The organism is Kitasatospora misakiensis, assembly GCF_042656005.1.
GTDB classification, from domain to species: domain Bacteria; phylum Actinomycetota; class Actinomycetes; order Streptomycetales; family Streptomycetaceae; genus Kitasatospora; species Kitasatospora misakiensis.
Window position 1 is genome coordinate 1 of sequence record NZ_JBHSOF010000035.1, and the last position, 94270, is coordinate 94270.

Consider the following 94270-nt stretch of genomic DNA (forward strand, 5'->3'; position numbering starts at 1 on the left):
AGCAGGACTGGCCCGAACTCGACCGCCCGCGCCGCTCCGCCGTCTCCTCCTTCGGCATCAGCGGCACCAACGCCCACGTCATCCTGGAGGCCGCCCCCGAGGAGCCGGTCACCACGGCGGAGGAGCCGGCGGGCCCGGCGGTCGCCTGGGCGCTGTCGGCGAAGACCCCGGACGGGCTGCGCCGGCAGGCCGCCCGTCTGCTGGAGCGGCTCACCGACGGGACCGACGGCCCCGGCCTCGACCCGCGCGACGTCGGGCACACCCTGGCCGTGGGCCGGGCGGTGCTGGACCACCGGGCCGTGCTGCTGGGCGCCGGGCGCGAGGAGCTGACCGGCGCGCTGGCCGCCCTCGCCCGCGGCGAGGAGGGCCCCGCCGTCGTCTCCGGCCGCACGGGTGCCGCCGGCGCCGGCGGGCTGGCCATGGTGTTCTCCGGCCAGGGCTCGCAGCGCGCCGGGATGGGCCGGGAGCTGTACGAGCGGTACCCGGTGTTCGCCGAGGCGTTCGACGCCGTCTGCCGGGCGGTGGACGAGCAGCTCGACGGCCACGCCGAACACCCGCTGCGCGACGTGGTGTTCGCCGAGGCCGGCACCCCGGTGGCGGCGCTGCTGAACCAGAGCATGCACACCCAGACCGGCCTGTTCGCCCTGGAGGTGGCGCTGCTCGCGCTGCTGGAGGAGCGCGGGGTGACGCCCGACTACGTGATGGGCCACTCGCTGGGCGAGATCACCGCGGCGTACGCGGCGGGCGTGCTCACGCTGCCCGACGCCTGCGCCCTGGTGGCCGCCCGCGGCCGGCTGATGCAGGCGCTGCCGGTGGGCGGGGCGATGGTCGCGATCGAGGCCGGCGAGCAGGAGGCCGCGGCGTACATCGCCGGGGCCGGGCTGGCCGAGGCGGTCGGGATCGCGGCCGTCAACGGGCCGCTGGCCGTGGTGGTCTCGGGCGACGAGGAGGCGGCGGTCGCGGTCGCCGAGCACTTCCGGGCCACCGGGCACCGGGTGCGCCGGCTGTCGGTGTCGCACGCCTTCCACTCGCACCGGATGGACGCGATGCTCGCCGAGTTCGCCGAGGTGCTGGCGGGCCTGACCTTCCGGGCGCCGCTGATCCCGGTGGTGTCGAACGTCACCGGCGGCCTGATCGACGCCGAGCGGTTCGGCACGCCGGAGTACTGGGTGGAGCACGTCCGCGGGGCGGTGCGCTTCGCCGACGGGGTGCGCTGCCTGGCCGGCCAGGGCATCACCGCCTTCCTGGAGGTCGGCCCCGAGGCCGTGGTGACGCCGATGGTGCACGCCACCCTCGACGAGGAGCTCGGCCGGGACGGCTTCGTCGCGGTGGCCGCGCTCACCGCCGGCCGGCCGGAGCCGCTCGCGCTCAGCCAGGCGCTGGCCCGGCAGTTCGTGGCGGGCGTGCCGGTGCCGTGGGAGCGGACCGCCCCCGGCGGCCGGCTGGTCGAACTGCCCGGCCACGTCTTCGCGGGGCAGCGCTACTGGCAGGACGCGGCCGGCTCGACGGCCGGTCTCCAGGCCGCCGGTCTGCAGGCCACCCGGCACCCGCTGCTCGGCGCCGCCGTCTTCCTGCCGGACGGCCAGGCCGTGCTCACCGGCCGGGTGCTGCCCGGCTCGCACCCCTGGCTCGCCGACCACGCGGTCGACGGGACGGTGCTGCTGCCCGGCACGGCCTTCCTGGACCTCGCGCTGCACGCCGCCGACGCGGTGGGCTGCCGGCTGGTGGAGGAGCTGACGCTGGAGGCGCCGCTGGTCCTGCCGGCCGAGGCCGCCGTGTACCTCCAGGTCACCGTCGGCGCCGCGGACGAGGCGGGCCGCCGGTCCGTCGCCGTGCACTCCTCGGCCACGCCGGCCTCGGGCACCGAGCCCACGCTCCGGCACGCGACCGGTGTGCTGTCCCCGGCGCCCGCGCAGCCGGCCGGGGCGTGGCCCTGGCCGCCGGCCGACGCCCGGCCGGTCCCGGTCGATGGGCTGTACGAGGAGCTCGCGGGGCGCGGCTACGGCTACGGCCCGGTGTTCCAGGGCCTGCGGGCCGCCTGGGCGGCGCCCGACGCCCTCTACGCGGAGGTCGAACTCCCGTCCCGCCCGGACGGGTTCGGGATCCACCCGGCGCTGCTGGACGCGGCCCTGCACGCCGTGACGCTCGGCGTCCCGTCCCTCGGCGGGGCGGAGAGCGGGGCCGCGTCGAGCAGTGCCGGACGGCCGCTGCTGCCGTTCTCCTGGGCCGGGGTCTCGCTGGAGGCCTCCGGGGCGACGGCGGTCCGGGTGCGGCTCGCCGCCGCCGGTGACGACACCGTGGCGCTCACCGCCGTCGACACCACCGGCCGGCCGGTGATCACCGTGGACGCCCTGACGCTGCGCCGGATGTCCTCGGCCGCCCCGGAGCGGGACGGCGGGCTGCACCTGCGCTGGCGGCCCGTCCCGGCCGCTGTCACCGACGTCACCGACGTCACCGTCGCCATGGTCGCCCCCGGTGGCGACCTGCGGGCCAGGCTGACCGAAGTCCTGGTGCAGACACAGAAGTTCCTGACCGTGTCGGGGTCGGTCGACGGCCGACTCGCCGTGGTCACCCAGGGCGCGATGGCGGAGCGGCCCGACCCGGTCACCGCCGCCGTCTGGGGTCTGCTGCGCTCGGCCCAGGCCGAGCACCCGGGCCGGATCCTGCTGATCGACGTGGACACCTGGTCGGAGGAGGCGCTCGCGCTGGCCGTCGGCTCGGGCGAGCCCCAGGTGGCCGTCCGCGACGGGCAGGTGCTGGTGCCCCGGCTGACCCGGTCCGCCCCGCCGGTGCCGGAGCCGGACGCGTCCGACGCCCGGGCCGTCCCGGCGGCGCCGCGCGCGCTCGACCCCGAGGGCACCGTCCTCGTCACCGGCGCCGGAGGCACCCTGGGGCAGCTGGTGGCCCGTCACCTGGTCACCGGGCACGGCGTCCGCCACCTACTGCTGCTCAGCCGCAGCGGCGGCACCGCCCCGCAGGAGCTGCTGGACGCCGGAGCCCGGGTCACCGTCCGAGCCTGCGACGTCGCCGACCGCGACCAACTCGCCGCAGCCCTGGCCGACATACCGGCCGAACACCCGCTCACCGCCGTCGTCCACACCGCCGGCGTCCTGGACGACGGCGTCCTCGAAGCCCTCACCCCCGAACGCCTCGACACCGTCCTGCGCCCCAAGGCCGACGCCGTCCACGCCCTGCACGACCTCACGGCGGGCACCGACCTCGCCGCCTTCGTCCTCTTCTCCTCCGCCGCCGGCGTCCTCGGCTCGGCCGGACAGGCCAACTACGCCGCCGCCAACGCCTACCTGGACGCCTTCGCCCAGGCCCGCCACGCCGACGGGCTGCCCGCCACCTCCCTCGCCTGGGGCCTCTGGGCGCAGGCGAGCGGGATGACGGCGGGTCTGGCGGCGGCCGACCTGGGCCGGATCGCCCGGACGGGCCTGCGGCCGACCTCGACCGAGGAGGGCCTGGCGGCGTTCGACCGGGCGCTGCTCGGCACCCGGCCGGTGGTCGTCCCGGTCACCGTCGACCGGGCGGCGCTGGACGCGGAGAGCGCCCCGCCGCTGCTGCGGGACCTGGCGCCGGCGCCCCGCCGCCGGGCGGCCACGGCGGGGGTCACCGCCACGGCCGAGGAGTCGCTCTCCGACCGGCTGCGCGGGCTGTCGCCCGAGCAGCGGAGCGAGCTGGTGCTCGGCCTGGTCCTGGCGGACGTGGCCCACGTCCTCGGCTACGCGGACGCCCACGGCGTCTCCCCCGAGGGGGCCTTCCGGGACCTCGGCTTCGACTCGCTGACCGCCGTCGAGCTGCGCAACCGGATCAACGACCGGACCGGCCTGAAGCTGGGCGTGACGGCCGTGTTCGACCACCCCAGCCCGCGCGAGCTGGCGGACCACCTGCTCGACCGCCTCGCCCCGGCGCCCGCCGAAGCCGTGGAGGCCGGAGAGCCGGACTACGAACGGGTGCTGGCCGACCTGGCCAGGATCCGCACGCACCTCGCCGCGCTGGACCTCACCGGCGCCCAGCGCGGCACCCTGGCCGAGACCCTGCGCGACCTGTCGCAGCCGTGGAGCGGCGGCCCGTCCGAGCCGGCGGTCGAGGCTCCGGCTGGCCTCGCCTCGGCGAGCGCCGACGAAGTCCTCGCCTTCGTCACGAACAGCCTCGGCATCTCCGTGTCCGGCGACGAAGCCCCCACCGACCTGAGCTGAGAGTGAGCCCATGCCCACCGAAGAAGAACTGCTGAAGTACCTCAAGGCGGTCTCCGAGGAGCTGCACGCCACTCGGGGCCGGTTGCAGGCGGCCGAGAACCGGCGGCACGAGCCGGTGGCGATCGTCGGTATGAGCTGCCGGCTGCCCGGCGGCGTGTCCTCCCCCGACCATCTGTGGGACATCGTGGTCAAGGGCGAGGACGTGATCGGCGAGTTCCCGGCCGACCGCGGCTGGGACGTCGACGCCCTGTACGACCCGGAGCCGGGCAAGAGCGGGCGGACGTACACCCGCTCCGGTGGATTCCTGCACGACGCGGCCGAGTTCGACCCGGCGTTCTTCGGGATCACCCCGCGCGAGGCGCACGGCATCGATCCGCAGCAGCGGCTGATGCTGGAGGCGTCCTGGGAGGCGCTGGAGAGCGCCGGAATCAACCCGCAGACCCTGAAGGGCACCCGGACCGGTGTCTTCGCCGGGTCGTTCCACCACGACTACGACCCTGGCGGCGGCAGCGTCGGCAGCCTGGTGTCCGGGCGGGTCTCCTACCACCTGGGGCTCCAGGGTCCGGCCGTCACGGTGGACACGGCGTGCTCCTCCTCGCTGGTCGCCCTGCACCAGGCGGTGCAGTCGCTGCGCGAGGGCGAGTGCTCGCTGGCGCTGGCGGGCGGAGTGACGGTGCTGTCGACCGCGGGCGTCTTCGTCGAGTTCTCCCGGCAGCGCGGGCTCGCCGCCGACGGCCGCTGCAAGTCCTACGCGACGGCCGCGGACGGCACCGGCTGGGGCGAGGGCGTCGGCGTTCTGGTGCTGGAGCGGCTCGCCGACGCCGAGCGGCTGGGGCACCGGGTGCTGGCGGTGGTGCGCGGTTCGGCCGTCAACCAGGACGGCGCCTCCAACGGCCAGACCGCGCCCAACGGCCCCGCCCAGCAGCGGGTGATCCAGGACGCGCTGGCCGGTGCGCGGCTGACCCCGGCCGACGTCGACCTCGTCGAGGGCCACGGCACCGGCACCACGCTGGGCGACCCGATCGAGGCGCAGGCCCTGCTGGCCACCTACGGCCAGGGCCGGGCGGCCGAACGGCCGCTCTGGCTGGGATCGTTGAAGTCCAACCTCGGGCACACCCAGGCCGCCGCCGGAGTCGCGGGCGTGATCAAGATGGTCCAGGCGATGCGGCACGGCGTGATGCCGCGCACCCTGCACGTGGACGAGCCGACCAGGTTCGTCGACTGGACCGCCGGGGAGGTCAGGCTCCTGGAGGAGAACCGGCCGTGGCCCGAGCTGGACCGGCCGCGCCGCACCGCCGTCTCCTCCTTCGGCTACAGCGGCACCAACGCGCACGTCATCCTGGAGGCCGCGCCCGAGCCGGCGCCGGAGTCGGCCGAGGTGGTGGCCGAGGGTGTGCTGCCGTGGGTGCTGTCCGCCCGGACCGAGGCCGCGCTGGCCGAGCAGGCCGCGCATCTGCTGGAGCGGATCACCGACGGGACCGTACCCGGCGCGCGCGATGTCGCGTTCACCCTGACCTCCGGCCGCGCCCTGTTCGACCGCCGGGCCGTCGTCCTCGGTCGCACGGACGCCGAACTCGCCGCGCGACTCCAGGAGTTCGTCTCCGGCGGCGGCTCCGCGGGTGTCGTCACCGGCCGGACCGCCCCGACCGGGACGGTGTTCGTCTTCCCGGGCCAGGGTTCGCAGTGGATCGGTATGGCGCGTGAACTCCTCGACTTCTCACCGGTGTTCGCCGAGAAGATGACCGAGTGCGCCGCCGCGCTGAAGCCGTTCACCGACGGCTGGTCGCTGCTCGACGTCGTCCGCGACGGCGAAGAGGGTGCGCTCGACCGGGTCGACGTCGTCCAGCCCGTGCTGTTCGCCGTGATGGTCTCCCTGGCCGAACTCTGGCGCTCGCTGGGTGTGAAGCCCGCCGCCGTCGTCGGCCACTCCCAGGGCGAGATCGCCGCCGCCCACGTCGCCGGCGCCCTCACCCTGGACGACGCCGCGCGGATCGTCGCCCTGCGCAGCCGCGCCATCATCCGACTCTCCGGGCGGGGCGGCATGCTCTCCGTCCTCGCCCCGCAGGAGCAGATCAGCCCGTACCTGACGGAAGGTCTGCAGATCGCCGTCGTCAACGGCCCCGAGCAGGTCGTCGTCTCCGGCGCCCCCGAAGAGCTGGACGCCCTGGCCGCGCGCTGCGAAGCGGACGGCATCCAGGCCCGCCGGGTCGCCGTGGACTACGCCTCGCACTCGCCCCAGGTCGAGGACCTGCGCGAGGAACTCCTCGACCTGCTGGCCCCGGTGACGCCGCGCACCGGCCACACCCCGCTCATCTCCACGGTGACCGGCGAGGCCATCGACACCGCCACCATGGACGCCGCCTACTGGTTCACCAACCTCCGTGAGACCGTCCGCTTCGACGCCGCCCTCACCACCCTCCTCACCACCGGCCACCGGGTGTTCATCGAGGCCAGCCCCCACCCCGTCCTGCTCGGTGCCGTGGCCCAGAACGCCGGCCACCACCGGATCGCCGGGGTGACGGCCGTCGGCACGCTGCGCCGCCAGGAGCACGAGCCGGCGCAGCTGCTGCGGAGCGCGGCGGAGGTGTTCGCCGTCGGTGTGGACGTCGACTGGACGCCGTGGATCGGCGCCGGCCACCTCACCGACCTGCCCACCTACGCCTTCCAGCACCGCCGGTTCTGGCAGCCCGCCGCCGCCACGGCCACCGACGTCGGCACGGCCGGGCTGGGCGCGGTGCGGCACCCGCTGCTCGGCGCCGCGCTGGCGCTGGCCGGCGGCGACGACCTCGTCCTGACCGGGCGGATCTCCCGGACCGGCCACCCCTGGCTGGCGGACCACGGCGTGTTCGGCACGGTCATCCTGCCGGGCACCGCGTTCGTCGAACTCGTGCTCAGGGCGGGCGAGGAGGTCGGCCTGCGGGCCGTGCGGGAGCTGACCCTGCACGCGCCGCTGCCGCTGCCCGAGCACGGCGAGGTGGACCTCCAGGTGCAGGTGGGCGCGGCGGACGGGCGCGGTGCGCGGCCGGTCGACGTCTACGCCCGGCCGCGCCGCCCCGAGGGTGCGCCGGAGTGGACCCACCACGCGAGCGCCGTCCTGACCGGTGAGGAGGCCGCAGCGGCCGACGCCCCGGCCGAGGCCGCGTGGCCGCCCGCCGGGGCGGAGCGGCTGGACGTGGACGCCCACCACGACGCGATGGCCGCCCTCGGCCTGGAGTACGGCCCGGCCTTCCAGGGCCTGTCGGACGTCTGGCGGTCCGGGGAGGCGATCCTCGCGCAGGTCACCCTGCCCGGCCGGCAGGCGGAGGAGGCCGCCGCGTTCGGCGTGCACCCCGCCCTGCTGGACGCCGCGCTGCAGGCCGCCGCGGTGGACACGGCGGACGGCCCGGCGCCGCTGCCGTTCTCCTTCGGGTCGGTCGACCTGTACGGGCGGGGCGCGAGCGAGGCGCGGGTGCGGATCACGCCCGCCGGTACGGACACCTTCACCGTGGAGCTGGCCGACCGCGCCGGGGCGCCGCTGGTGCGGATCGACTCGCTGCTGGTCCGCCGGGTGACGGCGGGTGAGCTCGCCACCGGGCAGGGCGGCAGCACGGCGCTGCTGTCCGTCGACTGGTCCCCGCTGGACGCCGCGCCCGACACCGAGGCCGACGCCGAGGAGCTGGAGCTCCTGGTGGTCGGCGACGGCCCGGCGGAGGCGGACGGGCCCGGCCGGGCCCGGGCGGTGCTGGAGCGGACCCTGGAGCAGCTGCGCGGGTGGCTGGCCGAGGAGCGTCCGGCCGGGGCGCGCCTGGTCGTGGTGACCCGCCGCGCCGTGCCCACCGGCGCCGAGCCGGACGGCGCCGCCATCCACCTGGACCACGCGCCGGTCTGGGGTCTGGCCCGGGCGGCCCGGGCGGAGAACCCGGGCCGGATCGTGCTGGTCGACGTCGACGCGGACGGCCCGGACGCCGTCGACGAGGCCGCGGTGCGCGCGGCCGTACGGTCGGGCCGGCCCGAACTCGCCCTGCGGGGCGGGCGGGTGTACGCGCCGGAGCTGCGGCGCGGCGCGGCCGAGCCGGCCGGCGACCCGGCCGCGGCCCTGGGCACCGGCACGGTGCTGATCACCGGCGGGACGAGCGGTCTGGGCGCGCAGGTGGCCCGGCACGCCGCCGCGCTGGGCGCCCGCCACCTGCTGCTGCTCTCCCGGCGCGGCCCCGGCGCGGAGGGCGCCGAGGAGCTGCGGGCGGAGCTCGCGGCCGCCGGGGCGCTCGTCACCGTGCGGGCCTGCGACGTGGCCGACCGGGAGCAGCTGGCGGCGGTGCTGCGGGAGATCCCGGAGGAGTTCCCGCTGACCGCCGTGGTGCACTCCTCGGGGGTGCTGCGCGACGGGCTGCTCGGCTCGATCGGCGCGGAGGACCTGAACGCGGTGCTGCGGCCGAAGATCGACGCGGTCTGGCACCTGCACGAGCTGACCGCCGGGGCGCCGCTCTCCGCGTTCGTGGCCTTCTCCTCGGTCGCGGGCGTGCTGGGCGGCGCCGGGCAGGGCGGCTACGCCGCCGCGAACGCCTTCCTGGACGCCCTGATGCAGCAGCGCCGCCGCACCGGCCGGCCCGGCCTGTCGGTGGCCTGGGGCCTGTGGGCCGAGGCCACCGGGATGACCGGGCACCTCGACGAGGCGGACCTGGAGCGGATCAACCGCGGCGGGATCACCGCACTCGACACCGCGCAGGGCCTCGGTCTGCTGGACGCCGCGCTGACCGCCGATGCGGGTGACGGGCTGCTGCTCGCGGCGGCCCTGAACGAGCCGGTGCTGCGCGCGACCGAGCCGGGCCTGCTGCCGCCGCTGCTGGCCGGGCTCTTCCCGCCGCGCCGGCGGGCCGGGGTGGCCAGGGCCGGGCGGTCCGCCGAGTCCGCCGGGCGCCAGGCGCTCGACTCCCGGGAGGCGGCGGTGGACCGGCTGCGCTACCGGTTCGCCCGCACCATGGGGTTCGACACGGCGGAGCTGGACGTCGCCGCGCCGCTGGTCGGCCAGGGCCTGGACTCGGTGATGGCCATGCAGATCCGCGGCCTCATCGAGTCGGACTTCGGGCAGACGCTGCCGGTCGCCTCGATGTTCAACGGCGCCAGCGTGGAGAGCATCGCCGACCGGCTGATGGCCGGCGCCGGCGAGGCCGGGCCGGCCGGCGCCGAGGGGCCGGTGGAGGACCGGGAGGCGCCGGAGCTCGTCCGCCACCCGGCCACCCGGGACGTGGTCCGGCTGCTCCGGGCCGAGCAGCAGGGCACCCCGGGCGTCACCCACCACATCGGGCTGGCCGTACGGCTGTCCGCCCCGACCACGCCGGAGCGGCTCGCCGGGGCGGTCGCCGCCCTGGCCGGGCGGCACGCCGCGCTGCGGACGGCGATCGTGCCGCACGCCGAGGACGGGCAGCAGCTGGAGGTCCGGCGGGCCGTGCCGGACGGGCTGCTGCGCTGGTCGGCGGTGGGCGAGGACACCAGCGTGGACGACCGGCTGCGCGAGCTGATGGAGCCGGAGTTCGACCTCGCGACGGCCTCGCTGTGGCGGTTCGAACTGCTCGCCCGCCCCTCCGGGGAGCAGGTGCTGGTCTTCGGCGCGCACCACGCCGTCTCCGACCTCGCGTCGCTGATGCTGGTGGCGCACGAGCTGGACGCGGGCCTGGGCACCGACCCGACGGACGCCGACCCGACACACGCCGACCCGGCCGCCGCTGACACCCTCGTCTCCAACCGGGACATCGACCTGCTGCTGCGCGCCCAGGCCGCCCGCCCGGCCGGGGACCGCACCCCGTCGGCCGAGTGGCGCGCCGACTTCACCGGCGCGCGGCGGCTGGACCTCGAACTGGCCCACCCCCGCCCGGAGCGGCGCTCCTACCGGTCCGCCACCCACCTGGTGGAGCTGCCGGCCGAGCTCCAGGAGCGGGTGGCCGCCGCGGCGACCAGGCTCGGCATCACGGCCGCCGCGTTCTGGCTGGGCGCGCTGACCGTGCACCTCGCCCGGCTGCGGGAGCGCGACCGCTTCGTGCTGGCCGTCCCGGTGGACACCCGGCTGCACGTGGGCGCCCTCGACGCGGTCGGCTACTTCGGCCTGCCGATCCCGTACGCGGCCCAGGTCGACGCCGGGGAGACCGCCGCCGAGGTGCTGCGGCGCACCGACGGCCGGCTGACCCGGGTGCTGGAGCAGGGCGTCACCTTCTTCGACGTGATGTCCGCCCTCGTCGAGGAGGGGCTGTACCGCAAGGACGCGCCCCTGGTCGAGGTGTACTTCAACTACATGCCGCCGCAGGCCGGCGCGTCGGGGGGCCTGCGGATCCTGCCGGCCGGCACCGGCTACTCCGACCTGGACCTGATGGTCACCGTGATGCCGGGGCTGGGCAGGGTCGGGCTGGAGTACAACGCCGACGTCCTCGACGAGGCGAGCTGCGCCGAGCTCGGCCAGGGCCTGCTCGCCCTCGCCGACGCCTTCACCGAATCCCCCGACACCCTCGTCGCGATACCGGAGAGCACCGACGTGAGCCCCGAACCCGTACCGGCCGGACAGGTCGCCGTCGCCGCGACCTTCGCCCTCGGCAACCTCCCGGCGATGCTGTCGGTGGCCCTGGAGGACGCCGCCGAGGGCGGCCCGCTCGACGTCGCCGAGGCGCCGTACCACCAGGTGCTGGCCAGCCTGCACGACCCGGGCAGCGTGCTCGCCGAGCCGGCCACGGTGGCCGGCCTGGTGCTGCTGCGCCCGGGCGACCTGGTCCGCTTCGCCCCCGGCGACGAGCAGTTGCTCGACCAGCTGGCCGAGGAGTACCCGGCCGCGCTGGCCGCCCTCGCCGAGCGGACCCGCAAGCCGCTGCTGGTGGCCTTCCTGCCGGAGCAGTCCGCGGACGAGCGGCTGCGCGAGTGGGAGCGGCAGGTCGCGGAGCGGCTGGCCGGCCGGCCGGGCGTCGCCGTGCTGGCCTCGGACCTCTGGCTGGAGGACTTCCCGGCCGACGAGGTCTTCGACGCCCACACCGACCAGCTGGCCCACCTGCCGTTCCAGGAGGAGTTCCAGGCGGTGGTGGCGCTCCAACTCGCCGAGCTGGTCGCGACGGTGCGCCGCCGGGCGCCGAAGGTGATCGTGGTCGACGGCGACGAGACGCTGTGGAGCGGCATCGCCGGCGAGGCCGGGCCGGAGAACGTCGACCTGACCGGGGCCCGCGAGCTGCTGGCCCGGCGGCTGCTCCAGTGGCGGGCCGCCGGGGTGCTGCTGGCCCTGGTCTCCAACAACGACGAGGCGACGGTGCACGCCGTCCTCGACCGGCCGGACAGCCTGCTGCGCCGCGAGCACTTCGCCGCGATCTCGGCGGCCTGGGAGCCGAAGTGGACGCGGATCGCGCGGATCGCCGAGGAGCTGCGGCTGGGCCTGGACAGCTTCCTGTTCCTCGACGACAACCCGGTGGAGATCGCCGGGGTGCGCGCCCAGCTGCCCGAGGTGCTCTGCCTCGGCTGCCCGCCGGAGGCCGAACTCGCCGATTTCGTCCACCGGTTGTGGCCGGTGACGCCGATCGCGGCGACCGCCGAGGACGCCGCCCGGGCCGCGTTCTACCAGCAGGAGCAGGTGCGTGACGAGGCCCGCGCCCAGCTGGGCTTCGCGGAGTTCCTGGAGAACCTGAAGCTGGAACTCGACATCGTGCCGGTGTCCGCCGAGAACGCCGAGCGGACCGTCCAACTGAGCCGCCGCACCAACCAGTTCAACCTGCGGCCGCAGCCGCTGGACGCGGCCGGGCTCGACCGGCTGCGGCAGGACGGCGGCGAGGTCTGGACGGCCACCGCCCGCGACCGCTTCGGCGAGTACGGGCAGATCGGCGTGCTGGCCGTCCGGCCGGACGGCGAGGCGCTCGAACTGGTGGCCTGGATGATGAGCTGCCGGGTGCTCGGCCGCGGGGTCGAGGACCGGCTGCTGCAGTGGCTCGCCGACCGGGCGGAGGCCCTCGGGCTCGGCGCGGTGCGGCTCGTCGCCGACCACACGCCCCGCAACATCCCGGCCCGGCGCCTGGTCTCCCGCCTCGGTGGCGGCGAGGTCGAGGCACCGCGGCTGGAGACGGTGGTGGCGTTGAACCAACTCCGGGCGTTCCGCTCCTGGGACGTCGGAACCGATATCGCAGCGGAGGTCAGCAATGCCTGAGGCGGGAAGCGGCACCAGCCGCAACCCCAGTGTCAACCGCCGTCCCGAGGAAGAGGTGATCGAGCGGCGGCGGCCCGGGCGGGCCCAGGCTTCCGACCTGCTGGCCCGGCTCCGGAAGCCGGCCGCGCCCGCCACCACCGCCCCGGCGGCCCCGGCGGCGACCGGCCCGGCGGGCGCGCGCGGCGTCGACCAGGTCGCGGCGGACATCGCCGCGCAGGCCGCCCGCTTCCTGCCGGGTGCGGCGACCGGGGTGGAGACCGACCTGTTCGACGCCGGTCTCTCCTCGGTGGACGCGGTCGAGCTGGTCGCCCTGATGGCCCGGGAGCTGGACGTCCGGGTCAGCCTGGACGACCTGTTCGCGGACGCCCGGCCGCGCCGGCTGGCGCAGCGCTGGGCCGCGGCGGCCGGTCTGCCGGTCACCGCGACGGAGGTCACCGCGGCGGAGGTCACCCCGACGGAGGTCGCCGCGACCGGGACGGCCCTGGCGCTCCGGCCCGGCCTGCTGCCGGCCGACGACCACCGCGCGTCCGCCCCCCAGGCGCACGAGGACATCGCGACGATCCTCGCCGACCTCGCGCTGGCCGACCGGCTGCCGTTCAGCCGCCAGGCCGAGCCGGCCGAGCCGCGCCGCATCCTGCTCACCGGCGCGACCGGCTTCCTCGGCAGCCACCTGCTGCTGGACCTGCTGCGCGCGGGCGACGCCCATGTGGTCTGCCTGGTGCGCGCGGCCGACGACGCCGCCGCCGAGCAGCGCCTCGCCGAGGCCCTGGCCGGCTACGACCAGCCGTGGTCCTTCGAGGTGCGCCGCCGGGTGACCGTGCTGGCGGCCGACATCCGGCAGCCGCGGCTGGGCCTGTCCGAGGAGCGCTGGGCGGAGCTGGCCCGGGAGGTCGACTCGATCGTCAACGTCGCCGCCGCCGTCGACTTCCTGCGCGGCTACCCCTCGCTGCGGCAGACCAACGTGCTCGGCCCGCTGCTGCTGGCCGAGCTGGCGATGACCGGCCGGCCCAAGCCGCTGCACCACATCTCCTCGGTCGCGGTGTTCAACGAGGTCGGCATCGAGAAGATGGGCGAGGACGACCCGGTCGCGCACATCGACCGGCTGTTCGCGGGCTACGACAAGTCGAAGTGGGCGGCCGAGGCCGTGCTGCGGCGGGCCCGGGAGCACGGCCTGACCGTGACCTTCCTGCGGCCGGGCGCGATCGGCGGCCACACCCGCACCGGCGTCTACAACCCGGCCGACCTCAGCACCGGGCTGATCGGCGCGATCTCCCGGTTCCGGACGGTGCCGGCGTTCAAGTTCCTCAACCTGGCGCCGGTGGACTGGATCAGCAAGGTCACGGCCGCGATCGTCTTCGACCCGAAGGCCTGGGGCCAGAACTACAACCTGACCGGCCGGGCGGAGACGCTGCCGGAGCTGGTCAAGGACATGAAGCTGGCCGGGATGAACGTCCGGATCGCCGGCTGGAAGGACTGGCGGGACGACCTGCTGCGCCGGCAGGAGACCGACCCCGTCCCCGAACTCGACTTCCTGGTCCGGATCCTGAGCAGCCCGACCGCCGTCAAGCTGTTCGAGGCGCTGATGTTCGGCCCGGAGGCCGGCTCCGAGCGCACCGAGGCGTTCGTCGCCCGGCACCGTCTGCCGCAGGCCGAACGCTACGGCTCGGAAGCCCAGTTGAAGGCCTTCGAGCGGATGGCGGAGAACGGCGTGGCCCGCCTCCCCAGCCGCGAGGACCCGCCCTACCTGTCCTTCCGCGAGCGGATGAAGGGCCAGGTCGGACCGGTCGGCGAGGACCGCGACAGCGACTGCCGGCTGGCGTTCACGCTCTCCATCGCGAGCATGTACCAGGTGGCCAGGCACCGCCGGATCGACGTCCGCGGCCAGGTGGTGTGCGAGCGGATCCACCCCGAGCCGCTGACCGTGGTGGAGGGCGAGATCCAGGTCCGCCCCGACGAGGGCGTGCCGCGCCTGCACAGCAACGACCACCCGCTGCTGCGCTACCGGCTGGTCCTGGAGGACCGGGACGGCAACCGCTGGTGGCTGGAGGGCTTCAAGACGGCGCGCGCCCGGCGCGACTTCTGGAAGCAGACCCGCACGCTGGACATCGCGATCGGCCGCGAGGGCGAACCGGCCGTCCTGGCCGGCGTGGTGAGGGTGCCGGGCAGCAGCTTCCTGCCGGACCAGATCGACGGGATCCAGGTCGACCCGCGGCTGTCCTCGCAGGAGCAGCGGCTCGCCAAGCTGGCCTGGCTGTCGTGGTTCTTCCTGCAGATGGGCGCCGGCCTGGCCGAGCCCTCGCTGCGGGCCGCCGCCGAGCTGCTGGACCTGCGCCGGGACGCGATCGACCGGGACAAGGACAAGCTGGCACGCAAGATCAGGAAGCTGATGATCCAGAGGGAGCAGAACCGATGAGCCTGAGGCCCCTTCACCACGCCCTCGGCGACCGGGTCGAGGACATCCCCTTCACCGCGTCCGACGGCACCCGGCTCGGCCTGACCCGGGTCGTCCCCGACGGCGGCGCCGGCGAGCGTCCGGCCGTCCTCGTGCTGCACGGCCTCACCGCCTCGGCCGACATGTTCACCCTGCCGGAGACCCGCAACCTGGTCGACGTGCTGCTGGACGCCGGCTACGAGCCCTGGCTGCTGGACTGGCGCGGCAGCTGCCGGCTGCCGTACAACGAGGGCCGGGTCCGGTACAGCTTCGACGACGTGGCGCTGTACGACATCCCGGAGGCCGTGTCGCTGATCCAGGAGCGGATCGGCGGGCGCCAACTGCTCTGCGTCGCCCACTGCATCGGCGCGCTCTGCCTGTCGATGAGCCTGGCGGCGGGCCTGGTCACGGGTCTTGACGGGATCGTCGCGCAGGGCGTGTTCCTGACGCCCAAGCTGTCCTGGAAGACCCGGGCCCGGCTGCACTTCGGCGGCGAGCTGCTGCGCTCGCGGCTGGTCAACATCCCGACCGACTTCAAGAAGGTCGGGCTCTGGTCCAAGCACTCGCTGATCTTCGCGGAGGTCTCGATCGGCGCCGACTGCAAGGACCCGACCTGCCAGATCCTGCACAACGACTCCTGGGGCGTCGGCGGTTCGCTGTTCGAGCACGACAACCTGGACGCCCGGACCCACGACCGGCTCGCCGACCTGTACGGCACCGTGCCGATGTGGATCCTGCCGCACCTGCGCAGCGTCGAACTCGCCCACACCATGCTGCGGTTCAACGACAACGACGGCCGCTACGACGCGCTGCCGAAGAACGCGCTGGACAACGCGGGCAAGATCGAGGCGCCGCTGATGCTGCTGGCCGGCAGCGACAACCGGTTCTGGTTCGACTCCAACAAGATCTGCCACGAGATCCTGACCGCCCGGTACCCGCAGCTGGACGTCCGCTACGTGGAGGTGCCGGGCTACGGCCACCTCGACACCTTCATCGGCCGCAACGCCGCCCTGGACGTGTTCGGCCCGATCGTCGACTTCCTCGACGAGTGCCGGACCGTCAAGGCCGGCCACTGACCACCGGGGTGGTGGCGTCCCGTCGCGGAGGCGCCACCACCCCGGTGCCCCGAACCGCCGTTCCACGCCGGCCCCGATGCCTGCCGGCGTGGAACGGCGCCGTGCTTTCGCCGCAGCTCCTTCGCTGTTCCTTGCTGTTCCCTGCTGTTCCTTGCTGTTCCTTCGACTTCCGTGCACGGGAGTTGGGTAGAGGAGAACGATGACCTCGACGACCTCCGACAACACGCGGCCGGCCCCGGGCGCCGGGCCGGCCGGCCTGCGCCTGGTGATGCCCGTCATCATGCTCGCCGTCTTCACCGTCCCGCTGTCCGTCTCCGGGACGGCGGTCTCGCTGGGCGACATCGCCGCGGACCTCGGCTCCTCGTCCACCGGCGAGCAGTGGGCCCTGAACGGCTACAACCTGACCTTCGCCTGCGCCACCCTCGTCTGGGGCTCGGTCGCGGACGTCATCGGACGGTGGCGGGCCCTGCTGATCGGCCTGCTGACCTTCGGCGCCGGCTCCGCGCTCAGCGTCCTGGCCTCCGGCTACCTGCTGCTGGACGCCTCCCGGCTGGTCGCGGGGGTCGGCGCGGGCGCCGTCTTCTCGGTCGGCTCGGCGATCATCTCGACCAGCTTCACCGGCGAGCGCCGCACCAAGGCGTTCGCCCTGCTGGGCGCCGTCGCGGGCCTGTCGCTGGCCTTCGGCCCGTCGCTGTGCGGCCTGTTCACCCAACTCGTCGGCTGGCGGCTGGTGTTCGGCTTCCAGCTGGTCTGCCTGGTGGTCGCCTGCGCCGCCATGCCGCTGATCCGCCGGGCGACCGCCCACGAGACCCGGCGGACCGGCCGGATCGACGTGGCGGGCGCCGTGCTGTTCTGCGCGGCGACCGGCTTACTCCTCGGCGGCCTGGTGCTCGGCTCGCAGACCGGCTGGCTCTCCCCGCAGTTCCTGCTCTGCACGGTCGCCGGCCTGGCCGGCTACGGGCTGTTCGCCCGGCAGGAGGCCACCGCGCCGAGCCCGCTGCTGAGCCTGCGCACCCTGCGCAACGCGCGGTTCTCCGGGATGACGCTGGTGATCGCGGTCGCGTCGTTCACCTTCACCAACGCCGTCGCCTACATCCCGGTGTTCTTCCAGGGCGCCTACGGCTCCTCGCCGGGTGAGAGCGGCGCGCTGCTGATGTTCATGACCATGCCGGTGCTGATCGCCCCGCTGCTGGCCGGGCGGCTGGTCGCCCGCGGCGCCGCGATGGACCGGATCCTCGCCTGGAGCATCGGCCTGCTGGTGGTGGGCCTGGTCCTGGCGGGCGCCGCCGCCCCGCAGGGGCTGGCCTGGATGGCCCTGCCGCTGGTCGTCGTCGGCGCCGGCTTCGGCCTCCAGGCCGGACTGGTCGACGGCGAGGCGCTGGCCCAGGTGCCGGAGCACGAGGCCGGGATGGGCGCGGGCTGGATCAACACCGTCCGCCTCGGCAGCGAGGCGATCGCGGTGTCGATGTTCGGCTCGCTCTTCGCGAGCTTCGTCGGCACCGCGACGCACGCCTCGGGGCGCGGCTTCGCGGCGATCACCATCGGCTCCACCCTGCTGGCCGCGGTGATCGGCGTCCTGGCCGTCCTGCTGCTCCGCCGCGGCGCGGCGCCCGCCGACCCGGCCGCTACCCCGGCCCCTGCGGAGGTGCCGGCCCCCTGACCCGGCGGCGGGTCAGGGGGCCATAAGGTCGCGGCGCGTCAGCGGGCCAGGCTGGCGCGGTAGAGGGAGCGGACCAGCTCGGTGTCCACCTCGGGGTGCGGGTCGTTCTCCAGGTTCCCGCTGAGCCCGGCCACGAAGGTGTCGATGTCCCGCTCGGTGTAGCCCTGTTCGGTCAGCGAGGTGCCCAGGCCGGTCCGCGCCAGCAGCGCGTCCACGGCGGTGGCGGCGTCCCGGTGGCCCAGGGTGTCCCCGATCGCGTCGAAGGCCTCGTCCGCGAACGGGCGCGCGCTGCGCAGCCAGGCGGGGTAGAGCAGGGCCAGGCCGCGGCCGTGCGAGAGCGGATTGCCGGGGACGGCGCCCATGGCCTGCTGGAGGCGGTGCGGCAGACAGGTGCTGACGGTGGTGACGTTCACCCCGCCCAGCAGCGCGGCCAGGGCCATCGCCTCCCGGGCCTCGGGCGTGGCCGCGCCGCGGGCGAGCCCGGGCAGGTGGTCGCGGATCAGCGCGAGGGCCCGGTGGGAGTACGCCCGGCTGCGCGCGGTCGCGCGTCTGGCGACGGCGCCCTCGACCGCGTGGGCCAGGGCGTCGAAGCCGCTCTCCAGGGCGACGGCGGCGGGCAGCCGGTCGGTGAGGTCCGGGTCGACCAGCGCGATCCTGGGGGCCACCGCCTCGCCGCGGATGCCGGACTTGAAGCCCCGCACCACGTCGGTGACGATGGCGCCCTGGGTGACCTCCGAGCCGCTGCCGGCGGTGGTCGGGACGGCGACCACCGGCAGCGCGCCGGCGGAGCGGGGCAGGGTGCGGCCGATCAGTTCGCGCACGGTGTCGGCGCCGTCGGCGACCGCGACGGCCTTGGCCGCGTCGATGGCGCTGCCGCCGCCGAGGCCGACCACCAGGTCGCAGCCGCTCGCCCGGGCGAGCGCGAGCGCCTCGTCGATCTCGTCCGAGCGGGGGTTGGCGCCGATCCGGTCGAAGACCGTGACGGCGAGGCCGGCGGCGGTGAGCGAGCCGACCGCCCGGTCGAGGACGCCGGTGCGGCGCATCGCCGTCCGGCCGCAGACCAGCAGGGCGTGGCCGCCGAGCGGGGCGGCGAGCGGGCCGAGCCGGTCGAGGGTGCCGCGGCCGAACACCACCCGGGTGGGGACGGGCAGGTCGGCCAGGTCGGCCAGGTCGACGGTGCCGGGGTGCGGGTCAGCGGTCATCGTGGGCGGCTCCTCGCCGGGGCTGGTGCGGGGTCGGGTCGGTGCGCGGTCGGGTCGGTGCGGGCGGCGTTGGCGGCGAGTGCCTCGAACACCGCGCAGGTGCCCTCGACCAGGTACTGCAGGGCCGAGCCCCCGCCGGTGGAGCGCGGCCCGGCCCAGGGCAGTTCGGCCACGGTGTCCCCGCCCAGCAGCAGCGTGCCCTCCGGGGCGTGCGCCCGGGCGGCGAGGACGGCCGCCGCCGCGTGCCGGTTGCCCTCGGCATGGCGGCCGGGGGTGCCGGCCACCAGGACCCGTCCGGCGCGGCGGAGCAGCTCGATCGCGCCCGGCTGGACTTCGAAGTCGACGATGGCGTGGTCGTCCGGCACGCCCCGGTCGAGCGGCAGGTGCCGGAGGGCGCCGTCCGGGCCGGCCGCGACGACGACCCGCGGCAGGTGGATACCGGCCCCGCCGGTGCGGGCCAGCACCTCGCGCGCCACCCGGGCGCAGCCCTCGGGGTCGCTGCCCAGCTCGGAGCGGCCGATCCGGTGGCCGGTGACGGCGAGCAGGGTGTTGAGCACGACGCCGCCCGGGATCACCAGGTGGTGGGTGCGGGTGAGGCCGCGCAGGCCGATCAGGGTCTTCTCCGGTTTGACGCCGCCGAGCACCGCGACCGACGGACCGTCGACGGAGCCGGAGCCCGCGCCGGCCGCCCAGGGGTCGAGGGCGCGGGCCTCGCCGACCAGGCCGGCCGCGGCCCAGCCGGGCAGGTGGTCGAGCAGGCCGGTGTTGGAGGCGTGCCGCCGGTGCGCCTTGGAGAAGCCGCCGATCGCCACCCGGTCGCCCAATCCGGCCAGGGTGCGGGCGAGTTCTGGGTCGCCGCGCTCCTCGCCCGGGTCGAGGCGGGTGTTGCCGAACAGGGTGATCCCGCCGGGGCTCAGCTCCCGGGCCGCGGCCCGGGCGCGGGCCGTGGTGTTCTCCGGCAGGTAGCGCACCGGGCGGCCGAGCCGCCGGGTGAGGTACTCGGCGAGGTGGTCCAGGTGGCGGGCGGTGCCGTCCTTGGCGCTGCCCTGGTGGCTGAGCAGGGCGATCCGCGCGCCGGCGTCCGACAGCCGGGCGAGGTCGGCGAGTTCGACGTCGATCCGGCCGGTGTCGGCGAGCGCGGGGCCGGCGTTGAACCCGGCCGAGTAGATCCAGCGCTCGCCGGGCGCCGGGGTGTGGTCGGCGAGCAGCCGCATCGCGGTCACAGGCCGTAGTGCCCGAGGCCGGCGCGCTCGTCGAGGCCGAACATCAGGTTCATGTTCTGGATCGCCGAGCCGGCCGCCCCCTTGACCAGGTTGTCGGTCACCGCGACGACCTTGGCGAAGCCGCGCACCGGGTCGTAGTCCACCCCGATGTGGCAGAAGTTGGAGCCGGTCACCGAGGTGAGGCTCGGGTAGACGCCGTACTCCTTGGCGTTGAGCTTGCCCTGCTTGGCGAAGGTGTTGACGCGCACGAAGTGCTCGCCGGCGTAGTGCTCGCGGTAGAGGTCGAGCAGGGCGGCGCGGTCGAGGCCGGCCCGGGCCTCGGCCCGGACGGCGACGCTGGCCTGGATGTAGATGCCGCGGACGAAGTTGCCGTGGGCGGTGGTCATATCGACGCAGGGCTCGCGGCCGGCCAGCGGGGTGAGCTGGGTCTCCAGTTCGGGGGCGTGCCGGTGGCCCTCCAGGCTGTACGGCAGCATCGAGGCGAAGGCCTCGGCGTGCATGATCTCGGTGAGCGGCTTGTTGCCGGCGCCGGAGGTGCCGTTGACGGCGGCGAGGTGGATCGCGGTGTCGAGGTCGGCGAGCCCGGAGCGCAGCAGCGGGGCGAGGCCGAGCACGGTGGTGATGGCGTAGCAGCCGGGGTTGGCCACCAGCCGGGCCTTCGCCACCCGGTCGCGGTACAGCTCGGTGACGCCGTAGACGGCCTCCGGCAGCAGCTGCGGGCTGGCGTGCTCCTCGCCGTAGACCTCGCGGTAGCGGTCGGCGTCGGCGAACCGGAAGTCGGCGCTGACGTCGATCACCTTGACGCCGCGCTCCAGGAAGTACGGCGCGGAGCGCATCGCCTCGCCCGAGGGGGTGCAGAAGAACACCGCGTCGAGTTCGCCGGCCCGCTCGCGCAGTTGCTCGACGGTGGTGAAGGCGAGCCCGCTGCCGAGCAGGTTGGGGTGGACCCGTTCGAGGTCCTCGCCGCCGCGGGCGGTGGGCAGGATGGTGGCGACGCCCGGGTGGTTCAGCAGCAGGCGGCAGAGTTCGCCGCCCGCGTGCCCGGTGCCGCCGACGATGCCGATGGTGAGCGTCATGCGTGTCCTCACGGGGTGATGATGATCTTTCCGGTGGCCGGTTCGCCGGCCGCCATCAGCGCCAGCGCGGCGCCGGTCTCGGCGAGGCCGAAGCGGTGGGTGACCATGGGCCGCGGGTCGACGCTGCCCTCGGCCAGCCAGCCGATCACGGCGTGGAAGTCCTCGGCGGTGGACAGCGAGGAGCCGATCACCCGGACCTCCTTGCCGACCAGGGCGTTGACCGCGACGGCGGGCGGGCGGTCGAAGAAGCTGACCACGACCACGGTGCCGCCGGGCCGGACCGCCCGGACCGCCTCGTCCACCGCGCCCGGGTGGCCGGCGGCCACCAGCACCACGTCGGCGTCCGGGGCGGCCTGGCCCGGACCGGCCTGGCCGGCCAGCACGTCGAGGTAGCCGTCGGCGCCGAGGGCCGCGGCGCGGCGGCCCTTGTCCGGGCCGAGGTCGGAGCAGACGACGGTGCCGAAGCCGAGCCGTTTGGCGGCGATCAGGCAGCCGAGGCCGATGTTGCCCGCGCCGATGATCCGCACCGTCCGCCCGTCGGCCGGGCCGGCCAGGGCGACGGCGTGGTGGGCGATCGACAGCGGCTCGACCAGCGCCCCGAGCTCCGGGTCGGTGCCGGCGGGCAGGCGGTAGGTCATCGCGGGCCGCAGCGTCACGTACTGCGCGAAGGAGCCGTCCCAGCCGAGGTGGCACAGGTTGGCCTTGGCGCCGCACAGGTTGGTGCGCCCCCGCGCGCACATCGGGCAGTCGCCGCAGTGCGCGTAGGCGGCGGCGCACACCAGCTCGCCCGCCGCGAACCCGCCGGCCGGGGTGACGACGATGCCGCACAGCTCGTGGCCGAGCACGGTCGGCGCGGTCTTGTACGGGTGGGCGCCGCGGTAGGTGGCCAGGTCGGAGCCGCAGACACCGGTGGCGAGCACGCGGACCAGCAGCTCGCCGGGGGCGACCGGCGGCAGCGGGGTGCGCCGGTGCTCGATCCGCCCGTAGTCGGCCAACACGGCGCTGCCCATGGTCTCATGACGGGTCGTCAGCACTGGTTGGGCACCTCCTGGCCGGCCAGGGCGGCGGCCACCGAGTCGACCAGGATGCGGCCGATCCGGACCTGCGAGTCCACCGACATCGCGCCGATGTGCGGGGTGATCACCACGTTGTCCAGTTCGTGGAGCCGGTTCGGGCGGCCCTCCTCGGCGACCACGTCGAGCCCGGCGCCGGCGATCCGGCCCTCGGCGAGCGCCTCGTACAGCGCGTCCTCGTCGACGACCAGGCCGCGGGAGACGTTGACCAGCAGGCTGGTCGGCTTCATCGCGGCCAGCGCGGCGGCGTCGATCAGGTGGTGCGTCCGGTCGGTCAGCGGGACGGCCAGACAGACCACGTCGGAGGCCGGCAGCAGCGTCTTCAGCGGCGCCAACTCGTAGTCGAGCCGCTCCAGTTCGTGCCGGCGGTCGGCGTCGGGGCGGGCCACGTCGACCAGTACCCGCATACCGAGGGCGCGGCCGAGCGCGGCGATCCGGGAGCCGATCCGGCCGTAGCCGATCAGGCCCAGGGTCTTGCCGCCGAGTTCGACCCCGGAGAGCGCGGCCTTGTTCCAGATCCCGGAGCGCACCTGGCGGTCCGCCAGCGCCAGGTGGCGCCCGACCGTGAGCATCAGCCCGAGGGCCAGCTCGGCGACGGCCGGGGCGGAGACGGCGGGGATGTTGAAGACCGTCGCGCCGGCCGCCCGGGCCGCCTCGACGTCGATGTTGTCGATCCCGGAGCCGGCCCGGGCGATCACCCTGAGCCGCTCGGCCGCCGCGATCACGGGGGCGTCCAGGCGCACCCCGCTGCGCAGCACGATCACCTCCTGGTCGCGCACCAGCCGGAGCAGGTCCTCGACGGGCGGGCGCAGCGCCACGGTGACGTCGTGGCGGCGGCGCAGCTCGTCCAGCGCCCCCGGGTCGATGGGGTCGAGCACCAGGACGCGGGCGCGCCGCGCCCCGGCCCGCGGTGCCAACTCGGCCAGCACCTTCCGGTCGAGCTTGCCGGAGGAGGTGAGCGGCAGCTCGTCCACCGGGTGGAACCGGTTGGGGACCAGCTGGGCGGGCATGGTCGCGCGGGCGTGCCGCCGCAGGGCGGCGACGTCCAGCGCGCCCGGTCCGGCCGGGACGACCAGCGCGGTCAGCAGCTCGTTGCCGGCGCCGTCCCGGACGACCAGCGCGGCGGCGTCGCGGACCTGCGGGGCGGCCCGCAGGCCGGCCTCGACCTCGCCGAGTTCGACCCGGTGGCCGCGGAGCTTGACCTGCTGGTCGTTGCGGCCGAGGTAGGCGAGCCCGCCGTCGGGCAGCCGGCGGGCGAGGTCGCCGGTGCGGTACATCCGGCGGCTGTCGAGGACGCGGAAGCGCTCGGCGGTGAGCTCGGGCCGGTTGAGGTAGCCGTCGGCGACGCCCGACCCGGCCACCCACATCTCGCCGGTCTCGCCGTCCGGGACCAACCGGAGCGCGTCGTCGCGCAGTTCGATCGCCAGATGCGGCAGCGGGCGGCCGATCGGCGAGGCGGTGCGGCCGGCCAACTGCTCCGGGGTGAGCACCAGATGGGTGGCGTGCACGGTGATCTCGGTGATGCCGTACATGTTGACCATGACGGGCGCCGGACCGGGGGCGGCGGCCGCGGCGGCGAGGAAACCGCGCACCACGTCGAGGTCGACGCTCTCGCCGCCGAAGACCACGTACCGCAGCGCGGTCGCCGGGGCGCCCGAGTCGGCGTACTCCCGGGCCAGGTGGCGGAAGGCGGACGGGACTTGGTTGAGCACCGTGATCCGCTCCTCGACCAGCAGCCGCAGGAAGTCCTCGGGTGCCTGCGCCGTGGCGGCGGGCACCGGGACGGCGGTCGCGCCGGTCGCCCAGGCGCCCCACAGCTCCCAGACCGCGAAGTCGAAGGAGGCGGAGTGGAAGAGGGTCCAGCGGTCGCCGGTGCCGAGCTCGAAGAGCGGCAGGGTGGCCCGCAGCAGCTCCAGGACGTTGCCGTGGGTGACCACGCAGCCCTTGGGCACGCCGGTGGAGCCGGAGGTGTAGATCACGTACGCCGGGTCGTCCGGGCCTGGCGCGGCACCATCGAGCGCGGGTGCGGCGGCCACCGGGTCGATCACGGGGTCGATCACGGGCAGCGCGTCCAGCCCGCAGGCCGCGGCCCGGTCGGGGTCGCCGACCAGGGCCGCGAGGCCGGCGTCCCCGGCCATGAACCGGAGCCGGTCCGCCGGGTACGACGGGTCGAGCGGCACGTACGCCGCACCGGACTTGAGGACGCCGAGGATCCAGGCGGGCGCCCGGTGGGAGCGCTCCAGGAGCACCCCCACCAGGTCGCCGCGGCCCAGGCCGGCGGCGGTCAGCCGGGCGGCGACGGCCCCGGCCCGCCGGTCGAGCTCGGCGTAGCCGAGCTGCTCGCCGCCGCCGGCCACCGCGGGCGCGTCGCCGCGCACGGCGGCGACCCGGGCGAACAGCTCCGGCAGCGACCGGGCGTCGGCCGGCAGGTCAGACGGCTGCATGGTTGCCACCGACCGCCATCACATCGCCCTGGTCGACCGGCTTGTAGTAGTCGGTGGGGTGGACCTGGTCGCCGAAGTCGCCGAACATCCGGCGCAGGCGCGGCGACATCCGGTCCAGCACCTCGGCCGGCTGCCGCAGGTAGTCGTGCGGGCGGTGCCACAGGTGCCCGTAGCGCAGGATGAAGGTCTTGCGCTCCTGCACCTTGTTGGGCGCCACGGCGTGCCAGAGCGAGTACGGGAAGATCAGCACGTCGCCCGGCGCGGCCTTGACCTCGACGGCCTCCTCGGGCAGCTCCCCGCGGCGCAGCGGCTCGTCGAGCTCCTCGATGTAGCAGAGCGCCGTCCGGTCGGTCGGCACCTTGCGGTGGCTGCCGGGGACGAGCAGGAAGTTGCCGCTGTCGGACTTCGTGGTGTCGGTGAAGAACACCTGGGCCTTGATCTGCAGGCTCGGGCTGCCGTGGACGAGCCGCAGCTGCTGGAGGTACTCGCCGCCGTCGGTGTGCCAGTACTCCAGGGCCTCGTCCTGGAGCGAGCGGACGAAGATCTCGGTGCCGAGGAGCTGGACGCTGCCGGCGAGCAGCGACATCAGCGGGCCGACCAGCTTCGGGTGGTCGAGGAAGTAGTCCAGGCCGGCGGTGCGGGCCACCGCGTCGCGCACCCGGACGGTGTGGGCGCGGTCGGTGAAGCTGGCGTGGTTCTCGATGGTGCGCGCGCCGTCGGCGACCACCTCGTCGATGACGGCGAGGCCGCGCGCCACCTCCTCGGGGCTGAACAGGCCCTTGAGGTGGAGGTAGCCGTGCTGCTCGTAGCTCTCGAACTGCTCGTCGGTGAGCGGCGTCCAGTCGCGTTCGACGGCGGTCTCGACGGTCGACTCGCGGATGGTCGCGATGTGCGTGCCGGTGTCGTGCTGCATCCCGGTGTCGTGCATGGTGTTCTCCTTCGTCGACGGGTTGGTGGGCACGGGCGCGCCGGTCACGGGCGGAGCTCCTCGGCCCAGCGGTGCAGCCGGGCCTCGACGGCGTCCCAGAGGGCCAGGACGTCGGGGGCGGTGTACCAGTCGGTCTTGAACATGACGTTCACGGTGACGCCGTCCTCGTCCTCGTCCCAGAAGGTCGCGATCGAGGCGTCGTGCCAGCCGTTGGAGATCCGCAGCGGCGCCGTCCGCACCCCGGGGATCTCGATCTCGCCGACGCTGCGGCGCATGCCGAGCGGCCGGGCGTTGAAGGTGACGTACGGGACGGTGGCCTGCCGGCCGAGCGCCGGCGGGTCCATCAGGTCGATCAGGGCGGGCCACGGCAGGTCGCTGTCGTCCAGGGTGACCAGGATCCGGTCGCGGAAGTGCCGCAGGTACTCCACCGGGTCGGGGTACCGGCCGGGCTCGCTGGCCAGCACCGTCTTGCTGGCGAACCAGCCCGCGGTGTGGGTGAGTCCGGGCAGCTCCCGGTTGGCGGTGGACAGCGTGGTGGCGACCACCGGGCGGCCCGAGCGCTCGTACAGCGCCTGGTGGAGCGCGGCGTGCATGAGGTTCAGGCCGGTCATCCGCAGCGGGCTGGCCGCGGCGGCGAGTTCGCGGCAGAGCTCGCCCGGCAGGCGGCGGACGAAGTCCTCGTTCTCCTCGTAGCGGATGCCGGTGGCGCCGCTGAACCCCTCGACCGGCATGGCCGGGATCGCGCCGATGCCGTCCAGCCGGGCGGCCAGCCGGGCGAGCGCGGCGCGCCCGGCCGGCGCGTCGACGGCGCGGTTCTGCCGGCGGACGAACTCCTGGAAGGGCAGCTCGATCGGCGGCAGCGGCGGCACCGCCGCGCCCGTCTCCCGCCCGTAGAGGACGGCGAGGTCCCGGATCAGGGCGTTCAGCGACCAGCCGTCGCTCACCAGGTGCTCGGTGACGAGGGCGAAGTACGTCTCACGCGGCGAGCGCGGGAGCACCACCAGCCGGGCGACCGGCCCGTGCACCAGGTCGAAGGGCTCGATCACGGCCGCGCGGACCGCGGCCCGGTCGGCCTCCTCGTCCGCCCCGGCGGGCAGCCGCCGGACGTCCTGCGGCTCGGCGGCGCCGACGTGCCAGAGCGCCAGGTCGGTGTCGAAGCCGCTGAGCAGGGCCGGGTGGCGGCGCTGCACGGCGTGCCAGGCGCGGTTCAGCGCGGCCACGTCGAGCGGGCCGTGCAGGACCAGCGGCAGGGTGCTGTGGTGCGGGTTGAACACGCCCCGCTCGGCGTCCTCGCGGGTCTGGCCGAGCCGGTGCCGGTGGTTCCAGGAGGCCCGCAGGGTCTCACGCATGGTTCAGCTCCCGCTCCCTGACCAGGTCCGTGAGGGCCGGGAGGTCGTCCGGCCCGTCGGCCCGGACCATCGAGGCGCCGTCGTGGGCCCGCCGCCCGCCGTCGGCCCGCAGCGGGCGCAGCAGCTGCTGCGCCGGGTCGCAGACGACCTCGACCAGCGCCGGGCCGGCCTCGGCCAGCACGGTGGCGATGTCGGCGTCGAGCGAGCCGGTGTGCCGCAGCGTGCGGTAGGGCAGCCGGAACGCGGTGGCGACGGCGGAGAAGTCGAGGGTCTCGGGCTCCTCCAGCTCGGGCCCGCCGACCAGCGCGGCCTGCGACTCGCGGATCGAGGCGTAGCCGCCGTTGTTCAGCACGAACACCTTGATGCCGAGCCCGTACTGGCTGATGGTGGCGAGCTCCTGGATGTTGAGCTCGATCGCGCCGTCGCCGACGATCACCAGCACCTGGGCGTCCGGCCGGGCGAAGGCCGCGCCGACCGCCATCGGCACGGCCGCGCCCATGTTGAGGAAGGCGGCCGAGGTGATCTCCCGCTGGGAGGCGGTGAACTCCAGGGTCTGGCCGGTGACGTAGTAGGCGCTGCCGGTGTCGACCACGAAGACGTGGCCGGGGCCGGTCTGCGCCTCCAGCCGGTCGACGAACCGGTAGGAGTTGATCGGGCCGTCGGGCCGCTGCTCGCCGACGGTGGGGTGGGCGGCCTTGAGCGCGGCGCACTCGGCGAGCCAGGCCTCGTGGGCGGGGGCGGCGGGTTCGGCCGCCTCCTCCTGGAGCGCCTCGACCAGCCGGCCGACGTCCATGCAGACCGGGAAGTCCACCCGGACGCCCTTCTTGGTCAGCTGCGACGGGTCGATGTCGACCGCGACGACGGTGGCGTCCGGGTCGAAGGCGTCCGCGTCCTCGCCGACGAAGGCGGTGGACAGGCTGGAGCCGAGCGAGATCACCAGGTCCGAGCGGCCCATGATCAGGCCCGGGTAGAGCCGGCCGCGGATGCCGCCCTGGCCGAAGCAGAACTCCGAGTCGTACGGCAGCAGGTCGGTGCCCAGCCGGGAGGTGACCACCGGGATCCGCAGCTTCGCCACCATGGCCTGGAAGGCCTGGACGGCGTCGGCCTGCCGGACGCCCTGGCCGGCGACGATCAGCGGGCGCTCGGCGGAGCGCAGCATGGTCATCAGCTGCCGGGCGGTCTGCCGGGCGCCGGCGCCGCGCGGTTCGGCGGTGGACTGCTCGGCGCCCTCCAGGGTGTCCGGGTCGACCCGCGCGGCCTGGACGTCCAGCGGGATGTCCAGCCAGACCGGGCCCGGGCGGCCCTCCAGGGCGTGCCGGACGGCCTCGTCCAGGTGGCGGCGGATGTCGCCGGGGCGCTCCACCACCGCCGAGTACTTGGTCATGCTGCGGGCGCTGTGCACCACGCCGAAGCCCTGGACGCCGAAGGAGCGGACGCCCTCCTCCATGTGCCGGGTCTCGACCTGGCCGGAGACCACCAGCACGGGGACGCCGTCGGCGTACGCGTCGACCAGTCCGGCCAGCGCGTTGACGGCGCCCGGGCCGCTGGTCACCAGCGCCACCCCGAGCTCGCCGGTCAGCTTGGCCGCGCCGGTGGCCATCAGCGCCGCCGCGGTCTCGTGCCGGGCGCAGATGGTCACCAGGCCGGGCTGCTGGCTGAAGGCCTGGTCGAGGTGGATGGAGCCGGTGCCGGAGAGGCTGTAGCAGGTGTGCACGCCCAGCGCGTGCAGGTAGGCGGCCGTGTAGTCGGCCACGCTGACGGTCATGCCAGCCACTGCGCCACCCGCTTCGCCACGCCCGACGCCGTCAGGCCGAAGTGCTCGTACAGGAACTCGGCCGGGCCGATCGGCGCGTACTCGTTCGGCACGCCGAGCTGCAGCACGGGCACCGGGTGGGTGCGGACGACGGTCTCGGCGACCGCCCCGCCGAGGCCGCCGTTGAGCACGTGGTCCTCGGCGACGACCAGGCGTCCGCTGTGGCGCGCGGCCCGTCCGATCGCCTCCGCGTCGATCGGCTGGACCGAGCCCAGGTGGAGCACGCCGGCCCGGATGCCGTCGGCCGCGAGCAGTTCGGCGGCCTCCACCAGGCGGGTGGTGAGCAGGCCGGTGCCGACCAGGGTGACGTCCTCGCCCTCGCGCAGCAGCTCGGAGCCGCCGTACGCGAAGGTGTGGTCGGCCGGGAACAGCTCGGGGGTGTCCAGCTTGCTGACGATCCGGATGTAGACCGGGCCGTCCTGGGTCATCGCCTCGCGCAGGGCGGCCACGGTGTCCTGCGGGGTGGCCGGCGCCAGGACCGTCATCCGCGGGATCGACCGCATCCAGGCGAGGTCCTCGACGGCGTGGTGGGTGCCGCCGAGCGCCCCGTAGGCGAGACCGCTGACGAAGCCGCAGAACACCACATTCGCGTTGGTGTACGCGGCGTTCTTGATCTGCTCCAGCGCCCGGGCGGTCAGGAAGCAGGAGGCCGAGTAGACGAACGGGCGCAGGCCCGCGTTGGCCAGGCCGATCGAGACGCCGACCAGGTTCTGCTCGGCGATGCCGACGTCGACGAAGCGGTCGGGCAGCTCGGCCTGGAAGCCGAGCGCCGAGTGGGTCTCGGCCGAGTCGTTGTTGACGATGCAGATCCGCTCGTCGGTGCGCGCCAGTTCGAGCAGGGCCGCCGAGAAGGCGGCGGCGCAGTCAGTCGTCGGTGCCATGCTCAAGCTCCCGGAGTGCCTGGTCGAGAAGGTCGGGGGTCAGTCGGCGGCTGTGCCATTCGAGGTTGCGCTCCATGAAGGAGACGCCCTTGCCCTTGACCGTGGAGGCGATCAGGCAGGTCGGCCGGCCCGGCGCCGGCGGAGCGCCGCCGAGGACGGTCAGCAGCTCCTCGACGTCGTGGCCGTCGACGACGCGCACGGCCCAGCCGAAGGAGCGCCACTTCTCGTCCAGCGGCTCCAGGGCGTTGATGTCCTCGGTGCTGGCGCCCTTCTGGGCGAGGTTGCGGTCGACGATCACGACCAGGTTCTCCAGCCCCCGCGAGGCCGCCAGCATCGCGGCCTCCCAGTTGCTGCCCTCCTGGAGCTCGCCGTCGCCGGTGAGCACGAAGGTCCGGCGGCCGGAGCCCTGGACCCGGGCGGCGAGGGCCGCGCCCACGCCGAGCGAGAGGCCGTGGCCGAGCGAGCCGGTGTTGAACTCGATGCCCGGCACCCGGGTGGAGACCACCGTGCTCAGCCGGGAGTCCGCCGCGCCGTAGGTCGCCAGCTCCCCCTCGGGCAGGATGCCCCGGAGCGCGAGCACGCTGTACATGGCGGCCGAGGCGTGGGCCTTGCTGAGGATGAAGCGGTCCCGGTCCGGGTCGTCCGGGCCGCCGCGCAGCACGCCGAAGTGGAGCGCGCAGAGGATGTCCATGGCGGAGAGGTCCGCCCCGATGTGGCCGGTCCCGGCGGTGCTGACCGTGGTCAGCGCGAGTGCTCGGGCCCGTGCCGCCCGACGGCGCACCAGCGCCACGTCTTGCGACGACAAGTCTTGTTCCTTTCGGTGGGTCGGGGTCGTGGTCGAGGTCGCCGCGGCCGTCAGGCCGTGAACTCCTGCCACTGGTCCAGGCGCTGGAGCGCGAAGACGTCCTTGACCCCGGCGATGCTGTCCTCCAGGTGGGCCGAGTGCCCGGTCTCGTAGATCGAGCCGAGGGCGGACCGCAGGGAGGTGATGGTGGCGCGCAGGCCCTGGTTGGCGTAGATGACGGCGGAGACGCCGGCCGCGCGGGCCTCGTCGGCGTGCCAGTCGGGGTAGGTGGTGGGCACCACGACGACCGGCAGGCGGTCGTTCCACTGGTCGAGGAAGGAGAGCACCTCGTCCTTGGTGGCCTGCTTGGAGTGGACCAGTACGGCGTCGGCGCCGGCGTCGGCGTAGACCGCGCAGCGCTTGAGCGCCTCGTCGACGCCCAGCCCGCTGATCATCGCCTCGGTGCGGGCGATGACGAAGAAGTCCTCACTGCGCTGGGACTTCTTGGCCGTCTCGATCTTGTGGGCGAAGGCGTTCACGTCGAGCAGGCTGTGGTCGGCCGCGGCGAAGCTGTTCATCTTCGGGAAGATCTTGTCCTCCATGCACACGGCGGTGATGCCGGCCTGCTCGTACTCGGCCACCATGTACGCCACGTTCATGCTGTTGCCGAAGCCGGTGTCGCAGTCGGCGACCACCGGGACGGAGAGCGCCTTCTGGATGTGCGCGGCGGCGTCCAGGTACTCGCTCATGCTGAGCAGGCTGGCGTCGGGCAGGCAGCGGGCGGCCGAGATCTCGAAGCTGGAGGCCCAGACGGCCTGGAAGCCGACCTGCTCGGCGATGACGCCGCCGAGCGCCGAGTGCGCGCCGGCGATCCGGACCAGCGGGTGCTCCGCGAGGACACTGCGGAACGAGGGGTAGCTGTGGGGGGTGGGGCTCACGTGGTGCTCCTACGTCTGGGGTGATGGTTCATTTGACGGTTCGTCGGACACGCCGGCCGGCGGGGCGTCCCGGACGAAGGCCCACAGGGCGATCAGGCCGCAGACCACGAACACTCCGGCCAGCAGCAGCCAGCCGACGGCGCCCATGCCGAGCGGGAGCATGACCACCAGGGCGGGCCCGAAGAACTGCTGGAGGCCCCGGCCGAGCCCGAACACGCCCTGGTACTCGCCCATCCGGCCCTCGGGCGGCAGGGTGAAGGACAGCCCCCAGCCGCCGGCGGACTGGGCGAGTTCGCCCAGCGTCATCAGGACGGTGCCGGCGAACAGCAGGACGACGGCCAGCGAGGTGCCGGCGGCGCCGGATCCGGCGAACAGGCAGCAGGCCAGCGCCATCAGCAGGCCCGCCCGCAGCAGCAGGCGACCGGAGCCGGACACGGTGTCCGAGCCCTTGCCCACGGCGACCTGGAGCAGCACCACCAGCACGGTGTTGACCACCGTCAGGGCCGCCACCAGGGCGCCCGGGGCGCTGGTGCGGCTGACGATCCACAGCGGCACGCCCACCGCGAGCACCGGCTGGAACAGCTCCAGGATCCCGGAGAGCACGGTGGCCAGCAGGAAGCGGCGGTCCCGGAAGGCCGCCCAGGAGCGTCCGGCGGCGGCCGGGACCACCTCGGGTCCGTCCGGCCGCAGGCCCAACGCCATGATGGCACAGAGCAGTTGGAGCGCCACGTTGACCGCGATCACGACCAGGAAGGCGATCCGCGAATCCGTCGCCAGGGCCGCCCCGGCCAGGCCGGCGCCGGCCGTGAAGCCGAGATTGAACAGGCTGCGCATCCTCGCCCGGACACCCGCGGAGCGGGCGGAGCCGAACAGAGCGTGGGTCAGGGCCGCGCGCAGCGGGCTGCCGACAGTCTCGCACACCGCGATCGCGCAGGCCACGGCCGTGAAGGCGGCCACGCCCTCGACGAAGGCGTAGCCGACGAACAGCACCGCGAGCAGGCCGTAACTGGCCGCCAGCGGCCGGCGCGCGCCGAACCGGTCGGCGACCCGCCCGCCCGGGACGGTGGCGAGGAACCCGCACAGCCCGGCCGCCGACATGGCCGCCGAGACGCTCTCGGCGGACAGCCCGACGGTCCTGGTGAAGAAGATGGCGCTGGAGGTCAGGAAGAGGCCGGTGCCGAGCGACTGGGTGAGCGTGAGCACACCCATGCGGCGCTCGGCCCCGGGCGCCGGGGCGAGTTCCTTCAGGAACCCGGCGGCGGCCGAGCCGATGGTAGGCATGAGTCATCCAGGGGTGGTTCACGGAGGTGGTCGCGTCGAGGTGCGGCCCGGGCCGACGGCGGTCGGTCGCTGCGGCCGGTCCGTCGCGGCGCCCGCGGACGGGACGCCTCAGACGTGGTCGAGCAGGTCCCGGGCGGTGCGCGTCACGGTCCGGCCGTCGACGACGAACTCGTACGCCAGCAGGGCGACCGCCTGCTCCACCAGGGCGGTCATGCCCCGGTGGTCGGCGGCGGAGCCGCACAGCATGTCGAGCAGGGTGGTGCCGGTCCCGGCGGCCAGCTCGGTGCCGGGCCGTACCGAGAGCCGGTACGAGTCGACCCCGGGCAGCGCCCGGACGGCGGCCTGGCCGTCGACCCGGGTCAGCCGGCCGCCCGCGGTGGGGCCGGGGGTGTAGTACTGGAAGTGCACCCGCTCCGGGCGGGCCGGCGGCAGCTCCACACCGCGCCCGAGCGCCAACTCCCCTGCCAGGGCGACGAGATCGAGCCCGACGGACCGGCCGGCCAGGTCGGTCTGGTCGCCGCCGAGGCGGCCGTTGACCTCGATCAGCCGGGGCCCGGCGGCCGTCAGCTTGATCTCGGTGTGCACCAGGCCGTGCGTGACGCCGAGCGCCCGGATCGCCCGGTCGGCCAGCTCGACCACCTCGGCCTCCGGCCCGGGGGCCAGCTGCGAGGGCCAGAACTGCCCGGACTCCCGGAACGGCGGCGCCAGCGGCAGCTTGCCGGTCACGGCGAAGTGGCGGACCCCGTCGGGGGTGACGGCGCTCTCCACCGACACGTAGTCCCCGAACGGCGCGCAGTCCGCGCCCCGCAGGAACTCCTCGACCACCAGGGCCGGTTCGGCGCGCAGGAACTCCTCGACCACGGTGGCGCCGTGGTCCGGATCCGTCACCAGGACGGTGTTCCGGCTCCCCTCCCCGCGGACCGGCTTGACCACGGCGGGCAGGCCCACCTCGGCCAGTGCGGCGGGCCAGCCGGCGGCGTCGGTGAGCAGCGCGCTGCGCACCCCGTCCACCCCGGCCTCCCGCAGCCGCCGGCGCTGTGCCGCCTTGTCGGTCAACACCCGTACGGTTTCCGGGGTGTTGAACGGCAGGCCGAGCAGTCCGGCGAGCCGGGCGGTGTCGGCGAGCATCCGTTCACTGAAGGTCAGGATGCCCGCGGCCCCGTACTCCCGCAGCCGGGCGACGGCCGCCTCGTCACCCTCGGCCGGCGTGACGACGCCCGCGCAGTTCTCCTCGAACAGCGGGCCGACCTGCCGGGCGTGCTCGGAGTCGGCCAGGGCGACCAGCACCGGGGCCGTTCGCCCCAGGGCGATCACCTCGCGCGGCGAGGCCGAGCCCTGGTCGTAGACGACGACGATGGCCATCGCTCAGGCGCGATCGAAGAGTTGAGGGTCCTCGACGGCCTCGGCGAGCTGCCGGAGGGTGCTGCGGCGCAGCACCGCCGACCGGGGCATGTCCAGACCGGACTCGATGGCCCGGGTGGAAATCGCGAGGGCCAGCAGGGAATCCCCGCCGAGGTCGAAGAAATCGGCGTCCAGGTCGTCGACCGGCGCACCGAGGACTTCTTCCCAAATAGTTCTGAGTGCTTCTATGGTGCTGATATCGGACATACCAGGCCTCTCCCCGTCGGCGTGCATCCGTGAATCGATTATTGGAGCAGGATTGCGGAACTGTCAATTCCGGGAAAACGATGGGTTAACCGGAGTCGATAGCGGAATTCCTGCGGGCAGGGCGAATCACGGCACCGCCCCGGAAATGGAATTCCAGGCGGAACCGCCCCCCCTGTGGCCGGTCTCCCGGCACGGCTCAGCCGGCGACCGCCGCGACCGTCGTCCGGGCCGCGTCGGCCGTCGTACGCGCCGCCCCAGCCGCCCCGCCCGTGGCGAGCAGGTACTCCGTCAGGTCGGCGATGGTGATCAGCGCCAGGCCGTGCCGGCGGGCGAACTCGCGCAGCTCCGGCAGCCGGGCCATGGCGCCGTCGGCCATCGCGATCTCGCAGATGGCCGCCGCCGGACGCAGGCCGGCCAGCCGGCACAGGTCCACCCCGGCCTCGGTGTGGCCGGGGCGCGCCGGCACACCGCCGTCGACGGCCCGCAGCGGGAAGACGTGGCCCGGGCGCACCAGCTCGGCCGGGCGGGTGCCCGGCTCGGCCAGCAGCCGCAGGGTGAGCGCCCGGTCGGCCGCCGAGATGCCGGTGCTGATGCCGGCGGCGGCGTCGACCGAGACGGTGAAGGCGGTGCGGTGGTGCTCGGTGTTCTCGCGGACCATCTGGTCCAGTTCCAGCCGGTCGAGATCCGCGCCGGTCATCGGGGCGCAGAGCAGTCCACGGCATTCGGTCATGGCGAAGGCGACCAGTTCGGCGGTGGCGAGTTCGGCGGCGAAGACGATGTCGCCCTCGTTCTCACGGCTCTCGTCGTCGACGACGACGACCGCCCGGCCGGCCGCGATCTCCGCGACGGCGTACTCGACGGAGTCGAACGGCCCCTCGGCGTCGCCGACCGGGTACGGGGTCGCGTCGGTGGTGGTCGTACCCGTGGTGTGGCCCATCGGAACTCTCCTCGCGCTCGGGGCGCGGACTTCCGGGGCTGATGGAGCATGGGCGTGCAGGGACGGCCTTCGACCGCATTCGGCGGAAGCGGCCCGCGACCGACGGGCCGACGGGGACTCCCCCGGCCATCGGAAAAACCTGCTCGCCGCGCACTGCCTCCCTTCCGGACTTTAACCGTCGGTCCAGGAATTTCACCTGGTCAACCGGCCGCTGGCGGCGGACGGGTCGCGGACTGTAACCGCCGGTTCGGAATTTCACCGACCCCGGAGTGCGCAAACGTCTTGAACAACGCCCGTCAACCTCGCACACCTGCCGCGATCTTGACAAGACATCGGTCAACCGGTGAAGCCGTGGGCTGCATCACACCGTCCACCGGGGGGTTCCCGCACCCGCCAATCGGCGGGGCATTGCCAATGCTCGACAGGCGTGCTTAAAATCCGGACCGCCGATGCCTACCCACGAGTAGAGACCCCCGTTCGACCTGCGTCGAACCGACCGGGGAAGGGGTTCGAGGGGCAGGCGTGCGGCACTCCGGCGGGGGCCGGAGTTTCGCTGCCCGCGTTCCGGGGGCGGCATTGCGAAACGGGGGAGCAAGACGTTCATGCACGATCCTTCGAAGGGTCCGAGGCGCTTCGCCGTGCCCGCCGGCGACGATTCCGGCCGAGGCGCGGCCGGGCCCGCAAGCGACCCCGACCCCTGCCCCGCAACCGACCCCGGCGCAGCCCTGCCCGCTTCCGCACGGTTGACGCCCGGGCAGGTCGTCCCGCGCCGGGAGATCCTCGACGGACGGGTCTGGCTGAGCTACCCCGTCCGGGTCGTCACCCACGAACCCGACCTGCTCGCCGTGTACCTGGCCCACGACACCCGACTCTCCTTCGGCGAGGGCGAGTTCAGCTGGGGCCCGCACGGCTGGAGCACCGTCGCCGACCGCTGGCGCAGCCCCGGCGTCCTCCAGTTGCAGCGCCCCGGCGAGGCCTACGCCGTCTGGGCCTTCCGCGACCCGGCGACCGACGAACTCTCCGGCTGGTACGTCAACTTCCAGGACCCGTACCGGATCACCGCCGACGGCGTCGACACCCTCGACCACGAACTCGACCTCTGGATCCCGGCGGACGGCGGCCCGTACCACTGGAAGGACGTCGAGGCCTTCGAGGAGCGCGCCCGCACCGGCGGCTTCACCCCCGAACAGGCCGCCGCCGTCCGCGCCGAGGCCGCCGCGCTCGCCGCCCGGATCGACCGCGGCGACACCTGGTGGAGCGACCGGTGGACGCACTGGCGACCCGCCGAGCGGTGGACCGCTCCCCCTCCCTCGGCCTGAGCCGACCGCCCTGAGCCGACCGCCCTGAACCGACCGGCCTGAACCGACCCCCCCCGCCGTCCGACGGTCCACCCGACCGCCCGGGCCCGTCGGGGCACCACCCGTGCCCCGGCAGCGCGGTAGCGCGGCATCCCACCGCAGCCCGCACCGCTGCACCACCGCACCGCAGCACCACAGCACCGCGAAAGGAACGACCGATGCGCATAGCCCTGGTGACCTCCCCCGGCTCCGTCGAGATCCGCGAGACCCCGCGCCCCGAGATCGGCGAGGACGACGTGCTCGTCCGGATCGCCGCCTGCGGCCTCTGCACCATGGAGGCCAAGCTCTACACCGGTGCCATGCCCGTCTACCCCGTGGCCGCCGGCCACGAGGTGTCCGGCCGGATCGAGCAGGTCGGCGCGCGCGCCGCCGCGCTGGAGGACGCCCCCGCCGTCGGCGACCTGGTCACCGTGGACCTGCTGACCCGCTGCGGCACCTGCCGCCACTGCCGCTCCGGCAACAGCGCCATCTGCGCGTCCCCGCAGGGCAGCCTGCTGCCGGACGGCAGCATCAGCATGGGCGCCGGGCTCGCCGAGTACGTCCGGGTGCCGGCCGCCCACGCCTGGCCGGTCGGCGACGCCGACCCGCTGCACGCCGCCATGGGCGAGCCGCTGGCCTGCGTCGTCCACTCGTTCCGGCGCGGCTCCTTCCAGCCCGGCGACCGGGTCGCGGTGATCGGCGGCGGCTTCATGGGCCGGCTGCACCTGCTGCTCGGCAAGCACCACCAGGCCCGCTCGGTCACCGTGATCGAGACCGACGGGACCCGCCGCACCGCGGCCCTGGCGGCCGGCGCCGACCACGCCGTGACGCCCGAGGAGATCGACGAACTCCCCAAGGCCGACGTGGTGTTCGTCACCATCGCCTCCCGCGAGGCGATCGCCGCCGGCTTCCGCGCCGCGGCCGACGGCGCCCGGCTGGTCCTCTTCGGCGGCTCCCACGACACCCCCGACGCCGTCCTGCCCGGCTACGAGGTGCACCGCCGCCAGCTCACCGTGACCGGCTCGTACAGCCAGGAGCCCGCCGACTGGCGGGCCGCCGCCGCCCTGCTGCGCGGCGGAACGCTCGCCGACCGGCTGGCCCCGCTGGTCACCTCGCGCCACGAACTGGCCGACGTGGACAAGGCGTTGACCGAGAGCTCCGGCTCGCCGGTGTTCCGGGTCTTCGTCGAGCCCCGCTGACCCTCCACCCCTCACCACCCTCCACCCTCCTGACACCCCGTCGGACGCCCTCCAGGCGTCGGACACCCACCCGCACCCGCACCACCAGGAGACCCCCATGAGCACCACCCCCGCCGCCACCCGCCCCACCCTGCGGATCGGCGCCCAGCTCCACCCCCAGCACTGCGACCTGGCCGACCTGCGGGCCGCCTGGCGCGCCGCCGACGAGCTCGGCGTCGACTCGCTGTGGACCTGGGACCACTTCATGCCGCAGACCGGCGACCCCGCCGGCCGCCACTACGAGTGCTGGTCGCTGCTGGCCGCGATGGCCGTCGAGACCAGCCGGGCCACCATCGGCTCCCTGGTGACCTGCACCGCCTACCGCAACCCCCACCTGCTCGCCGACCAGGCCCGCACCGTCGACCTGCTCAGCGGCGGCCGTCTGGTGCTCGGCGTCGGCGCCGGCTGGTTCGAGCAGGAGCACCGCGAGTACGGCTACCCCTTCCCCGGCCCCGGCGGCCGGATCGACGCCTTCGAGGAGGCCGTCACCGCGATCCGCGACCGTCTGACCCGGCTCAACCCGGCGCCGGTCGGCCCGCTGCCGATCCTCATCGGCGGCGGCGGCGAGAAGCGCACCCTGCAGGCCGTGGCCCGCTACGCCGACCTGTGGAACTGGTACGGCTGGGACTCCACCGACCCGGTGGCCGAGTTCGCCCGCCGCAGCGGCCTGCTCGACGACTGGTGCGCCAAGGTCGGCCGCGACCCGCGCGAGATCGGCCGCACCGTGATGATCGACGCCCCGCAGACCGGCCTGGCCGAGGCGTTCGCGGCGGCCGGCGCCACCGAGATCATCGTCTCCGTCCCCGGCCCGTTCGACCTCGCCCCGGTCCGCGAGCTGCTCGCCCTGCGCGACGGCCTGGCCGGCCGATGAGCGGAGCCGGGCAGCCGGGCGGGCGTCCCGGCGCCGGGTTCCACGGCCTGATGGCCGCCCTGCTGGCGTCCAGCGCCGGCATCGGCCTGGTCTTCCCGCTGACCAGCATCTACATCAGCGACCAGCTCGGGCTGGGCGGAACCGGCGCCGGCAGCTACTTCGTGGCGATGGCCGCCGCCGGGTGCGCCGCCGCGGTCCTCGGCGGCCCCCGGGCCGACCGGGGCAGCGCGGCGGCGGTCGGCGCGGTCGGCACCACCTCGCTGGTCCTCTCGTACGCGCTGCTCGGCGCGGCGGGCGGCAGCCTGCCCGTGACGGCCGCCGGCCTGCTCGCGGGCGTCGGCTACGGGCTGCAGTACGCGGCCATCACCGGGGTGGTCACCGCCCTGGTGCCGGCCGCGGCGCAGCGCCGCGCCTTCGTGCTGCGCCATGTGATGACCAACGCCGGCATGGGCCTGGGCGCCACCGGCGGCGGGCTGCTGCTCGCCGCCGGCCGGCCGGCGGGCACCCTGCCCTGGCTGTACGAGGCGGCCGCCGCCGCCTCGGTGCCGCTCGCCGTGCTCTTCCTCCTGGTCCACCGGCGCCGTCCGGCCGCGCCAGCCATACCCGACGCTGTACCCGACCCGCAGAGCTACCGGACGCTGCTGCGCAGCCGCCCGATCGCCCTGCTGATGCTCGCCCAGGCGCTCTTCGCGACCGCCGGCTTCACCCAGATCGAGGCGACCGTCCCGCTGCTGCTGCACCACGGCATGGGCATCGGCCTGGCCGGCGTCAGCGCGGTCACCGCCGGCAACGCCCTCGTCCTGCTGCTGCTCCAGCACCCCGTCGCCCGGCGCCTCGAAGCGCTGGCCGAGGAGGCCGCCCTGATCGCGGCGCCACTGCTGTGGTGCGCCGCGTTCGGCGCGGGCGCCCTCGCGACGGCCACCGACGGCGCGGCCAGGACCGCCCTGCTGGCCGCCTTCGCCGCGCTCTTCGCGATCGGCGAAATCGCCTACTCCTCGGCGTTCTTTCCGCTGCTGGTACGGTTCTCGGGCCCCGCCTCGCTCGGCCGGGGCAGTGCACTGTCCTCGCTGGCCTGGAGCACGGGGACGGCCGTCGGGCCACCGCTGGGCATCGCGGTCGTGACGGCCACCGGCACCGGCACGGGCTGGCTCGCGCTCGCCGCGGGCGCCGCGGTGGTCCTGGCCGTCACCCTCCTGCTGCGCCACGCGGCCCGATGAGCGCACCGAGCCGGCCGCGGCCCGGTGCCAGAACCACCCACCCTGCGTACGGGGAGACGAACGGAGCTTCCGTGTCAGAGCTGAAGACCGAGCTGACGACCGAGCCGAAGACCGCGCCGGAGACCGCCCGCCGGACACCTCCGGCACCGGCCGCCACCCCGGTGCCCCGGGCCGCCGCCCCCGGCCGCTCCGCCCGGACCACCGGCCGGCCGGCGACGGTGCTGCCGCCGCTGGTGTTCGGCCTGATCCTGCTGGGCGCCTGGGACGTCGTCACCCGGACCAAGGCCGTCTCGGCGTTCTTCCTGCCCTCCCCCGGCACCGTCGCCCAGGCCTGGGTCGACGCGATCACCGACGGCGGACTGCTCGGCTACACCTGGCAGACCGTCGTGGAGAGCGCCGCCGGCAGCGGCCTGGGCATCGCGGCGGCCCTGCCGCTCGGCTACCTGATGGCCCGCAGCACCATCGCCGCGCGCGCCCTCCAGCCCTACCTCGCCGCCTCCCAGGCCGTCCCCGCGGTGGCGCTCGCGCCGCTGCTCGCCCTCTGGATCGGGTACGGGCTGCTGCCGATCGCGATCCTCTGCGCGCTGCTGGTCTTCTTCCCGATGCTGGTCAACACCATGCTCGGCCTGCGCGAGCTCGACCCCGACGTGCTCAACGCCGCCCGGGTCGACGGGGTGGGCCGGTGGGGCATGCTGCGCCACATCGAGTTCCCGCTGGCGCTGCCGAGCATCCTCGCCGGGGTGCGCACCGGGTGCACGCTCTCCATCACCGGCGCGGTGGTCGGCGAGTTCGTGATGGGCGGCGAGGGCCTCGGCCAGCTGCTGGCCGTCCAGCGCGGCCAGGCCAACTCGACCGGCCTGTTCGTCTCGCTGCTCACCCTCACCCTGCTGGCCGCCGCCACGTACGGAACCGTCCGGCTGGTCGAGCTGACCGTGGACCGCTGAGCCCCTTCCCTTCCCGCTCCTGTTCCCGTTCTGCCAACAACCCTACGAACAAGGACTGCCGCATGCCCAAGACCACCGCCCGCACCGCCGGAGCGCTCGCCCTCCTCCTCGCGGGCAGCGCCACGCTCTCGGCCTGCGCCTCCGACCCGACCGCCGCCAAGTCCTCGGACGGCAAGGCCGGCGGCGCCGTCACCGTCGGCCTCACCTACATCCCGAACATCCAGTTCGCCCCCTTCTACGTGGCGGAGAGCAAGGGCTTCTACAAGGAGGCCGGGCTCAAGGTGACGCTTCGTCACCACAGCTTCACCGACGACCTGTTCGGCGCCCTGACCGGCGGCCAGGAGGACGTGGTCTACGCCGGCGGCGACGAGATGCTCCAGGCCCGGGCCAAGGACCTGCCGGTCGTCGACATCGCCACCCTCTACCACACCTACCCGGTGGCGATGCTGGTGCCGCAGGACTCCCCGATCCACACGATCGCGGACCTGCGCGGCCACAGCGTCGGCACCCCCGGCCCCTACGGCGAGACCTACTTCGGCCTGCTGGCCCAGCTGAAGGCCGGCGGACTGACCGCCAAGGACGTCAACGTCCAGCACATCGGCTTCACCCAGCAGGCCGCCCTGGTCGGCAAGAAGGTCGACGCCGTGATGGGCTACCTCAACAACGACGCCGTCCAGTTCCAGCAGGCCGGCCTCGCCGTCCGCCCTGTCGAGGGCACCGGCGACGCCTCGGCCCTGCCCCTGGTCGCGGCCGGCCTCGGCGCCACCAAGGCCACCCTGGACCAGCGCGGCGACGACGTCCGCAAGTTCGTGGCGGCCACCCTGCGCGGCGTGCAGTACACCATCGACCACCCCGACGAGGCGGTGTCGATCAGCAAGACCTACATCCCGGGCATGAACGACCAGAAGCAGCAGGACTCCGCCCTCGCCGTCCTCAAGGCCACCACCCCGCTGATGCAGCCCCCCACCGCCGGCAAGCCCGGCCTCAACGACCCGGCCACCTGGGACAAGATGGCCACCTTCATGAAGGACGCCGGCCTGATCGACAAGCCCGTCACCCCCACCGACGCCTTCAGCAACAACTACCTGCCGTAACCCCCCACTTCACGCACCGCCGCGTCTCCTCGTACGGCGAAGGACGCCGACGGCCCCGGTCCGGATCGCTCCGGACCGGGGCCGTCGGTCGTCGGCTATCGGTTGTCAGCTGGTCGTCGGCGCGGCCGTCGGTCAGCTGACGCCGATCTCGCCCAGCTGCATGTAGCGGTCACCGAACTGGTCGACCCCGAGCCTGGTCCCCGTGATCCGCACGTAGCGGGCCGTGGTCGGCGCGAACGGGAGGACCTGAGCGGCGGCACCCGGCCTCGGCTGGTCGCGCCGGTCGGCGACGGTCGTCCAGTTGACGTTGTCGGGCGACACCTGGACGGTGAAGTCGACCGGGAAGCCAAGCCCGGTGTTCGCCCCGTCGGTGCGCGGGGTGAGCCGGACCTCGCTGACCAGGCTCGCGCTCTGCAGGTCGACGGAGATCCACTCGTTCGCCGCCGCCGTGGGCGACTTGAGGCTGCTCCAGCCCATCGAGTAGCCCTGGGCCGAGTTCCGCACACCGTCGGTGGCGGCGGTACGCCGCCACCCCTCGGCCTCGACGGAACTCGAAGCGGTCACCGGCCGGTTGGCGGCCAGGTTCTCGCCGGCGGCCTCGATCTCGGCCAACTGCATATGGTAGTTGCCGGCCGGGTCGGTGCGCAGCCTGGTCCCGGTGACCTTGACGTAGCGGACGTCGGTGGGCGCGAACGGGAAGGACTGCGCGGACGCGTCGGGCCTCGGGTGGTCGCGCTCGTCGGCGACGGTGGTCCAGTTGGCGTTGTCGGCCGACACCTGGACGGTGAAGTCGACCGGGAAGCCCAGACCGGTGTTGGCCCCGTCGGCGCGCCCGTAGAGGTCGAGGCGGCTGATCCGGCGGCGGGCACCGAGGTCCACCGTCACCGACTCGGTGTGGTCGGTGGACAGGTTGTCGATGCTGCTCCAGCCGTTGGTGCCGGTCGGCAGCGAGCGGCGGCCGTCGGTGAGCGCGTTCCTGCCCCAGCCGTCGGCCTCGTAGCTGCTGGAGGCGGTGACGGCGGCGCCCTCGGCGGGGTTGGTGCCGGGATTGAGCCGGACGTCGTCGAAGCGCGCGGAGGCGCCGCCGGTGGCGAGGCCGACGTTGCCGACCGGATAGCTCGCGTCGGTGAGGGAGATCAGTCGCGTCGCTCCCGCGTACACCTCCAGGGTGGAGCCCCGGGTGAGGACGCGCAGGCTGACCGCCTGGCCGGGGGTGTAGCCGGGCACGGTCGCCGTGCCGAGGGTGGCGCCGCTGCGCTGGACGAACACCTCGCCGTTGTTGCGCAGGGCCACCAGGTAGCCGGTCTGCCGGTCGGTCGGGTTCTGGCTGTGGACGGTCAGGCCCGCCCAGTTGGTGTCCCCGCCCGCCTCGTTGACGCCGGTGATCCGGACGTCGACGGAGGCGGCGACGTCGCCGTAGGTGCGCCCGGCCACCCCGGAGACGGTGTCCCAGTCGGCGGCCGGGTCGCCCTGCACGTACGCCTGGTCACCGGTGACCGACCAGTCGCCGCGGATGTGGCGCCACTCGGTGTCGCCACCGGAGGAGAAGTCGTCGACGAACGGGTAGGAGGCGTCGGGACCCGCGGTGGTGAGGGCGTCCAGGATCTGCTTGTGGCGGTGGCTGATCTCCGCGCCCGAGGTGGTGAACTCGGTGGTGCTGGTGATCAGCGAGGAGGTCAGGGCCCGGGCCAGGACCGGCTTGACGGCCGCGAGCTGCCCCAGCAGTTCGTAGTCCTGGATTCCCGCCAGCAGCGCCTCGCTGCGCATGCTGTCGTAGACGTCGAGGGCACCGTCCTTGTTGTTCGGGCGCACCAGGTAGTAGTCACCGTCGTTCGTGCCGCCGAAGGTGTCGAGCTTCTCGTGCGTCCGGTCGTTCGTCCAGATGTTCCAGCCCCAGTGGAGGAAGCCCTTGCCGCCGACGGCCGAGACCATCCACGGCGTCAGGCGGGAGTCGGCGAGCGGGTAGCTGATGTAGCGGTTGAGGTGGCCGTCCTTCGGGTTGGTGCAGTAGTAGAGCCAGAGGTCCTTCCCGGCGAGGCGTCGGCTCTGGTAGTAGCCGGCGTTCGCGTCGTAGTGGTTGTCGCCGACCGGCGTGATGCTGCCGAGGGCGGCGTCGATCGACGGGACGACCGCGTGGTGGGCCTCGTTGGACAGGCCCTGGGGGAAGACCGCGTGGTAGCGCTCGTAGAGCCAGACCGCGGCGGCGGCGGCGCTCTCGTCCCCGCCGTTGGGCTCGTCGACGGCGCTCAGGTAGAAGGCGTCGCTCCACCGGCGGCCGGGGGCGCAGGTCGGCCCCGCGTCCAGGCACTTGGTGTCGAGGTGGGCCTTCAACTGGGGGAGCACGGCGTCGACGTAGCTGGTGGCCTCGGGCGAGCCCGGGGTCAGGTAGCCCAGCTTCACCTTGCCGTCGCCGGAGCCGGCGTCGACGAGCGCCTCAAGGGTCTTTCCGTTGCTCTCCAGGAGATGGGGGGTGTAGATGTACTGGAGTGCGCCGGCGTCCTGGAAGAGCTGGACGAAACGGTCGAAATTCTTCCAGGTGAAGACGGGCTTTTCGTTCACGATCGTGGTGTCGGGAAGGGAAAGGCCCTGGAAGTCCGCGAAGACGACATTGTTGCGGTGCTTGGCGAGGTTCTTGGCGAAGTTCCCCATCAGCGTCCACCAGGCCTCGGAGAACGCCTCGACCTTGTTGCCCTCCGCGTCCACGTACTGCTCGGGGATCGAACGCGCCGTCCAGTCGTAGTCCCAGCCCGCGGAGGTGAACCAGTTGTTCATCCGGAACGTCGAGCGGTTCGCCGGGGGCAGTTCGACGTCGTACACCGTCACGGAGACCGGCACGTCCACCGGACCGGCCGAGCTCTCCACGGTGGCCCTGCCGGTGTAGGTTCCGGGCGCCTGGCCGGTGGGCACCGCCACGCTGTAGTGGAAGGGCTGCGTGGTGTTCGCCGCCAACGGATCCTCGATGGCGTTCTCGACGAGCGCGTCGTAGTAGTGCGTGCCGCCGCCCGGCGGATCCTGCTGGTGACCGCTCCGGACCACGTCGACGTTCGGGTGGTCGTACTCCCGGCGCACGGTGATCCGCGAGGAGGGGATCACCGCTCCCCCCGGCCCGGTGAGGTCGCTCGCCCGTACCGACAGGCTGGTCAGCGTCGCCGACGAGCGCACGGCGATCTGGGCGGCCTGGACTTCGTTGCGCGCGGCGAACAGCGTCACCGCGTTCGCCGGGCGCTCGGGCACCGGCGAGGACGAGAAGACGTGGTCGGCCCCGTCGGCGACCCAGACCGAGGGCGCCGCCGCCGCGGCGGCCCCGCCGGGAAGGGCGGCCGCCAGCAGCAGGCACGCCGACGCGGCTATGGAAACCCTTATGGGCGTTTTTCTCACAATGTCCCCCACTGAATTGGTGACTCCGCTTCCGCACCGAGGTCCGATGCACACGGACAGTCGTATCCGAGGACGCATCCGGACGGAAATCGTTTGCGGGAACGGCGCGCGGATTTCCGGCGGGCCGGGGCGGGGTACCGGCTGACGGCCCGTCCGGACGATCGGACACGCCCTACGGGGTGACGCGGGTACCCCACCGCCAGACACGCCCTGGGCCCGCGTGCGGTGCTGTCGGTCGGCGCTGATACGTTCGCCTTCGAATTCGATCCGGTCGAACATGGGGGGACAGAGAGTTGACTCATCGATCTCGTATACCGCGGCCACGCTCGCCGCTCCGCGCGGCGGCGGTCGCGGCGGCTTCGGCCACCGCGCTCGGCATGGTGGCGAGCGGTGCCACGTACGCCACGGCGGCCCCGGCCGCGCCGACCGCCGGGCTGCAGGCCCAGTTCGCCGCCGCGGCCAAGGAGTTCAAGGTCCCGGAGAGCATCCTGCTGGCCGTCTCCTACCAGGAGACCCGCTGGGAGTCGCACCAGGGCCGCCCGAGCACCACCGGCAACTACAACGTGATGGGCCTCACCCAGGTCGACCCGGCGGCCGTCGCGGCGGCCCAGGCCACCGCCGAGCCGGAGGTCGACCTGCGCGGTGACGGCGACCCCTCGGCGACGCCGAGGGCGGTGCCCGCCCCGGCGCCGCCGGTCGACGGCCCCGCGCTGCACACCCTGGAGGCCGCGGCCGGGCTGATCGGCCGGCCCGCGGCGGAGCTGCGCGAGAACACCCTGCAGAGCATCCGCGGCGGCGCCGCGTTCCTCGCCGAGCAGCAGCGCCGGGCCAAGGCGCCGCTGTCCGCCGACCCGGCCGCCTGGTACGGGGCGGTCGTCCGTTTCAGCAACGGCGGTGCGGACGGCCAGGACTCCGCCGAGGGGCGGGAGTTCGCCGACCGGGTGTTCGGCACCCTGAAGACCGGCGCGACCCGGACCACCTCCGAGGGCCAGCGCCTGACGCTGGCCGCCGACCCGACCGCCGCCGCGCACAGCCCGGCCGTCGACCGCGGCGCGGGGAGCCGGCCGGCGGCTCGGGAGAACGCGCTCGCCGCACCGGCCGCCGAGGCCGACGGGACTGCCGCACCCGCCGCCGGGGCCGCCGACCCGATCGAGTGCCCGTCCTCGCTGAACTGCGACTTCAAGCCGGCCGCCTACGCGCAGAACAGCGCCGACGTGAACGACTTCGGCAACTACTCGGTCGCCAACCGCTCCGGTTCGGAGATCGACTACATCGTCATCCACGACACCGAGGGCGGCTACGCGGGCTCGCTGGCGACCTTCCAGAACCCGGCCACCCTGGCCAGCGCGCACTACCTGCTGCGCTCCAGCGACGGACACGTCACGCAGATGGTGGCGAACAAGAACGTCGCCTGGCACGCGGGCAACAAGACCGTCAACATGCGCAGCGTGGGCATCGAGCACGAGGGCTACGCGCTGAGCGGGGCCAGCTGGTACTCGGAGCAGCTGTACCAGTCCTCGGCGACCCTCACCCGCTACCTGGCCGACCGGTTCGGCGTCCCGCTGGACCGCGAGCACATCATCGGCCACGACGAGGTCCCGGGGCCGATCCAGAGCTCCGTGAAGGGCATGCACTGGGACCCGGGCACGTTCTGGGACTGGAACCACTACATGGACCTGGTCGGCGGGAGCGTCACGCCGGACCAGGGGTACGTGATCGGCGGCCGGATCACCATCCACCCGCCGTTCTCCAACGCCTACCGGCCGGTGATCAGCAACGCCCCGTCCCAGCCGGCGAACTTCGTCTACCTGTACAACTCCCCCGGCGGCTCGCTGATCGGCAGCGGCACCCAGAGCGCCTCGGACTGGAGCGACAAGGCGGTGGCCGGCGGCAGCTACGTGGTCGCCGACCTCCAGGGGCAGTGGACCGCCATCTGGTACAACGGCCAGAAGGCCTGGTTCTGGAACGACGGCTCCATCGCCACCGCCGACAACCGCTCCGGCCAGTACGTCCTCACCCCCAAGGCCGGCCTGAGCAGCGTCGCGGTCTACGGCCGTTCCTACCCGGAGTGGGCCGCCTTCTCGGCGGCCGGGGTCCCGGCGCCGAACCCGAACATCGTCGCGCTGGACTACACCCTGTCCGCCGGCCAGCGGTACGTGCCGGCCGCCACCACGCCGGTCCAGGGTGACTTCTACTACGCCCCGACCATCAACGGCAGCGCGGCGAACGACCGCACCTGGGTCACCGGCGGCGTCCGGTACTACCCGATCCGGTACAACCACCGGCTCGCCTTCGTCTCGGCCGACGACGTCGACCTCGTGCCGGCGCCGACCGACGTGCTGGCCGGCGGCGAGCGGGTGCAGCTGCTGGCGCAGACCAGCAGCGGCTCGGTCAACGCCGGCGCCAACTACACCCGCGGCGTCTGGGAGAAGTACCACGCGATCCCGGCCACCGGTGGCGCGGCGGACCCCAATCAGAGCTTCACCCTGCTGTACATGGGCAGCCAGCTGCACGCCGTGACGGTCGCCAACGGGCATGTCTACACCGCCGACCGGAACCTCTACACGGGCGAGTGGAGCACCTGGTTCGACCTGCAGGTCGGCGGCCTCGCCGGTCCGCTCTCCTCCCCCGTGAGCGAGGTGACGGTCGCGGCCACCGGCAACACGATGCACGTGGTCGTCGTCTCCGGTGGCCGACTGCTGGAGGCGGCCGCCGACTACTCGGCGGGCCGCTGGTCCCAGTGGGGCGACATCTCCGACGTGCTCGGCCTGCCCGCCGGCGCGCTGACCAAGATCGCGGCGACCGCCAACGGCAACGTGATGCACATCAACGGCATCGGGACCGACGGCCGGATCCACGGCGCCGACGCCGACTACAACCGGGGCGTCTGGGGCTACGGCGACATCACCGGCGCGGTCGGCCCGCTGAACGGTACGGTCAGCGGCCTGGCGGCCGTCGCCGTCGGTTCGCAGCAGCACCTGCTGGCCCTGGTCGACGGCAGGGTCAAGCAGGCCACCGCCGACTACGCGGCGGGCCGCTGGAGCGGCTGGGGTGACGTCTCCGCCAGTACCGGGCAGACCGTGTCGCTGACCAAGCTCGCCGTCACCTACACCGGCAGCAGCCTCCGGCTGTTCGGCGTCTCCGGCGGGCGGATCCTCAACGCCAACGGCGACTACGCCGCCGGGGTCTGGTCGGGCTGGCAGGACACCCAGTCCCCGGGTGCGGCCGGGCCGATCGACCCGGTCAGCACCGTGGCGGTGGCCGGCATCTGACCTGACCCGCCCTGTTACACCACGGGGGCGGCCCGCCGATACGGCGCGCCGCCCCTGTGGCGTTTCCCGGCCGCGCCCGGCGGCTCAGCCGTCCGCCGGGAGCCGGAGTGTGCCGTAGCGCTGCATCCGCTGCCAGCGGAGCCGGGAGCCGGCGGTGGCGGTGGAGACGGACTGGATCACCACGAGGTACATCAGCTGGCGGTAGACGAACTGCTGCAGCGGCAGGCTCCACAGGGGGCCGAGGCGTTCCCGGTCCAGCCGGAACGCGTAGGCGCCCATCAGTAGTTGGAGCAGCAGGAAGGCGGCCCACAGGCCGAGGATCCGCGTCGGGTCGAGGAAGGCCAGCCCGTACAGGGCGAAGAGGTCGACCACCGGGGCGAGCAGCGGCAGGAGGACCTGGAACATGAGCAGGTAGAGCAGCCCGCGCCGGCCGAGCTTGCCCGCCTGTCCGCCCTGGACGAGGGCGCCGCGGTGCTTCCACATCGCCTGCAGGGTGCCGTAGCACCAGCGGTAGCGCTGGCGCCACAGGGCGCTCAGTGAGGCGGGCGCCTCCGTCCACGCCCTGGCCTTCTCCTCGTAGACGACCCGCCAGCCGGCGCGGCAGAGTGCCATGGTGAGGTCGGTGTCCTCGGCGAGGGTCTCCTCGCCGACCCCGCCGACCGCCGACAGGGCGGAGCGGCGGAAGGCGCCGACCGCGCCCGGCACGGTGGGCATGCACTCGGCGAGGTCGAAGAGCCGGCGGTCCAGGTTGAAGCCGACCACGTACTCGATGTGCTGCCAACGGCCCAGCAGGCCACCGCGGTTGATCACCTTGGCGTTGCCGGACACCGCCCCGACCGAGGGGTCGGCGAACGGCTGCACCAGGTGGCGGACGGCGTCCGGCTCGAACACGGTGTCGCCGTCGACCATCACCAGCAGCTCCGCCCGGGCGGCGGCGATACCGGTGTTGAGGGCGGCCGGCTTGCCGGCGTTCTGCTGCCGGATCACCCGGGTGTACGGCAGGTTCAAGGACTCGACCAGATCGGCGGTGCCGTCGGTGGAGCCGTCGTCGACCACGATCAGCTCCACCGGGTGGTCGGAGGCGAGCAGCGAGCGCAGCGCGGCCTCGATCCCGGCGGACTCGTTGTACGCGGGCACGATCACGCTGACCGGCTCGGTGACCGGCGGCCCCCAGGGGCGGCGGCGCAGCCGCTTGTGCCGGCGGGCCGCCACCAGGACGGCGACGGCGCGCAGCACGCTGATCGCGCCCGCCGCCCAGAGCAGCCAGCCCAGGACGGTGAGCGTCCAGTCGCCGCCCCGGAGGATCCAGAGGAACGCCGTCCCCTGCCAGCGGTCGGCGGCCGTGGCCCGGTGCACGGGGTCGGCGAGGCCTACGGCTTCGCTGACGGTGGCGAGTCGCAGGCCGCGCGCCTTCAGCTGCGGCAGCAGGGTCGAGAGCGCCGCCACGGTCTGCGAGCGGTCGCCGCCCGCGTCGTGCATGAGCACGATCCGCCCCGGGCCGCCGGGGGCCTCGTCGAGGTTCTCCAGGATCCGCACCGTCCCCGGGCGGCGCCAGTCCTCGCTGTCCTGCGTGGTGAGTACGGTCAGGTATCCCGCCTTCCCGGCCTGCCGTACGGCCTCCCACTGGCGGTCGTCCAGGGCGTCCGGGCCGGCGGAGTACGGCGGTCGCAGGAGGGAGCTGGTGACGCCGGCCGCACCGGCCAGGACGAGCTGGCTCTCGCGCAGCTCCAGCGAGCGGCGCCAGGCGGACGCCTCACCGAGGTCGGTGTGGGTGAAGGTGTGCACACCGATCTGGTGGCCCTCGGCGACGATCCGGCGGACCAGGTCCGGGTGCTCGGCGGCCTGGGTGCCGACCACGAAGAACGTGGCGCGCACCCCCTCCCGGCGCAGGACGTCGAGGATCCGCGGGGTCCACGTCGGGTCGGGGCCGTCGTCGAAGGTGAGGGCGACGGTGCCGGGCGCGGGGGCGGCGCTGCGCGGCTGCGGGCCGTCGGCGTCGATCACCGGCCCGCCCTCGCGGATCGCCGCCGGGACGGTGGTCGCGCCCGGGTGCGTGACCGACCCGTCCGGGCGGTCGTCGAAGCCGTGCTGGACATAGCCCTGGAGCAGCAGGGCACCGGAGAGCATCAGCAGCAGGGCCGTCAGCAGCTGCCAGTGGGTGCGCAGCGGGCCCTGTCGGACGACGCCGCGCCGGCCTCTTCGGGGGCGGCCGGGTGCGGCGGGCCGTCGTCGGCGGGCTGTGCTCATGGTGCTTCTCTCGGGGTGCGGGGGTGTTCGTACGGAGGTGGTGTCAGGGCTTGCCGGGCTTGTTGCCCGAGTTCCCCGAGTTGCCCGAGTTGCCCGGCGGGGTGGTCGGGCGGCCGTGCCCGGGCGTCGGCGTCGCGGCGGTCGTGGGCTTCGGCGGTGCCGTGGTGGCGGCGTCCGGAGCGGGGTCGCCGGTCGGGCCGGCGGCCGGTTCGGCCGGTGTCGCCCCGTCGGCCGTGGCCGGAGAGGAGGACGGGGTGGTGCTGCGGCGGGCCGGCGAGGGCGCCGTCGTGCGCGGGCGGCCGGGCGCGGGCGCCGCCTCGGCCCCAGCCGCGGCTTCGGGGGTGTCGGCCGGCGCGGCGGACGGCGTGGGCTCCGCGGCCGGCGTGCTCGGCGCGGGCGGCTGGGGCAGTGGGAGGAACGGTGCGTTCACGGTCGGTCCACCGAGCAGGGTGCTGCCCAGCAGGAGCAGGTACCCGCCGGCCGGCACGGCCAGTACCGCCCCGAGCCGGCGGATCCGACGCTGGCGGCGGCCGGAGGCGTCGACGAACACGGGCGGGGGCGGGGGCGCGGCCCGCTCCTCCCCGGCCCGCTCCTGCCCGACGGCGGTGGCGGTCGGCAGCTCGGCGGTGTCCGGGTCCTGGTCGGGCCATGGAACGTGGTCCCCGGGATCGTCCGCGACGCCGAAGTCCCCGGTCGGCGCCACGGCATCCGGGTGGCCGGGCGGGGGCGCGGGGAAGTACCTCGGGACCAACGGGGGCTGGGCGTGGTCCTCAGCGGTCGGCCACGGGCCGTACGACGTGACGGGCACGATGTCGAGTCCAAGGGTTGTCGGTTCACGGGGTCACCACGGCCCGACCCACAGATCCCGGCGGATCGCGCGGCGAGGAGGCCGTACCTGTTAAGCGCCGACACCCGTCCCGCTGTCACACCCTCCTCGACGGGGCACGCTCGGTCCCCGCTGTACGACGTCCGGCCCCGGACCGTCAGGAGGCCGCCGAGGCCGGCTCGCCGAGGAGGACCGGCAGCGCGCGGTGGCCGTTGGAGATCAGCGAGTCGACCGGCTCCAGCCAGGTGTCCGGGGCGAAGGCGAGGTCGGGGAAGCGCGCGAACAGCCTGCTCAGCGCGGTGCGGCCCTCCAGGCGGGCCAGCGGGGCGCCGAGGCAGAAGTGCGGGCCGTGGCCGAAGGCGAGGTGGTCCTTGAGCGGCCGGGTGACGTCGAACGCGGCGCCGCTGTCCCCGTACCGCGCCGGGTGGCGCCCCGCTGCCGCGTAGCCGCCCAGGATCGGCTCGCCCCGGCGTACCGTCACGCCGCCGGGCAGCTCGATGTCCTCCACCGCGAAGCGCAGCGGCAGGTGGGCGAGCGGGGCGTCGCGGCGCAGGGTCTCCTCCACCACCTCGTCCCAGCCGGCCTCGCCCGCGCGCACCAGGGCGAGCTGGTCGGGGTGGGTGAGCAGGGCGGTGATGCCGTTGTCGATCAGGTTGACGGTGGTCTCGTAGCCGGCCGTGACGATCAGCAGCAGGGTGTCGCGCAACTCCTCCTCGCTCAGTACGGCGGAGCCGCCGTCGGACTCGGTGTCGCGGGCGGCGATCAGCAGGGAGGTCATGTCCTCGCCCGGCACGCGGCGCCTGGCGGCGATCAGCTCCTCCAGCATGGCCTGGAACGCCGCTCCGTTGGCCGCCGACTCCTCGGGGGTGAGGGTGGTGGAGAACACCTTGTCGACCACCTCCCGGAAGCCCTCGGTGTATTCGTGCGGCAGGCCGAGCAGATGGGAGATGACCCGGATCGGCAGCGGATGGGCGAACCGCTCGCGCAGGTCCACCACCTCGCCGGGGGCGGTCGCGGCCAGCTCGTCCAGCAGGGCCTCGGTCAGCTCCTCGACGCGCGCCGTCAGCGCGGTGATCTGGCGCGGTGTGAAGGCGTTGCTCACCAGTCGGCGCAGCCGCCGGTGGTCGGCGCCGTGCGCGTTGAACATGTTGCGCACGCTCACCCAGAGGGCCAGCGGCCAGGTCCGCACCGCCTCGTCGTACGCGGGCCAGTGCAGCAGGCCGTCCTTGGAGACCCGGGGGTCCTTGAGCAGTTCCTCCAGCAGCACGGGGTCGGACACCGACCAGGCCCGGACGCCCAGGATGTCGACCGGTGTGGCCGGGCCTCGGGCGATCAGCTCGGCGGTCTCGGCCTCACGGGCGCGGCCGGTCGGGTCGAGCACGATCGGGTCGGGCGCGGTCAGGTCCAGTACGAGATGCTCCACAGGGGTCCTCCGGTCGATGCGGTACGCGTGCGCGGGCAGCGCCGTGCGCAGGAAGTCGGCGGGGTCGACCTCCTGCGCACGGCGGGGTGTCCGGGTCGGACGGTCGGACGGTCGGACGGTCGGACGGGCAGTCGGCCGGTCAGTAGTCCCAGACCGCCGGCACGAAGCGGAAGGTGCCGCTGCCGGCGTCCGCCACGTGGCAGACGGACGGGAACGGCAGGTGACTGGCCATCAACTGCTCGCCGGACGCCGCCATTTCCGTCAGGAGCCGGGTCCGGATGCGGGAGGACTCCTCCGGGTCGTGGTCGAAGCCGTTGTGCCAGTCGGGCTTCCGGTCCCCGCACTGGAAGATGGCGTCGCCCGCGAAGGTCAGCCGGTCGCCGCCGGACTCCAGGCGGATGATGCTGTGGCCGGGAGTGTGACCGCCGGTGCGGCGGATCAGGACGCCCGGCGCCACCTCGTACTCCTGCTCGAAGGGCCGCAACTGGCCGCGGTACAGGTCGAGGAAGCGCGAGGCGGTCGTGCGGAGCACGTCCGGCACCGGGTCGGGCATGTCGGTCCGGGAGAAGTCGGGCGCCTCCCAGAACTCGGCCTCGGCCGAGGCCAGGTGGACCCGCAGGTCCTTGCGCAGCCGACCCCGCAGCCCCTCGACGAGCAGCCCGCCGATGTGGTCCATGTGCAGGTGGGTGAGGACCACGTCGGTCACCGACGCGGGGTCGATCCCGGCGGCATCCAGTCGCGCGGCCAGCTGCCCGGCGCGCGGGAAGCCCGGGAACTCCGTCCCGAGGCCGGAGTCGACGAGGATGGTCCGGCCGCCGCTGCGCACCACGGACACGTTCAGCGGCCAGTTGATCGACTCCAGCGGCAGGTACATGTCCTGGAGCCAGGCCTTCAGGTCGGCCGGGGCGGCGTTGGTGGCCAGCGTCGTGGGGGAGATCGGCAGCACCCCGTCGCTGATCACCCGCACGTCGATGTCGCCGACCTTCAACGCGTAGCGCGACGGCACCAGTTCGTCGAGTCCCGGCGCGTCGGGGTGGGCGAGGTTGGCCTGGGTCATGGGTGTTCTCCTTACGAAGGGCGTCAGCCGGGAGGCCTCGACGGCGCCACCGCGGGCCGCACCGTCCAGTCACCCCTACAGACCGGCGAGCGGTCCGGTCTGTGACACCCGCCCCCGGCCGGCGGCGGCCTCGTGGCCGGAAATGACGCTCTGTCACAGATGCTGCTCCAGCTCGGTCTTGCTGCCGGGGAACGGACGCCCCGCTCCCACGCGACGCACGACGACGCGCGACGACGCAGGAAACGAGGCCATGTGAAACACCTCCGACCAGTGGCGGCCCTCCTGGCCGCCCTGGTGATCCCCTTCGCGGCACCGGAACTGGCCACCGCGGCCCCGCCACCCGCCCCACCGGCGGTCTCCCTACCGACAGCGGCGTCCGAGGCCGCCTCCGCCGCCGAGGAGGAGCCGGACCTCAGCTACGCCAACCGCACCTCCCCGCCGAGCGGCATGCCGGACTGGTCCCGCGTCGGCTACCGGGGCGGGCAGGACCTGCCGCGCGGCGAGTCGGCCCTCATCGAGGACGCCGCCTGCCGCATATCCCCGCAGAAGCTCGCCGCCACCTACGGGGTGCGCGCGGACGACGGGGCCGACGACACCGCCGGCCTGCAGCGGGCGATCGACGACATCAAGGCCCAGTGCTCGCCCAAGGCCGACTTCAACCGCCTCTCCCTCATCTCCAAAGTTTCCTAGGCAGACCGATAATTGACGGTTTGTCACAGAACGGGGGGCGTTCCCGGTCTTCCTCTACGGGAGCGGGAACGCCCCCTCCGACGCCGGGCCCTCGGGCTCGGCACCACCTATCGGGAGCACCTGATGACGACAACAGTTCTCAAGCGCCGCGGGGTTCGCGCCCTGCTCGCGTTCGCCGTGGCCGCCGCGGTCGCCGTCCCCGGCCTCGGGGCCGCGTCCCCGGCGTCGGCGGACACGCCCGACGGCACCACCAAGGTCGTGGAGGTGAAACTCGACTACAACTACACCGGGGGCAACATCGCCGGGTACCACACGGCGGTCAACCGCCTCCGCCAGGCGGCGGGGCGGTCGTTCCGCGACGACGACGTCTACCTCACCCAGGCGGCGCCGCCCGGCCTGATCGCGCTGCGGATCCAGGACCGCGACGGCGACGAGCTGTCGAGCCTCTACTTCAACCCGGCCAACCTCTACGTCGGCGGCTTCCGCACCAGGAGCGGCAAGCTGTACGCGTTCAACGACGCCTCGGAGAACGTGCGCACCGAGATGGGCCGCGGCGGCCAGGTGAACAAGCTGGCCTTCGGCGGCAGTTACGGCTCGCTCGTCTCCACCGCCGGGGACGAGCCGTCGATCGAGTGGCTGAACGGCTTCATCGGCTCGGCCGAGACCGTCGGCAAGGCCGACCAGCAGATGGGCGACGCCGCCGGCCGGGCCGTCGTCGCCCGGGCGCTGCTCAAGCTGATCGGCGCCTTCTTCGAGGCGGCCCGGTTCACCGACTTCCGCGACGCCTGGGACCCGGTGATCGCCGGGCGCAGCGGCGGCGCGTTCTTCGAGATATCGAACCCCCGGCTGCGGGCGCTGCGCGGCGCCTGGGGATCCATCTCCAAGTTCGCGATCGACCTCACCACCGTCCCGTCCACGCCGCCGCTGACCGTCAACGGCGTGGGTACGTTCGCCACCTGGCAGGACGTCCGGGACCACCTGCGATTGATCCTCCGATAACGGGCCTTCGGGGCCTCCCGGCCGCCGCCGGGAGGCCCGTTCAGCGCGCCGCCAGCAGCGACTCCAGGGCGGCGGTGTCCCCGGCCCGGGCGGCCGCGACGAAGGCCGCCAGCAGCCGCCGGTGCTCCGTCGGGTCGACGACCTCCCGCTGCTCGGCGGCCAGCCGGCGGCGGGCCCGGCTGGTGATCTGGCGGACGTTGACGGCGCTGAGGCGCAGCATCGCGGCGATGTCGGTGTTGGCGTACTCGAAGGCCTCGCGCAGGATGTACACCGCCCGCTCCGTGGGCGTCAGCCGCTCCAGGACCACGAGCAGCGCGGACGCCAGCTCCTCCGCCCGCTGGACGCCGGCCTCCGGGTCGCCGCCGGTGTCGACGGGCTCGGGCAGCCAGGAGCCGAGCGGGGTCTGGCGGCGCGACCGGGCGGACTGGGTCACGTTGAGGGCCAGCCGGGTGGTGGCGCGTAACAGGAAGGCCACCGGGCTGACCACCGCCGAGCGGTCGGTCAGCTGCCAGCGCAGCCACACGTCCTGGACCACGTCCTCCGCCTCGACCGCGCTGCCCAGGATCCGGTACGCGGCGCCGAAGAGGCGGGGCCGCAGCCCCTCGAAGACGGCCGCGGCCTCGTCCAGGCCGGCCTCCCGGGCGGACGGCCGGGTGTCCGGACGCGTCCCGGGCAGGTGCAGGTCTGTCAACACGCTCATCAGGGCTCCGTTTCGCCTGCGGCATCCGTCGATGCCCCGAGGAACACGCTCCCTCCGCGGCCCCCGCCGTGACGCCCCGGAAAGTGCCTGGTCCGCCGCCCCGGGGTACCGGGGGCGGGCACCCCGGGGTACCGGGGCCCGCGCGGGGGCGGGGGCTCAGGCCGTGGCCGCCGCGCCGTCGAGCAGGGCGCCGCCGAGCTGCTTGCGGGAGGTGACGCCGAGCTTCGTGTACACCTTCCGCAGGTGCCACTCCACCGTGTGCGGGCTGAGGAACAGCTGGGCCCCGATCTCGGGGTTGGTCATCCCGCCCCCGGCCAGGCGCGCGATCTGGGTCTCCTGGGCGGTGAGCCCGGTCCGTGACTCGGTCGGGCGCCGGGGCGCCGTCGCGCCGGTGGCACGCAGCTCCCGCCAGGCGCGCTCCGCGAAGCCCTCGACCCCGATCCGGCTGAGCACCCGGTAGGCGGTGCCCAGGTGCTCGCGGGCGTCGGCCCGGCGGTTCTCCCGCCGCAGCCACTCGCCGTAGAGCAGATGGGCGCGGGCGTGGGTGATCCGGACCCCGGTGCGGCCCAGGCGTTCGACGGCCTCCCGGTGGAGGGCCTCGGCGGCCGCTCCCGCGTTCACCTGGGCGCGCACCATGGCGGAGGTGCCGAGGGCCCAGTCGGTGCCGCTGGCCCGGGCCAGCTCGGCGACCCGGTGGGCCGCCTCGGCGGCGCGGGCCGGCCGGCCGCTGCGGGCGGCGGCCTCGACCAGTTCGACCGTCGACCTGATCGCGAGGCCGAGCTCCTGGAGGCGCTCCGCGGCGCGTTCGGCGGCGGCGCAGGCCTCCTCGTAGCGGCCGAGTCCGTTGTACAGCGCGGCCTTCGCCCACTCGCCGGAGCCGGGGACCTCGTCCGGCCTGCCGCAGTGGGGGCCGCCGGCGTCCCGGGCCATGGCGTCGGTCGCTTTGAGCACCTCGGCCTCCCGGCCCCGCCACGGCTCGGTCACCAGGGAGGCGTAGTGGGCGAGGTAGCGGCTGCCGGTGGCCTCGCCGATCGCCCGCGCCTCGGCGATCAGCGCGTCCGCGTGGTCGAGTTCGCCGGCCAGGACGCGGTTGGAGACGAGCTGCAGCAGGGCCGACGGCAGCACCGACAGCGCGCCCGTCCCGCGGGCCAGCTCGACCAGGCGCGCGGAGAGCACCGTGTTGCTGTCGAAGTCCCAGACGTTGAAGGCCATCCGGGCGGCGAGCGGGAACCAGCCGAGGCCCTCCTCCGCCGAGACCTCCTCGGTGCACAGGGCGCCCAGGGCGCGCAGCACGGTGGGCGCGCCCGCCCGGTAGCCGTCGACGGTCATCGCGGCCAGGCCGCGCAGCAGCAGGTCGTGGCGCTCCGGGGGCGGCCCGGGCGGTGCGGCGAGCGCGGCCCGGGCGATGTCGGCCAGCGCGGCGCCGCTCGGCGGCCGGTCGATGATGAGGGCGGCGTGCAGCGCGTCGCGGTAGGTCTGCTGGGCGAGTCCGGTGTCCAGTGCCTCCAGGCGGCCGGCTGCCCGCACCAGCACCGGCAGGGCGCTGCCGGCGTTCTGGGAGGCGAAGACGATCCGCCCGCGCAGCAGCTCCGCCTGGGCGAGCCGGCGCTCGTCCAGCGGGCCGAGGGCGGCGGCGTCCAGCAGTTCGCGCGCGGTGTCGTAGCCGCCGGCCTGGTACTTGGCGTGGGCGGCCGCCAGGGCCCGGCCGGCGCGGTCGGCCGGGTCGGGGGTGAGCTCGGCCGCCCGTTCCAGGAACGCGGCGGCGGCCGCGACCCCGCCGCGGGCCTGCGCCCGGTCGGCGGAGCGCTCCAGTTCGGCGGCGACCTCCTCGTCGGGCCACGCGGTGGCGTTGGCGAGGTGCCAGGCGCGGCGGTCGGGATCGGTGTCCGGGTCGGTCGCCTCGGCCAGCGCCCGGTGCACCCGCTGCCGGGCCTCGGGCGCGGCGGCCCGGTAGGCGGCCGAGCGCACCACGGGGTGCCGGAACCGCACCCGGGTGCCGATCGTGACCAGGCCCGCGGCCTCGGCCGACGGGGCGGCGGAGTCCTCGATGCCCAGCAGGGCGGCGGCCTCGGCCAGCAGGGCGACGTCGCCGACCGGTTCGGCCGCGGCGAGCAGCAGCAGGTGCCGGGCGGCGGGCGGCAGGGCCCGGATCCGGTGCACGAAGCTCTGCTCGATCTGCCCGGCCAGCGGACGCGCGTCGGGGCGTCCGAAGCCGCCGGCCAGCTCCTCGGGGCCGAGCCCGCGGGGCAGTTCGAGCAGGGCCAGGGGGTTGCCCTGGGTCTCGGCGACGATGCGGTCGCGGACCCGCTCGTCGAGCCGGCCCGGGACGGCGGAGTCCAGCAGGGCGCGGGCGTCGCTGTCGCCGAGCCGTCCGACCGTGAGCTGCGGCAGCCCGGTGAACCGGGGCTCCAGGGACGGCTCGCGCACGGCGAGGACCAGGCCGATCCGCTCGGCGAGCAGGCGCCGGGCGACGAAGGCCAGCGTCTGCACGGAGACCTCGTCCAGCCACTGGGCGTCGTCGACGAGGCAGAGCAGCGGGTCCTGTCCGGCGGCGTCGGCGAGCAGGCTGAGCACGGCGAGGCCGACCAGGAAGCGGTCCGGCGGGGTGCCGGCGGTCAGGCCGAACGCGGTGCCCAGCGCGTCGCGCTGCGGGGCCGGCAGGCGGCCGAGCCGGTCCAGGAACGGGGCGCACAGCTGGTGGAGCCCGGCGTACGGGAGCTCCATCTCGGACTGGACGCCGGTGACCCGGGCGGTCCGGAGGCCCCGCGCCCGGGTGGCGGCGTGCTCCAGCAGCCTGGTCTTCCCCACGCCCGGCTCGCCGCGGAGCACCAGGATCCGGCTCCCGCCGCCGCGCACGGCGTCGAGCAACTCCTCCAGCGCCCCGCACTCGCGGCTGCGCCCCAGCATCTCCTGCATCATGGGCCGGCCTCCCCTTCGGTCCCCGCCGGGCCCGGGCCCGGTGGGCCGCCCCGGTCGGGGCCGCCGGGCCCACCCTGCCGCCCCGGCCCGGGGGCCGGCGCCCGGGAAACCCCGGGTCGACCCCCGGGTGTCACCGGGGGGTGCCGGGGGTCCGGGAGGGTCGAGGCCCGGGGCTCCCGGGGGTCCGGGGGTCCCAGGGCTACGGGGGGTCCGGGGGTCCCAGGGCTACGGGGGGTCCGGGGGTCAGGGACGGACGGGCTCTCAGGCGTCGGCCAGGGCGGCGCGGAGCCGGTTGCGCGACTTGACGTCGAGTTTGCTGAACACCTTGCCCAGGTGCCATTCCACCGTGCGCGGGCTGATGAAGAGTTCGGCGCCGATCTCGGAGTTGGTCAGGCCGTCGGCGGCCAGCCGGGCGATCTGGCCCTCCTGGGCCGTGAGGGCCTCGCGCGCCGCCCCGCCCGCGTCGGCCGGGCGGGGCCGGACCGTCTCGCCGGTGGCCAGCAGTTCGCGCCGGGCGCGCTCGGCGAAGGCCTGCGCGCCGAACCCCCGCAGCAGCTCGTGGGCGGTGCGCAGGTGCCCGCGCGCGTCGGCGCGCCGGCCCTCGCGGCGCAGCCACTCGCCGTACACCAGGTGGGTGCGGGCCAGGTGGACGGCGATACGGCCGCGTTCGAGGCGGGCCAGGGCCTCGCGGTAGTGCCGCTCGGCGCCCGGGCCGTCGTCCAGCAGCGCGCGCGAGCGGGCCAGCATGCCGAGGGACCAGTCGGTGCCGGCCGCCCCGGCGTGGTCCTCCAGCCGGCCCAGGGCCGCCGCGGCCCGCTCGGGGGCGTCGGCCCGGGCGGCCGCCTCGACGAGTTCGGCGAGGGCGAAGCCGTGGACGGCCAGGTCCTCGTGCGCGACGGCCAGTTCCGCGTGGCCCAGGGCGTCCCGGTAGCGGCCGAGGCCGTTGTGGAGGACGGCGACGAGGTAGTGCTCCAGGCCGATCGCGCGCCCCTCGCCCCAGGAGGTCGCGTCCCGGGCGGCGCCGTGGATCAGCTCGGCGGCCCGCGGGTCCTCGCCGCGCCAGGCGGTCAGCAGGAGCGCGGGGTACGCCATCGGCGAGTGGCCGGTCACCTCCGCGATGGTGTCGGCCTCGTCGATGAGCGCCGCCGCGAGGTCGAACTCGCCGGCGTGCACGGACAGGGCGGCCCGGTAGCCGAGCGCCAGCGGCAGGACGTTGAGGGCGCCGGCCTCGCGGGCCGAGCGGACCGCCTGCTCGGTCATCCAGTGCCAGGCCTCGTCGTCCCACAGCTCCCCGGCGACCAGCCAGGTCAGCCAGAGCCAGCGCATGGCGTCGCCGCTCCCGCCTCCGGCGTCCGGCCGGAAGGCCCCCAGCGCGGACCGCAGCAGCGGACCGCCCTCGGCGCGGCCGTCGAGGAACCAGGCCGCCAGGCCGTCGAGGAGCAGGTCGGTGGGCCGTGCGGGCAGCGCCCCGGGCGGTGCCGTACGGGCGGCCCCGGCGACCTCCCGGCCCCCGGTCCGCCCGCCCAGGCGGCCGGCGAAGACCGCCGACCCGAGGGCGTCCAGGTACGCCTCGCGCGCGGACGCGTCCCCGGCCCGGGCCAGCCGGCCGGCCGCGTCGAGCAGCAGGGGCAGCGCCTCTCCGCCGCGCCGGCGGGCGAAGGCGACCCGGGCGCGGAGCCGGGCCAGCCGGGCCTGCTGCGGCTCGTCCAGCGGGCCGAGCTGGGCGGCGGCGAGGAGTTCGAGCGCCGCGTCCGGGGATCCGGCGTCGAACGCGGCCTGTGCGGCGGCACCCGCGCGGGTGCCCCGCAGGGCCGGATCGGGCGTCAGTTCGGCCGCGCGCCGCAGGAAGGCCGCCGCCGCCGCGATCCCGCCGCGGGCCTGGGCGCGGCCGGCCGACCGCGCCAGCTCGCCCGCCAGGGCCTCGTCCGGCTCCACCGCCGCGTGGGCGCGGTGCCACGCCCGGCGGTCCGAGTCGGAGGCGGGGTCGGTGGCCTCGGCCAGCGCCCGATGCACCTCCCGGCGCACGGCGGGGTCGGCGGCGCGGTAGGCCGCGGAGCGGACCAGCGGGTGGTGGAACCGCACCCGGGTGCCGAACTCGATCAGCCCCGCCGCCTCGGCCGCTCCCGCGGCGTCCGCGCCGAGGTCGAGCCGCTCGGCGACCCGCCGCAGCAGCGGCGCGTCCCCCACCGGCTCCGCGGCCGCCGCCAGCAGCAGCCGTTGGGCGGCGGCGGGCAGTGCGCCGATGCGCTGCAGGTAGGCCTGCTCGATCTGGCCGGCCAGCGGGCGGGCGTCCGGGCGTCCGAAGCCGCCGGCCAGCTCCGCCGCCGACAGCCCCCGGGTGAGTTCCAGCAGGGCCAGCGGGTTGCCGCGGGTCTCGGCGACGACGCGGTCCCGGATCCGCTCGTCCAGCCGCCCGGGCACCACCGATTCCAGCAGCGCCCGCGCGTCGTCGTCGCGCAGGCCCCCGACCGCGATCTCGCGCAGCCCCGCGAAGGGGTCGCCGCCCGCGCCGGGCGCCGGGGTGCGCGCCGCGAACACCAGCGCCACCCCCTCCGCCAGCAACCGCCGGGCGACGAAGGCCAGCGTCTGGGCGGAGACCCGGTCGAGCCACTGGGCGTCGTCCACGACGCAGACCAGCGGCTGCTCCTCCGCCGCCTCGGCCAGCAGGCTGAGCACCGCCAGGCCGACCAGGAAGCGGTCCGGCGCGGCCCCCGCGCTCAGACCGAACGCGACGGACAGGGCGTCGCGCTGGGGGCCGGGTATGCGGTCGAGGCTCCCCATCAGGGGCACGCAGAGCTGGTGCAGTCCGGCGAACGCCAGCTCCATCTCGGACTCCACGCCGAGCACCCGCAGGACGCGGCACCCGCTCGCCCGCTCCACCAGGTACTCCACGAGGGCGGACTTGCCGACCCCCGGTTCGCCGCGCAGCACGAGGACCTGGCCCCGGCCCTCCCGGACCCCGGCGACCACCTGATCCAGCACCCCGCACTCGCCGCGCCGGCCGCGCAGCCTCCGCCACGGAGCGCCGCCCGCCATCCGCCACCACCCAGCAGTTCGAGGTCAGGGGCCCGGATTGTTCCGGATCGTCCCCATCATGCATCAGCCCGCGCGGGGCGGACAAACCCCTGCCCGACGCCGTGGCAGGCGATCTGACGGTCCGTCACTCCGGCGGCCCGGCGGGCGCGCCGCCGGGGTTCCGCACTATGGCCGGATCCGGGTTTCGTCGGGGACACATCAGGGTCATACGATAAGACCAGCATTGGTGTTAACGCTCACATTCCGGACGTCTCCTGCTGGGAAGCGTCAACGATCGGGAGACAGTCCAGTGACTCAGTACGGCAATCAGCATCCGAGCCGCCGCAGCATACTGAAGGTCGCCGGCGCGATCGGGCTCGGGGCCGGCGCGATCGCGGTCACCGGCACGACCGGGGTCAGGGCGGCCCTCGCACCGGCCGCCCCCGCAGCGGCGTTCGCCCACCCCGGGCTGCTGCACGCCCAGGCGGACCTCGACCGGATGGCCGCCAAGGTCGCGGCCAATGCCCAGCCGTACCTGGCGGGCTGGCAGCGGCTGACGGCCAACCGGCACGCGCAGAGCAACTGGAAGGCCAACCCCCAGGACACGATCTCCCGGGGAGCCGACAAACCGCAGAACGTCCAGGTCCTCTTCAACGACGTCCACGCCGCCTACCAGAACGCCCTGCGCTGGCGGATCAGCGGCGACCGGGCCAACGGCGACGCCGCCCGGGACATCCTCAACGCGTGGTCCGGCACACTGAAGCAGATCACCGGCAACGCCGACCGCTTCCTCGCCGTCGGACTCCAGGGCTATCAGTTCGCCAACGCGGCCGAGCTGATGCGCGGCTACCCCGGTTTCGACCTCGACCGGTTCAAGACCATGATGCTCCAGGTCTTCTACCCGCAGTGCGACAGCTTCCTCCACGACCACAACGGCTCGTACATCACCAACTACTACGCCAACTGGGACCTGGCCATCCTCTGCTGCGTCTTCGCCATCGGCGTCCTCTGCGACGACCGGGCCAAGGTCGACCAGGCCGTCCAGTACTTCCGCAAGGGGGAGGGCAACGGCGCGCTCCAGCACGCCATCCCGTACCTCCACCCCGGCGGCCTGGGACAGTTCCAGGAGTCCGGCCGCGACCAGGGACACACCATGCTCGACGTCGCCCTGATGGGCACCCTGTGCGAGATGGCCTGGAACCAGGGCATCGACCTCTACGGGGAGGACGACAGCCGCTTCCTCAAGGGCGCCGAGTACGTCGCCAAGTACAACCTCGGCGAGGACGTCCCGTTCACCCGTCTCACCTTCCAGCAGGGCGCGCCCGGCTCCTGGTCGAAGACGGTGGAGCACACCCAGGTCTCCCCCGACAGCCGGGGCGATCAGCGCCCGATCTGGGCGTTGATCCAGAACCACTACGTCAACCGCCGCGGCCTCTCCGCGCCCTACTCCACGGCCATGGCGGCGAAGGTCGGGACCGAGGGCGGCGGTGGCGACTACGGTCCCAACAGCGGCGGCTTCGACCAACTCGGCTTCGGTACACTGGCGTTCACCCGCGACAAGGCCAAGACCCCGGTGGCGCCGCCCGCGCCGGCGGGAACGTCGGCGGGGACGTCAGCGCCGCAGGGATCGCCCACACCGACGGGAACGCCGGAGGGATCGCCGACGGGAACGCCGACAGGAACGCCCACGCCACAGGGATCGTCCGCGTCGACGGGAGCATCGACCGGAACGCCGACGCCGCACGGATCGCCCACGCCGGCCGGATCGCCGGCGGGCGCCGCGGGCTACGCCCCCGCCTCGGCTTCGCCGCAGCCGACCGGGGGCTCGGCCACGGGCCCCGGCGCCTCCGGCTCGAACGGCCTGATCCCGTTCGGCGGCGCGGCACTTCTCGCCATCGGCGGCGGCGTGCTGGGCCTCCGCGCCCGGGCCCGGCGCAAGGGCGGCGCGCACCGCGCCTGACCCGGCCGCGAAAGACGGGCCGAACAAAAGGAGGAACCCCAGCCGACACCTCGGCTGGGGTTCCCTGTTGTCTGATCGGGAGCGGCGGCCGGCCGGCCGCCGTCACCTCAGGCGAGTTCCGCCTCCTCCCGCTGTCGCGGCAGGGAGGCTTCCGGGCCTCCGCAGGCGTGCGTCCGCCGGTCGTACTCCACCTGGTGCGCCTGGATCTTCTCCGTGTTGGCGACGGTCCACGCGTGCAGTTTGCCGAAGGGCTCCCGCAGGGATTCGCCGAGCGCGGTGAGCGAATACTCGACCCCGACCGGCGAAGTGGGCAGCACCCGGCGTGCGATCATTCCATTGCGCTCCAGACGGCGCAGGGTCTGGGTCAGGACCCGATGGGTAATTCCGTCGATACATCGCTTGATCTCGTTGAACCGCCGTGGCTCGTCGAGAAGCACCATGACCACCATCGACCACTTGTCGGTGAGCTGGTCGAGGATCGGGCGACTGGCACAGTCGGACCGGTAGGCAGGGCGTTTCGTAGTCATAGTCCCCCCACAATCACGGGGCACAACAGCAGCCCTGCGGGGATGGGGGCATCCCGGGATGTGCGTCATTGTGCGTGATGTGCGTGATTCGTCTGTTATACGTGGCGCTGGACCATCATGTTCATGGCGCCAACAGGGTGTCAATCCCTGTAAATTAAAACCTTCTTTGCCAAAGTCCGGCGTCAGGCGGCCGCCCGCAGCCGGCCCGGCAGCGCGAACAGCAGGTCGTACAGCGGCCGGCCGGTGCCGTGCCAGATGGACAGCGAGTAGACGCTGATCGGGTAGTCGACCCAGCGCGGCGGCGCCCAGACCGTGCCGCGCACGACGTCCCCCTGATGGCTGGCGTCGAGACTCGACGGCACGTCGCCGGCGGCGACGAGCAGGTCCCAGCCCCGCCTCGGCACGGCGAACTCCGCCTCGACGAGTTCACCCCGCAGGCTCGCGCGCAGGATCGTCGTCGCCGCGATGTCGAGGCTCAGCGCGCTGTCGACCAGCATCCGGTCGACCTCGTGCCCGGCGTCGGCCAGCCAGCCGCACAGGTGGTCGACGGCCGCGTTGAGCAGGTCGGCCGTGGCGCGTTCGGTGCGCACCGCGCGGCAGAGCAGCGCCTGGTAGTGGACCTCCTCGGGCACCACGACCTGGTTGCCGATAACCGTCCGCAGCAGCCCCATGTCCAGGGTGGACGGGTCCCGGTAGACGGCGCCGACATCGCGGGCGACGGCGCGCATGAACGGGTCGGCGCAGTCGTCCAGCATGAACGACCAGAGTTGCCGGCACAGCTCGACCATGCGAACGCCGGTGGTCGCGTGGAGGACGCGGAGCGCGCAGCGCAGCAGGATCTTCTGGAAGAGCGTCATGGACACCCGGAACTCCATGCCGCGCACCCACTCCTCGGCGGTCATGGAGCTGTGCTCGACGACCACGTCCGCGATGAGTTCGGGGTTGGTGATGTCGGCGGGCATCCAGCGGGTCCGCAGGCCCTGCTCGTCCTTGAAGGCCTCGCGCGAGTAGTCGGTGTTGTTCAGCAGCAGCAGCGGGTAGATCACCGGGGATCCGCCGGCGGTCAGCACCTCCTCGATCCCGTTGAGGTACTTGTCGAAGGTCTCGCCGGGCAGGCCCCAGATCAGGTCGGTGTAGGTGGGGACGTCGAGTTCGCGGAAGCGGGCCAGCAGCCGGCGGTAGTGGTCGGTGCGGATGTTGGCGCGGTTGGCGATCTTCAGCACGTCGGCGTCGAAGGACTGGGCGGACAGCGTGATCGCACCGGTCAGCTCGGCGGCGTGCAGCATGCTCGCGATCTCCACGATGCGCTCGTTGCCGTTCTTCGCCCAGTTGGTGCTGACGATCATGCGCTTGCCGTAGCGCCGGCTGAGCTCCACGATGTGCTCGGCGATCTGCCGGTCGCGGCCGAGGATGCCGAAGTTGGCGTCCGCGATGAAGAGCGTGGCGTCCTGGGGCATCAGCCGGATCAGCCGGTCCAGCTCGGCGAAGATCCGCTCCAGGTCGAACTGGCGGACCTTGGAGTTGGTCGCGCCGCCCCAGTAGCAGAAGGCGCACCCGTACGGGCAGCCCCGGTTGGTCTCGTAGACGATCATGGACGAGCCGGTGATCTCCTCGTCGGAGTAGACCGGGGTGAGGATCGGCGAGACGACCTGCTCCAGGTCGGTGATGCGGTCCGCGTCCAGCGTGGTGACGACGGAGCCGTCCTGCCAGTAGCTGATGCCGGGTACCGCGGCGAGGTCGCCGTCGGTCAGGAAGGTGTGCAGCAGGTCGCGGAAGCGCAGCTCGCCCTCGCCGTGCACCAGCACGTCCAGCCAGGGCGCCTCGGCGAACAGCGGCTCCTGCTGGTAGCTGACGTCGTTGCCACCGACGACGACGTGGCAGTTCGGCCAGCGCTCCTTCACCTGGCGGGCCAGCTCCAGGGACTGGGCGCGGTTCCAGAAGAACACGGTCAGCGCGACGACGAACGGCTCGTCCCAGGTGTCGAGCAGTTCCTTGGTGGCCTGCTCCCCGCCGCTCTGCTCGCGCACGCTGATCCGGAAGTCACAGGCCGCGTCGAGCCCCGGGTCGGCGATCGCGGTCGCCTTGAGGTATCCGAGGGTGACGCTGTACCGGACGCCCTGCATCGCGGTGAACTCGACGAGTTGGACGGTTCTCCGCCGGTCGGGCGCCGGCGTCGGCTGCCCGGCGGCGTCGGCGACTGCGTCGGGGGTGTCGCTCAGGTCCAGGGTGAAGGTCATGACTACACATCCATTTGACTGTGCCGTTCACCTCGGCGCAAGGTCCCGGCTATTTCAGACTGCCAGCGGATTGCCACATTTCCAGCACCGTACACCGGCGTCAATAACGCACTCCGGATGCCGTAGGTATCTCCGAGGATACCGGGAAAGATGAAAGCTCCATTTAAGTCGCTTCCCGAATGCCGGTCGTTATTGACACGGCACCCCGGGCCCGATGTAGCGTCGGCGACGAAACACCCGGTGGCACGCCGACCAGGCCCCGGAGTGCTCGGGTGGCGAACCCCCGAGATTCACCTGGTGGAAATCCGGCTGTTATAGGGAGTGTGGTAGCGGTGCGCTTCGGGCTTTCATTTCTTCCCGACTGTACGCCGGAGACAAAATCTCCGCAAAATTATTTCAGCGACGCGCTGGAGTTGTCGGTACAGGCGGAGGAGGGCGGTCTGGATTCGGTGAAGATGACCGAACACTACCTCCACCACTACGGCGGGTACTGTCCCAGTCCACTGGGGTTCCTCTCCGCGGTGGCCGCCCGGACGAGCTCGGTCAGGTTGATCACCGGATGCGTCCTCCCGGTCTTCCACCACCCGATCCAGCTGGCGGCGGAAGCCGCGCAGGTGGACGCGATCAGCGGCGGCCGGCTCGACGTGGGGTTCGCCCGGGCGTACCTGCCCGACGAGTTCGACGCGCTGGGCGTGGAGATGGACGAGAGCGTCGACCGGTTCCGCGAGACCATTCGCGCGGTGCGGCGGATCTGGACCGAGGAGAAGGTCACCGAGGAGACACCGTTCTTCTCCTACCGCGACGTGACCGGCCTGCCCCGGCCCACCCAGCAGCCGCACCCGCCGATGTGGGGCGCCGCGGTACGCACGCCGGACAGCTTCACCTGGCTGGGCACGGAGGGGCTGGGGCTCCTGATCACGCCGATGCTCTCGCCGCACGAGTTCCGTGACCAGCTGACCCTCTACCGCGACGCCTTCGAGGCGGCGCACGGCGGTACCGGGCTGCGGCCCCGGGTCACGGCCAGCCTCCCCCTGGTGGTCGCGGAGACCGACGAGCAGGCGGAAGAGATCGCCGAGACCTACCTACGGCGCTACCTGGACGTGTGGGCGGAGGCGGTGAGCCCCTGGGACCGCAGGGAGTCCTCCGCGTACCGCGGCTACACCGGATTCGGCTGGATGCTCCGCAACCTGCCGCCCACCAAGCTCTACACCGAAGGCGGCGCGATCGTCGGATCGCCGGCCACGGTCATCGAGCGCATCCGCGCCTTCAACGACCACATCGGCGGGGTCGACCAGATCCTGTGGCAGGTCGATTTCGGCGCGATGCCGCTCCCCGAAGCTCGGCAGACCCTGGCGCTCTTCTGCGACCAGGTCCTGCCGGAGGTGAAAACACTCTGACCGTCGACGCCGGCCCCGTTGTGGGCGGGGCCGGCGCCGACCCTGACGACAGGAAGGGAGGTGAATGACATGGAGGACTTCGACAACCTGGTGCTGGAGGACAGCGCCTTCGAGCTGGTCGACCTCGGCGAGGTGGTGCCGGCTTCGGTGACCGCCGGCTACGGCCTCACGGAGCTGTCCGCTTCGAAGGGTTCCAGCAGCTGCTGCTGCTGCTGCCCGTGCTGCTCCTGCACCTGATCCCCGGTGCTCGACGCCGCGATACACACGCTCGCACAGGACGGAGAAGGAGGTGAATGACATGGAGGACTTCGACAACCTGGTGCTGGAGGACAGCGCCTTCGAGCTGGTCGACCTCGGTGAGGTGGTGCCGGCTTCGGTGACCGCCGGCTACGGCCTCACGGAGCTGTCCGCGTCCGGTGGCGCGAGCAGCTGCTGCTGCTGCTGCCCCTGCTGCTCCTGCACCTGATCCGGTGCTGCTTTCCGGCACATGTGCTCTAGCCGGTGCGTGTTTGTCCAAGGGGACCGGGTGGCTCTCGGTCCTCCCTGCTCGCCAATCGTCAATGAGTTCGTAAAGAAGCAAAGAAGCGGTGGTCAGTGGTCATGGGAGTCGATGTCGAGCGGGTACGGCCACGACTGCGTGGGGACGTCTACGTCATGCGCGTCCCGGAGGGTGCGTACATCCGCAGCAACCTGGGCGGATCGATGCTCAAGGGCGCGTCCACCTACGAGTTCATCCAGCGGATCGCGCCGCTGCTGGACGGCACCAGGACGCTCGGCGAGCTGTGCGCCGCCGCGCCGGAGCCGAGCCGCGCCTCGCTGGCGAAACTGATCCTGCTTCTGCTCGGCAAGGGCTACGTCAAGAACGTGCTGGACGACCGTCCGCACACGCTGTCCGGCGAGGTGGCCGCCGCCTACGCGGCCAACGTCTCCTTCATCGAGTACTTCACCGACTCCCCCGAACTCCGCTTCGAGACCTACCGCGACAGCTCGATCGTGCTGGCCGGATCCGGCCCGCTGCTCCAGGCCCTCGCCAACTCCCAGCTGCGCGCCGGTGTGCGCACCGTCCCGCTCGTCCCCTTCGGCGAGTCGCCGTTCGACCGCGACCGCGTCGCCGAGCACCTGGCCGCCTCCCACGCGCAGGACCCGGAGCAGCGGATCGTCTATCCGAACCCGGACGCCGACACCGAGCGCCTCGACGAGGTGACCGCGGACGCCGCCATGGTGCTGCACGTCGCCGACCGCCCCATGATCGAACGCGCCCGGCTGCTGCCCGCCGCCGCGTCCGCCGCCGGTGCCGCCTCCGCGCAGGCGGTCGTCTCGGGTGACGAGGCGTGGATCGGCCCGGTGATCGGCCGGGGCGACGACGCCACCGCGTGGGAGTCGGCGTGGCGCCGCCTGTGCGCGCTCACACCGGACGTGGTCGGCGCGGACCTGCGGGACCACCCCGAGGTGGCGCCGAGCGAGTTCCTGCGCGGCCCGACCGTCGCCCTGGTCGCCAACCAGCTCTGCTTCGCGGCGTTCCGCCACCTCACCGGCATCGACGACGGCACCGGGGCGAACCACCTGGTCCGCTTCGACCTGGAGACGCTGGAGACCTCGAAGCACGCGTTCCTGCCGCACCCGCTCGCCCGGCCCGTGGTCCCCGACGACCCGGCCAGGACGGCCGCCCTGGCCGCCGCGGCGCCCGTCGACGACGAGGAACTGGCCCGCCGTGCGGTCGAGTTCGTCGACCCGCGGACCGGTGTCTTCGCCGAGGTCACCGAGCGCGACTACGAGCAGCTGCCGCTGTTCGTCAGCGAGGTCGTGGTCTCCGACCCGGTCGGCCTGGCCGGCGGTCCGTTCCCGGTCCACGGGTGCGGCGAGACCGTGGTCGAGTCGCGCCAGCGGGCCGTCCGGCACGCGGTCGAGCGCTACGCGGCCGTCATGGTCGACTCCCGCAAGGGCGACCGGCTGCACGGCCTGGACGTGCTGACCGGCGAACCGGTCGCGGTCGACGCCGCGGAGGTCTTCCCCGCCCGGACCGCGGCCTCCGGCCAGGACTGGGCCGACGCCGTGCGCGCCGCGGTGGTCGCGGCGGCCAACGACCAGGTCGCCGCCGCGCTGTCGGCCGCCACCGAACCGCTGACGCGACTGGACCTGAACGGTGCGGAGCTGACCGAGCGCGCCGCGCGCTACCGGAAGCTGCTGGCGATCGTCGGCGAGTCCTTCGAGGTCCACGACCTGTCCGGGCTGCTCGGACTCCCCACCTTCGCGTTCAGCACCCCGGCGGGCACGGTCGCGTACGCGAGCGACCTGGACGCCGCCGTGGCGCTGGAGCAGGGGCTGGAGCTGACCCTGCTCGCCTACCAGGCCCGGGCCACGGAGCAGCCCGGCTACGCGCCGGCGCCCGTGCCCGAGCTGCCCGCGGCGCTGCGCGGGCCCGCCACCGAGGGCGCCGCCGGGGCACTGCCCCGTTCGGTGACCCTGGAGGAGGTCGTGGCCCGGCTGACCCGGGACGGCGGCCGGGTGGTCGCCGTCCCGCTGGACCACGACGCCTCGCTGGCCCGACTCTGTCCGTTCGTGGTGCGCGCCGTGGTCCGCCATGGCTGACCAGCCGCAGGTGCTCCTCGAACCGCACCAGGTGGTCGTCGGGCCGTGGGCGCCAGGCTGCCCCGAGTGCCTGCGCACCCGGCGGGCCGCCTGCGCCTCCCCCGAGCGCGCGGCCGAGCTGGCCACCCCGGTGCCGGAGCGGGAGCTGCCGAGCTTCCTGGCCGACACCGTGGCCGGGCTGGCCGAGGCCCCGCCCGGGGCGCGGCGGTACCGGATCGTCGACACGGCCACGCTCGCGCTGTCCCGCCACGCCTTCCTCGCCGATCCGCACTGTCCGACGTGTTCGGTGGTGCCTGCCGACACCGAGCGGGGCGCGGAGCCCGTCCGTACGGCGCGGCCCAAGCTGTCGCCCGGGTCGAGCCGCGTCCGCCCGCTGGACCAGGAGGCGCTGCGGGCGACGTACCTCGACGAGCAGAGCGGCCTGATCCCCTCCGTCACCTCCTACACGGAGCACGCGTTCCCGTTCACCGGGGCCGTCCTGGCCGTACCCGGCGCCTCCTCCGTGGAGCCCGCCGGCTACGGCCGCACCCGGGACTTCGCGTCCGCCTGGTCGATCGCGGTGGCCGAGTCGCTGGAGCGGCTCGCCGCGTACGCGCCGAGCAAGCGCACCGGCGTCCGGGCCGGCTACGCCGAGGTGGCCGAGGCCGCGATCGACCCCCGCTCGCTCGGCCTCTACCCCGACGACCGGTATCTGATCCCGGGCTTCCCGTACCGGCGGTTCACCGAGGACGCGGTGACCGACTGGGTGTGGGGCTACTCCTTCGGCCAGGGCCGGCCGGTGCTGGTGCCGGAGGCCTTCGTCTACTACCGGAAGCCGACGCCCGCCGGTGAGCCCAGGTTCGCCAGCGAGATCTCCAGCGGCTTCGCGCTCGGGGGCTGCTACGAGGAGGCCGTGCTGCACGGCGTGCTCGAAGTCGCCGAACGCGACGCGTTCCTGATGGCCTGGTACGGCCGGACGCCGCTGCCCCGGATCGACCTCGCCACGGTGCCCGACCGGCGGATTCCGCTGGTGGCCGAGCGCATCGAGCGGCAGGGGTACCGGGTGCACGTCTTCGACAGCACGCGGGAACACGGGATCCCGTCGTTCTGGACGCTCGCCGAAGACATCAGCGGCACCGGACGGCCCAGGGCCGTCTCGACCGGCGGCAGCGGACTGCGTCCGGCCGAGGCGATCCTGGCCGCGCTGCACGAACTGAGCCAGACCGTCGAGTACGTGACCGTCCTCGCCTTCGATCCCCGGTGGAGCGAGCGGGCCCGGTACCTGGCCGACCACCCGGACGAGGTCGTGTCGATGGCCGACCACCTGCTCTGCGCGGCGAATCCGGGCACCTTCGACCGGTACTCCTTCCTGCTCGACGACCCGGTGACCTCGACCTGGCAGCAGGGACTCGAACGCTGGTACTGGCCGAGCCACGCCGATATCGGCGCGGACCTCGACGAGTCCGTCCGGCGCTTCGCGGCGGCCGGCATGGACGTCGTCGCCGTCGACACCACCTCCATGGAACAGACAGCGGGAGGCTTCAGATGCGTCAAGGTGATGGCACCGGGTTCGGTGCCGATGACCTTCGGACACGCGGCCCGGCGGGTGACCGGACTGCCCAGACTGTCCGAGGTGCGCAATCCGCACCCGCATCCCTTCCCGTGACCGGGACAGCCGTGACCGGGACCGGGACCGTGACCGGGACAGCCGTGATCGAGGACGCTGTGACCGAGCAAGGGGCCGGCGTGGGCCGGGAGTTCCTCCGGCTGAGCCTGGAGGACCTCGCCGAGGCGATGGAGACCCGGCAGTCGGAGTACGCCAACCCGGACGAGCCGCTGAAGTTCAAGATCTACCGGGGCCGGCCCCGACGCCCGCTGACGACCGGGGTACCCAGGGAGCTGACCGGCGTCGAGGCGCTCGACGAGTCGGCGCTGTCGACGCTGCTGCGCTACGGCTACGGCATCTCCCGGCAGGAGTTCGACACCAACGGGACCTGGCCGTACCACCGGATGGTCGCGTCCGCGCGCTGCCTGTTCGCCGTCCAGCTGTACGTGTGCCTGGCCGACGGCCTCTACCACTACGACGCCCCGCACCACGCGCTGGTGCTGCTGCGCGAGGGGGACCACCGGCAGCTGCTGACCCGGGCGACCGGGACCGCCGGCGCGCCGCCGGAGGCCGTGTTCGTGCTCTCCGGGCTGTTCTCCAAGGCCGCCTACATCTACCGCGACTACGCCTACCGGCTGTGCACCCAGGAGGCCGGACTGCTCACCGGGAACCTCGACCTGGTCGCGCGCTCCATGGGCCTGCGGGCCGACGTGCACCACCAGTTCCTCGACGAGCCGGTCAACAAGCTGCTCGGGCTCGACCCCGACGAGGAGCCGGCGCTCGTGGTCCTGCCGCTCCACCTCGCCGATACCGGAGACACCGGAGACACCGGAGACGCCGGAATTCGCCGCGCCACGGCCGTGGAGACGGCGGCGGCCCTGGCCGCGACCGTCGACCCGATCGAGCCGGAGGTGGTCCGCAGCGGACTGGCGGTCGTGCGGGCCTGTCCGAAGCTGACGGCGGTCAACCGCGCGTCCTTCCGCACCGACACCGCGGGCTTCGCGGCGGCCGAACCGGCCGTACCCGCCGTGGCCGCCGTGGCCGGCGCCGAACCGCTCGCCCTGCCCGCGACGGACATCCCGGAGCCGAACCTGGCGGAGGTGCTGCGCACCCGCGATTCCGGCCCCGGCATCTTCCGGCCGGTCGCCTCGCGGGTCGACGGGGTCGAACTGTGGGCGCGGCTCGCCCGGGCCCGCACCCGGGTCAGCAGCGACGCCGTCCCGGCGGGCGCGCCGGTGCCGCTGGAGATCTTCCTGACCGTCGGCGACCTCACCGGCATACCGGCCGGCTGCTACCGGCTCAACCAGGACACCGGCGCACTGCACCCGGTCCGCCGGGCGGATCCCGGCGTGGACGCCCTCACCGCGATCGAGCGCGTCACCATCCCCGGGCCGGTCTTCCAGGACATGAACGCCGTCGTCCATCTCGTCGTCGACCGCGACTGGGCGTTCGACACCTTCGGCGACCGCGGCTACCGGGTCATCAACCAGGAGGCCGGGCTGCTCGCGCACCGCGTCTGCGTCGCGGCCGGGGCGCAGGGCCTCTCCGGCCGGATCGTCAACGCGTACCACGCCGAGGGAGTGCGCGCGGCGCTCGGACTCACCGAGCAGCGCCACACCCCGGTCTTCCAGATCCTGCTGGCCAGGACCGGACCGGGCGGTCGCATGATCGTTCCCGTCGAGCCGGAAGCGGTGAAGTGATGGACAGGCTGCAGGAAGCCGACCCCGTTTCGGGGCCGTACGTGCCCGAGCTGGAGCGGTACGTGCCCGGCCCGGCCGCGGTCGTCCGCCTCGCCGGCAGCCCGGTCGCCGCGCTGGACGGCCTGCGGTGCGCGGGGAGCTGGCGCACCGCCACCGCCCTGGTGCGGCTGCGCGCCGAGATCGCCACCGCGGCCGACGCGCTGTCGGAGCTGCTGCACGCGGCGATCGGCGCCACCGGCGACGGCGAGCTCAAGGCCGAACTCGTCGCCGTGCGCAGGGCCGTGCACCGATGTCGCCGCGTCGACCCGGCCCGGCTGCTCGACGTCCCCGCCGAACTGGCCGCCCCGGTCCGGGACTGGACGGCGCTGCTGGCCGAACGCGACCGCCTGCTGGCGGCGCTGCCGGAGCACCTCGAAGAGGACTGGGCGGCGAGCTACGACGCCCTGCTCGCCGCCGCCCGGCTGCCCGCGTTCCAACTCGGTCTCGTGCACGCCAACCCGGACGTGTTCCTGGCCCTGCGGAAGTGGTTCGACACCGGCCGCGCACCGCAGCGCCAGACCGTGCTGCGCCTGGCGCAGTACCTGGCCCGTTCGGCGGCGAAGACCAGCCCGTACTCCACCTTCACCAGCAGCGGCCTGGCCGCCTGGGGCGGGGCCGAGTCCATCGTCGAGTCGGCCGTGGGGCGGCCCGCCGCGGTGACCGCGACCGAGGTCAGCGTCGGATCGCTGCACCGGATCGCGCGCGCCGTCTGCGAACGCCCGGAGCTCGTCGGCGGCTGCCGGATCCGGATCAACCCCAGCGCCACGGCCGTCGACGGCGCCCTGCTGTTCCTGGGCCGTCGGCCGGGCGAGTCCGTGCACACGCTCGCGCTCACCCCGACCCTGCGCCGGGTGCTGGACCTGACCACGCCCGAGCGCACCTTCGACGACCTGCGGGGCGCGCTGCTGGCCCTGGCGGCCGACGGGAACCAGGCCGGCGGGCAGCAGGCCGAGGGGAACCGGGCCGATGGGCAGCAGACCGACAAGAAGCAGGCCGGCGGCAACCAGGTCGACGGTTTCCTGCGCCGGCTGGTGACGCTCGGCCTGCTGGAGCTGGTCCCGCCGCTCGCCGACCAGTCCGCGGACCCGGTCGCCGACCTGCGCGCCTGGCTGCACGGGCGCCGGCAGCCCGGCCTGGAACGGCTGGACCGGACCCTCCAGGAGATGGCCGAGGCGCTGTCGAGCTACCCGACGATCACCGAACCCGGTGACCGGGTCGCCGTCCGCGACGCCGTGGTCCGCGGGCTGGACACCGCCCTGCGCGAGGTGGGCGACCACGCCCACGCCCACAACCCGAAGATGGCCCAGGAGTTCGCCCGGTACAGCTTCTACGAGAACGCCGTGCACCCCGGCACGACGGCCGTGCTGGACGGCGCGCGCTGGCGGCCGCTGCTGGACGACCTGGACGCGGTACGCACCCTGCTCGGCCTGATCGGTCCCGACCTGCCGTTCAAGCTCACGCTCGGCTCGCTGTTCCGGAGCAGGTACCCGGCCGGCGCGCGGATCCCGCTGCTGGCGTTCTACCGGGACGTACTGGCCGAGCAGTCCGCCGGCGCCGACCCGGGTCCGGCCGGGCGCGGGTCGTTCCTGGCGCACAGCCGGTTCGCCGACGCGGACAGCCCGGTCGAGGCCGTCCGCGAGCTGCACCGCCTGCGCACCGCCGTCAAGCGGCTGCTGGGCGAGCGGACGCCGGACCCGGACGGCGTGGTCCGCGTCGACCCGGACGAGGTGCGCAAGCTGGCCGGGGAGTGGCCGGACTGGGTCCGCACCCCGACCTCGCTCGCGGTCTACTGCCAGCTCGCCCACGCCGCGCACGGCCCGGAACTGGTGGTCAACAGCATCGGCTGCGGCTTCGGCCGAGGCCGCAACCGGGTCCGGCAGATCCTGGACGTGCTCGACCTGCACGCCGACGTCCCGGACGAGCCGGGGCTGGCCGCGGAGCGCGACGGCGTGCTCTTCGCCGAGTTCGAGGCCGTGGCCCGCTCCGCGGTCAACGTCAGGAAGCCGGGCGTCCGACTGGTCGTCGACTACCCCGGAGTCCGCAGTACCCGCGAGGACGACGACCGGCTGCCGGTCAACGACCTCCACGTGGAGTGCGGCGAGGACGGGCTGCCCGTACTGGTGTCGGGGCGGCTGGGCCGGCGGATCTGCCCGGTGCACCCGGGCCTCGGCGCCGACCGGCTGCTGCCGCCCGCCGCGCGCTTCATGATCGAGGCGTTCGGCGAGTCCAACACCTGGTTCGGTGCGCACACCGAGCTCAGGATGACGTCGGACCCGCGCGCGGACGACGGCGTGTTCCATCTGCCCCGGCTGATGGTGGGCCGCGTGGTGCTGCGCCGCGCCATGTGGATGACCCGCGCGGACCGGCTGCCCCGGCGGGCCGACGCCGCGACCGGCGCGGCCTGGATGCTGAAGACGGCCGACTGGCTGGCCCAACACGGCATCCCCGAGCGCTGCTTCGTCACCGTCCTCGACCCGGCCTCCCTCGGCCAGGGCGACAACGGCCAGGGCGAGGCCGGCCGGGCCGAGACCGGCCGGGGACCGAGCAACGACACCAAACCGAACTACGTGGATTTCGCGAGCACGCTGCTGCTGCTCGGTCTGGAACGCCGGCTCGCCGAGCCGAACGCGATCGTGCAGATCAGCGAGATGCTGCCGGACCCCGGCCACGTCCGCGGCGAGCACGTGGCGGAGTACATCGTGGAACTGAACGAGCCCGGAGTCACCTATGTCTGAGATGCCCGAGATGACCGAGACCCCTGACGTGCCTGACGTGTCCGACGTGTCCGAGCACAGTTGGGTCAGCGCCCACCTCTTCTACCACGGCGACCAGGACGCCGTGATCGTCGGCGTGGTCAAGCCCGCCGTCGAACGGCTGGGCCGGGCCGGACTGGTCGACGGCTTCTTCTTCCTCCGCTACTGGGAGGGCGGCCCGCACGTCAGGCTGCGCTTGCGCACCCGGCCGGAGCACGTCCAGGAGGTCCGTTCGGTCGTCGAGGAGAGGGCCGCGGCGTTCTACCTCGCCTCGCCGTCACAGTCCGAGCTGACCGAAGAGGGCTACGCGGAGTCCGCGGCCGCGCTCGCCGCGCTGGAGCGCATGGCCGACTACGACACGGTGCTGCACCCGGACAACTCGGTCGCGTTCATCGACTACACGCCCGAGACCGAGGTGTTCGGCACCGGCCGGGCGATGGAGGCCGTCGAGCGGCAGTTCATGGCGTCCAGCGTGCTGGCGGTCGAACTGATCGCCCGCGGCCGGACCCCGGGACAGCGCGCCATGGACGCCTTCGCCATGATGGCCGCCAACCGTACGGTCTTCACCGGTATCCTGCCCGAACTCGCCTACCAGGCGCGGTTCATGGTCGAGAGCGGCGGTTCCGCGGCGGAGCTGCTGGGATCGGCGGACTTCGAGCGGCACTTCGAGGCCAACAAGGCCCAGCTGCGCGCCGGCCTGGAGACGGTGTGGGCGGCGACCAGGGGCGTGGCGCTGCCGGAGGCGTCCGTGGCGAGCGGCTGGCTGAAGACCGTACGGGACGCCAACGACACCCTGGTCGAACTGGAGCTGCTGGGCCGGCTGGACGCCTACCCCGACTTCGAGGCCCCGGCCGACGTGCTGCAGCACATCAACCACCTGGTCCCGCAGCTGATCGTGGAACGGTGCACGCACCTGATGTGCAACCGGCTCGGCATCAGCCTGGCCCAGGAGTCCCACCTGCGGCTGCTGCTGACCAGGACCGCCTTCGACCTGTGCGCGGCGTGAGCCCGATGAGCGACGAGGCGACCCGCTACCAGGACAGCGTCCACACGCCGACCGAGGTGGCGAACCCGGAGGCGTACCCGCCCAGGCTGGTCAAGAGCTACCCCGGCGCGCCGCGGCACCCGCTGCCCTGGCCGCCGGAGAAGTCCGCGCACCGGCTCGGCCGGCAGCTCGCCGAACTCGGCGGCATCACCCGGTCCCAGTGGCTGACCCCGCTGGACATGCTGCCGTTCACCGACGGCTTCGAGTCCATCCCGGACGACGACCCGCTGCAGTGGCTGGTGACCCGGCGTCCGACGCCCTCGGGCGGCGCCCGGTACAGCGCCGAGTGGTACGTGATCGCCGGGCCCGACTCGGAGGTGCCCACCGGCGTCTACTACTACGACCCGGCCCGGCACGACCTGGTGCGCCTGCGCTCGGGCGACTACCTGGGCCGGGTGGCGGCCCGGCCGGCCACCACGGTCCTCGTGCAGACCAACGTGTTCTGGCGGCTGGCCGCCAAGTACGGCGAGATGTACTACCGCCTCGCCTGCCTGGAGGCCGGGATCCAGGTGGCCCAGGCGCTGGTGGTCGCGGCCGAGGAGGACCCCACGGCCCGCCTGTGCTTCCCCGACGCCGACCTCACCGAGCTGCTGGGGCTCGACCCGAGGGCGGAGGGGGTGCACGCCGTCGTCGAGCTGGTCGCACCGGTGCCCGCCGCGTTCGAGGGCCCGTCACTGGCCGCCTTCCCGCGCGCCTTCGCCGCCCACGCGTCCGTGCTCAGGCAGAGCCGGCCCGCCCCGGAGCCGCTGGCGCCCGCACCCGCCCCGGAACCGCTCCCCTCCGAGCCCGACGGGGAACCGCTGCCGTCCGCGCCCGCCGGGGAGGGCGAGCGGATCAGCCTGCCGCATGCGGAGGTGGACCTGAAGGCCGGCACCCGGACCAGGCACGCGGCCGTGCGCGGCTTCAAGGCCGAGACCATGTCGATCGGCGCGCTGGCCACCATCCTCACCGCCTACGGTCGGCAGCAGAACTGGGACCTGCCGGCGAACCTGGTCGAGTTCTACTGCGTCGTCGCCGACGTGTCCGGCGTCCCGGACGGCGCCTACCGCTACCTCCCCGAGGAGCACCAACTGGAGTTGGTCGGCGAGGGCGACCCGCGCGGACGGCTGCGCGAGGCCGCGCTGGCCGCGCTGACCCAGCAGGGCGCCCGCACGGCGAACCTGTGGCTGCTGCCGGTGGGGGACGCCGAGGCGGCCGAGGAGCGGTTCGGTCCCCGCTGGTACCGCGTGCAGCAGGCGGCCGCCGGTGGCGCGCTGCACCGGGCCTGCCTCGCCGCCGCGGCGATCGAGGTGGCGAGCCGGGTCCACAACGACGTGCTGACGCACCTGCTGGACGCCTGGCTCGGCCTGGGCGGGCGGAAGCGGAGCCTGCTGGTGGCGCAGCTGGGCACCGAGCACCCCGCCGGGCCGCGCCCCGAGTTCCGGCTGACCTGGTGAGGGGGAACGGCTCGTGAGCGACACCGTAGTGAGCGAAACCGTGGGCGACACCGTACTGAGCAACACCGTGCTGGGCGGCGGCCTGCTGGCCGACGCCATCGCCCGCCGCCCGCCGTCGACGCCCGTCGTGGTGGTGGCGCGCGACGGCTGGGACACCGGTGACTGGGCCGCGGCGCACGACCGGGGCGAGCCCTGGCTGCCGGTGTGGACCGAACTCGACCGGGTCGTGATCGGCCCGCTGGTCCGGCCGGGCCAGCCCGGCTGCGCCTGGTGCGTGCAGACCTGGCGGGCCGCCGCACCGCAACGCGCGCCGTGGACGGCCGAACTGCGCGCGGAGGAGCGGATCGCGACCAGCCCGTCGGCCTGGCTGTCCGGCTTCGCCGCCGAGGCCGTCCGCGAGGTGCTGGACTCGGGCGCCGCCGCGGACTGCTGCTGGTACCTCGACCTGCGCGACCTGTCGCTGACCCGGCACGGCTTCCTGCCGGACCCGCTCTGCGCGGTCTGCGGCGACCGGCCCGAGGACACGGCCGCCCGAGCCGCGATCACCCCCCTCCCCCGGCCCAAGCCCCGGCCCGGCTCCAGCCGGATCCGCGCGCTCTCCGAGGCCCGGCTGACCGAGCTGTACGTGGACGCCGAGACCGGGGTGGTCGCCCCGCCGCGCGGCATGCGCGACTCGATGGTCCCGCTGACCGAATCGGTCCTGGCCGAGTACGGCTACCGGGGCGAGGCGGGGTTCGGGCGCACCCGCGACTTCGCGTCGAGCCGGGCCACCGCGGTCGCGGAGGCGCTGGAACGGCTCGGCGGCCAGTGGCCCTGGGGCAAGCGGACCACGGTGCGCGGCAGTTACGCGGACCTGGCCGAGCACGCCCTGGACCCGCGGTCGCTCGGCCTGCTCGCCCCGGAGCGCTACCTGGAGCCGGACTGCGCCTACCAGCCGTTCACCGAGGACGCGGTGGTGGACTGGGTGTGGGCGTACTCCTTCCGCCAGGCCCGGCCGGTGCTCGTACCGGAGACCCACGCGTACTACCGGACGCAGTTCCAGCCGGGGGCCCGGACGGAAAAGCCGTTCACGTTCGAGATCTCCAACGGCTGCGCGCTCGGCGGCTGCGTCGAGGAGGCGATCCTGCACGGGATCCTGGAGGTCGTCGAGCGCGACGCGTTCCTGATGACCTGGTACGCCCGGCTGTCCGTACCCGAGGTGGACCTCGCGCGGGCACCGGATCCGCGCATCGGGCTCCTGGTCGAACGCATCGAGCGCACCGGGTGCCGGGTGCGGGCCTTCGACATCACCCTGACCGAGGGGATCCGCGCGTTCTGGGTGATCGCGCAGGACACCACCGGTGACGGCACCCGGCCGAAGGTCAGCTGCACCAGCGGCTCGGCCCTGGACCCGGTCGCCGCCGTGCTCACCGCCCTCGGCGAACTGGCGCCCATCGTCGAACAGGAGCAGTCCCGGTACCCGGCCGAAGCCGAACGGGCCCGGCGGATGGTCGCCGACCCCGAACTGGTGCGGATCATGACCGACCACTCGCTCTGCGCCGCGACGCCGGAGGCGTTCGACCGCTGGTCGTTCCTGCTCGACGGCGACCGGGTGATCGGCTGGGACGAGGTGATCGCCCGCAGCCCCTGGCCGCTCCACACCGACCTGCGGGACGACCTGGACCTGGCCGTCGACCGGATGCTGGCCGGCGGCATGGACGTGGTGGTCGTCAACCAGACCTCGCCCCTGCACGAGGCCGCCGACCTGCACTGCGTGAAGGTGATCGCGCCCGGCTCCCTGTCCATGACCTTCGGCCACCGCAACCGGCGGACCACCGGGCTGCCCCGCGTGCTGGAGGTGCCCCACCGGCTCGGCCACGCGCCGCACCCGCTGACCGAGGCCGACCTCAACCCCCACCCCCACCCGTTCCCATGACCGCCCACGCCACCACCTTCGGAGTACGCGTCGCGGGCCTGCCCGCAGACGCGGTCGAGCGCCTGGTCGACCAGCGGCTGCGGCGCGAGCTGGTCGCGCTCTCCCGCACGGCAGCCGAGCTGACGGCCGACGCGGCGGCGCTCTCCGAGCGCTGCCACGCCGTGATCGGCGCGCTGGGCGAGCCCGCGGCCAAGCCCAAGCTGGTGGCGCTGCGCCGGACGGTGCACCAGTTGCGCGACCCGGCCCGGCTGCTCGCCGAGCCCCGCACCGCCGCCGCGCTCGGCGCCGAACTCGCCTCGGACATCGCCGAGTTCGGCCATCGGCTGGTCCGGCACCGGGCCGACCGGGCGCGGCTGCCGGCCGTACTCGCCGAGGCGACCGGGGCCGTCGACGCCGGGCTGCGCGAGCTCGGCGCGGATCCCCGCTTCGACCAGGGCCTCGCCCACGCCAGCCCCACCCTGTACGACGTGCTCGGCCGCAGGCCCGGGCGGCAGGAGCTGATCCGGCTGGCCGTCTACGCCGCCCGGGCCGCCGTCAAGACCAGCCCGTTCAGTACGTTCACCGCGAGCGGCCTCGGCCGGTTCGTCCCGGACGGGCCGGCGCTGCGCTGGGCCACGAACGAGCCGGCCCGGTCGATCGTCGAACTCGACCTGTCGGTCCTCACCCCGCTGGCCGCCGGCGCGACCGAGCCGACCGTCCGGGTCAACCCCAGCGCGCGTGTGGAGGCCGGCACCGTCCGCTTCCTCGGCCCGGCACCGGCGGAGGAGATCCTCACCCTGCCGCTGACCCCGCCGCTGCGGCACTGCCTGCGCGCCGCCGCCGGCCGCCCGACCCTCGCCGCACTGGCCGCGGGCTTCCCCGCGCCGCCGGAGCGGGCGGCCGGCTACCTGCGCTCACTCGTGGCGAGCGGACTGCTCCTGCTGCAGCCGGGCGAGTCGGACTTCGACGAGCACGGCATCGATCCGCTGGGGCAGTTGGCGCAGCGGGTCCCGACGCTGGCTCCGCTCCGGGCGGACCTGCGCGCGTACGGCGAGGCGAAGGGAGCCGACCGGGTCGGGCTCGGGGCGGCGCTCCACGAGCGGCTGAACGGCCTCGGCATCACCGGCAAGCTGCGGGACGTGGTGACCGAGCAGTCGGTCGTTCCCGGCGTCGTGGTCGAGGCGGGTCTGCCGTCCTGGCAGGGCGCGCTGGACGATCTGGCGCTCGCCTGCCGGCTGCTCGCCGTCTTCGACAGCACGCTGCCGTTCAAACTGGCGGTCGCCGCGTTCATCCGGGAGCGCTTCGGCCCGGAGGCACCGGTGCCGTTCGACCGGTTCTACGCCGAACTCCTCCGCGACGGCCACGAGGCCAGACGGCTGCACCCCGCCGCGGTCGCCTTCGACATGACCGGGCTGACCGCGACCCTGGCGGCCAGCCCGGTCGCGGAGGTGCGCCAGCTGGTGGACCTGGTCGCCGAGGTCCGGCGCGCGCTGCCGGACCGGCGGCGGATCGCGGAGGTGCTCGACACGCTGCCGGCCTGGGTACGGCCGGTCGGCTCGGTCGCCGTGTACGCCCAGCGCGACGGCGAGGAGCTGATCGTCAACGCGGTGAACTCCGGCTTCGGCCGGGCCCGGTCGCAGGTGCGCCGGCTGCTGCGCCATGTCGCGGACGACCCGCTCCCGGTGGACACGGTGCACCCGGGCACGGTGACGTACGCGGAGTTCGCCCAGACCCTGGCCACCTCGCTCAACCAGCGCGAGCCGGTGCTGCCGGACCGGCTCGACTACCCGCCGCCCGCCCGGCTGACGGTCGGCCTGGACGGCGACGGGCTGCCGGCCCTGTTCGACGGCGGATCGGTGGTCCGCCCGGTCCACGGCGGGCTCTCCTACGAGCGGCAGTTCCCACCGGTCATGGCGCTGCTGGTCGAGGCCTTCGGCGAGAATCCCCTGCTGCTGCGCCCCGACCAGCCGTTGCGGCACGACGCGGGCACCGGGAACGGGCAGGGCCGCGTCCTGCACGCGCCGCGGCTGAGCATCGGCCACGTGGTGCTCCGGCGGGCCACCTGGGTGGCCCAGCCGGGGACCCTGCCGCGCCGCGCGGCCGGTCAGTCCGACGCGGACTTCCTGCTCCTGCTGACGACCTGGCTGACCGAGTACGGCCTCCCCCTGCGGTTCTTCGTCTCCGTGCTGCCGACGGGCGTCGTCGCGGACGGGTCGGTCGCGAGCGACCGCAACCGCAAGCCGATGTACGTCGACATCGGATCGCCGCCCCTCGTCCTGGCCTTCGAGCGACTGGCCAGGGATCCGGCGAGCGCGGCGGTGTTCCAGGAGGTCGCGCCCAGGCCCGAGGCCGCGCTCACCGATCACCAGGGGGTGCCGAGGGTGACCGAATACGTCATCGAGCTCAACTGCCGAGGAGGCCAGGAATGACAGAGACAGTGACCGAGACAGCGACCGAGACCCTGTGGCGCACCGTGAACGTGTTCCACCACGACGGCGACCGCACCGACCTGCTGCTCGACGCGGTCCGCCCGTTCATCGCCGAGGTGGCCCCCGCGGCGCGCCGGGTGTACTACCAGCCGCACTGGCGGCGCGGGCCGCACGTCCGCATCCCGATCGAGGCGAGCCCCGAGGTCTTCGAGGAGGTCGTCGCGCCGGCCGTGGCCGGCGTGCTGGAGCCGTACCTGCGGGCGCGTCCGTCGACGGTCCTGCTGGACGAGCGGGCCTCGTACGCCGAGCACGTCCGGCTGGCCGAGCAGGAGTGCGAACGCGGGCCGCTGACCCCATGGGCGCCCAACAACACCGTCGAGACCGAGACTTACGACCGGCGCCAGTACGTGCTCGGCGGACCGGCCGCCGCGGACCTGCTCGCCGACTACTACGTCGACACCACCGGCCTCGTCTTCGACATCCTCGACTGGATCCGCGACGGCGGCTCGAAGATGGCCCTCGGGGTGGACCTCTTCATCGCGGCGGCGCACCGGTTCCTCCCGCCGGTGACCTACGGCTACATGTCCTACCGCGGCCACGCCGACGCCTTCCTGGCGAAGAGCCCCGACGGCCTGCGCACCCGCTTCGACCAGGTCTACGAGGCCAACGCCGAGACCTTCCGGCGGCGGCTCGTCGAGATCACCGGGGCCGCCGACTACCACGACGTGGTGCCGTTCAGCGACCTCCTCGACACCCTGCTCCGCTACCGCAACCAGGCCGACGGGCTGATCGGGACGGGCGAGCTGGCGCTCGACACCGACCCGAACGGCGACCCGGAGGCCTGGGGTTCGACCTGGAGCGCCTGGTCGGACCGGAGCGCGTTCCACCAGGTGCTCGGCGGCCACCGGGCGGCGGCCGACCAGCTCGGCGGCTGGAGCACCTTCAAGCGGTACCGGGTCGTCCTCAACTGGATGTACCTCAACATGTACCGGCTCGGCATCGGCGAGCTGGAACGCAATCTGATCTGCCACGTGGTCTCCCGGGCCGTCGAGGACGTGCACGGGGTGACCGCGATGGACCGCATCGAGGGCCTGATCGGGTTCGTCGACAGCGGCGGCCGGCTGTGACCGGCCCGAGCACTGGAAGGACGACGCCATGACGCACGCCCCCATGACTCAGGCCCCCACGACGCACGCCGTCACCGTCAGCGAACTCGTCAAGCGCTACCACCCGCACGCACCGGCGGCCGTGGACGGCCTGAGCTTCACGGTCGAGCGGGGCGAGGTCTTCGGACTGCTCGGCCCGAACGGGGCCGGGAAGTCCACCACCGTCGGCGTGCTGACCACCCGGATCCGGCCGACCTCCGGCCGGTGCCTGGTCTTCGGCACGGACGTGGTGGCCCGGCCGGCCGCGGCGAAGCGGCTGCTCGGCGTCGTGCCGCAGCGGCAGAACCTGGACCGCTCCCTCGACGTGCGGCAGAACCTGCTGTTCCACGCGCGCTACCACGGCGTCGGCCGGGACGAACGGGTCCGCCGCGCCGACGAGTTGCTCGACCTGATGGGGCTCACCGAGCAGGCCGGCCAGCGGGTCGAGCGGCTCTCCGGCGGCCAGGCGCAGCGGGTCGTGATCGCGCGGGCGCTGATGCACGCGCCCGAGGTGCTGTTCCTGGACGAGCCGTCGACCGGCCTGGACCCGCAGTCCCGGCTGTTCCTGCACGAGCGGATCCGCGGACTGCGCGAGCGCGGCGTCACCGTCGTGCTCACCACCCACGACATGGACGAGGCCGAGAGCCTGTCCGACCGCGTCGGCATCGTCGACCACGGCCGGCTCCTCGCGCTGGACACGCCGCGCGCGCTGACCGGGGCGCTCCCGGGCGGCACCACGATCACCGCGCAGGTCCGCGGTGCGCAGCTGCCGAGCGCCGAGATCCTGGCCGCGCTGACGGAGCTGCCCGGAGCCGGCGCGGTCGAGCACGACGCGCCGGGCGGGACCGGGGCCGGCGACAGCCAGTACTTCCGGGTGCGGACCGAGCGGGACCCGTCGGTCCTGCTGCCGGACGTGCTGCGCGCCGTCGTCGACCGGGGGGTCCAGCTGGTCGATCTGTCGATCGCCCGGCCGAGCCTCCAGGACGTGTTCATCAGTCTGACCGGAAGGGAACTGCGGTGACCACTCAGATCGAAGGCGCCGAAACCGCCGCAACCGCTGGAGCCGTTAGAGCCGCTGGAGACGGCGGTGCCTTGGAAGCCGCCGACCTGGCGCGCACCTTCCTGGCGGTGCTCTGGCGCGACCTGTACACCACCACCCGCCGGCCGACCGCGTTCCTCCTCCAGGTGATCGTCCAGCCGCTGCTGCTGTTCTTCGTCTTCGGCAAGGTGCTCGGCGAGGCCGGCTACACCAAGGACGACTTCGGGGTGACCCTGCTGCCCGGCGTGATGGCGCTCAACGCGCTGATCGTCGCCCTGGAGAACACCGCGATGCCGCTGATCATGGACTTCTCGTGGTCCGGCGAGATCGAGGACCGGCTGCTCGCACCGATACCGGGCGAGCTGGTCGCGGTCGCCAAGATGGCCTACGGCACGCTGTGCGGACTCTTCGCCGGGCTGATCATGGCACCGGTCGGCTTCCTCGTGCTGGGCACCACCGGCTGGCCGCTCACCAGCTGGCCGGGCGTGCTGCTGATCCTGGTCCTCGGTGCGGCGACCGGTGCCGCCCTCGGCCTGACCCTGGGCACGGTCGTGTCGCCGGACCGGATCGGCGTCACCTTCGCGATCGTGCTCGCCCCGCTGACGTTCACCGGATCCGTCCAGTACCCGTGGTCGTCCCTCGACCACCTGAGGTGGTTCCAGGTGGTCTCCGCGATCAACCCGCTGACCTACGTCAGCGAGGGCCTGCGAGCCGCGGTGCTGGCCGGCCCCCCGTCCTCGATCCCGCTGTGGACGGACGCGCTGGTGCTGCTGTTCGCGCTGGCGGTCACCGCGGTGATCGGCATCCGGGGATTCATGTCCCGGGCGCTCGGCTGAGCCGGCCCGGCCCGGCCCCGGAAAGCTCAACCACCCATAACCCAGGAGGATGACAGATGAACAGGAACGTCAGGACCGCCGCACCGATGGTCTACGCGGCGCTCGTCGTCGGCGGCTTCATGATCGGCGACTCGGTCGGTGTCGGCGTCTGCGTGGTGGGCGGCATGCTGCTCGGCGCCCTGTACGCGACCACCAACGGCGGCGACCGCGACCGGAACCGCGACGGCGACCGGAACCGCGACCGGTGACGGGCCGGTGACGGGCGCCGTTTCAGAGCCAGCCGCGGGTCCGCGCGATCGTGGCCGCCTCGGTCCGGTTGCGCGCGCCCAGCTTGGCCATGGCACTGGAGAGGTAGTTGCGGACGGTCCCCTCGGCCAGGCAGAGACGCGCCGCGATCGCGGCGTTGCCGGCCCCCTCCGCGACGGCGCGCAGCAGCTCACGTTCCCGCTCCGTCAGCGGATCGGCCGCGTCCCACGCGGCCACCGCCAGTTCCGGCGCGACCACCCGCTCGCCCGCGTGCACCCGGCGCAGGGCCGCCGCCAGCTCACCGATCGGCGCGTCCTTGAGCACGTACCCGGCCACCCCCGCGTCGACCGCGCGCCGCAGGTACCCGCTGCGCGCGAAGGTGGTCACGATCAGCACCCGCGTGGGGTCACCCAGGCGGTTCAGCTCCACGGCCAGGTCGAGACCGGTACGGCCGGGCATCTCGATGTCGGTCACCAGCACGTCAGGACGGTGCTCGCGCACCGCGGCCAGCGCGTCGTCGCCGTCCGTCGCGGTCGCCACCACCGTGATGTCCGCCTGGAGGTCCAGCAGGGACGCGAAGGCGCCGAGCACCATGCCCTGGTCCTCGGCCAGCACCACCCGGATCATCCGGCCACCTCCACGTAGGTCATCCGGCCGTCTCCACCCGGGTCATCCCGCCACCTCCACCGGCACCGTGATGGTCAGCGTCGTCCCGTTCGAGCCGGAGCGCCGCACCGCACCGCCGAGCTTCGCGATCCGCTCCCGGAGCCCGGTCAGCCCGGTGCCCTCCGGAGCGTCGCCGCCGATCCCGTCGTCCGCGATCACCAGGCGCACCCGCTCCCCGTCCGTCTCCAGTCCGATCCGGCAGGTGGCCGCCCGTGCGTGCCGGGCCACGTTCGTCACCGCCTCCCGCAGCGCCAGCCCCAGCTCGTGCTCGGTCGCCGCGACCAGGACCGGCGCGTCGTCGCAGCTGACCCGCAAGGTCACCCCGGTCCCGGCCAGCGTACGCCGCGCCTCCTCCAGCTCCGCGCGGATGCTGGTCCGCCGCCAGCCGGTGACCGTGCTGCGCACCGCGGCCAGCGCCTCCCGCGCGTTGCGCTCGATCTCCTCGGACTCGGCGCGCGCCCGCTCCGGATCGGCGAACACCAGCTCCTTGGTCAGCTGCGCGCGCATCACCACCGCCGTCAGCGAGTGCCCGAGCAGGTCGTGCAGGTCACGCGCGATCCGCTCGCGCTCCGCCAGGGTCGCGAGCAGTTCCACCTGCGAGGTGCGCAGCCGCTGGTTCTCCTCCTCCTGCCGCCGGTCGCGCTGCTTGAGTTCGAGCAGCCCGACCACCCAGACCATGACGAGCGCCGAGGCGAAGCCCAGCAGCCGGTAGGAGAGCGGCACCTGCGACACCAGCGCCGTGACACAGTCCAGCACGGTCAGGCCGGCGAACCACCGCCGGGCGACGTGCCACGGCAGCGCGTTGCCCGCGGCGGCCGCGGCGTAGATGAACAGCACACTCGCGGCGGCGTTGAGCGGCGTGGCCAGCGTGCCGAGCACGGCCATCGGGACCAGCGAGGCCCAGACGCTCCACGCCGATCGCCGCCGCAGCAGGGCCAGCGCGTACAGCAGGACGGTGGCCGCGCACACCACGATCGCCAGCGGCCACTCCCACCAGGCCGGGTCCGGCGAGAAGTACGGCTGGGCCGGCATGAACAGCAGGTAGCCGAGGTAGACCCACTCCCAGGTCCGCAGCCGCTCGGCCACGGACCTGGGGGCGGTGCCGTCGAAGTCGCTCACCTTCACCTCAGATCCGCGCGTGCCGGTAGGACGTCGCCGCCGCGCCGGCCGCCACCGCCGTGGTGACCAGCAGGGCGAGCACATGGATCAGGACGGTGCCGTCGCCGAGCTGGGCGAGCCCGAGCTGGGCCAGGTGGTACGTGGGCAGGAACTCCGCGATCTCCCGCACCACCGGGGGCAGGAACCGGATCGGGATCCACAGCCCGGACACCACCGCCAGCGGGAACAGCACCGCGTTGAGCAGCGCGACCGCCGCCCCCGGGCGGAACCGGAAACCGATCGCCACGCTGAACAGCGTGAACGGGACGCTGCCCGCCAGCAGCACCAGCGCCACCCGCGCCAGCGCCCAGGGCGAGGCGTGGAGCGTGCCGAAGGCCGCTGCCGCCACCCCCATCAGCACCAGCACGCCCACCCCGTAGAGGAGCGCCGCGGTGGCCTTGGCGGCGAGGCTGACCCAGACCGGCACCGCGGACACCCGCTTCATCCGCAGCCAGCCAAGGTCCCGGTCCTGCGCGACCCCGATCCCCGGCTGCACCGAGGCCACCATGATCACGCCGTAGGTGCCGAAGGTGGCCACCATCGCCGTACCCGTCGAGACGCCCTGCGCGGCGCCCTTCCCGTACAGCAGGTTGAACAGCACGAAGAACCCGACCGGCATGAGGACGCCGAAGAACAACGAGGTCGGCTCCCGCACGATCGACCGGAGCTCGTCCCGCAGCTCGACCCGGTAGACCCGTCCCATCGCCGCCCGTCCCATCGCCGCCTGTCCCATCGCCGCCCGTCCCATCGGGGGCCGTCCCATCACCGCGCTCATGCCGCAGCCTTCTCTCCGCCGGTCAGTGCGACCACGGCCTCCGCCAGTCCGACGTCCCGCACCCGCAGCTCCGACAGCCCCGGGTCCCGGTCCAGCAGCACCCGCAGCAGGTCCTCCGGCGAGCGGGTCTGGATCGTCACCAGACTGTCCTCCCCGCTGACCCCGCTGACCCCGAGTACGCCCGGCAGCCGCTCCAGTCCGTCCCGGCCGAGGCCGGTCCTGACGGTCACCGTGCGGTCCGGCAGGCGGGACACGAGCTCCTCCGGCGGCGCGTCCGCCAGGATCCGACCGCGGTCGAGCACCACCACCCGGTCCGCGACCGCGCGCGACTCCTCGATCAGGTGCGTGGTCACCAGCACCGCGGTGCCCCGCGCCCGGCGCCGCGCCAGGATCTGCCAGAAGTCCCGGCGGGCCCGCGTGTCCAGGCCGACCGTCGGTTCGTCCAGCACCAGCAGCGCCGGCTCGGTGACCAGCGCCATCGCCAGCTGCACACGTTGCTTCTGACCGCCGGAGAGCTTCGTCACCCGCCTGCGCGCCAGATCGGTCAGCCCGAGCTCCGCCAGGATCGCAACGGCCGCCACCGCCCGCAGCCCACCACGGACGGCGGCACCGCTCACCAGCTCGCCCACGGTCAGCGTGTTCGGGAACCCCAGGGTCTGCTGCGCCACACCCAGCCGCCGCCGGGTCGCCGCGCGCCGCGGATCACCGCCCAGGATCCGTACCGTCCCCTGCTGCGGCGAGAGCAGTCCGACCGCGAGCGTCACCAGCGTCGACTTCCCGGCCCCGTTGGGCCCGAGCAGCGCCACGCACTCTCCCGGGCCGACCCGCAGGTCCACCCCGTCCAGCGCGACCGTCTCTCCGTACCGGTACCGCAGCCCCTCGGCCGCCAGCACCGCCTGTGTCGTTTCCATGGCCACCAGACTTCCGCCCGACGACCGTGCCCGGCAGTGCCGCCCAGTCACCAGCCCGAGATGACAAAAGTCAACCTCCGCCGACCCGATCATTCCCGGGAGCAGCGATCGGAGATGCTCGCACTATAGCCGCGGCACATGAACCGGCAAGTGGCATGTCGCAACCGTCACCGACATGCGGGGAGCACGCCGGCGCGCCACGATTGAAGTCGATCGAATACGAATGAAGCGACGCTTCCTTCCCGTCCCGTGGCGAAGTGACGACTCACGGTGACTTCCCACCGGGCACGAACCGGCGGACGCCGATCGGACCCATGGCGCCGCGCCGCCCTCCCACACCAAGGGGCTGCCATGGCCATGCTGCTGGTCGTCGGCGAGTACCGGATCATCGGTACCGAGCCGGACGGCGACACCATCCAGTTCATTCCCACCAACCCGCTCGCCTTCGACAAGCTCAAGGACGCCCCGGTCGAAGTCAAGAACGGCGTCGCCAGGGTCAGGCTCGAAGGCATCGACGCCCTGGAGACCCACTACGACCGGACCGGACCGCGGATCCGCCAACCCGCCGAGTTCGGCGACAAGGCCGCGCAGGAGTTACTCACCTTCCTCGGATTCGGCGACGTCCAGCGCATCGGACAGAAGGTGGTCTCCGCCAACCCGCCGCAGACCCCCGGGTGGATCCTCACCCAGGGCGGGGACCCGTTCAAGCGCTGCGTCGCCCTACTGGGCGCCGGCACCCCGCCCGGCGCCGACGGCACCGAACCGCAGGTGGACGTGCCGCTGTTGCGGACCACCGCCAACCACCACCTGCTCAAGACCGGCCTGGTCTACCCCGGCTTCTACAGCAAGCTGCCCCGCGAGCTCCGGAACGAACTCGCCGCCGTCACCCGCCAGGCCCGCGAGGCCGGCCTCGGACTGTGGCCGCTCGACGCCACCACCGCCCCGGCCGGCGCCCTCGTCACCGGTATGGCCTCCCTCACCGAGGTGGTCATCCTCCCGAAGCTGTTCCGCCGGCTGGTCGACCACTTCAACCTGGTCGAGCAGTCCCTGACCTGCTTCCCCGCCTACCTCGCGGGCAAGGAGGACAACGTCGAGGTCCTGTCGACGAAGACCACGCAGCTCACTCTCGCGCCCCTGGTCCAGATCATCAACGGCTCCGCCGTACGGATGACCGCCCAACCCGAGGACACCGTCTACACCGAGAACTGAGCCGTACTCACCGCCCGCACGCGCCAAGGCCTGCGGTACCCGCGAGTGTGCGGGTGCCGCGGGCCTTCGGCGTCCCCTCGTGCGCGGGCCCTGTCGCCACCCCGGGTGTGACTTCTCCCGAGCCGCTTTGTATGCTGCCCTCTACTTCTACAGACGTGTAGAAGTTTGCGGAAGTCCACCCAATCCACAGACCGACATCTTCGGGCGCGCGACGCATCCGGTGAAGGGTACGCACATGACCGGCCACCGCCGGGGCTCGATTCCATCCGGCACACACCAGCGGGCGCAGGCCCGGGGCAGGCCGAGCCGGACGAAGAAGCGCAGGCACTCCAGGGTGCGGATCGTGGCGTGGACCACGGCGGGCGTCCTGGGGTTGACGGCCACCGCCGGCGGCGTCGTCTACTGGCGGCTCAACGGCAACATCACCACCTTCGACGGGGACGCGGTGAGCACCGATCGCCCGGACGCCGCCAGGCCGGACGCCCAGGGCCGCACCCCGGCCAACGTCCTGCTGATCGGCTCCGACTCCCGGGGCGGCGGCAACTCCGACCTGGGAGGCGGCAACGAGGGCGGCGCCCGCTCCGACACGACGATCCTGTTGCACATATACGCGGACCACAAGCACGCGACAGGCATCTCCATCCCGCGCGACTCCCTGGTCGACATCCCGCCGTGCAAGCTGCCGAGCGGGAAGTGGACCAAGCCGCAGAGCAACGTCATGATCAACAGCGCCTTCGCCGTGGGCGACACGGAGGAGGGCAACCCGGCCTGCACGCAGAACGCCGTCGAGAAGTTGACCGGGCTGCGGATCGACCACACGATCGTGGTCAACTTCGCGGGGTTCGCCGAGATGACCGGCGCCATCGGCGGTGTCGACATCTGCATGCCCAAGGACGTCTACGAGGGCGACCTCAACCCCAACCTCGGCCGCAAGGGCAAGTTGCTCTTCCCCAAGGGCCGGCAGAAGGTGTCCGGCCAAGCCGCCCTGGACTACGTCCGCATCCGCCACGGCCTCGGCGACGGCTCCGACATCGGCCGCACCAAGCGCCAGCAGGCGTTCATGTCCGCCCTGATCAAGGAGGTCAAGAGCCGCGGCATGAACCCGACCGCCCTGCTGCCCCTCGCCGACGCCGCCACCAGGTCCCTGACCGTGGACCCCGGCCTCGGCTCGGCCCAGAAACTGCTCTCCTTCGCCCTGTCGCTGAAGGACATCGACCTGCACGACATGAAGTTCCTGACCGTGCCGTGGCGCTACGAGGGGCCGCGCGTCGCCCTGGTGAAGCCGGACGTCGACCAGCTCTGGGCCGCGCTGAAGGCGGACCGGACCATCGACGGCCAGGACGCCGGCGTGAGCACCGCTTCGGCCGCCGCCGAGCCGTCGGCTCCCCCGGCTCCCCCGGCCGAAACCCCGGCCGGCGCCGCCCCGGACGGCACCGGCGTCAAGGTCGGCGTCTACAACGGCACCACCGCCACCGGACTGGCCGCCAAGGCCGCGACCACGCTCAAGGCCGCGAAGTACACCGTCACGACCACAGGCACCGCAGCCGCCCGGGACCGCACCGGCACCCTCGTCCGGTACGGCCCCGGGGAGAAGGCCAAGGCCCAACAGGTGGCCACGCTCTTCCCCGGCGCCACGCTGGAGGCGAGCAGCAGAGCGGGCATCAGCCTCGTCCTCGGCAAGGACTACGCCGCCGTCAACGGCGGATCGGCGGAGACCACCACCCCCGCGTCCCCCGCCACCCCGGCACCGCTGCCGACCAGCGCGACCCAGGACGCCCGCTCCGCCGACGACGACCCGTGCGCCAACCTCTCCTACGGCTGAGCCGCAGTCAGCGTCCGGCACCTTGAGACCGACCAGCGCACAGCTCACGGCACCGACGACACACCGAAGACACCAGGAGAAGCAATGAAGTCGCGCCTGTTCGCGAAGGTCGTACCCGCCCTCGTGGCCGCCGGGCTCCTGCTCGGTGCGCCGACCACCGCCGAGGCCGCCCCCTCGGCCACGGTCACCACCCAGCCCGTACAGACCGCCCAGGGACCGGGCTCCGCCGAAGCCTCCACCGCCCTCCGGTCGACGGCCCCCCGTGCAGCCCACGGCGCCACTCTCGCATCCGGCGACAAGAAGGACGAGAAGAAGAAGGGCGGCTTCTTCAAGAAGCTCGGCATCGCCGTGCTCGTCGTCATCCTCCTGATCGTCCTGTTCGCGATCGGGCTCCTCGTCGCGATCGTGCTCGCGATCCGAGCCATATTCCGCCGCCGCCGGACGGCATGACCAGGCCGCTCAAGCGGGCTCTGTAGGACCCGACGACCTCGCCGCCCCGCCCACCCACCTCCGTCCCGGCCTTTCCGCAGGTCAGCGCACCCGGCCGCGGGCCTTGAGGGGGATGTCGGGGAGGGTGGGGGCGTGGAGGCGGGCGC

60 protein-coding genes, 2 pseudogenes and 1 riboswitch are annotated in these 94270 nt (G+C 73.9%); of the genes and pseudogenes, 33 read left to right on the forward strand and 29 right to left on the reverse strand.

Annotation, left to right across the window (positions count from 1 at the left end):
- From ACFP3U_RS24100 to ACFP3U_RS24120, 5 genes are all read left to right on the forward strand, one after another.
- On the forward strand, window positions 1–4202 hold a 4202-nt coding region (locus tag ACFP3U_RS24100; RefSeq protein WP_380227726.1), incomplete at its 5' end, for an SDR family NAD(P)-dependent oxidoreductase.
- Window positions 4203–4212: 10 nt separating this feature from the next.
- Window positions 4213–12345, forward strand: a complete 8133-nt coding sequence (locus tag ACFP3U_RS24105) for an HAD-IIIC family phosphatase (RefSeq protein ID WP_465261972.1) — start codon at window positions 4213–4215, stop codon at window positions 12343–12345.
- Window positions 12338–14758, forward strand: coding sequence for a thioester reductase domain-containing protein (locus ACFP3U_RS24110; protein WP_380227727.1), 2421 nt, complete (start codon window positions 12338–12340; stop codon window positions 14756–14758). The genes ACFP3U_RS24105 and ACFP3U_RS24110 overlap by 8 nt, the downstream gene beginning before the upstream one ends.
- A complete protein-coding gene (locus ACFP3U_RS24115) occupies window positions 14755–15852 on the forward strand; it encodes an alpha/beta hydrolase (RefSeq protein ID WP_380227728.1) in 1098 nt (365 codons plus the stop codon). Before ACFP3U_RS24110 ends, ACFP3U_RS24115 begins: the two co-directional genes overlap by 4 nt.
- A 199-nt stretch (window positions 15853–16051) precedes the next feature.
- A complete protein-coding gene (locus ACFP3U_RS24120) occupies window positions 16052–17512 on the forward strand; it encodes an MFS transporter (protein WP_380227729.1) in 1461 nt (486 codons plus the stop codon).
- Between the two features lie 38 nt (window positions 17513–17550).
- On the opposite strand, the gene ACFP3U_RS24125 is transcribed toward ACFP3U_RS24120, so the two are convergent.
- The 15 genes and pseudogenes from ACFP3U_RS24125 to ribB form a co-directional block, all read right to left on the reverse strand.
- Window positions 17551–18714, reverse strand: a complete 1164-nt coding sequence (locus ACFP3U_RS24125; protein WP_380227730.1) for an iron-containing alcohol dehydrogenase — start codon at window positions 18712–18714, stop codon at window positions 17551–17553.
- On the reverse strand, window positions 18711–19928 hold the full coding sequence (gene pgk, locus ACFP3U_RS24130; RefSeq protein WP_380227780.1) for a phosphoglycerate kinase: 1218 nt from the start codon (window positions 19926–19928) through the stop codon (window positions 18711–18713). Before pgk ends, ACFP3U_RS24125 begins: the two co-directional genes overlap by 4 nt.
- A gap of 5 nt (window positions 19929–19933) precedes the next feature.
- Window positions 19934–21013, reverse strand: coding sequence for an N-acetyl-gamma-glutamyl-phosphate reductase (gene argC / locus ACFP3U_RS24135; RefSeq protein ID WP_380227731.1), 1080 nt, complete (start codon window positions 21011–21013; stop codon window positions 19934–19936).
- Window positions 21014–21021: 8 nt separating this feature from the next.
- Window positions 21022–22047 (reverse strand): zinc-dependent alcohol dehydrogenase, encoded by a 1026-nt coding sequence (locus ACFP3U_RS24140; RefSeq protein WP_380227732.1) that lies wholly within the window; start codon window positions 22045–22047, stop codon window positions 21022–21024.
- Window positions 22041–24530 carry an amino acid adenylation domain-containing protein gene (locus tag ACFP3U_RS24145; RefSeq protein ID WP_380227733.1) on the reverse strand — a complete coding sequence of 830 codons (2490 nt, stop codon included), beginning with the start codon at window positions 24528–24530 and terminating at the stop codon, window positions 22041–22043. Before ACFP3U_RS24145 ends, ACFP3U_RS24140 begins: the two co-directional genes overlap by 7 nt.
- Window positions 24517–25506, reverse strand: coding sequence for a phytanoyl-CoA dioxygenase family protein (locus ACFP3U_RS24150; protein WP_380227734.1), 990 nt, complete (start codon window positions 25504–25506; stop codon window positions 24517–24519). The genes ACFP3U_RS24145 and ACFP3U_RS24150 overlap by 14 nt, the downstream gene beginning before the upstream one ends.
- Entirely contained in the window at window positions 25503–26807 is a 1305-nt protein-coding gene (locus ACFP3U_RS24155) for a condensation domain-containing protein (RefSeq protein ID WP_380227735.1), read from the reverse strand. The genes ACFP3U_RS24150 and ACFP3U_RS24155 overlap by 4 nt, the downstream gene beginning before the upstream one ends.
- Window positions 26800–28572, reverse strand: a complete 1773-nt coding sequence (locus ACFP3U_RS24160; RefSeq protein WP_380227736.1) for a thiamine pyrophosphate-binding protein — start codon at window positions 28570–28572, stop codon at window positions 26800–26802. Before ACFP3U_RS24160 ends, ACFP3U_RS24155 begins: the two co-directional genes overlap by 8 nt.
- A complete protein-coding gene (locus ACFP3U_RS24165; RefSeq protein ID WP_380227737.1) occupies window positions 28569–29501 on the reverse strand; it encodes a transketolase family protein in 933 nt (310 codons plus the stop codon). Before ACFP3U_RS24165 ends, ACFP3U_RS24160 begins: the two co-directional genes overlap by 4 nt.
- Window positions 29485–30306: a transketolase gene (locus ACFP3U_RS24170; protein WP_380227738.1), complete on the reverse strand. Its 822-nt coding sequence runs from the start codon at window positions 30304–30306 to the stop codon at window positions 29485–29487. The genes ACFP3U_RS24165 and ACFP3U_RS24170 overlap by 17 nt, the downstream gene beginning before the upstream one ends.
- A gap of 50 nt (window positions 30307–30356) precedes the next feature.
- The gene (locus ACFP3U_RS24175; protein WP_375968780.1) at window positions 30357–31223 is read right to left on the reverse strand and encodes an isocitrate lyase/phosphoenolpyruvate mutase family protein; all 867 of its coding nucleotides are present in this window, start codon (window positions 31221–31223) and stop codon (window positions 30357–30359) included.
- A 9-nt stretch (window positions 31224–31232) separates the two neighbouring features.
- Window positions 31233–32504 carry an MFS transporter gene (locus ACFP3U_RS24180; protein ID WP_380227739.1) on the reverse strand — a complete coding sequence of 424 codons (1272 nt, stop codon included), beginning with the start codon at window positions 32502–32504 and terminating at the stop codon, window positions 31233–31235.
- 108 nt (window positions 32505–32612) lie between these two features.
- A complete protein-coding gene (locus tag ACFP3U_RS24185) occupies window positions 32613–33866 on the reverse strand; it encodes an ATP-grasp domain-containing protein (protein WP_380227740.1) in 1254 nt (417 codons plus the stop codon).
- Between the two features lie 3 nt (window positions 33867–33869).
- A complete protein-coding gene (locus ACFP3U_RS24190) occupies window positions 33870–34112 on the reverse strand; it encodes a phosphopantetheine-binding protein (RefSeq protein ID WP_380227741.1) in 243 nt (80 codons plus the stop codon).
- A 199-nt stretch (window positions 34113–34311) separates the two neighbouring features.
- Window positions 34312–35049: pseudogene (ribB, locus tag ACFP3U_RS24195) on the reverse strand (3,4-dihydroxy-2-butanone-4-phosphate synthase); the annotation flags it as partial.
- Window positions 35050–35195: 146 nt separating this feature from the next.
- A riboswitch (FMN riboswitch) is annotated at window positions 35196–35326 on the reverse strand.
- Between the two features lie 466 nt (window positions 35327–35792).
- Here ribB and ACFP3U_RS24200 point away from each other — a divergent pair.
- The 6 genes from ACFP3U_RS24200 (at window position 35793) to ACFP3U_RS24225 (ending at window position 41750) form a co-directional block, all read left to right on the forward strand.
- On the forward strand, window positions 35793–36368 hold the full coding sequence (locus tag ACFP3U_RS24200; protein WP_380227742.1) for a ribonuclease FAU-1 family protein: 576 nt from the start codon (window positions 35793–35795) through the stop codon (window positions 36366–36368).
- A 197-nt stretch (window positions 36369–36565) separates the two neighbouring features.
- Window positions 36566–37585 (forward strand): zinc-dependent alcohol dehydrogenase, encoded by a 1020-nt coding sequence (locus tag ACFP3U_RS24205; protein WP_380227743.1) that lies wholly within the window; start codon window positions 36566–36568, stop codon window positions 37583–37585.
- A gap of 97 nt (window positions 37586–37682) precedes the next feature.
- A complete protein-coding gene (locus ACFP3U_RS24210; RefSeq protein ID WP_380227744.1) occupies window positions 37683–38495 on the forward strand; it encodes an LLM class F420-dependent oxidoreductase in 813 nt (270 codons plus the stop codon).
- On the forward strand, window positions 38492–39712 hold the full coding sequence (locus tag ACFP3U_RS24215; RefSeq protein WP_380227745.1) for an MFS transporter: 1221 nt from the start codon (window positions 38492–38494) through the stop codon (window positions 39710–39712). The genes ACFP3U_RS24210 and ACFP3U_RS24215 overlap by 4 nt, the downstream gene beginning before the upstream one ends.
- A 359-nt stretch (window positions 39713–40071) precedes the next feature.
- Window positions 40072–40656: an ABC transporter permease gene (locus ACFP3U_RS24220; RefSeq protein ID WP_380227781.1), complete on the forward strand. Its 585-nt coding sequence runs from the start codon at window positions 40072–40074 to the stop codon at window positions 40654–40656.
- Window positions 40657–40718: 62 nt separating this feature from the next.
- Window positions 40719–41750, forward strand: coding sequence for an ABC transporter substrate-binding protein (locus ACFP3U_RS24225; RefSeq protein ID WP_380227746.1), 1032 nt, complete (start codon window positions 40719–40721; stop codon window positions 41748–41750).
- A gap of 132 nt (window positions 41751–41882) precedes the next feature.
- On the opposite strand, the gene ACFP3U_RS24230 is transcribed toward ACFP3U_RS24225, so the two are convergent.
- Window positions 41883–45128, reverse strand: a complete 3246-nt coding sequence (locus ACFP3U_RS24230; RefSeq protein WP_380227747.1) for a discoidin domain-containing protein — start codon at window positions 45126–45128, stop codon at window positions 41883–41885.
- A gap of 377 nt (window positions 45129–45505) precedes the next feature.
- Here ACFP3U_RS24230 and ACFP3U_RS24235 point away from each other — a divergent pair, with 377 nt between their 5' ends.
- Window positions 45506–48400, forward strand: a complete 2895-nt coding sequence (locus ACFP3U_RS24235) for an N-acetylmuramoyl-L-alanine amidase (RefSeq protein ID WP_380227748.1) — start codon at window positions 45506–45508, stop codon at window positions 48398–48400.
- Between the two features lie 84 nt (window positions 48401–48484).
- Here the strand turns inward: ACFP3U_RS24235 and ACFP3U_RS24240 are convergent, their stop codons facing one another.
- From ACFP3U_RS24240 to ACFP3U_RS24255, 4 genes are all read right to left on the reverse strand, one after another.
- Window positions 48485–50647 (reverse strand): bifunctional polysaccharide deacetylase/glycosyltransferase family 2 protein, encoded by a 2163-nt coding sequence (locus ACFP3U_RS24240; RefSeq protein WP_380227749.1) that lies wholly within the window; start codon window positions 50645–50647, stop codon window positions 48485–48487.
- A 43-nt stretch (window positions 50648–50690) separates the two neighbouring features.
- The gene (locus ACFP3U_RS24245) at window positions 50691–51455 is read right to left on the reverse strand and encodes a hypothetical protein (RefSeq protein ID WP_380227750.1); all 765 of its coding nucleotides are present in this window, start codon (window positions 51453–51455) and stop codon (window positions 50691–50693) included.
- 175 nt (window positions 51456–51630) lie between these two features.
- Entirely contained in the window at window positions 51631–52896 is a 1266-nt protein-coding gene (locus ACFP3U_RS24250; protein ID WP_380227751.1) for a cytochrome P450 family protein, read from the reverse strand.
- 139 nt (window positions 52897–53035) lie between these two features.
- Window positions 53036–53953 (reverse strand): MBL fold metallo-hydrolase, encoded by a 918-nt coding sequence (locus tag ACFP3U_RS24255; protein WP_380227752.1) that lies wholly within the window; start codon window positions 53951–53953, stop codon window positions 53036–53038.
- 252 nt (window positions 53954–54205) lie between these two features.
- On the opposite strand from ACFP3U_RS24255, the gene ACFP3U_RS24260 reads away from it, so the two are divergent.
- The gene (locus tag ACFP3U_RS24260; RefSeq protein WP_380227753.1) at window positions 54206–54643 is read left to right on the forward strand and encodes a hypothetical protein; all 438 of its coding nucleotides are present in this window, start codon (window positions 54206–54208) and stop codon (window positions 54641–54643) included.
- Between the two features lie 123 nt (window positions 54644–54766).
- Window positions 54767–55642: a ribosome-inactivating family protein gene (locus ACFP3U_RS24265; RefSeq protein ID WP_380227754.1), complete on the forward strand. Its 876-nt coding sequence runs from the start codon at window positions 54767–54769 to the stop codon at window positions 55640–55642.
- A 52-nt stretch (window positions 55643–55694) separates the two neighbouring features.
- Here ACFP3U_RS24265 and ACFP3U_RS24270 read toward each other — a convergent pair.
- The 3 genes and pseudogenes from ACFP3U_RS24270 to ACFP3U_RS24280 form a co-directional block, all read right to left on the reverse strand.
- Window positions 55695–56342: pseudogene (locus tag ACFP3U_RS24270) on the reverse strand (sigma-70 family RNA polymerase sigma factor); the annotation flags it as partial.
- Between the two features lie 156 nt (window positions 56343–56498).
- Complete coding sequence (locus ACFP3U_RS24275; protein ID WP_380227755.1) at window positions 56499–59261, reverse strand: helix-turn-helix transcriptional regulator; 2763 nt, start codon at window positions 59259–59261, stop codon at window positions 56499–56501.
- Between the two features lie 261 nt (window positions 59262–59522).
- On the reverse strand, window positions 59523–62297 hold the full coding sequence (locus tag ACFP3U_RS24280; RefSeq protein WP_380227756.1) for an ATP-binding protein: 2775 nt from the start codon (window positions 62295–62297) through the stop codon (window positions 59523–59525).
- 289 nt (window positions 62298–62586) lie between these two features.
- Between ACFP3U_RS24280 and ACFP3U_RS24285 the strand changes: the two genes are divergently transcribed.
- Window positions 62587–64236 carry an alginate lyase family protein gene (locus ACFP3U_RS24285; RefSeq protein ID WP_380227757.1) on the forward strand — a complete coding sequence of 550 codons (1650 nt, stop codon included), beginning with the start codon at window positions 62587–62589 and terminating at the stop codon, window positions 64234–64236.
- 107 nt (window positions 64237–64343) lie between these two features.
- On the opposite strand, the gene ACFP3U_RS24290 is transcribed toward ACFP3U_RS24285, so the two are convergent.
- Both ACFP3U_RS24290 and ACFP3U_RS24295 read right to left on the reverse strand, forming a co-directional pair.
- Entirely contained in the window at window positions 64344–64763 is a 420-nt protein-coding gene (locus ACFP3U_RS24290; RefSeq protein ID WP_380227758.1) for a winged helix-turn-helix transcriptional regulator, read from the reverse strand.
- Window positions 64764–64945: 182 nt separating this feature from the next.
- Window positions 64946–67000 (reverse strand): radical SAM protein, encoded by a 2055-nt coding sequence (locus ACFP3U_RS24295; protein ID WP_380227759.1) that lies wholly within the window; start codon window positions 66998–67000, stop codon window positions 64946–64948.
- Between the two features lie 332 nt (window positions 67001–67332).
- On the opposite strand from ACFP3U_RS24295, the gene ACFP3U_RS24300 reads away from it, so the two are divergent.
- The 15 genes from ACFP3U_RS24300 to ACFP3U_RS24370 all read left to right on the forward strand — a co-directional run bounded on the left by ACFP3U_RS24300 (window position 67333) and on the right by ACFP3U_RS24370 (window position 87135).
- Window positions 67333–68397 (forward strand): LLM class flavin-dependent oxidoreductase, encoded by a 1065-nt coding sequence (locus ACFP3U_RS24300; RefSeq protein ID WP_380227760.1) that lies wholly within the window; start codon window positions 67333–67335, stop codon window positions 68395–68397.
- Between the two features lie 69 nt (window positions 68398–68466).
- Entirely contained in the window at window positions 68467–68634 is a 168-nt protein-coding gene (locus ACFP3U_RS24305; protein WP_380227782.1) for a thiomuracin/GE37468 family thiazolyl RiPP peptide, read from the forward strand.
- A gap of 61 nt (window positions 68635–68695) precedes the next feature.
- Window positions 68696–68863, forward strand: coding sequence for a thiomuracin/GE37468 family thiazolyl RiPP peptide (locus ACFP3U_RS24310; RefSeq protein ID WP_097239504.1), 168 nt, complete (start codon window positions 68696–68698; stop codon window positions 68861–68863).
- A 134-nt stretch (window positions 68864–68997) separates the two neighbouring features.
- Complete coding sequence (locus tag ACFP3U_RS24315; protein WP_380227761.1) at window positions 68998–70986, forward strand: hypothetical protein; 1989 nt, start codon at window positions 68998–69000, stop codon at window positions 70984–70986.
- Entirely contained in the window at window positions 70979–72631 is a 1653-nt protein-coding gene (locus tag ACFP3U_RS24320) for a TOMM precursor leader peptide-binding protein (RefSeq protein WP_380227762.1), read from the forward strand. The genes ACFP3U_RS24315 and ACFP3U_RS24320 overlap by 8 nt, the downstream gene beginning before the upstream one ends.
- A 29-nt stretch (window positions 72632–72660) precedes the next feature.
- A complete protein-coding gene (locus ACFP3U_RS24325) occupies window positions 72661–74271 on the forward strand; it encodes a SagB family peptide dehydrogenase (RefSeq protein WP_380227763.1) in 1611 nt (536 codons plus the stop codon).
- Window positions 74271–77045 carry a lantibiotic dehydratase gene (locus tag ACFP3U_RS24330; RefSeq protein WP_380227764.1) on the forward strand — a complete coding sequence of 925 codons (2775 nt, stop codon included), beginning with the start codon at window positions 74271–74273 and terminating at the stop codon, window positions 77043–77045. The genes ACFP3U_RS24325 and ACFP3U_RS24330 overlap by 1 nt, the downstream gene beginning before the upstream one ends.
- Window positions 77046–77055: 10 nt before the next feature.
- Window positions 77056–78069, forward strand: coding sequence for a lantibiotic dehydratase C-terminal domain-containing protein (locus tag ACFP3U_RS24335; protein ID WP_380227765.1), 1014 nt, complete (start codon window positions 77056–77058; stop codon window positions 78067–78069).
- Between the two features lie 5 nt (window positions 78070–78074).
- On the forward strand, window positions 78075–79544 hold the full coding sequence (locus ACFP3U_RS24340; RefSeq protein WP_380227766.1) for a nitroreductase family protein: 1470 nt from the start codon (window positions 78075–78077) through the stop codon (window positions 79542–79544).
- A gap of 13 nt (window positions 79545–79557) precedes the next feature.
- The gene (locus ACFP3U_RS24345) at window positions 79558–81459 is read left to right on the forward strand and encodes a TOMM precursor leader peptide-binding protein (protein ID WP_380227767.1); all 1902 of its coding nucleotides are present in this window, start codon (window positions 79558–79560) and stop codon (window positions 81457–81459) included.
- On the forward strand, window positions 81456–83867 hold the full coding sequence (locus tag ACFP3U_RS24350) for a lantibiotic dehydratase (RefSeq protein ID WP_380227768.1): 2412 nt from the start codon (window positions 81456–81458) through the stop codon (window positions 83865–83867). The genes ACFP3U_RS24345 and ACFP3U_RS24350 overlap by 4 nt, the downstream gene beginning before the upstream one ends.
- Complete coding sequence (locus tag ACFP3U_RS24355) at window positions 83864–84994, forward strand: thiopeptide maturation pyridine synthase (protein ID WP_380227769.1); 1131 nt, start codon at window positions 83864–83866, stop codon at window positions 84992–84994. The genes ACFP3U_RS24350 and ACFP3U_RS24355 overlap by 4 nt, the downstream gene beginning before the upstream one ends.
- A 28-nt stretch (window positions 84995–85022) precedes the next feature.
- Window positions 85023–86033, forward strand: a complete 1011-nt coding sequence (locus ACFP3U_RS24360; protein WP_380227770.1) for an ABC transporter ATP-binding protein — start codon at window positions 85023–85025, stop codon at window positions 86031–86033.
- 71 nt (window positions 86034–86104) lie between these two features.
- Window positions 86105–86887: an ABC transporter permease gene (locus ACFP3U_RS24365; protein WP_380227771.1), complete on the forward strand. Its 783-nt coding sequence runs from the start codon at window positions 86105–86107 to the stop codon at window positions 86885–86887.
- A 56-nt stretch (window positions 86888–86943) separates the two neighbouring features.
- Window positions 86944–87135, forward strand: coding sequence for a hypothetical protein (locus ACFP3U_RS24370; RefSeq protein ID WP_380227772.1), 192 nt, complete (start codon window positions 86944–86946; stop codon window positions 87133–87135).
- Between the two features lie 22 nt (window positions 87136–87157).
- On the opposite strand, the gene ACFP3U_RS24375 is transcribed toward ACFP3U_RS24370, so the two are convergent.
- The 4 genes from ACFP3U_RS24375 to ACFP3U_RS24390 are packed head-to-tail and all read right to left on the reverse strand — an operon-like array spanning window position 87158 to window position 90643.
- The gene (locus ACFP3U_RS24375; RefSeq protein ID WP_380227773.1) at window positions 87158–87760 is read right to left on the reverse strand and encodes a response regulator transcription factor; all 603 of its coding nucleotides are present in this window, start codon (window positions 87758–87760) and stop codon (window positions 87158–87160) included.
- Window positions 87761–87802: 42 nt separating this feature from the next.
- Complete coding sequence (locus ACFP3U_RS24380; RefSeq protein ID WP_380227774.1) at window positions 87803–88918, reverse strand: sensor histidine kinase; 1116 nt, start codon at window positions 88916–88918, stop codon at window positions 87803–87805.
- A gap of 7 nt (window positions 88919–88925) precedes the next feature.
- On the reverse strand, window positions 88926–89732 hold the full coding sequence (locus ACFP3U_RS24385; protein WP_380227775.1) for an ABC transporter permease: 807 nt from the start codon (window positions 89730–89732) through the stop codon (window positions 88926–88928).
- On the reverse strand, window positions 89729–90643 hold the full coding sequence (locus ACFP3U_RS24390; RefSeq protein ID WP_380227776.1) for an ABC transporter ATP-binding protein: 915 nt from the start codon (window positions 90641–90643) through the stop codon (window positions 89729–89731). The genes ACFP3U_RS24385 and ACFP3U_RS24390 overlap by 4 nt, the downstream gene beginning before the upstream one ends.
- Before the next feature lie 351 nt (window positions 90644–90994).
- Between ACFP3U_RS24390 and ACFP3U_RS24395 the strand changes: the two genes are divergently transcribed.
- From ACFP3U_RS24395 to ACFP3U_RS24405, 3 genes are all read left to right on the forward strand, one after another.
- A complete protein-coding gene (locus ACFP3U_RS24395; RefSeq protein ID WP_380227777.1) occupies window positions 90995–91852 on the forward strand; it encodes a thermonuclease family protein in 858 nt (285 codons plus the stop codon).
- Between the two features lie 235 nt (window positions 91853–92087).
- Window positions 92088–93674, forward strand: coding sequence for an LCP family protein (locus tag ACFP3U_RS24400; RefSeq protein ID WP_380227778.1), 1587 nt, complete (start codon window positions 92088–92090; stop codon window positions 93672–93674).
- 84 nt (window positions 93675–93758) lie between these two features.
- Window positions 93759–94124 (forward strand): hypothetical protein, encoded by a 366-nt coding sequence (locus tag ACFP3U_RS24405; RefSeq protein ID WP_380227779.1) that lies wholly within the window; start codon window positions 93759–93761, stop codon window positions 94122–94124.
- Window positions 94125–94270: the final 146 nt, after the last annotated feature.

Excerpts from the sequence above, each read along its gene's own strand:
- ACFP3U_RS24105 (WP_465261972.1), top strand. The coding sequence starts at position 4,213 with ATGCCCACCGAAGAAGAACTGCTGAAGTACCTCAAGGCGGTCTCCGAG.
- ACFP3U_RS24110 (WP_380227727.1), top strand. The coding sequence starts at position 12,338 with ATGCCTGAGGCGGGAAGCGGCACCAGCCGCAACCCCAGTGTCAACCGC.
- ACFP3U_RS24115 (WP_380227728.1), top strand. The coding sequence starts at position 14,755 with ATGAGCCTGAGGCCCCTTCACCACGCCCTCGGCGACCGGGTCGAGGAC.
- ACFP3U_RS24120 (WP_380227729.1), top strand. The coding sequence starts at position 16,052 with ATGACCTCGACGACCTCCGACAACACGCGGCCGGCCCCGGGCGCCGGG.
- ACFP3U_RS24125 (WP_380227730.1), bottom strand. The coding sequence starts at position 18,714 with ATGACCGCTGACCCGCACCCCGGCACCGTCGACCTGGCCGACCTGGCC.
- pgk (WP_380227780.1), bottom strand. The coding sequence starts at position 19,928 with ATGCGGCTGCTCGCCGACCACACCCCGGCGCCCGGCGAGCGCTGGATC.
- argC (WP_380227731.1), bottom strand. The coding sequence starts at position 21,013 with ATGACGCTCACCATCGGCATCGTCGGCGGCACCGGGCACGCGGGCGGC.
- ACFP3U_RS24145 (WP_380227733.1), bottom strand. The coding sequence starts at position 24,530 with ATGCAGCCGTCTGACCTGCCGGCCGACGCCCGGTCGCTGCCGGAGCTG.
- ACFP3U_RS24155 (WP_380227735.1), bottom strand. The coding sequence starts at position 26,807 with ATGCGTGAGACCCTGCGGGCCTCCTGGAACCACCGGCACCGGCTCGGC.
- ACFP3U_RS24160 (WP_380227736.1), bottom strand. The coding sequence starts at position 28,572 with ATGACCGTCAGCGTGGCCGACTACACGGCCGCCTACCTGCACGCGCTG.
- ACFP3U_RS24165 (WP_380227737.1), bottom strand. The coding sequence starts at position 29,501 with ATGGCACCGACGACTGACTGCGCCGCCGCCTTCTCGGCGGCCCTGCTC.
- ACFP3U_RS24180 (WP_380227739.1), bottom strand. The coding sequence starts at position 32,504 with ATGCCTACCATCGGCTCGGCCGCCGCCGGGTTCCTGAAGGAACTCGCC.
- ACFP3U_RS24185 (WP_380227740.1), bottom strand. The coding sequence starts at position 33,866 with ATGGCCATCGTCGTCGTCTACGACCAGGGCTCGGCCTCGCCGCGCGAG.
- ACFP3U_RS24190 (WP_380227741.1), bottom strand. The coding sequence starts at position 34,112 with ATGTCCGATATCAGCACCATAGAAGCACTCAGAACTATTTGGGAAGAA.
- ACFP3U_RS24205 (WP_380227743.1), top strand. The coding sequence starts at position 36,566 with ATGCGCATAGCCCTGGTGACCTCCCCCGGCTCCGTCGAGATCCGCGAG.
- ACFP3U_RS24210 (WP_380227744.1), top strand. The coding sequence starts at position 37,683 with ATGAGCACCACCCCCGCCGCCACCCGCCCCACCCTGCGGATCGGCGCC.
- ACFP3U_RS24215 (WP_380227745.1), top strand. The coding sequence starts at position 38,492 with ATGAGCGGAGCCGGGCAGCCGGGCGGGCGTCCCGGCGCCGGGTTCCAC.
- ACFP3U_RS24225 (WP_380227746.1), top strand. The coding sequence starts at position 40,719 with ATGCCCAAGACCACCGCCCGCACCGCCGGAGCGCTCGCCCTCCTCCTC.
- ACFP3U_RS24235 (WP_380227748.1), top strand. The coding sequence starts at position 45,506 with ATGGTGGCGAGCGGTGCCACGTACGCCACGGCGGCCCCGGCCGCGCCG.
- ACFP3U_RS24240 (WP_380227749.1), bottom strand. The coding sequence starts at position 50,647 with ATGAGCACAGCCCGCCGACGACGGCCCGCCGCACCCGGCCGCCCCCGA.
- ACFP3U_RS24255 (WP_380227752.1), bottom strand. The coding sequence starts at position 53,953 with ATGACCCAGGCCAACCTCGCCCACCCCGACGCGCCGGGACTCGACGAA.
- ACFP3U_RS24265 (WP_380227754.1), top strand. The coding sequence starts at position 54,767 with ATGACGACAACAGTTCTCAAGCGCCGCGGGGTTCGCGCCCTGCTCGCG.
- ACFP3U_RS24275 (WP_380227755.1), bottom strand. The coding sequence starts at position 59,261 with ATGATGCAGGAGATGCTGGGGCGCAGCCGCGAGTGCGGGGCGCTGGAG.
- ACFP3U_RS24280 (WP_380227756.1), bottom strand. The coding sequence starts at position 62,297 with ATGGCGGGCGGCGCTCCGTGGCGGAGGCTGCGCGGCCGGCGCGGCGAG.
- ACFP3U_RS24290 (WP_380227758.1), bottom strand. The coding sequence starts at position 64,763 with ATGACTACGAAACGCCCTGCCTACCGGTCCGACTGTGCCAGTCGCCCG.
- ACFP3U_RS24295 (WP_380227759.1), bottom strand. The coding sequence starts at position 67,000 with ATGACCTTCACCCTGGACCTGAGCGACACCCCCGACGCAGTCGCCGAC.
- ACFP3U_RS24305 (WP_380227782.1), top strand. The coding sequence starts at position 68,467 with ATGGAGGACTTCGACAACCTGGTGCTGGAGGACAGCGCCTTCGAGCTG.
- ACFP3U_RS24310 (WP_097239504.1), top strand. The coding sequence starts at position 68,696 with ATGGAGGACTTCGACAACCTGGTGCTGGAGGACAGCGCCTTCGAGCTG.
- ACFP3U_RS24315 (WP_380227761.1), top strand. The coding sequence starts at position 68,998 with ATGGGAGTCGATGTCGAGCGGGTACGGCCACGACTGCGTGGGGACGTC.
- ACFP3U_RS24320 (WP_380227762.1), top strand. The coding sequence starts at position 70,979 with ATGGCTGACCAGCCGCAGGTGCTCCTCGAACCGCACCAGGTGGTCGTC.
- ACFP3U_RS24330 (WP_380227764.1), top strand. The coding sequence starts at position 74,271 with ATGGACAGGCTGCAGGAAGCCGACCCCGTTTCGGGGCCGTACGTGCCC.
- ACFP3U_RS24335 (WP_380227765.1), top strand. The coding sequence starts at position 77,056 with ATGACCGAGACCCCTGACGTGCCTGACGTGTCCGACGTGTCCGAGCAC.
- ACFP3U_RS24340 (WP_380227766.1), top strand. The coding sequence starts at position 78,075 with ATGAGCGACGAGGCGACCCGCTACCAGGACAGCGTCCACACGCCGACC.
- ACFP3U_RS24350 (WP_380227768.1), top strand. The coding sequence starts at position 81,456 with ATGACCGCCCACGCCACCACCTTCGGAGTACGCGTCGCGGGCCTGCCC.
- ACFP3U_RS24355 (WP_380227769.1), top strand. The coding sequence starts at position 83,864 with ATGACAGAGACAGTGACCGAGACAGCGACCGAGACCCTGTGGCGCACC.
- ACFP3U_RS24360 (WP_380227770.1), top strand. The coding sequence starts at position 85,023 with ATGACGCACGCCCCCATGACTCAGGCCCCCACGACGCACGCCGTCACC.
- ACFP3U_RS24370 (WP_380227772.1), top strand. The coding sequence starts at position 86,944 with ATGAACAGGAACGTCAGGACCGCCGCACCGATGGTCTACGCGGCGCTC.
- ACFP3U_RS24375 (WP_380227773.1), bottom strand. The coding sequence starts at position 87,760 with ATGATCCGGGTGGTGCTGGCCGAGGACCAGGGCATGGTGCTCGGCGCC.
- ACFP3U_RS24385 (WP_380227775.1), bottom strand. The coding sequence starts at position 89,732 with ATGAGCGCGGTGATGGGACGGCCCCCGATGGGACGGGCGGCGATGGGA.
- ACFP3U_RS24390 (WP_380227776.1), bottom strand. The coding sequence starts at position 90,643 with ATGGAAACGACACAGGCGGTGCTGGCGGCCGAGGGGCTGCGGTACCGG.
- ACFP3U_RS24395 (WP_380227777.1), top strand. The coding sequence starts at position 90,995 with ATGGCCATGCTGCTGGTCGTCGGCGAGTACCGGATCATCGGTACCGAG.
- ACFP3U_RS24400 (WP_380227778.1), top strand. The coding sequence starts at position 92,088 with ATGACCGGCCACCGCCGGGGCTCGATTCCATCCGGCACACACCAGCGG.
- ACFP3U_RS24405 (WP_380227779.1), top strand. The coding sequence starts at position 93,759 with ATGAAGTCGCGCCTGTTCGCGAAGGTCGTACCCGCCCTCGTGGCCGCC.